Origin of the sequence: Rhizobium sp. YTUHZ045, from assembly GCF_051124255.1 — a bacterium.
In the GTDB taxonomy this organism is placed as follows: domain Bacteria; phylum Pseudomonadota; class Alphaproteobacteria; order Rhizobiales; family Rhizobiaceae; genus Rhizobium.
This window is the reverse complement of the sequence record NZ_CP101432.1, coordinates 3210350-3305000: the sequence shown is the minus strand read 5'-3', so window position 1 is coordinate 3305000 and position 94651 is coordinate 3210350. Positions and strand designations below refer to the sequence as shown.

At 60.8% G+C, this 94651-nt stretch carries 77 protein-coding genes, 1 tRNA gene, 2 rRNA genes and 4 pseudogenes; 34 read left to right on the top strand and 50 right to left on the bottom strand.

Annotation, left to right across the window (positions count from 1 at the left end; translation table 11 throughout):
• Positions 1 to 422: 422 nt before the first annotated feature.
• The 4 genes from NMA58_RS16460 to NMA58_RS16445 all read left to right on the top strand — a co-directional run bounded on the left by NMA58_RS16460 (position 423) and on the right by NMA58_RS16445 (position 4268).
• A 23S ribosomal RNA gene (locus NMA58_RS16460) occupies positions 423 to 3222 on the top strand.
• A gap of 185 nt (positions 3223 to 3407) precedes the next feature.
• Positions 3408 to 3522, top strand: a 5S ribosomal RNA gene (rrf, locus tag NMA58_RS16455).
• Between the two features lie 227 nt (positions 3523 to 3749).
• A tRNA-Met gene (locus NMA58_RS16450) sits at positions 3750 to 3826 on the top strand.
• Between the two features lie 31 nt (positions 3827 to 3857).
• Positions 3858 to 4268, top strand: coding sequence for a hypothetical protein (locus NMA58_RS16445; protein ID WP_434711276.1), 411 nt, complete (start codon positions 3858 to 3860; stop codon positions 4266 to 4268).
• 216 nt (positions 4269 to 4484) lie between these two features.
• On the opposite strand, the pseudogene NMA58_RS16440 reads toward NMA58_RS16445, so the two are convergent.
• Positions 4485 to 5513 (bottom strand): annotated as a pseudogene (locus tag NMA58_RS16440) (recombinase family protein); the annotation flags it as partial.
• On the opposite strand from NMA58_RS16440, the gene NMA58_RS16435 reads away from it, so the two are divergent.
• Both NMA58_RS16435 and NMA58_RS16430 read left to right on the top strand, forming a co-directional pair.
• Positions 5472 to 5975: a hypothetical protein gene (locus tag NMA58_RS16435; RefSeq protein ID WP_434711274.1), complete on the top strand. Its 504-nt coding sequence runs from the start codon at positions 5472 to 5474 to the stop codon at positions 5973 to 5975. The pseudogene NMA58_RS16440 and the gene NMA58_RS16435 overlap by 42 nt on opposite strands.
• 261 nt (positions 5976 to 6236) lie before the next feature.
• A pseudogene (locus NMA58_RS16430) lies at positions 6237 to 7187 on the top strand (ParB/RepB/Spo0J family partition protein); the annotation flags it as partial.
• A gap of 286 nt (positions 7188 to 7473) precedes the next feature.
• Here the strand turns inward: NMA58_RS16430 and NMA58_RS16425 are convergent.
• From NMA58_RS16425 to NMA58_RS16380, 10 genes are all read right to left on the bottom strand, one after another.
• On the bottom strand, positions 7474 to 8367 hold the full coding sequence (locus NMA58_RS16425) for an amidohydrolase family protein (protein WP_221147901.1): 894 nt from the start codon (positions 8365 to 8367) through the stop codon (positions 7474 to 7476).
• Positions 8368 to 8423: 56 nt separating this feature from the next.
• Positions 8424 to 9398, bottom strand: a complete 975-nt coding sequence (locus NMA58_RS16420; protein ID WP_434711272.1) for a substrate-binding domain-containing protein — start codon at positions 9396 to 9398, stop codon at positions 8424 to 8426.
• A gap of 43 nt (positions 9399 to 9441) precedes the next feature.
• Positions 9442 to 10455, bottom strand: a complete 1014-nt coding sequence (locus NMA58_RS16415; RefSeq protein WP_221147903.1) for an ABC transporter permease — start codon at positions 10453 to 10455, stop codon at positions 9442 to 9444.
• Positions 10452 to 11951, bottom strand: coding sequence for a sugar ABC transporter ATP-binding protein (locus NMA58_RS16410; protein ID WP_434711270.1), 1500 nt, complete (start codon positions 11949 to 11951; stop codon positions 10452 to 10454). The genes NMA58_RS16415 and NMA58_RS16410 overlap by 4 nt, the downstream gene beginning before the upstream one ends.
• A gap of 10 nt (positions 11952 to 11961) precedes the next feature.
• Positions 11962 to 13221, bottom strand: coding sequence for a TRAP transporter large permease subunit (locus tag NMA58_RS16405; RefSeq protein WP_434711268.1), 1260 nt, complete (start codon positions 13219 to 13221; stop codon positions 11962 to 11964).
• Positions 13218 to 13748, bottom strand: a complete 531-nt coding sequence (locus NMA58_RS16400; protein ID WP_434711266.1) for a TRAP transporter small permease — start codon at positions 13746 to 13748, stop codon at positions 13218 to 13220. The genes NMA58_RS16405 and NMA58_RS16400 overlap by 4 nt, the downstream gene beginning before the upstream one ends.
• A gap of 25 nt (positions 13749 to 13773) precedes the next feature.
• Positions 13774 to 14778 carry a TRAP transporter substrate-binding protein gene (locus NMA58_RS16395; protein ID WP_434711264.1) on the bottom strand — a complete coding sequence of 335 codons (1005 nt, stop codon included), beginning with the start codon at positions 14776 to 14778 and terminating at the stop codon, positions 13774 to 13776.
• Between the two features lie 65 nt (positions 14779 to 14843).
• The gene (locus tag NMA58_RS16390; protein WP_434711262.1) at positions 14844 to 15881 is read right to left on the bottom strand and encodes a transketolase family protein; all 1038 of its coding nucleotides are present in this window, start codon (positions 15879 to 15881) and stop codon (positions 14844 to 14846) included.
• Complete coding sequence (locus NMA58_RS16385; protein WP_221147909.1) at positions 15878 to 16717, bottom strand: transketolase; 840 nt, start codon at positions 16715 to 16717, stop codon at positions 15878 to 15880. Before NMA58_RS16385 ends, NMA58_RS16390 begins: the two co-directional genes overlap by 4 nt.
• Before the next feature lie 30 nt (positions 16718 to 16747).
• Positions 16748 to 17509, bottom strand: a complete 762-nt coding sequence (locus NMA58_RS16380) for an SDR family NAD(P)-dependent oxidoreductase (protein WP_221147910.1) — start codon at positions 17507 to 17509, stop codon at positions 16748 to 16750.
• 146 nt (positions 17510 to 17655) lie between these two features.
• On the opposite strand from NMA58_RS16380, the gene NMA58_RS16375 reads away from it, so the two are divergent.
• The 5 genes and pseudogenes from NMA58_RS16375 to NMA58_RS16355 all read left to right on the top strand — a co-directional run bounded on the left by NMA58_RS16375 (position 17656) and on the right by NMA58_RS16355 (position 22317).
• Positions 17656 to 18552 carry a LysR substrate-binding domain-containing protein gene (locus NMA58_RS16375; RefSeq protein ID WP_221147911.1) on the top strand — a complete coding sequence of 299 codons (897 nt, stop codon included), beginning with the start codon at positions 17656 to 17658 and terminating at the stop codon, positions 18550 to 18552.
• Between the two features lie 275 nt (positions 18553 to 18827).
• Positions 18828 to 19771, top strand: a pseudogene (locus NMA58_RS16370) (IS630 family transposase).
• Positions 19772 to 20254: 483 nt separating this feature from the next.
• Complete coding sequence (gene nuoH / locus NMA58_RS16365; protein ID WP_430958626.1) at positions 20255 to 21256, top strand: NADH-quinone oxidoreductase subunit NuoH; 1002 nt, start codon at positions 20255 to 20257, stop codon at positions 21254 to 21256.
• 10 nt (positions 21257 to 21266) lie between these two features.
• Positions 21267 to 21833 (top strand): NADH-quinone oxidoreductase subunit I, encoded by a 567-nt coding sequence (locus NMA58_RS16360; RefSeq protein WP_434711259.1) that lies wholly within the window; start codon positions 21267 to 21269, stop codon positions 21831 to 21833.
• Between the two features lie 43 nt (positions 21834 to 21876).
• Complete coding sequence (locus NMA58_RS16355) at positions 21877 to 22317, top strand: CBS domain-containing protein (protein WP_085779269.1); 441 nt, start codon at positions 21877 to 21879, stop codon at positions 22315 to 22317.
• 76 nt (positions 22318 to 22393) lie between these two features.
• Here NMA58_RS16355 and nuoG read toward each other — a convergent pair whose 3' ends face one another.
• The 16 genes from nuoG to NMA58_RS16275 all read right to left on the bottom strand — a co-directional run bounded on the left by nuoG (position 22394) and on the right by NMA58_RS16275 (position 40277).
• The gene (nuoG, locus tag NMA58_RS16350) at positions 22394 to 24973 is read right to left on the bottom strand and encodes an NADH-quinone oxidoreductase subunit NuoG (RefSeq protein ID WP_434711257.1); all 2580 of its coding nucleotides are present in this window, start codon (positions 24971 to 24973) and stop codon (positions 22394 to 22396) included.
• Positions 24974 to 25005: 32 nt separating this feature from the next.
• Positions 25006 to 26271 carry an NADH-quinone oxidoreductase subunit NuoF gene (nuoF, locus tag NMA58_RS16345; protein ID WP_434711255.1) on the bottom strand — a complete coding sequence of 422 codons (1266 nt, stop codon included), beginning with the start codon at positions 26269 to 26271 and terminating at the stop codon, positions 25006 to 25008.
• Between the two features lie 4 nt (positions 26272 to 26275).
• The gene (nuoE, locus tag NMA58_RS16340) at positions 26276 to 26785 is read right to left on the bottom strand and encodes an NADH-quinone oxidoreductase subunit NuoE (protein ID WP_221113605.1); all 510 of its coding nucleotides are present in this window, start codon (positions 26783 to 26785) and stop codon (positions 26276 to 26278) included.
• A 16-nt stretch (positions 26786 to 26801) separates the two neighbouring features.
• Positions 26802 to 28016, bottom strand: coding sequence for an NADH dehydrogenase (quinone) subunit D (nuoD, locus tag NMA58_RS16335; protein WP_434711253.1), 1215 nt, complete (start codon positions 28014 to 28016; stop codon positions 26802 to 26804).
• Between the two features lie 28 nt (positions 28017 to 28044).
• Positions 28045 to 28581 carry an NADH-quinone oxidoreductase subunit C gene (locus NMA58_RS16330; protein WP_434711251.1) on the bottom strand — a complete coding sequence of 179 codons (537 nt, stop codon included), beginning with the start codon at positions 28579 to 28581 and terminating at the stop codon, positions 28045 to 28047.
• A complete protein-coding gene (locus NMA58_RS16325; protein WP_097600733.1) occupies positions 28578 to 29081 on the bottom strand; it encodes a NuoB/complex I 20 kDa subunit family protein in 504 nt (167 codons plus the stop codon). Before NMA58_RS16325 ends, NMA58_RS16330 begins: the two co-directional genes overlap by 4 nt.
• Positions 29069 to 29434 (bottom strand): NADH-quinone oxidoreductase subunit A, encoded by a 366-nt coding sequence (locus NMA58_RS16320; protein WP_434711249.1) that lies wholly within the window; start codon positions 29432 to 29434, stop codon positions 29069 to 29071. The genes NMA58_RS16325 and NMA58_RS16320 overlap by 13 nt, the downstream gene beginning before the upstream one ends.
• 130 nt (positions 29435 to 29564) lie before the next feature.
• Positions 29565 to 31004: an NADH-quinone oxidoreductase subunit N gene (locus NMA58_RS16315; protein WP_434711247.1), complete on the bottom strand. Its 1440-nt coding sequence runs from the start codon at positions 31002 to 31004 to the stop codon at positions 29565 to 29567.
• Positions 31001 to 32476, bottom strand: coding sequence for an NADH-quinone oxidoreductase subunit M (locus NMA58_RS16310; RefSeq protein ID WP_434711245.1), 1476 nt, complete (start codon positions 32474 to 32476; stop codon positions 31001 to 31003). Before NMA58_RS16310 ends, NMA58_RS16315 begins: the two co-directional genes overlap by 4 nt.
• A gap of 8 nt (positions 32477 to 32484) precedes the next feature.
• A complete protein-coding gene (locus NMA58_RS16305) occupies positions 32485 to 34260 on the bottom strand; it encodes a Na(+)/H(+) antiporter subunit D (RefSeq protein ID WP_434711243.1) in 1776 nt (591 codons plus the stop codon).
• Positions 34253 to 34507, bottom strand: a complete 255-nt coding sequence (locus tag NMA58_RS16300) for a hypothetical protein (RefSeq protein WP_434711241.1) — start codon at positions 34505 to 34507, stop codon at positions 34253 to 34255. Before NMA58_RS16300 ends, NMA58_RS16305 begins: the two co-directional genes overlap by 8 nt.
• Positions 34504 to 35967, bottom strand: a complete 1464-nt coding sequence (locus NMA58_RS16295; protein ID WP_434711239.1) for a monovalent cation/H+ antiporter subunit D family protein — start codon at positions 35965 to 35967, stop codon at positions 34504 to 34506. Before NMA58_RS16295 ends, NMA58_RS16300 begins: the two co-directional genes overlap by 4 nt.
• A gap of 5 nt (positions 35968 to 35972) precedes the next feature.
• Positions 35973 to 36275 carry an NADH-quinone oxidoreductase subunit NuoK gene (gene nuoK, locus NMA58_RS16290; RefSeq protein ID WP_097600726.1) on the bottom strand — a complete coding sequence of 101 codons (303 nt, stop codon included), beginning with the start codon at positions 36273 to 36275 and terminating at the stop codon, positions 35973 to 35975.
• On the bottom strand, positions 36275 to 36775 hold the full coding sequence (locus NMA58_RS16285; protein WP_085779254.1) for an NADH-quinone oxidoreductase subunit J family protein: 501 nt from the start codon (positions 36773 to 36775) through the stop codon (positions 36275 to 36277). The genes nuoK and NMA58_RS16285 overlap by 1 nt, the downstream gene beginning before the upstream one ends.
• A 397-nt stretch (positions 36776 to 37172) precedes the next feature.
• Entirely contained in the window at positions 37173 to 37667 is a 495-nt protein-coding gene (locus NMA58_RS16280; protein WP_434711236.1) for a DUF305 domain-containing protein, read from the bottom strand.
• Between the two features lie 291 nt (positions 37668 to 37958).
• A complete protein-coding gene (locus tag NMA58_RS16275; RefSeq protein WP_434711234.1) occupies positions 37959 to 40277 on the bottom strand; it encodes a membrane-bound PQQ-dependent dehydrogenase, glucose/quinate/shikimate family in 2319 nt (772 codons plus the stop codon).
• Between the two features lie 218 nt (positions 40278 to 40495).
• Between NMA58_RS16275 and NMA58_RS16270 the strand changes: the two genes are divergently transcribed.
• On the top strand, positions 40496 to 41605 hold the full coding sequence (locus tag NMA58_RS16270; protein WP_434711232.1) for an acyltransferase family protein: 1110 nt from the start codon (positions 40496 to 40498) through the stop codon (positions 41603 to 41605).
• Positions 41606 to 41844: 239 nt separating this feature from the next.
• Here NMA58_RS16270 and NMA58_RS16265 read toward each other — a convergent pair whose 3' ends face one another.
• Entirely contained in the window at positions 41845 to 42963 is a 1119-nt protein-coding gene (locus NMA58_RS16265) for a glycosyltransferase family 2 protein (RefSeq protein WP_434711230.1), read from the bottom strand.
• A 59-nt stretch (positions 42964 to 43022) separates the two neighbouring features.
• Positions 43023 to 43934 carry a glycosyltransferase family 8 protein gene (locus tag NMA58_RS16260; RefSeq protein WP_430958610.1) on the bottom strand — a complete coding sequence of 304 codons (912 nt, stop codon included), beginning with the start codon at positions 43932 to 43934 and terminating at the stop codon, positions 43023 to 43025.
• Between the two features lie 302 nt (positions 43935 to 44236).
• Between NMA58_RS16260 and NMA58_RS16255 the strand changes: the two genes are divergently transcribed.
• Positions 44237 to 44536, top strand: coding sequence for a hypothetical protein (locus NMA58_RS16255; RefSeq protein WP_085779249.1), 300 nt, complete (start codon positions 44237 to 44239; stop codon positions 44534 to 44536).
• Between the two features lie 134 nt (positions 44537 to 44670).
• On the opposite strand, the gene NMA58_RS16250 is transcribed toward NMA58_RS16255, so the two are convergent.
• The 5 genes from NMA58_RS16250 to NMA58_RS16230 form a co-directional block, all read right to left on the bottom strand.
• Positions 44671 to 46137 carry a hypothetical protein gene (locus NMA58_RS16250; RefSeq protein ID WP_434711228.1) on the bottom strand — a complete coding sequence of 489 codons (1467 nt, stop codon included), beginning with the start codon at positions 46135 to 46137 and terminating at the stop codon, positions 44671 to 44673.
• A gap of 61 nt (positions 46138 to 46198) precedes the next feature.
• A complete protein-coding gene (locus NMA58_RS16245; protein WP_434711226.1) occupies positions 46199 to 47575 on the bottom strand; it encodes a polysaccharide biosynthesis/export family protein in 1377 nt (458 codons plus the stop codon).
• A gap of 4 nt (positions 47576 to 47579) precedes the next feature.
• Positions 47580 to 48602 (bottom strand): glycosyltransferase family 2 protein, encoded by a 1023-nt coding sequence (locus NMA58_RS16240; protein WP_434711224.1) that lies wholly within the window; start codon positions 48600 to 48602, stop codon positions 47580 to 47582.
• Positions 48599 to 50356, bottom strand: a complete 1758-nt coding sequence (locus tag NMA58_RS16235; protein ID WP_434711222.1) for a polysaccharide biosynthesis tyrosine autokinase — start codon at positions 50354 to 50356, stop codon at positions 48599 to 48601. Before NMA58_RS16235 ends, NMA58_RS16240 begins: the two co-directional genes overlap by 4 nt.
• A gap of 113 nt (positions 50357 to 50469) precedes the next feature.
• Entirely contained in the window at positions 50470 to 51171 is a 702-nt protein-coding gene (locus NMA58_RS16230) for a sugar transferase (RefSeq protein WP_221113589.1), read from the bottom strand.
• A gap of 456 nt (positions 51172 to 51627) precedes the next feature.
• Here NMA58_RS16230 and NMA58_RS16225 point away from each other — a divergent pair, with 456 nt between their 5' ends.
• The 5 genes from NMA58_RS16225 to NMA58_RS16205 all read left to right on the top strand — a co-directional run bounded on the left by NMA58_RS16225 (position 51628) and on the right by NMA58_RS16205 (position 57393).
• Positions 51628 to 52365: a Crp/Fnr family transcriptional regulator gene (locus tag NMA58_RS16225; RefSeq protein ID WP_434711220.1), complete on the top strand. Its 738-nt coding sequence runs from the start codon at positions 51628 to 51630 to the stop codon at positions 52363 to 52365.
• A complete protein-coding gene (locus NMA58_RS16220; protein ID WP_434711218.1) occupies positions 52365 to 53711 on the top strand; it encodes a glycosyltransferase family 4 protein in 1347 nt (448 codons plus the stop codon). Before NMA58_RS16225 ends, NMA58_RS16220 begins: the two co-directional genes overlap by 1 nt.
• A complete protein-coding gene (locus NMA58_RS16215; RefSeq protein WP_434711216.1) occupies positions 53708 to 54952 on the top strand; it encodes a glycosyltransferase family 4 protein in 1245 nt (414 codons plus the stop codon). The genes NMA58_RS16220 and NMA58_RS16215 overlap by 4 nt, the downstream gene beginning before the upstream one ends.
• 80 nt (positions 54953 to 55032) lie before the next feature.
• Positions 55033 to 56514: a lipopolysaccharide biosynthesis protein gene (locus NMA58_RS16210; protein WP_430958603.1), complete on the top strand. Its 1482-nt coding sequence runs from the start codon at positions 55033 to 55035 to the stop codon at positions 56512 to 56514.
• A gap of 51 nt (positions 56515 to 56565) precedes the next feature.
• A complete protein-coding gene (locus NMA58_RS16205; RefSeq protein ID WP_430958602.1) occupies positions 56566 to 57393 on the top strand; it encodes a glycoside hydrolase family 16 protein in 828 nt (275 codons plus the stop codon).
• Positions 57394 to 57412: 19 nt separating this feature from the next.
• Here NMA58_RS16205 and NMA58_RS16200 read toward each other — a convergent pair whose 3' ends face one another.
• The 6 genes from NMA58_RS16200 to NMA58_RS16175 all read right to left on the bottom strand — a co-directional run bounded on the left by NMA58_RS16200 (position 57413) and on the right by NMA58_RS16175 (position 63479).
• A complete protein-coding gene (locus NMA58_RS16200; RefSeq protein WP_430958601.1) occupies positions 57413 to 58492 on the bottom strand; it encodes an ABC transporter ATP-binding protein in 1080 nt (359 codons plus the stop codon).
• Positions 58489 to 59418, bottom strand: coding sequence for a PfkB family carbohydrate kinase (locus tag NMA58_RS16195; RefSeq protein WP_434711213.1), 930 nt, complete (start codon positions 59416 to 59418; stop codon positions 58489 to 58491). The genes NMA58_RS16200 and NMA58_RS16195 overlap by 4 nt, the downstream gene beginning before the upstream one ends.
• The gene (locus tag NMA58_RS16190) at positions 59419 to 60441 is read right to left on the bottom strand and encodes an SIS domain-containing protein (protein WP_430958599.1); all 1023 of its coding nucleotides are present in this window, start codon (positions 60439 to 60441) and stop codon (positions 59419 to 59421) included.
• Positions 60438 to 61283, bottom strand: coding sequence for a carbohydrate ABC transporter permease (locus tag NMA58_RS16185; RefSeq protein ID WP_285194084.1), 846 nt, complete (start codon positions 61281 to 61283; stop codon positions 60438 to 60440). The genes NMA58_RS16190 and NMA58_RS16185 overlap by 4 nt, the downstream gene beginning before the upstream one ends.
• Positions 61283 to 62167, bottom strand: coding sequence for a carbohydrate ABC transporter permease (locus NMA58_RS16180; protein WP_434711210.1), 885 nt, complete (start codon positions 62165 to 62167; stop codon positions 61283 to 61285). Before NMA58_RS16180 ends, NMA58_RS16185 begins: the two co-directional genes overlap by 1 nt.
• A gap of 73 nt (positions 62168 to 62240) precedes the next feature.
• Positions 62241 to 63479 carry an extracellular solute-binding protein gene (locus NMA58_RS16175; protein WP_430958596.1) on the bottom strand — a complete coding sequence of 413 codons (1239 nt, stop codon included), beginning with the start codon at positions 63477 to 63479 and terminating at the stop codon, positions 62241 to 62243.
• 226 nt (positions 63480 to 63705) lie between these two features.
• On the opposite strand from NMA58_RS16175, the gene NMA58_RS16170 reads away from it, so the two are divergent.
• The 5 genes from NMA58_RS16170 (at position 63706) to NMA58_RS16150 (ending at position 69685) form a co-directional block, all read left to right on the top strand.
• On the top strand, positions 63706 to 64911 hold the full coding sequence (locus tag NMA58_RS16170; protein WP_434711208.1) for an ROK family transcriptional regulator: 1206 nt from the start codon (positions 63706 to 63708) through the stop codon (positions 64909 to 64911).
• A 360-nt stretch (positions 64912 to 65271) separates the two neighbouring features.
• On the top strand, positions 65272 to 66627 hold the full coding sequence (locus tag NMA58_RS16165; RefSeq protein WP_085779232.1) for an extracellular solute-binding protein: 1356 nt from the start codon (positions 65272 to 65274) through the stop codon (positions 66625 to 66627).
• A 126-nt stretch (positions 66628 to 66753) separates the two neighbouring features.
• Positions 66754 to 67638, top strand: a complete 885-nt coding sequence (locus NMA58_RS16160) for a carbohydrate ABC transporter permease (protein WP_183699029.1) — start codon at positions 66754 to 66756, stop codon at positions 67636 to 67638.
• 10 nt (positions 67639 to 67648) lie between these two features.
• Entirely contained in the window at positions 67649 to 68563 is a 915-nt protein-coding gene (locus NMA58_RS16155) for an ABC transporter permease subunit (protein ID WP_430958593.1), read from the top strand.
• A gap of 12 nt (positions 68564 to 68575) precedes the next feature.
• Positions 68576 to 69685 (top strand): sn-glycerol-3-phosphate import ATP-binding protein UgpC, encoded by a 1110-nt coding sequence (locus tag NMA58_RS16150; protein ID WP_434711205.1) that lies wholly within the window; start codon positions 68576 to 68578, stop codon positions 69683 to 69685.
• A gap of 6 nt (positions 69686 to 69691) precedes the next feature.
• On the opposite strand, the gene NMA58_RS16145 is transcribed toward NMA58_RS16150, so the two are convergent.
• Positions 69692 to 70165 carry a cupin domain-containing protein gene (locus NMA58_RS16145; RefSeq protein WP_434711203.1) on the bottom strand — a complete coding sequence of 158 codons (474 nt, stop codon included), beginning with the start codon at positions 70163 to 70165 and terminating at the stop codon, positions 69692 to 69694.
• 91 nt (positions 70166 to 70256) lie between these two features.
• On the opposite strand from NMA58_RS16145, the gene NMA58_RS16140 reads away from it, so the two are divergent.
• On the top strand, positions 70257 to 70790 hold the full coding sequence (locus NMA58_RS16140; RefSeq protein WP_434711201.1) for a hypothetical protein: 534 nt from the start codon (positions 70257 to 70259) through the stop codon (positions 70788 to 70790).
• Here the strand turns inward: NMA58_RS16140 and NMA58_RS16135 are convergent.
• Positions 70787 to 71557, bottom strand: coding sequence for a TIM barrel protein (locus tag NMA58_RS16135; protein ID WP_434711199.1), 771 nt, complete (start codon positions 71555 to 71557; stop codon positions 70787 to 70789). The two genes, NMA58_RS16140 and NMA58_RS16135, sit on opposite strands and share 4 nt — an antisense overlap.
• Before the next feature lie 144 nt (positions 71558 to 71701).
• Here NMA58_RS16135 and NMA58_RS16130 point away from each other — a divergent pair, with 144 nt between their 5' ends.
• Together NMA58_RS16130 and NMA58_RS16125 are read left to right on the top strand one after the other, a co-directional pair.
• Positions 71702 to 72490: an SDR family NAD(P)-dependent oxidoreductase gene (locus tag NMA58_RS16130; RefSeq protein WP_183699041.1), complete on the top strand. Its 789-nt coding sequence runs from the start codon at positions 71702 to 71704 to the stop codon at positions 72488 to 72490.
• A 143-nt stretch (positions 72491 to 72633) separates the two neighbouring features.
• Complete coding sequence (locus NMA58_RS16125; protein WP_085780172.1) at positions 72634 to 73098, top strand: RrF2 family transcriptional regulator; 465 nt, start codon at positions 72634 to 72636, stop codon at positions 73096 to 73098.
• Between the two features lie 61 nt (positions 73099 to 73159).
• Here NMA58_RS16125 and NMA58_RS16120 read toward each other — a convergent pair whose 3' ends face one another.
• Positions 73160 to 74272, bottom strand: coding sequence for a monooxygenase (locus NMA58_RS16120; RefSeq protein WP_434711196.1), 1113 nt, complete (start codon positions 74270 to 74272; stop codon positions 73160 to 73162).
• A 202-nt stretch (positions 74273 to 74474) separates the two neighbouring features.
• Here NMA58_RS16120 and NMA58_RS16115 point away from each other — a divergent pair, with 202 nt between their 5' ends.
• A complete protein-coding gene (locus tag NMA58_RS16115) occupies positions 74475 to 75212 on the top strand; it encodes a metallophosphoesterase family protein (RefSeq protein WP_430958588.1) in 738 nt (245 codons plus the stop codon).
• A gap of 135 nt (positions 75213 to 75347) precedes the next feature.
• On the opposite strand, the gene NMA58_RS16110 is transcribed toward NMA58_RS16115, so the two are convergent.
• The 3 genes and pseudogenes from NMA58_RS16110 to NMA58_RS16100 all read right to left on the bottom strand — a co-directional run bounded on the left by NMA58_RS16110 (position 75348) and on the right by NMA58_RS16100 (position 81507).
• Positions 75348 to 78533, bottom strand: a complete 3186-nt coding sequence (locus NMA58_RS16110; protein WP_430958587.1) for an efflux RND transporter permease subunit — start codon at positions 78531 to 78533, stop codon at positions 75348 to 75350.
• Positions 78530 to 79708 carry an efflux RND transporter periplasmic adaptor subunit gene (locus tag NMA58_RS16105; RefSeq protein WP_183699049.1) on the bottom strand — a complete coding sequence of 393 codons (1179 nt, stop codon included), beginning with the start codon at positions 79706 to 79708 and terminating at the stop codon, positions 78530 to 78532. The genes NMA58_RS16110 and NMA58_RS16105 overlap by 4 nt, the downstream gene beginning before the upstream one ends.
• Positions 79709 to 79967: 259 nt before the next feature.
• Positions 79968 to 81507 (bottom strand): annotated as a pseudogene (locus tag NMA58_RS16100) (cation:proton antiporter).
• A 230-nt stretch (positions 81508 to 81737) separates the two neighbouring features.
• Here NMA58_RS16100 and NMA58_RS16095 point away from each other — a divergent pair.
• The 3 genes from NMA58_RS16095 to NMA58_RS16085 are packed head-to-tail and all read left to right on the top strand — an operon-like array spanning position 81738 to position 84952.
• On the top strand, positions 81738 to 82202 hold the full coding sequence (locus NMA58_RS16095) for a MarR family winged helix-turn-helix transcriptional regulator (RefSeq protein ID WP_430958584.1): 465 nt from the start codon (positions 81738 to 81740) through the stop codon (positions 82200 to 82202).
• Entirely contained in the window at positions 82195 to 83418 is a 1224-nt protein-coding gene (locus NMA58_RS16090; protein WP_430958583.1) for an HlyD family secretion protein, read from the top strand. The genes NMA58_RS16095 and NMA58_RS16090 overlap by 8 nt, the downstream gene beginning before the upstream one ends.
• The gene (locus tag NMA58_RS16085) at positions 83411 to 84952 is read left to right on the top strand and encodes a DHA2 family efflux MFS transporter permease subunit (RefSeq protein WP_434711193.1); all 1542 of its coding nucleotides are present in this window, start codon (positions 83411 to 83413) and stop codon (positions 84950 to 84952) included. Before NMA58_RS16090 ends, NMA58_RS16085 begins: the two co-directional genes overlap by 8 nt.
• Here NMA58_RS16085 and NMA58_RS16080 read toward each other — a convergent pair whose 3' ends face one another.
• The 3 genes from NMA58_RS16080 to NMA58_RS16070 all read right to left on the bottom strand — a co-directional run bounded on the left by NMA58_RS16080 (position 84953) and on the right by NMA58_RS16070 (position 86866).
• Positions 84953 to 85552, bottom strand: a complete 600-nt coding sequence (locus NMA58_RS16080) for a DNA-3-methyladenine glycosylase (protein ID WP_430958639.1) — start codon at positions 85550 to 85552, stop codon at positions 84953 to 84955.
• A 65-nt stretch (positions 85553 to 85617) separates the two neighbouring features.
• The gene (locus NMA58_RS16075) at positions 85618 to 85932 is read right to left on the bottom strand and encodes a hypothetical protein (protein WP_184453633.1); all 315 of its coding nucleotides are present in this window, start codon (positions 85930 to 85932) and stop codon (positions 85618 to 85620) included.
• A 25-nt stretch (positions 85933 to 85957) separates the two neighbouring features.
• On the bottom strand, positions 85958 to 86866 hold the full coding sequence (locus NMA58_RS16070; RefSeq protein WP_434711191.1) for a LysR family transcriptional regulator: 909 nt from the start codon (positions 86864 to 86866) through the stop codon (positions 85958 to 85960).
• A gap of 116 nt (positions 86867 to 86982) precedes the next feature.
• On the opposite strand from NMA58_RS16070, the gene NMA58_RS16065 reads away from it, so the two are divergent.
• Positions 86983 to 87726, top strand: coding sequence for an SDR family oxidoreductase (locus NMA58_RS16065; RefSeq protein WP_434711189.1), 744 nt, complete (start codon positions 86983 to 86985; stop codon positions 87724 to 87726).
• Positions 87727 to 87969: 243 nt separating this feature from the next.
• On the opposite strand, the gene NMA58_RS16060 is transcribed toward NMA58_RS16065, so the two are convergent.
• Positions 87970 to 88881, bottom strand: coding sequence for a LysR family transcriptional regulator (locus tag NMA58_RS16060; RefSeq protein WP_097600688.1), 912 nt, complete (start codon positions 88879 to 88881; stop codon positions 87970 to 87972).
• 165 nt (positions 88882 to 89046) lie between these two features.
• Between NMA58_RS16060 and NMA58_RS16055 the strand changes: the two genes are divergently transcribed.
• The 3 genes from NMA58_RS16055 to NMA58_RS16045 all read left to right on the top strand — a co-directional run bounded on the left by NMA58_RS16055 (position 89047) and on the right by NMA58_RS16045 (position 94418).
• On the top strand, positions 89047 to 89862 hold the full coding sequence (locus NMA58_RS16055; protein WP_221156257.1) for an alpha/beta hydrolase fold domain-containing protein: 816 nt from the start codon (positions 89047 to 89049) through the stop codon (positions 89860 to 89862).
• A 46-nt stretch (positions 89863 to 89908) separates the two neighbouring features.
• On the top strand, positions 89909 to 91099 hold the full coding sequence (locus tag NMA58_RS16050; RefSeq protein ID WP_434711187.1) for an efflux RND transporter periplasmic adaptor subunit: 1191 nt from the start codon (positions 89909 to 89911) through the stop codon (positions 91097 to 91099).
• 118 nt (positions 91100 to 91217) lie between these two features.
• Positions 91218 to 94418, top strand: a complete 3201-nt coding sequence (locus NMA58_RS16045; RefSeq protein ID WP_085779211.1) for an efflux RND transporter permease subunit — start codon at positions 91218 to 91220, stop codon at positions 94416 to 94418.
• The last annotated feature ends 233 nt before the right edge of the window (positions 94419 to 94651 follow it).

Sequence of the window (94651 nt, the reverse complement as noted above, 5' to 3'; positions counted from 1 at the left end):
AGATTGATCTGGAGGCTTCCAGGTGTTTTGGGTTTTGGCCCGAGACGTCCGAGCCCAGTTCCTGTGAACCCATGGATGGCCTAGCCGGCCGGATGTGGTGGAGGGGCTGGAGGGTGGAAGGAAGCTTGTCGCTCTGGATCGTCAGCGTAAACCGCGTAGCGGTTTATCGCGTGTTGTTCAGCGCCTTGTTGTGCTGTCTGACGGACGATCGGATTACCGTTGCCTGACCGCGCGGTATCGGATCAAATCTCGAGAAGCTGGTCTTAAGACCTGACACAAGCGAGCTGCTCGGCGTAGCTCCAATAAAGTGATCAGGTCGAACACGTCGATGGCATCAAAGATGGCCTGGGTTGTAAAAGGTAACTCTGGCCGCCGCATCCCTTCGGGATGACGGCTAAGTGATGAGCATTGGCAATGAGAACGATTAAGTGTCGTAAGGGCATTTGGTGGATGCCTTGGCATGCACAGGCGATGAAGGACGTGATACGCTGCGAAAAGCCGTGGGGAGCTGCGAATGAGCTTTGATCCATGGATCTCCGAATGGGGCAACCCACCTTAAATGCTTGGAAAATTTAAGACGATCTGCTGATCGTCTTATCTTTCCAAGCATTGTGATAAGGTATCTGCACCTGAATACATAGGGTGTAAGAAGCGAACGCAGGGAACTGAAACATCTAAGTACCTGCAGGAAAGGACATCAACCGAGACTCCGCAAGTAGTGGCGAGCGAACGCGGACCAGGCCAGTGGCAATTGTGATTAAAGTGGAACGCTCTGGAAAGTGCGGCCGTAGTGGGTGACAGCCCCGTACGCGTAGATATCACGATTGTCCTAGAGTAGGGCGGGACACGAGAAATCCTGTCTGAACATGGGGAGACCACTCTCCAAGCCTAAGTACTCGTGCATGACCGATAGCGAACAAGTACCGTGAGGGAAAGGTGAAAAGCACCCCGACAAGGGGAGTGAAATAGAACCTGAAACCGGATGCCTACAAACAGTCGGAGCCCGCAAGGGTGACGGCGTACCTTTTGTATAATGGGTCAACGACTTAGTGTAACAAGCAAGCTTAAGCCGGTAGGTGTAGGCGCAGCGAAAGCGAGTCTGAACAGGGCGATATAGTTTGTTGCATTAGACCCGAAACCGAGTGATCTAGCCATGAGCAGGTTGAAGGTTGGGTAACACCAACTGGAGGACCGAACCCGCATCTGTTGCAATAGATTGGGATGACTTGTGGCTAGGGGTGAAAGGCCAATCAAACTCGGAAATAGCTGGTTCTCCGCGAAATCTATTTAGGTAGAGCGTCGAGCGAATACCCCCGGGGGTAGAGCACTGGATGGGCTATGGGGACTCACCGTCTTACTGATCCTAACCAAACTCCGAATACCGGGGAGTACTACTCGGCAGACACACGGCGGGTGCTAACGTCCGTCGTGAAAAGGGCAACAACCCTAACCTCCAGCTAAGGTCCCCAAGTCATGGCTAAGTGGGAAAGGATGTGAGGATCCCAAAACAACCAGGATGTTGGCTTAGAAGCAGCCATCATTTAAAGAAAGCGTAACAGCTCACTGGTCTAAATAAGGGTCTTTGCGCCGAAAATGTAACGGGGCTGAAGCCATGCACCGAAGCTGAGGATTTGCAGCAATGCAAGTGGTAGCGGAGCGTTCCGTAAGCTGATGAAGGGAGACCCGTGAGGGCTCCTGGAGGTATCGGAAGTGCGAATGTTGACATGAGTAACGATAAAGAGGGTGAGAGACCCTCTCGCCGAAAGACCAAGGGTTCCTGCTTAAAGTTAATCTGAGCAGGGTTAGCCGGCCCCTAAGACGAGGCGGACACGCGTAGTCGATGGGAACCACGTTAATATTCGTGGGCCTGGTGGTAGTGACGGATTGCACAAGTTGTTCTGGTTTATTGGATTATCAGGGCAGCGGAGCGGTTCCAGGAAATAGCTCCACCGTATAGACCGTACCCGAAACCGACACAGGTGGTCAGGTAGAGTATACCAAGGCGCTTGAGAGAACTATGTTGAAGGAACTCGGCAAATTGCACGCGTAACTTCGGAAGAAGCGTGACCCCATTTTAGGCAACTATGATGGGGTGGCACAGACCAGGGGGTAGCGACTGTTTATCAAAAACACAGGGCTCTGCGAAGTCGCAAGACGACGTATAGGGTCTGACGCCTGCCCGGTGCTGGAAGGTTAAGAGGAGAGGTGCAAGCTTTGAATCGAAGCCCCAGTAAACGGCGGCCGTAACTATAACGGTCCTAAGGTAGCGAAATTCCTTGTCGGGTAAGTTCCGACCTGCACGAATGGCGTAACGACTTCCCCGCTGTCTCCAACATAGACTCAGTGAAATTGAATTCCCCGTGAAGATGCGGGGTTCCTGCGGTCAGACGGAAAGACCCCGTGCACCTTTACTATAGCTTTACACTGGCATTCGTGTCGGCATGTGTAGGATAGGTGGTAGGCTTTGAAGCGGGGACGCCAGTTTCCGTGGAGCCATCCTTGAAATACCACCCTTATCGTCATGGATGTCTAACCGCGGCCCGTCATCCGGGTCCGGGACAGTGTATGGTGGGTAGTTTGACTGGGGCGGTCGCCTCCGAAAGAGTAACGGAGGCGCGCGATGGTGGGCTCAGACCGGTCGGAAATCGGTCGTCGAGTGCAATGGCATAAGCCCGCCTGACTGCGAGACTGACAAGTCGAGCAGAGACGAAAGTCGGTCATAGTGATCCGGTGGTCCCGCGTGGAAGGGCCATCGCTCAACGGATAAAAGGTACGCCGGGGATAACAGGCTGATGACCCCCAAGAGTCCATATCGACGGGGTTGTTTGGCACCTCGATGTCGGCTCATCGCATCCTGGGGCTGGAGCAGGTCCCAAGGGTTTGGCTGTTCGCCAATTAAAGCGGTACGTGAGCTGGGTTCAGAACGTCGTGAGACAGTTCGGTCCCTATCTGCCGTGGGTGTAGGAATATTGACAGGATCTGTCCCTAGTACGAGAGGACCGGGATGGACATATCTCTGGTGGACCTGTTGTCCTGCCAAGGGCATAGCAGGGTAGCTATATATGGACGGGATAACCGCTGAAGGCATCTAAGCGGGAAACCCACCTGAAAACGAGTGTTCCCTATCAGAGCCGTGGAAGACGACCACGTTGATAGGCCGGGTGTGGAAGTGCGGCAACGCATGAAGCTTACCGGTACTAATAGCTCGATCGGCTTGATCGTTCTCATTGTTCATGCTCATCTCAGGGCGACCGCTAAGCGGTCGTCCCGACAGAGCGAAGGCGTCAGCCTTTGCGACGGGCCCGGCAAACACGCAAGTGTTTGTCCGGTTTGAGCCTTTGACGTGTTTAAACAACCAGGCCTTCGGCCTGCACCAGCTTCTCAAACAACAAGTTGCGCTTTGCCGACCTGGTGGTTATGGCGGGGTGGCTGCACCCGTTCCCTTTCCGAACACGGCCGTGAAACGCCCCTGCGCCCATGGTACTTCGTCTTAAGACGCGGGAGAGTAGGTCGCTGCCAGGTCTGCAAATCGCAACTCAGTTGATAATATCTTCTCAATCACAAGCCAACGGCCCAAAGCCGAAACAAAAGGCCGCCCACAAAGCGGCCTTTCGTGTTATAATCAGTCCGCGGGGTGGAGCAGCCCGTTCGGCCTAAGATCGATCCACCGGATCGATCTCTTAACGGCCTCACCTCGTCAGGCTACGCCTGTCATCGCTCCCGGGCTCAGACAGTCCGGAATAAAATAACGCGGGGTGGAGCAGCCCGGTAGCTCGTCAGGCTCATAACCTGAAGGCCGCAGGTTCAAATCCTGCCCCCGCAACCAACGATCCCTGCGATCCCAATAAGCCCCCAACGTGGGGCTTTTTGCGTTTCTGGACCTCGGAAATAGCGCCACCGCCCATCAGTTCCTGGATGATCGCCGTCTGTTCGAGGAAGGCAGGGTTCCTCTTGCCGCAGGCAAACGTCAGGATCGCCGCGAGATCGCCCCGCAGCACGACCGCCAGTTCATCACCATTCGGCACCAGTTCGATCCGCTCAACGAGCGTGCGAAGCATCTGGGCGGCTCGCCCCCGTGTCTCCTCATTGCCAAGCTGGTCGTGAAGGGCTGCGATCTCGTCGTGGTAATATTTTGCGAGGTTGGGATGCAGCAGGGGAGGCGGTTCGTCAGCTTCATCGAGAATGCCAGCCAGCTCCTTCTTTCGTGCTTCGAGCTTGCTGCTACGCTCCTTGAGCATCTCCACGGGCATCGCGTCCTTGAGATATAGATCGAGGATCTTGTCATGCTCTCGCTCGACCCGTTTGAGCTCGGCTTGGGCGGCCTCGATTGATACCCGTGCCTCCATCCGGGCTTTGTTGACCTCGCGGGTGAACTCGTCGCAGAATTCCTTGAAGAGCTCCGGCTCCATCAGGTGCTTGTCGAGCCCGTTCAGGATCGAGGCCTCGAGCGTGTCGCGCCGGATATTGAGCCGATTGTCGCAGGTGCCCTTGCTGCGGGCGTTGGTGCAGCCGAGCATATCCTTGGAGATCATCGAATAGCCGCCGCCACAGCAGCCGCATTTGATCAACCCGGTGAACAAATGCTTCGGGCGCCGGCGGTCGTTCAGCGGCAGATTGTCACCCGGCTTCGTGCCCGGCTCGACCGCCAACTGGTTTTGGCGCTGCTTCACGAGTTCCCATAGGTTCTGGTCGACGATGCGAAGCTCTGGCACGCCCTGGACGGCCCATTCGCTTTCCGGATTGAGCCGCGACACGCGTTTGCCCGTGTCCGGATCCTTGAGGTAGCGCAAACGGTTCCAGACCAATTTGCCGACATAGAGTTCGTTGTTGAGTATCCCCGTTCCGCGCTTCGGATTGCCGTGAATGGTCGACGGTCCCCATTCGCTACCCTGCGGGCCGGGCACGCTCTCGCTGTTGAGCCGCATCGCGATCGTCCGCGACGACATGCCGGCCAGATACTCCATGAAAATCCGGCGGACGATATCGGCCTCGGCCGCATTGATGGTGCGCTCGCCGCGGCTGGCTGCGCCGGCCTCGTCGAACTGGCGCACGACATCGTAGCCGTAGCAGAGCCCGCCGCCCGATTTGCCGTCCTCGATCCGCCCGCGCAGGCCACGCCTGGTCTTGTCGGCGAGATCCTTCAGGTAGAGTGCACCCATCGTGCCCTTGAGGCCGATGTGCAGCTCGCTGACTTCCCCTTCGGACAGCGTGACGATGCTGACGCCGGCGAAGCGCATGCGCTTGTAGAAGCCGGCAATGTCCTCCTGGTCGCGGGAGAGACGGTCCAGCGACTCCGTCAGGATCAAGTCGAACCGGCGCCTCAGCCCGTCGGCGATCAGTTCCTGCACGCCGCGCCGCAGCAGTGACGCTCCAGAAATAGCCCGGTCGGTATAGCTGTCGACCACCGTCCAGGCCTCTCGCTCGGCCCGGGCGCGGCAAAGACGCAACTGATCCTCGATCGAGGCGTCACGTTGATTGTCGGAAGAGTAGCGGGCATAGAGCGCGACCTTCATGCGGTGGCCTCCCTAGTCGGGGAGACGATCGCGGGACGCGCGCTCCCGTTCGGCTTCGACAAATTTGCGGGCAGCCTGTCGTGCAAGAAGGCGCACGAAATCGCGAAGGCGAGGGTCTGGTTTCGACGGATCGTAAACCGGCATGGTCGCGGAGGGTTGAAGAACCACCCGAACCTGCTTTGCGGCCATGCCCTTCTGTCTTGCCACAACGCCATCCTCGCCGACGAACGGACCAATCCGTTCCGGGCAAAGACTGGGCTGAAAGCCCTGATCTGTGAATGCGAATTCCCGGGCATTGTGGCGAACTCCGGCGCACGACATTCACCCCCTTACGCGTTCCGCGCGGTTGCGCGTGGTTCATGCGGTGGAAACATGGGATCCGATCGCAACCATAGCGGAAAATTTCGCCGGGCGAATCCCCTAAAATCGATTTTTTCGTTCACATTTTTCCTCACAAACTGACCAACGAGCGACTTGCCAGATGGGGAGCCAAGGGGCCTTAACCCCTTGCTCCCCTGCAAACGCCGCCTGCGCATCGCAGGGCCGCTTGCTCGCAAGCCGCCGCACAGTCCGCACCCATTCACTTCTCCGATCCGTCCCGCTCGCCGTGCAGCCCGGCGATGCTCGCCGGCATTTGCCCCCTCCATCCCCGCGCGCTCACGCGCCCCCGGGAGGCATGTCGGGGACATGCCTCCGGCATTGACCAAGGAAAGGATTGGAACAATGGCAAGGACAGCGAAGAAGGCGAAGGCCGTCACGACCACGACGGCGGAAGATGTGGCAACGGACGAAAACGTCATCAGCATCGGACAAGTATCGGCGGATGTGATTGCGGCTCTGCCCACTCCAGAAAGCATTGCGGCGGAAGCCGTGAGCGGCGTGGAAATCCTGATCCCGCTCGACAAGCTCAAGAAGTCGCCCCGCAATGCACGAAAGACCCCGCACAGCGCCGAGACGATCGAAACCTATGCGGCGAGCATCGCCGCCAAGGGCATTCTGCAGAACCTCGTGGTCGAACCGGAGTTCGGTCCCGACGGCCAGCCAACCGGCTTCTACTTCGTCACCATCGGCGAAGGCCGGAGATTGGCGCAGGTGTTGCGCGCCAAGCGCAAGGAGATCGAGGCGGATGAACCGGTCCGTTGCGTCATCGACACGGCAAACGATCCGTTCGAGATCAGCCTGGACGAGAACGTCACGCGCAGCAACCTCCTGCCCGCAGACCAGTTCGAGGCTTTCCGGGAGCTTGCCGAACAGCGTGGTTGGGATGCGGAAGAGATCGCCGCTCGTTTCGGCGTGACCGCGCATGTCGTGAAGCAGCGCCTCCGCTTGGGTGCCGTCAGCCCCAAGCTGATGCAGGTCTATCGCGACGGAGGTTTGACCCTTGAGCAACTGATGGCCTTTGCCGTCACCGATGACCATGCGCGACAGGAGCAGGTTTATGAAGGCCTCGGTTATAATCGCGAGGCTTACATCATCCGCCGCGAACTGACGAGGTTCCACGTGCCTGTCAACGACCGCAAGGCGATCTTCGTTGGCGCGGAAGCTTATTTCGAAGCGGGCGGCACGATCCTGCGCGATCTCTTTACCGAGGATCGTGGTGGCTATTTCGAGGACGCCGCCCTTCTGGACCGGCTCGTCCTCGAAAAGCTAGAGAGCATCGCCGCCGATCTACGGGCGACTCTCGAGGGTGATTTGTAACCGCGAACAATTGTATTCCACGGTGCCCGCCGGGTTATGGTCCTCTATCCGCCCGGTGCGATGGGAGCCCTTCTTCCGTGTCCCCACAGAATGAAGAGGCAGATGCAGAGTTGCATGGTCTTTATCGGCAGGACGGACAACTCACCGCGCACACCCGATCTGCAGGGATTTAGACTAGCGGCAAGTGGTTAAAGAGAGCCGGAGTGTTCTACATCCTGAAGCCTCTGGGAAAGCAACTGCGGGGCCATCCCGGTCGATCGAGCTACAAGCGGTAGAATCGCACGGCATTGTCGTGGAACAATGCTGAGCGTTCCGGCCCAGAATAGCCTGCAGTGATGTCCTTGAACGCATTCCAAATAGCGTCGTAACTTGAGAACAGCTTATCGACGGGGAAATTCGAGGCGAACATCGCCCGCTCGACGCCAAAGGCGGCAATCGCCTCCTCAACATAGGGGCGGATGCTTTCGGTGGTCCAGGTCCAGTCCCCCATTCCCAGGCCCGAGATTTTGCAGGCGACGTTCGGTGCCTGCGCAAGCGTCTTCATCGCTTTCCGCCAGCCCTCAAAATGCGACGGCCCATCGACTTGCATGCCGGTGTGATTGAGGATGATCTGCACATCTGGGAAATCACGGGCGAGTTCAAGGAATTCCTCCATCTGCCAGTAATAGAGCTGGAGGTCGTAACTGAGGCCGCGACGAGCGAGTTCCTTGAAGCCTCGGCGCCATTCTGGCGTCCGGCTGACCTCCGGCTCGGTCAGGTAGGTCTTGGCGAGGTCGGTATGATAGTTCATCGACTGGCGGATACCGCGAAAGTTCGCGTATTGCAGATGCTCATCAAGCAGGTCGCCGACATCGGGCTTGCGGAAGTCCGCATAGCCGACGATGCCATGAGGGAAGCCATGCTTGTCCGCAACGCTCTGCAGCCATTTCGTTTCGCCGGCGGGGTTCTTCGGATCGAAGCCGACATCGAGGTGGACCGCCTTGACGAGGTTCTGGTTCTTCGCGTCCGCGAGGAAATCCTCGATCAGGTAAGTCTTGTTGATGGCTGTGTAATCGCCGAAGGCCGAAGGCTTAACACCGTCGGAAAGCCAGGGGTAGTAGTTGGTCTCCAAATCCCAGAGGTGGAAATGAGGGTCGATGATGGCGATGTCGGACATGGTGTCTCCTCTGGGTCGCGGAAACGGCAGGCACCGCCGTTTCCGCGAGTCTCCTGTCAGTTGCTCGGCGGGAAAACGCGGGCGATGACCGCCTTCGCTTCCGCCGTATCGATTTTGTCGGCGGTCACGAGCGGCATCACAAGCGCAAGATCCTTTTCGACCGGAGCCTTGGTCAGAGCGTTGAATACCTGCTGCGTGCCGTCGATGCCCTGGCCCACCGCCTCCTGGAAGAAGATACCCTGGATGGCATTGGCTTTCAGCAGCGCAATGGTCGTCGGGCTGCCGTCTGCAACCGCGATGCCGATCTTTCCGGTCAGGCCCCGGGTTTCAAGAACCTTCGCCGCACCGGTGCCGGCCTCATCATACATGCCGTAGATTGCTTTGATGTCCGGATGGGCTGTCAGCATGTCATTGGCCTGTGTCACGGCTTCATTGACAGTCAGGCCTCGCGTCTCGAGCATCTGGACAAGTTCACAGCCATCGGCTGCGAAGGCCTCCTGAGCGCCCTTGAGATATTTCTGGGCGTTCTCGCGGTCCTGCGGAAGCGAGAGCATGCCGACCTTGTTGCCGCCGCGATCCTTGGCGAGGGCGCAGACGAAACTCCCCTGGGCTTTGCCGGTTTCGTAGTTGTTGGCGGTGACAGACGACGTGTAGTCAGTCTGGCCCGGCTGCGGGCCGATACCTGCGAAGGCGATCGGTATGTTCTGGGATTTCAGATAGGCGAGCAGAGGCGGGGTGCTGGTCGAACTCACCGGACCGATGACGATTGCATCTACGCCCTTGGTCACGGCGGTCCGCGCATTGTCCATCTGTTTGGCCGGCGAATTCTCGGAGGTGAATTCGACATAGTCCATTCCCAGCTCTTCGGCCTTCTGCTTCACGCCGAAGCCGACCCACTGCCAATAGGAAATGTCGAGCGATGGCGCGAGATAGGCGACCGTTTTCTTCTCCTCCGCATGCGCCACGCTCGACAACGCGACCAGCGCGGCACCCGCTGCCATGGCGAGCCACCCGTTCAGTTTCTTCCTCATGCTTTCTTCCTCCTCTTGATGTCCAGGTCTCCCCCAGGACGGATTACACGGCACCGCGCCGCGATTTGCTGAAGCGATCGATCAGGACCGCGATCAGGATGGCGAGGCCGGTGACCGACCCCTGCCAGAAACTGTTGATACCGATGAGATTGACCCCGTTCTGGATGACCGTGATCATGAGCGCGCCGAGAACCGCGCCCACAGCCGTTCCAGTGCCGCCGAGCAGACTTGCCCCTCCGATCACAACCGCGGCGATCGCCTGCAGCATGAGGCTCGAGCCGGCCGTCGATTCCGCATTGAGGATGTAGGAAATCGTCAGCAATCCGGAGAAGGATGCGAGAAGCGAGGACGCGACATAGGCAAAGAATTGCGTCTTCTTGACGGGAATTCCCAGAAGATGCGCGGCCGCCGCACTACTACCCACGGCGTAGAACCAGCGCCCCGCGACCATTTTCTTGAGAAAGATCTCGATCAACACAACCAGGACGATGCAGAACAGGATGTAGTTCGGCACGCCGGGTATCAGACTGCCACTGTTGAGCAACCAAAAATCCGGATCACCGATCGGCATGGACCGGCCATTGGTGACGATGAAAGCGAGTGAACCGGCCACGGCGAAGGTGATCAGCGTGACGACGAAAGGCGCGAGCCCGGCCACCGTCACGAGAAACCCATTGATCGAGCCGAAGACGAGTCCGACGCCAAGCCCGACCAGCGCGGCGCTCACACCGCCGAGACCCGAGGCCATGGCCTGTGCGGTAACCATGCCGGTGAGTGAGAAGACGGAGCCAACGGAAAGGTCGATACCGCCGGTGATGACGACAAGGAGCACACCCAGAGACATGATGATCAGCGGCGCACCGGCTTGGGTGATATTCGCAAAATTGCCCCAACTCAGCGCTTGCGGCACTTGCGTTCCAACCGCCAGAACGAGAAGGACGATGGCCACTGCGATCGCCAATTCCGTGCGGTAAGCTGAAACGAGACTTTCCCGGGTGCGGATCGCAGCGGATGTGTCGAGTTTGGCCCCGGCCTGTTCAATAATGGTTTTGGTCATGCCGCCATTCCTGTCAAATTCGCGAGCTTGTCTTCGCTGAGTTCGTCCCGTTCGATCACGCCCGAAGAGCGACCGTCCGTGTCGAACGCCAGCACACGGTCGCAGACCTCAAGCAATTCCGCATTTTCTGTCGACCACCAGACGATCGCGGTGCCCGTTGCCGCCATGTCGCGGATCAACTGGTAGATTTCCCGCTTGGTGCCGATATCGACACCGCGTGTGGGTTCTTCGAGGACCAGGAGGCGGGAAGGAACATTCAGCCAGCGGGCGAGAAGCAGCTTCTGCTGCGTGCCGCCGCTCAGCGTGTTCGGCAGGTGCCAGAGCGAGCCGGCTTTCACTTTGAGTGCCTGCATCAGGTCCAGGCACTCGACCTCTTCTCGCTTGGCGGCAAATAGGGAACCGCGCGTCACGCGGCGCGATGCGAGCACATTGTCGATGATCGGTAGGGAATGGAGGATACCGCGGTGCGACCGGTCGCCGGTTACGAAGCCAGCGCCGAGGCGCGCGGCCTCTCGTGGCGAACGGAAACGGCCCGGCCATCCGGCGCGCGTGACGGTCCATCGCTTGTCGTGCGCGGCGCCAACGAGCGCGGCGATGAGGGTTTCGGGGCCTGAAGGAGCGCCGGCGACGCCGAGAATGGTCCCGGGCTGGAGCGTTACGGAAAACCCTTCTTCCGCGATCGTCAGTGGGTCCCCCGACCGAGAAGCAACCGGTGCCGGTCGCGCGGAATGGGCAACGGCCCTGGTTTGCGCTTGGGCCTGCCCCATATGCTCGATGATGGCGAGATCTGTTAGCTCTGTGGTCGGCACGCTCCTCACCACGGTTCTACCGTCCCGGATGATCGAGCAAACATGGGCGATCTGGCGAATTTCCTTCATGCGGTGCGACACAAAGACAACCGAAAGGCCATTTTCCCGGGTCAATCGTCTCAAAACCCCAAACAGCCGCTCCGTCTCGGCCGCGGTCAGATTGGCGGTCGGCTCGTCCAGGAGGATGAGTTCTGCCCCCGATGACAGTGCTCGCGCAATCTCAACCATCTGCCCCTCATGGAGACTGAGGTCGCCGACGAGACGGTTCAGCGCGGCACGGGCAAAATCTCGATCAATCATCGAAAGGGCGGCATAGGCCTGGCTGGCGGCCGTCCTTCCATCGTAAATTCGCGAGCCCTTGCGGAAATGGGGCAGTGCTATGTTCTCAGCGACCGTGAGATGGGGAAGAAGGGCGAGTTCCTGGTGGACGACGGCCACCTTGCGACGGCCTTCTGCCTCGGTGAGGACGTTGCCGGCCGTATCGCGGAAGACGAGCTCGCCACCATCCTTTGCCGCCGTTCCCGTGATGATGCGGATGAGTGTCGATTTACCGGCACCGTTGCCGCCGAGGAGCGCGTGTATTTCGCCGCGCGCCACCGAAAAATCCACACCTCTGAGCACGGATGTCGCACCATACGATTTGGTAAGAGATCGGACTGAGACGATGTCTTTGCTGGCGTCGGTCATAGTCCTGTCCTCAGTAGAGCGTGAGCGCCGGGATGAAGCTCACCGCAAGCAGGAGCGTCATCGCCATGGCAAAGAAGGGCCAGAGCTCGCGGGTGGTCTCGCCGAGTGGTGATTTGGCGATCGACGAGGAGATGAAGAGCGTCGTGCCGATCGGGGGTGTGTAGAGCCCGATGCCAAGATTGATCACCATCATCAGCCCCAGTTGGACCCGGTCCAGACCGATCGTGTCGGCAAGGGGAACGAAGATGGGTCCAAGCAGCAGGATGGCGGGCGGCATATCGAGCGGCATGCCGACGATCAGCATCAGGATGTTCATCATCAGGATGATGACAATCGGGCTGGAAATATTGGCGGCTACCCAGTCGGCCATCTGCTGCGGCGCCTGATCGAAGGTCAGCACCCAACCCACGGCCGCGCTGCCCATGATCACCAGCATGACCACGCCGGTCGCCATGCCGGCCTCGACCACGTTGTCGCAAAAACGCTTCCACGTCAGATCACGGTAATAGGCGAGACTGAGCGCGAGCGAATAGACGACCGAGAGCACCGCGACTTCCGTGGGCGTGGCAAGGCCAAACCGCAGGAATAGGATGATCAGCACTGGCAGCAGCACCGCAGGCAGGCTCTTCAGCGCCAGCGTCGCCAGCTCTCGCTTGCTGGTCTTCGAGGGCTGCGTGGCATAGCCGCGTCTCACCGAAACGAACCAACAGACGAAGACAAAGCTTGCCGCCATGAGGATGCCCGGCAAGATACCCGCGACAAAGAGGTTGGCGACACTGACGCCGCTTACCAGGGAGAACAGGATCATCGGGATAGAAGGCGGGATCAGGACGTCGATAACCGCCGAGGTCGCGTTATTTGCCGCACAAAGCGCGGGCGGAAAACCGTGCTTTTTTTGCCACGGGATAAGAACAGATCCGAGCGCGCTGGCGTTCGCCACGGCCGAGCCGGAGACGCCGCCAAACACGACAGAGGAAACGACGGTGGTCGACAGGGGTCCGCCCCGCCAGCGCTGCATCGCATGCGATGCCAGCTCCAGCAACTGCCTGCCGAGCTCACCGCCGAGCATCAGCGTGCCGGCCAGCATGAAGAACGGCAGCGCGAGCATCGGAAAGGATTGGGTCTGGTCATAAATCTGCTGCGCCACGATCGAAAGCGGCAGATATCCATTAAACAGAACGGCGACGCCGGCAGCGATAATCAGGGCGTAGCCAACCGGCACCGCCATCATCATCAGCACGCAGAAGACAATGATCATCACGATGGTCATAGCGCCACCTCACCGCTTTCGGCGTTCGTCCGGAATTCCCAACCGAGGCGAAGCATGCGGAGGACGACGCTCAGCGTCACAATCGCCACCAGCATTGAGCCTATAGCGAGAGCGAAATAGCCGACACTGTTGGGAAGCTGGAGGACCGGGCTGTGTTCGATCCCGGCGATCTCGCCAACCAGGTAAGCCTGATAACCAAGTACCAGGAAGGCGCCGGCACTGACGACATTGGCGACGACGAAGGCGGTAGAACGCGCCTTCCCATGTAATTTGCCGTAAATCCACTCGACCGCCATATGGCCGCCGGAATGGGCCGCCAGCACGATGCCGCCCAGGATGAACCAGGGGAAGATCAGCACCGGCAGCTCCTGGGCGAATGAAAAACCTCCCCCGGTCAGCAAGTAACGGGCAGCGACGTTCGCCGTCATGAAGACCATGAGCGCGATCCCGCTGAAGATGACGACCTGCCGCGCGAACCAGACAATAGCGCGCGCCGTGAGTTCGATGAGATTTGAGAGGCTTTTCATGGGGTGCTCCCGTTGAGGAAAGGCCTCAGCCCTTGGCCGCCGTTTCGATCTGGGCGACGAAATCCCCGAAAGGTTTCTTCTTCCAACTCTCGGCAACGGACGCCGTCGCCTTGGCAAAGGCTTCCCGGTCCACCTCGGTGACTTCGATCGCGGAATTGACCTTGAAGGCTGCCAACACTACTGCGTCCTTGTCGGCAGAAAGCTTGCGCTGGAGTTCGCCGGCTTCCTTCGCAGCAGCCTTCACTGCCTCAAGGTCGCCGCCCAGGCGGGCCTGCGCGACCTGTGACATCAGGAACGGCGTCGATTCCCATTTGTGGCCGGTGAGGCTTACGTACTTGTTGACCTCGTAGAGCTTGGAGCTGTCGATATTCGCGAGCGGGTTCTCCTGGCCATCGACCACGCCCTGCTGGAGAGCGACATAGAGTTCACCGAACGCGATCTGCTCCGTCGCCGCACCGAGGGCCTGAAAGATGTCCATGGTCATCGGGTCGGCGGGCGTGCGGATCTTCATTCCGCTCACCTCGGCGGGGGCTGCGACCTTGCGCTTGGAGTTGGTGAGGTGGCGAATGCCATTGTCCCACCAGTCGAGCGGCACCACCCTGACGGCTTCGAAGCGCTTGACGAGCTCCGCGCCCACCGGACCATTGAGCACCTGCATCGCCTTTGCGGTGTTCTCGAACAGGAAGGGAAGGCCGAGCGCCGCAAGCTCCGGAACTAGCGCGGACGTCGCTCCCTGGCTGTTGGCCGTGAAATCGAGAGCGCCCGTACGCAGGCTTGTCAGCATCGCCGAGTCGCTGCCGAGCGTCTCGGCACCGGCGACATTGATCGTGACGCGGCCCGCCGTCTTCTCGGCGACCAGCTCCGCAAACTTCGCCGCGGCGACTGTTCGCGGATTTCCGGGTGCTGCACCGTGACCGAGAGTCAGTTTCGTGCCGGCGCGCGCGGGCCGAGCCATGGTGACGATCGCTGGTGCAGCAAGCACGGCTGACGACGCTGCCAGGAACTGGCGCCTGTTGATCTCGAACTTCATCTTCTCTCCTCCACTTAGAAACTCTTGTGGCCCGCCGCGCTCCTCAACGCGGGCAGCCGTTCGACCTAGCCGTCGAGCCACCCCTTGATTTGAGCTGCTACCTTCGCGGTCGATATGCCGTACAAGTCGTGCAGGGTTGGCAGGGCGCCGGCTTCAAGGAAGGCGTCCGGTAGCCCGATTTGCCGGAATGCGGCGGGGCGCACGTCCGAGCGCATCAAGGTGGCGGCAACCGCCTCTCCGAGACCGCCGATGACGGTGTGGTTCTCAGCCACGACCACAAGCCGTCCCTGCCTGGCGCACTCGGCGAGGATCGTTGCCTCGTCAAGCGGCTTGATGGTGGGAACATGCAGCACGCCGGCGTCGATACCGTCCTTGCGGAGTTCCTCGGCCGCTTCGAGCGCGCGCATGGTCATCAGGCCCGACGAAATAATCAGCGTGTCCCTGCCGTCGCGCAGCAGCTTCGCCTTGCCCAGTTCGAACCGGTAGCCGTATTCCTCAAGCACGAGGGGAACATTACCTCGCAGAAGCCGCATATAGACCGGCCCCTTATGGGCGGCGATGGCTGGGACAGCCTGCTCGATCTCGCTGGCATCGCAAGGGTCGATGATGGTGAGGTTCGGCATGCCGCGGAACATGGCGATGTCCTCGGTCGCCTGATGGCTCGGTCCATAGCCCGTGGTCAGTCCCGGCAGTGCGCAGACGATCTTGACGTCGAGCATCTCCTCGGCGATCGCCAGGCAGATGAAGTCATAGGCGCGGCGCGATGCGAAAACGGCGTATGTCGTCACCCAGGGCTGCAGGCCTTCGCGCGCCATGCCGGCGGCCGACATCATCAGCAGCTGCTCCGCCATGCCCATCTGGTAGAAGCGATCGGGATGGGCCGCCCGGAAGACATGCAGATCGGTGTATTTCGCGAGATCGGCCGAAAGACCAACGACCCGGTCGTCCTTTTCCGCCAGGGCTAAAAGCGCGTGTCCGAAGGGCGCCGGACGGGTCGGCTGGTCGGCGCCGGCAATGGAGGCGATCATCGCCGACGTGGTCAGTCGGGGTCTTTCCGCATTGTCGATCAGATGGGCGGGGCGTTCGTATTTCGAGCGTCTCATGCCGTTACTCCCGCGTCGATGATCCGGATCGCCTCGGCCCATTCCTGCGGTTCGACGCGGAGGAAATGGTTGCGCTCACGCGCTTCAAGGAAAGGCACGCCCTTGGCCATCTTCGTATCGCAGATAATGATTCTGGGCTGCGGGTCCGGGTGCTGGCGAGCCTTGTCGAAAGCGTCGACGAGCGCATCGATGTCGTTGCCATCGACGCGCTGGACGAACCAGCCGAAGGCCTCGAACTTCGGGCCGAGAGGCTCGAAGTTGAGCACGCCGAGCGATGGACCGTCCGCCTGCATCTGGTTGACGTCGATGATGCCGATCAGGTTGTCGAGCTTGTAGGAACCGGCCGACATGGCTGCTTCCCAGGTCGACCCCTCGTCAAGCTCGCCATCGGAAAACAGGTTGTAGACGAATGATCGTGAACCCTTGCGCTTCAGCGCGAGCGACATGCCGACGGCGATGCCGAGGCCGTGGCCCAGCGATCCTCCGGTAATCTCCATGCCCGGCGTATACGCGGCCATGCCGGACATCGGCAGGCGGCTGTCATCGGTGCCGTAAGTCTCGAGTTCGTCTTCGGGAATGATCTTCGCCTCGATCAGGGCCGCATAGAGCGCTATGGCATAATGCCCGATCGACAGCAGGAAGCGGTCCCGGCCTTCCCATTCGGGATCCTCCGGACGGTAGGACGTCGCATGGAAATAGGCGACCGCGAGGACGTCGGCGATGCCGAGCGCCTGTGCGATATAACCCTGGCCCTGAACTTCGCCCATGCGTAGCGCATGCCGGCGAATGCGCCGGGCGCGTTCAGGAAGACTGATATTGTGACCGATCTGGGCCATGCCGTCCTTCCTTTCAGACTTCCTCGTGGATCAATGGATCAGCATGCCGCCATTGACATCGATCACGGCGCCCGTGACGTAGGCGGAGAGATCGGATGCGAGGAAGAGGTAGATGTTGGCCACGTCGCGCGCGTCGCCGAGGCGATTGAGTGGAATGCCCTTGATGATGTCAGCGCGCATTTCGGTCGAAAGCTTGTCGCCGGTGATGTCAGTCTGAATGAGGCCGGGCGTGACGCAGTTGACACGAATGCTGTCGGGGCCGAACTCCCGCGCCATGGCCTTGGCGAGTCCAAGGACACCGGCCTTGGCGGCGGAATAATGCGGGCCGCCGAAAATACCGCCGCCGCGTTGCGCCGAGACTGAGGACATGCACGCGATCGACCCGCCGCCGTTCGTGCGCATGTTGGGGATGAAGACCTGGCTGAGGTTGAGGACGCCTGTCATATTGACTGCGACGATGCGCTGCCAATCCGCGTCGGAGATCTCAAGAGTCTTCACAGGCTGGGTGATGCCGGCATTGTTGATGAGGATGTTCGCGACACCAAAGGCGCTCAGAACTTCCTCTGCCGCCGACGTGCAGGAGGCACGATCGGCTACGTCACAGCGCAGGCCGATATGCGCGCCGTGTTCGACCGGCGGCAGCTCGCCTGCGGCGACTTTTGCCTCGTCGGCGTTGATGTCGAGAATGGCAACCCGCGCGCCGTGCGTTGCAAACAGCTCCGCCGTGGCTCGGCCGATACCGCGCTTGCTTGCCGCGCCCGAAATGACCGCGGTCTTTCCGTGTAATAGCATGTAACTCTCCTCCCGACGCCGGCACGCGGCATCTGGTTTCTCCTCTCAGGCGCTTGCCTGTCCTCGTGGGAAGAGTTTTGGCGTAGCAGGCATCATCCTTCAAACGCCAAGTTTACATCTATGGGTGAATCTGGTTCACTAATCCAATGCTGCAGATGACCTCACTCTCCGCTATGCGTATCTTCGAAGCGGCCGCAAGGCTCTGCTCCTTCCGGGCAGCCGCGGAGGAGTTGAACCTCTCGCCAAGCGCCGTCAGCCATGCGATCGTGCGTCTGGAGCGGGATCTCGGCGTCGCCTTGTTCGAGCGAACGACGCGCAGCGTTTCGCTCACGCTCGCGGGCCAGACGCTGCTCAATCATGCTTCGAATGCCTTCGAGGAATTGCGGCGTGGTGTTGAACAGATTTCATCCAACAAGGCACAATTGTTGCGCCTTCACTGCGCCCCGAGTTTCGCAGCGCAGGTGCTGTCACCACGCCTGCCGCAGTTCCTGAAGGAGAACCCGGGTATTGAGGTCCGTGTTGCCGCCAGCACGAACTATGCCCGCTTCGTTGATGGGCTTTTCGATGCCGATATCGTCTATGGCGAGCCGATGAATCGCGAGGATCTGATCGTCCTCCCGCTGTCCGAAGAGATCGTCTCGCCGCTATGTTCACCGGAAATCGCGCGCCTGATCAGATCGCCGCGCGACCTCTTCCACCAACCGTTGATCCGAAGCGATCTCAAGCGCATCCAGTGGATCGATTGGTTCGAAGCCAATGACCTCGGACCACCGCCGCCACCATCGATGAGTTTCGACCGGAGCTTCCTTGCGGTCGATGCCGCCGTCAACGGACTTGGCATCGCACTCGAATCCGATGTGCTGGCGAGGCGCGAACTGGAAAGCGGCAAGCTGGTCCGTCCTCTCCATCGGATTTGTCGTGACAACCGCTACATCGGCCACTATCTCGCCTATCCAAAATCCGGAAGCCAACGGCGACTGGCCCGTGCCTTTGCCGACTGGCTGACGCGTCAGGTTCAGTCGTCGCAAACTGTCTTGGGCTGATGTAGCCACGCTACAATTCGGCAGGTATCCGCCTATGCTGCCAGTCGTGGTACCGTTCGTTCTACCAGTCGCAGGAATCGTTGGTTGCGAGCCCCCGCAACCAAACCTTCCATAAACACAACACGCAAAAAGCCCGCCTCATGGCGGGTTTTGCGTTTCTGGCAGCGGGTCAAGGAATTAACGCCTAGAGCACGCTTCGATTTTTCAGAATCGCAGATTCGCAAATCAGCTGAAATATGATTCTCTGTCCTACCGGAAAAGGACGGCCGGCAAGGATGACGCACCCATATTCTGAGGATCTTCGCGAACGGGCGATGGCGCGCCTGAACACCGGAGAAACGATACGATCGATCGCAGCAGCACTTGCGATTGCTCCCTCCTGTGTTTCGAAGTGGAAGAAGCGCCTTGCGGAGACCGGCGCTCTGACGCCCGGCCGCGTCGGCGGTCGCAAGCAGCGGACTTTGTCCGGCGAACGGGCCGACTGGCTGCGCCAGCGCTGTCGATCCGGCCCGTTCACGACGCGAGGCCTTGTGGCGGAACTGGCCGAACGCGGCATCAAGACCGAGCGACGCGCCGTTTGGGTGTTCGTCCGGGCCGAGGGCCTGAGTTTCAAAAAAAACGGTTCTGCCGGCCGAGCAGACGCGGATGGATATCGCCAGGAAACGGTTGCGTTGGAAGACCCATCAACGGCGGATCGAAGCGCAGCGGCTGGTCTTTCTCGATGAGACCTGGATCAAGACCAACATGGCGCCCCTCAGGGGGTGGGCACCGCGTGGTCAACGCCTATGTGCCGCGGTTCCGCATGGGCACTGGAAAACCCTGACATTCATTGCCGCCTTGCGCTGCGACCGCATCGACGCCCCTTGGGTCATCGATTTGGCCGATCAACGGCGAACTCTTTACCCTCTATATCCAGAGGATCCTCGTGCCCACGCTCGTCAAGGGCGACATCGTCATCCTCGACAATCTCGGCAGCCATAAGGGCCAAGCTGTCCGTCGTGCCATCCGGGCCGCAGGCGCGCACCTCTTCTTCCTGCCGCCTTACAGCCCGGACCTCAATCCCATCGAGCAAGTCTTTGCCAAGCTCAAGCACCTAATTAGGAGAGAACAGCCTCGCACAGTCGAAGCGACATGGCGCAAGGCTGGTGAAATGCTCGACTGCTTCTCGCCAGCAGAATGCGCAAACTACCTCACAAACTCAGGATATGCTTCCGTATGAAAGCAGCAGGCTCTAGTAAGCGGCCTGCAAGCAGGCGAAGCCGACGCCGCGGGACAGAAAACCCCAGATCCTTCGCCCGCAACCAATTCAACTTGCAAGTCGCTTGACAGAAAGCGCCTCGACATACCCTCGAGGAGCTTTTGCGTTTCTGCCGGGCGTCCAGCTCCCCGGACGCCAGCTGACCTGCTAGGGAACTTTCATTCGGCAGCGATGAGAGCCTCGGCGGTTTCGGATACGCAGGACCGCGCGGTGCAACAGGCGGAAACGCGAAGCCTCATCTCGCACAGCGAACTACTCTTCTCAAAACGTCCTGAGCCCGAAGGCATCATAGCCAGCGACGGCAAACGGCACAACGGCGACGGCATTGTGTGAGGTGCGTCGCCGTTGTACCATGTAGTCTGACAAGTGTGCGCAGTGCTCATTGTCGAGCCGGAGACAAAGCCCGGTCGCGCGCTTCAACCCGATGAATAAGTAGTCCGGATCATGGAACTTATCGTCGCCCTTGGCCTAATCGTCTTGAAGGTCGCGTTCCTGATTGCGACCCTGCTATTGCTACCATTGCCGCTCACCTGGCTGGAACGCAAGGTCGCCGGGCACATCCAGCAGCGGATGGGGCCGATGCGCGTGGGATGGCACGGGCTGTTGCAGCCGGTGGCGGACGGAATCAAGCTCTTGACGAAAGAGGATCACATCCCGGCCGAGGCCGACCGGTTCCTGTTCAAACTGGCGCCAATCCTGGCGCTCGCTCCGCCCTTTGTGGTGTTCGTCGCGATCCCCTTCGGCGAAACGGTCTCGGTCCTCGGCCACGGGATCACGCTCTACGTCTCCAACATGAATGTGGCGCTTCTTTTCGTTTTCTCGGTGATCGGGATCGAGGTCTATGGCGTCATCTTTGGCGGCTGGGCCTCCAACAGCAAATACGCTGTCCTGGGCAGCCTCAGAACCTGCGCCCAGATGATCAGCTACGAAATCCCGATGGGGTTCGCGGTCATCGGCGTGGTCATGCTGGCGCAGTCCATGAGCCTTCTCGAGATCGTGCGGGCGCAGGCCGATGTCTGGAACATCGTCTACCAACCGGTCGGGTTCTTGGTGTTCTTCGTCGCCGGATTGGCCGAAGCGCAGCGCATTCCCTTCGATCTGGCGGAAGCGGAAGGGGATCTAGGGGCCGGCTTCCATACCGAATACAGCGGTATCCGCTTTGCCTTCTTTATGGTCAGCGAATATGCCATCGTATTGCTTGTGTCGGTCTTGGTGGTGATCCTGTTCTTCGGCGGTTGGAACGGTGTTCTGATTCCCTTGCCGCCGCTCCTGTGGTTTGCTCTCAAGGTCGCGTTCTTCGTCTATGTGTTTATTTGGTTCCGCTTCACTTTCCCCCGCTACCGCTACGATCAGTTGATGGCGATCGGATGGAAGGTCTTGCTTCCTCTGTCGATGGCGAACATAATTATAACCGGTATACTTTTAGGGGTCGTAACGACCCCGTAGCGAGGCGGCGATGTCGCGCGCGCAGGACAGAGTTGGAACATGGGTTGGCTGGGCGTTCTTCGCCGATCTGGCGAATGCCTTGGCTCTGACCTTCGGATATCTGTTCTCCAAAACCGTGACCATGCAATATCCGGACAACGAAAAATGGCTACCCTACTCGCGTTACCGCGGGCATCACTTTCTGAAGCGTGACGAAGAGGGCGAGATCAAGTGCGTAGCCTGCGAACTCTGCGCGCGGATCTGTCCCTGCGACTGTATCGAAGTCGTCCCGTACGAGGACGAGAAGGGCAGCCGGCACCCGGCGAAATTTGAAATCGACACAGCCCGCTGCCTGTTCTGCGGGTTGTGCGAGGACGCCTGCCCGGCGGATGCAATCGCGCTTGGGCAACAATACGAATTTTCCAGTTTTTCCTCTGCTGACCTGGTGATCGGGCGCGACGATCTGCTCGCCAAGCCGGGTAAGGCGGCAACCGGCGGTGGCGTGGTCGCCGCGCGCCTGAATACGAAGAAGGACGTACTCGTCGAGACGAAAGAGACGCACGGCTACAACTGGTGGCGGAATATCCGGCAAACATGAAAGCGCCAGCCATCAAACCGAAGCGCTCGAACAGGAGGCTCAGATGTTTGTCGGTGAAATCATGAAGAACAAGGGTGTCGGTGTCATCGCAGTCGCCCCCGATCAGACGATGGTGGAGGTACTGAGGTTGTTTCGAGACAACAATATCGGCTTCGTCGTCGTGAGCCGATCAAACAGCAAATACCTCGGTACAGTGTCGGAGCGGGATTGCTGCAATGCGGTGGCGGAATACGGGGCCGCCGCAGCGGCGATGCGGGTCGCGGACATCATGAACCGCAATGTCGCGACGTGTTCGACACAAGATCTGCTACCCGTCGCGATGGGGATCATGACCCAGCGGCGTACGCGCCATGTGTTGGTCACGGATGGAGGCAACGTTGTCGGCGTGGTCAGCATCGGAGATGTGGTTAAGCACAGGCTCGACGAAGCGCAGCGTACAGAGCAGGAGCTGCAGGATTACATATGCGGGACCAGGTATCACTGACGCCGCCCACTCGATGTAATGACGCTGGGGCGGACAGCTTGCCACGGAGTGTTGCGGTGCCCCCGATCCCAAATCCTCAAACCCCGCGCCAGATCCGGCCTGGGGGGGCGACGTCAGGAGTGGCATGCGCCTTCTGGACTTCCACCGCGCATGGATATTCGCCCCGCCGCAGCAGGCTGTTGAGACGCAAGGCTCTATAGTTTTCCGGAACGAAGACGAGGCCCTTGGGAAACCGCCTGTCGACCATGAGCTGCGCCGACAGTTCGCCCTGGCTGGAACGCACGATTACCTGATCGCCATCCGAAAGGCCAAGCTCCGCAGTATCCTGCGCGCTCATCGCGACATAGGGATCGTTGGCGACTGTGTTCAGCGTGTCCGACCGTTCGGAAAGATATCCGTTGTGGAACAGGCAGTCGCCGGTGATCAGCATGAGCCGGTCGGCCGCTGTTGGAGCGGACGGCGGCACAAGGAACACGCCAGCCGATAATGTTGGCACCGCCTTGGTGAATGCGCCGTCGGCGCCAAGTCCGTCCTGCGTCAACCCCTGATAGGCCGGAACCAGCCGGGCAATCTCGTCGAAAATTTCGCCTCGCGTCGATGGCGGCAACGCCTGGCTGCGTAGCGCGGCGACGAAGTCGATAATCGCCAGATTGCCTCGCGCGTCGAAGACGGGCTCACGGAATTTCCGAACATTCTGGATCCGGCCCTCGTTGTTGGTGAACGTTCCGGATTCCTCGCCGTATCCCGCCGCGGGCAAGACGACCTCGGCCATGCCCGCCGTATCCGTGAGGAACGCGTCCTGCACGATCAGGAGATCAACTGCGCCAAGCGCCCGCGTCACAAAGTCCCGGTCGGGATAGGCGACCAGGGGGTCGGTTCCGACGATGTAGAAAGCGCCCATCCGGCCACCGATGGAGAGCTCCAGCATGGCATCGAGATTCGCACCGGGTTCAGACGGGATTTGGGCGCCCCAGTTTCGGGCAAGAGCTGCGCGCGCCGCGTCATCGGCGACGGCCCGCAGCCCCGGGAGAGCCGCCGGCAGGACCCCCATGTCCCAGGCGCCCAGCTGGTTGGCACGGTCGAAGAGAAACTGCATCGCCGGGCCTTTGCCTAGCAGGCGGAGAACCTGCAGCAGGTTGTAGAGCTGCAGCAGCGTCGCGCGCGCTTCGGGTGATCTCAGGAGGTCGACGCTGACAAGCACGGTGACGCTACGGGCTTCCTTGAGCGCGGTGGCCAGACGATCCGGCCCGTCGCTGCCGGTGCCCGCTGCCGGCCTGCCGACCATCGCCCCGATGTCCGCAAATGCGTCGCCCGGCAAGGTCTGACGGGCCACCGCCATGAGCGCGGCTACCACCGCCGCAAGGCTTGCCTCTTCTCCGCCCGGCGGCACGCGTACCACCACCCTGGCATCGGCGTCCAGGCGCGAGGGCCGCGCCGAAAGCATCAGCAATCCGGCCTGGCGCCGCCGCGCGGCGTCTCGCAGCAGGTATTCGGTGACGGGATTCTCCTCGGTCACGTTGCCGCCGACGACGAGCACGCAGTCGTTGCCGATTACGTCGGCCAGCGGTGTGCGGCTGTAGAAAGTTCCCAATAGCGGGCCGAGCGTATCGAAGGGCGCGGCCCAGCGTGACGAACAATCAATGTTGTTGGTCCGGAATACTGTTCGCATCAGCTTCTGGAACTGATAAAGCACCTCGTTGGGCAGGCGAGGCGAGACCAGCCCGCCGGCCTCCTTGCTCTCGACAGCCAACAGTCGCCGGCGCAGATAATCCCCCGCTTCGTCCCAGGAAACCGGGACCAGGGCGCCATCCTGACGGATCATTGGCTGCTTGATCCGGTCCCTGCTTGCAACGAAATCGAGGCCGAAGCGTCCTCGCACGCAGAGAGTTTCGTGGTTGACACCTTCGTCCCACTTCGAGCGCACCCGCATGAACTCGCCCTTGCGCGTGCCCACTGTCAGCTGGCAACCGGTGCCACAATGCGGGCAGATCGTGTCGGTCTCTACGAGATCCCAGGGGCGCGCCTTGTAGCGGTAGGGGAAGCTCATCAGCGCGCCGACCGGGCAGACCTCGACGCAATTGCCGCACTGGTCGCAACTCGCCAGACTGCCCTCGAATCCGGTGACGGCGGTATCCATGCCTTTCTCGACGGTGCCCAGCGCCACCGCGCCGACGACCTCCTCGCACATCCGGACGCAGCGCTGGCACTGGATGCAGCGATTGACGTTCATGATGATAACCGGGCTGAGGCGAATGTCCTCGGAGTGGAACACACGTTTGTCATCGCGGAACTGGCTTTCGCGGGGCCCATAGGCCATTACCATGTTCTGAAGCTCGCATTCGCCGCCCTTGTCGCAGATCGGGCAGTCGAGGGGGTGATTGGCGAGCAGCATGTCGAGCATGGAAGAGCGCGTTTCCTCGATCAGAGGCGTATTCGTCCGCACGACCATGCCATCGGTGGCCGCAGTAGCGCAGGACGGCTGCAGCCGCCGCAGGCCCTCGATCTCCACCAGACACATGCGGCAGGAGGCCAGCGGCGGTAGACGCTTCAGATAGCAGAAGGTCGGAATATCGATGCCCAAATGCCGGGCGGCCTGCAGCACCGTCGAGCCAGCCTCAACTTCCAGCGTTTGTCCATCGATCGTGACTTTAAGCATGGTTCCTCACAATCCTGATCCAGCACACTCCTTCAGTGAAACGGGCACCTCCGCTCCTCGACATGGACGACGAACTCATCTCGGAAATGCTTGAGTGCTGCCCGCAATCCCATCGCTGCACCGTCACCCAAGGCACAAAACGTATTGCCGAAAATGCCCTTGCAGAGCATCTCCAGCTGCTCCAGATCGCCGGGTGCGCCATCCCCGCCTTCAACCCGGCGCAGGACTTTCACGACCCAGTTCAATCCTTCCCGGCAGGGCGTGCACTTGCCGCAGGACTCGTGGTGGAAGAACTCGACAATCCTGGTGGCGACCCTGACCATGCAGCTGCTATCGTCGATCACGATAACGCCAGCCGAACCGAGCATCGAGCCGGCGGCAGCCAGCGAGTCGAAATCCATTCTCACCTCCAGCCCGTGTTCAGGGATGACCGGCGCTGAGACCCCGCCCGGGATCACTGCCTTGATCTTGCGTCCCGGCAAAGCCCCGCCGGCATGTTCCTCGACCAGCTCGCGCAGCGGTATGCCCATCGGCAACTCATAGAGGCCGGGTTTGCGCACCTGTCCGCTGAGGCAGTAGAGCTTCGGGCCGGGGCTCTTGTCCGGGCCGATACCGCGGAACCAGTCCGCGCCCCGCGCCACGATATGCGGCACGCAGGCCAGCGTCTCGACATTGTTGATCACAGTCGGGCTGGCGTAGAGCCCGGCCACGGCCGGAAACGGCGGCTTCAATCGCGGCTGCGCCCGCTTGCCCTCAAGCGACTCGAGCATCGCAGTCTCTTCGCCGCAGATATAGGCGCCGGCGCCGCAGTGAATGTGTACGGCGAAATTGAAATCCGAGCCTAGAATGCGCTTTCCGAGATAGCCCTTCGCGTGGGCCTCGGCGATCGCTTGTTCCAGACGACGGATCGCCGTCACATATTCTCCGCGAACGTAGACATAGGCGGTTTCGGCCCCGATCGCGTATGCACTGACCGCCAGCCCCTCGATCAGTTGATGCGGGTCGCGCTCCATGATGATCCGGTCCTTGAACGTGCCCGGCTCGCCCTCATCGGCGTTGCAGCACAGGTAAGTCGGCTTGCCGGTGCGCTTCGGCACGAAACCCCATTTCATGCCCGTTGGGAATCCCGCACCGCCCCGACCGCGCAGGTTGGATCGTTTGACGAGGTCGATAACCTCGTCAGGCGTATGCTCGCGCAACGCCTTCGCCAGCGCCTGGTAGCCGCCGCCGGCCTCGTAAGTCGACACCAAATGACCATTCGCCACATCGACATTTTTGAGAAGAACCGGCTCGAACATGGCGCTACTCCCCCGGCAGCCGCGCAGAGGCGTGTTCGACGCTTGCGGCTCCCACTGTCGCCCGCAGTCTGTCCAGCAGTGCGTTTACCCGCGCCACATCAAGGTGGGCATGGTAATCGTCGCCGACCTGCATCACCGGAGCCATCTCGCAGGCGCCGAGGCATTCGACCGTCGAAAGCGTGAACAGCCCGTCCGGGGTGGTGCCGCCTTTCCTGATCCCCAGCACTGTTTCCAGATGGTCTAGCAGGTCCTCCGATCCGCACAGCATGCAGGAAACATTGTTACAGAGCTGCAGGTGGAACATCCCCACCGGTTCGGTATGGAAGAGGGTGTAGAAGGTCGCCAACTCGTAGACCCAGATTCGCTCGACTCCGAGAATGTCGGCGACCTCTTCCAGCACTGGCCCAGGCAGATGGCCATGTTCTTCCTGCGCGATCAGGAGCGCGGGCATGATCGCAGAGCGCTGGTCGGGATACCGCGCCGCCGCCTCTTCGATCTTTTCGCGCATAGTCATCGCATTCAAATCCTTGCTACTTGTCCACCTCCGCCATCACAGGGTCGAGGCTGCCGAGCACGGCGATCATGTCCGCCAGATAGCGGGCGTTGGTGACCCCGAAGAGGGCCTGAAGGTTGACGAACGAGGGTGCCCGCACCTTCATGCGGAACGGTTTTGGCGACCCGTCGCTGATGATGTAAAAGCCAAGCTCGCCCTTTGGCGCCTCGATCGCCGAATAGACCTCGCCCTTCGGCACCTTGAAGCCGTAGGCCGACAGGTCGAAATGCTGGATCAGCGCCTCCATCGAGCAGTGCACCCGATCCTTGTCCAGCGGGAAGGCGATGGTCGGCATGTCGATCTGGAACGGCCCCTCAGGCATCTGGTCGATGCATTGTTCGATGATCCTTATGCTCTCGCGCATCTCATCGACGCGGCATCGCCAGCGTGCATAGCAATCGCCCTCGTCACGGGTGATGACGTTGAACGCCAGCCTATCATAGATCTCGTAGGGCTCGTCGCGGCGGATGTCCCAGTCGACACCGGAAGCACGCAGGTTCGGGCCGCTGAGGCCGAGATCGATGCCATCCTCTGCGGAGATCACGCCGATCCCCTTCGTGCGATTGAGAAACACCCGGTTATCTTCGAGCAGTCGCTCATAGTCGCGGATACGGTTCGGGAAAATGTCGCAAAACTCCCGGATCTTGGGGAAGAACCCGTCAGGCAGGTCCTCGCGCACCCCGCCGACCCGGCAGAAGGACGTATGCATGCGCGCACCGGTGATCATTTCCAGGAGGTCCATGATCATTTCGCGCTCGCGCATGACGTAAAGCAGCGCGGTCATGGCGCCGAGATCCATCGGCAGCGCGCCCGTGATCAGGAGGTGACCGGAGATCCGGGCCAGCTCGGCCATCATCACGCGGATAAACTGCGCTCGGATCGGCGCTTCTATGCCGAGGAGTTTCTCCACCGCCAGCGCGAAGGCGAGGTTGTTCGAGGGTGGACAGAGATAATCGAGCCGATCCGTCAGCGGGAAAATCTGGGTATAGGTGAAGCTCTCCGCCAGTTTTTCGGTGCCGCGATGGAGATAGCCGATATGCGGATCGACGCGCTCGACGAACTCGCCGTCCAGTTCGAGGACGAGCCGAAGAACCCCATGGGTGCTGGGGTGCTGCGGACCGAGGTTGAGAAGCACCTCCCTGGTATTGAGCGCTTCACCCTCAGGCCTGCTGAGCTCGGTGACTTCAGTCATCTCAATGTTCCGGCGTAGAACGGCCCCCTTACGGAATGTCCCTGGTGGCAAGGTCGGGCTGCGTTGGCGGCGGACCCTCGGCACCGAAGGGGTTCAATTTGTCCTTATAGCCCCTGAGGGGGAAATCCTTACGCTGTGGGAAGCCCTCGAAGCCTTCCCACATGTAGATTCGGCGCAGATCGGGATGTCCCTCGAACCGGATACCGTACATGTCCCAGGCCTCACGCTCATGCCAGTTGGCGGTGCGCCAGACTCCCGTGACCGACGGCACTTCAGGAGGATCGCCAAGTCGGCACTTAATGCGGACCCGCCACCTGTTGGGCAGCGAATAAAGATGGTAGACCGCCTCGAACCGCGGCGTTTCGGGGTAATGATCGACCCCGCAAATGTCCGACAGGAAATTGAATTGCAGCGACGGATCTTCTTTCAGGAAACGGCAGAGCTCAACGATCCTCTCGGGCGGAACGGCAAAGGCGTCGATACCGTGCGCAGTGCCGAGGTCGTCGATTGTTTCTCCGAAGCGCTCCATGATCGGAGCGCGATTGAGGGGCGGCTCCGCACTCATGATGCTATAACCCGATCCAGAGGTGTGCCGGCGAGCGCCCGGGACTTCTTGATCTTTTCTTGAAGCAGGAGGAAGCCGTGCATCAGCGCCTCGGGCCGGGGCGGACAGCCGGGCACATGCACATCGACTGGCACGAAGGTTTCCGATCCCTGCACCACGGCATAGGTGTTGTAGACGCCGCCCGAAATAGCGCAGGTGCCCATTGCGATCACCCAGCGCGGTTCCGGCATCTGGTCATAGAGCCGCCGCACGACGGGCGCGAATTTCCGGGTCACTGTGCCGGCGATAATCATGACGTCGGATTGTCTCGGCGAAGGGCGGAACACCACGCCGAACCGGTCGAGATCGTAGCGGGCGCAACCGGCCGAGATCATTTCGATGGCGCAGCAGGCAATGCCGAAGGTTTCCGGCCACAGCGCCGACCTCCGGCTCCAACTGATGATGCTGTCGGCCGTGGTGAACAGCACGCTGTCGCGAATCGCATTGTTTACGCCTCCCATTCCAGCGCTCCTTTCAGCCAGGCATAGGCGAAGCCCACGAGAAGCAGCAATATGAAGACGATCATCTCGATATAGCCGACCAGTCCGATCTCTTTCAGGACGACGGCCCAGGGAAAGAGGAACATCGCTTCGACGTCGAAAACGACCAGCAGGATTGCGAGGATAAAGAACGGCACCCTGAAGCGGCCCGCCGCCGCCTCGCCCGCGGCCTCCATACCGCATTCATAGGGCATGTTCTTGGCGGGATAGGGATTGGATGGGCGCAGCAGCGAGGAAACGAACAACGTCACCCCCGCCACCAGAACGACTCCGGCGATCATGAAAAGAACCGGTAAGAATTCCATTGCAGCCATATCACTGCACCGGTTGCCCACCGACCGTTCATCCCGAACGGGTAAGTCGGTCACGCCACGGCGCGACTGGACAATCCTTTCTCTGCCTCCAAGTTTATTCCGTCGGTGTGATCATTGCAAATCCAATCGCTCACCCGCCAAGGACCGAATCTTGGGCAAGCTTCAGGAACCACGACGGAAATAGCCCGATGCCGACGGTGCCGGCGGCGGTGACGGCGAGCGTCGCGCCCACCAGAGGCGTCAGCGCCGGGGCGAACGTCCTCTTCGGCTCGCGCATGTAGATCACCATGACGATGCGGATGTAGAAATAGGCGGCGACGGCGCTGAGCAGCACTGCGATTACTGCCAGGATGACGAAACCATGCTGGACGAGGGCGACAAGCACGTAAAACTTGGCGAAGAACCCGGCGGTCGGCGGAATGCCGGCCAGCGAGAAGAGATAGAGTAGCATCAGGAGCGCCAGCCCCGGATGTGACTTGGCGAAACCTGCATAGTCTTCGATAACCTCGCCCGAGACATCGCCGTTCCGCATCATGATGACGGCGCCGAAAATGCCGAGATTCATGATGGCGTAGATCAGCAGATAGAGCATCACGCTGGCGATCCCATCGGCGCCGCCAGCGGCCACGCCGAAAATGGCGAAGCCGGCATGGGCGATGCTGGAATAGGCCAGGAGACGCTTGAAATTGTCCTGCACCAGCGCCACGAAGCTTCCGAGCGCCATCGTCACCACCGCAATGACGGCAACGATGATCCAGACGTCCGAGGCTGCGACCAGAGGGTTGAGGAATACCCGCAGGATCACCGCGAACCCCGCTGCCTTGGGGCCCACCGACATGAAGGCGGTGATCGTTGTGGGCGCGCCTTCATAGACGTCCGGCAGCCACATGTGGAAGGGAACCGCGCCGACCTTGAAGACCAGCCCCGCGACGATGAAGACCACCGCCAGCAACAAACCTGGATCGAGCGGATCGCCACTCACGGCCGCAGCCATCCCGTCCAATTGCGTTGTGCCGGTCAGCCCGTAGACCAGCGAAACGCCGTAAAGGAAAATCCCGGTCGAGACCGCGCCAAGGATTACATATTTCAGCGCTGCTTCGTTGGACCGCCGCTCAAGCCGCAGGAAGCCGGTCAGCACATAGGTGCAAATCACCATCAGTTCGAGGCCCACATAGATCGACAGGAGATCGGTCGCCGAGGCCATGATCATCATGCCGGAAAGCGCAAAGAGCAGCAGGACATAATATTCGCTGCTGCCGATCCCTTCGATATCGGCATATTTTAGCGAAAGGAGGAATGTCAGAACGGTGGCTAGGTAGAAAACGAACTTGAAGAAGACCGAGAAGCGGTCGGCGACGAACATGCCCGTGTAGGCTGGCCGTACCTCGCTTGCCAGCATGAGTGTCGCCAAGGCGGCAATCAATACGATCGCGACAGACGCCCAGACAAGGAAATGTTCCTGTCCCCTTCGCACAAACTGTCCCAGGATCAGCAGGATGCAGGCGCCGGTGATCACCACGATCTCGGGCAGGCTCGCCAGGGCCGACTGGAAAAGCGCGGCGGCGGTCATGGGCCGCTCCCCCTACTGTTCACCTGCGTCAGCAGATGCTTCACCGAGGCATCGATGATGTCGAGGAAGGGTTTCGGATAGAGCCCAACCCAGAGCACGAAGACGGCCAGCGGCAGGATCGCGGCCATCTCACGGGCGTTCACGTCGCGTGTCTTCAACCGGGTACCGACGCTGGCCGGGCCGAGCGCGATTTTTCCGTACATGCCAAGCAGATAGGCAGCCCCCAGCAATGCGCCCAAAACGGCGGCAGAGCCAGCGACCAGATTGGCCGCAAACCCGCCTGACAGCACCAGCAACTCGCCCACGAACGAATTCGTTCCCGGCAGCGCCATCGACGACAGGGTAAACAGTGCCAGAAACGTGGTGTAAACAGGCGCCACCTTCATCAACCCACCATAGTCGGCGATGCTGCGGGTATGGGTGCGCTCGTAAATCAGCCCGACGAACAGGAATAGGGCGCCTGTCGTCACGCCATGATTGAACATCTGCAGGATACCGCCCTCGAGCCCTCGGAGATTCAGCGCAAAAATCCCAAGCGTCACGAAGCCCATGTGGCTGATGCTGGAATAAGCCACAAGCTTCTTCAGATCGTCCTGCGCCAGCGCGAGCAACCCGCCATAGACGATCGCAAGCCCCGAAAGCGCCAGCATCAGCGGCGAATAATACATCGATGCCTCCGGCAGCATCGGCAGCGAGAACCGCAGGAATCCGTAGGCGCCCATCTTCAGGAGCACTCCGGCGAGGATAATGCTGCCCGCTGTCGGCGCCTGCACATGGGCGTCCGGCAGCCAGGTATGGACCGGCACCATCGGAACTTTGACCGCAAAAGCGACCAGGAAGGCGAAGAACAGCCAGGACTGGATGCGGAATGGCAAATCCTGTTCCGTCAAAGCGAGGATATCGAAGGTCCTGCCACCGTAGAAATAGAGCACGATGACGCCGATCAGGAACAGGAGGCTGCCCGCCAGCGTGTAGAGGAAAAACTTGATCGCCGCATAGACCCGACCCTCGCCGCCCCAGACGCCGATGATGAGATACATCGGGATCAGCATCGCCTCCCAAAAGACGTAGAAAAGGAAGAGATCGAGCGCGCAGAAGACCCCGAGCATCAGCGCTTGCATGAAGAGCAGGCAGATCATGAATTCCTTCACCTTGCGGTCGATCGCGACCCAGGAGGCGAGCACGCAGATCAACCCCAACAATGCGGTCAGGAACACGAAGAGCGCGCTAATTCCGTCGATGCCAAGGGCATAATTGATCCCGAGCGCGGGCACCCACGGGTGCGTCTCGGTGAACTGCATGGCATGGATCTTGGTGTCGAATCCGACCAGCATGGCGATGCAAAGAGCAAGGTCGAGGACGGTGAAAGAGAGCGCGCTCCACCGCACTACATCGTCATCGCGCAGGAACATGAGAACCGCGGCCCCGACAACGGGTGTGAATATGATGAGGCTGAGCAGCGGGAAGCCCATGGCACCCCCTACCGCCACGCCACGACGAAGACGGCGGTGGCTGCGATCAAACCGACGATCATCGCCAGCACGTAATGGGTCACGACGCCCGTCTGGAGCCGCCTGAGCCGCCCGCCGCCGTGCAGGATCGAGTGGGCGACGCCATTCACGACGGCATCGACGCCGGTCAGATCGAGACGGAGTCCTGCCCGCGCCGCGCCGTGCAGCAAGGGCAGCGCCGCGGTCTCGGAGACATTGCTCACCGCCTGCTCATAGCGCGCCAGCGGCCTTTCGGCGAGCCACATGAAGGCCCGCGCACCCTTGCGGTAAAACCAGTCGGTGTCGAGGCTGATCGTGTTCTCGGGATCGAGCGCCCAGAGGAACAGCACGAACCCCAGGGCGGTGCACATCAGCAGCCCGAGGCTCTCCGTGACATGCGAACCCGTATAAGGTTCGAAATCCACCGGATAGGGCAGAAGCGCATAAAGCGGCTGGGGGAACACCCCGATCGCAATGCAGAGCACCGCCGCAATGCCCATGGCAATCAGCATGTTGCGCGGCGGCTCGCGCGCCTCCAGTTTCCGGTCAGTCCCGAAGAACATGTAATAGGGAAGCTTGAGGCCAGTGTGCAGGAACGTCCCGGACGATGCCATGGTCAGCGCCAGCACCACCAGTGCGCGGTGATCCGCTCCTGCGGCCGCTATCACCATCGATTTGGTGACGAACCCCGAGAAGAACGGGAAGGCCGAGATCGCGAAGGCGCCGACCATGTAAAGCGCCACGGTCAGCGGCATTGTCTTGTGAAGCCCGCCGAGCTCGGTGAGCTTGCGTCGGCCGGTGACGTAGATGACTGCACCGGCACCCATGAACAGCAGCGCCTTGTAGAGGATATGCGCGAAGGCGTGGCTGGCGGCTCCGTTCAGCGCCATCTGGGTGCCGATGCCGATACCCGCAATCATATAGCCCACCTGGCTGACGATGTGATAGGCGAGAAGCCGTCGGCAATCGTTCTCCAGCACCGCGTAGATGACGCCGTAGAGCGCCATGATGGTGCCGAGCCAGACAAGGAGCTCGGTCCCCGGAAAGGCTCGCGCCAGCACATAGACGGCGGTCTTGGTGGTAAACGCGCTCATGAACACCGCCCCGGTGACCGTCGCCTCCGGATAGGCATCGGTCAGCCAAGCATTGAGCGGCGGCACGGCGGCGTTGAGGATGAAGCCGGCGAGGATCAGGTAGTCTCCGACCTCCATTCCTCCGTTGGTGAGGGCCCCCGCGATCGGGCCGAAAAGCAGTGAACCGGTGGCGAGCCCGTGGGAAATGATGCCGCCGAGCAGGACGACGCCGCCGGTGATATGGACCATGAGGTAACGGAACCCGGCCCGGATTGCCGGTCCAGCACGCTGCGCGAAGACCAGATAGGCGGAGGCGAATGCCATGCCCTCCCAGAACAGATAGAGGGTCAGGTAGTCACCCGCAAACACTACGCCAAGCGCGCTGCCGACATAAACGAATGCCGCCACGTGCTGGCCGGTATCCGTCAGGTGCAGCGCGTAGACCATGCCGATCAACGCCATGATGGTGAAAACGGTGGCGAAGACGATGCTGAGCTTGTCCACCTTCGCGATCAGGATCTCCTGCCCGATGAATCGCGCTTCGCCATAGCTGCCCGGTTCCATGGCAAGTACGGCAAGGATCGCCAGCGCAGGGATCAGCAGCAGATAGGCCTTGCGGACCGACCCGCTGAGGAAAGGGATCGGCACGGCGCCGAGAATAAAGAGCAGAGCTGGATGGATGAAGTCAGTCATAATAGTCCTCGCGCCGCATCAGCCCGACCCGATGGCCGAGAACCTTGGAAACGAAGATAAGCAGGACGCAGGAGACGAAGCCGTAGACGGCGGACCAGCCCGGCAGCCGGTCCCACAGATATTCGGCATGTTCGCGAGAGACCAGAAAGTCGGCGACGACGATCAGGACCAGCACGAGGTAGAACAGTCGGCGGCGCGACCTCGCATACTGCTCGGCACCAAAGAAGTCGACGACACGCTTGTTCATCGGATCACTCCATCTGCCAGAGTGAGAAAATAGCCCGGAAAAATGCCCATCAGCACCGACAGGATCGCCGTCGTGACCAGCGGAATCGTGACCAGCGGAATTTCACGGACCGTCGTCCGGCTCTCCTGCTTCTCCGCCTGGAAGAAGGCGGCATAGCTGACCGGCAGGAAATAGGCGGCGTTCAGGACCGAGCTCACCAGGAGCACGACCAGGAACGCGGTCTCTCCCGCCGCCACGGCGCCCTCCGCCAGATACCATTTGCTGACGAAGCCCGCGGTCGGCGGTATCCCGATCATGCTGAGTGAAGCTATGAAAAATGCCCCCATCGTCCAGGGCAGCCTGCGGCCGATACCGGCCATGTCGCTGATGTTGCGCTTGCCGGACGCGCAATAGATCGAGCCGGCGCAGAAAAAGAGCGTGATCTTGGAGAATGCGTGCGCTGCGATGTGGATGATCCCGCCGACCATCGCAACCGGCGATAACAGAACCGCGCCCAGCACGATGTAGGAGAGCTGGCTGACCGTCGAATAGGCGAGCCTGGCCTTCAGGTCGTCCCGCGTGAGGGCGTAAACCGACGCCATCAGGATCGTGAACGAAGCCAGATAGGCCGTGGCGATGCCGAGGCTCAGCCCATCCACCAGCCCCGTGCCGAAGACATGGAACACCACCCGCAGCACGCAGAACACGCCCATCTTGACCACTGCCACTGCATGCAAAAGCGCGCTGACCGGTGTCGGCGCGACCATCGCGGCGGGCAGCCAGGCATGCATCGGCATCACAGCGGCCTTGGCGAAGCCGAAAAGATAGCAGAAATAGACGATCGTCAGCAGCGCCGCGGGGGCGTCGCTCCCCGCCAGCAGCCCCCCTGCGACAAAGTCGAGCGACCCCGCAATATGGTAGGTCAGCGCCAGTGCGGCGAGCAGCGCGCTTTTCGATGCGCCCATCAGATAGACGAGGTACTTGCGGCCGCCCCTCCATCCCTCCTCGTCCTCGTGGTGGTAGACGAGCGGATAGGTAACGAGACTGAGCACTTCGTAGAAGATCACCAGCGTAAACAGATTGGCGGCGAAGGCGCCTCCGGCGGCGGCCGCAAGACTGCCGGCGAAGCAGGCGAAGAACCGGGTCTGCGCATGCTCGTTCAAATGCCGCATGTAGCCGATGGAATAGATCGCCGCCACGATCCACAGCAGCGACGACACGGTGGCAAACACCATGCCGAGCGCATCGACCCGGAAGGCAAAGTCGATCCCCGGCAGAATCTCGAACAGGCGCAATTCGACCGTCCCGCCAGCCAGCACCGTGGGCGCCATCGACAAGACAATCGCGAACATGGCGATCGCGGCCAATGGCGAGACCAGATCGCGAAGTCTTTCGCGGTTATGCAAAAGGAGAACTGCAAGGGCCGCCAGACCGGCGACGGCGATGGCAAGCAACGGCCGGATCGATACAACCGGGTCCAAAGCCGCTATCCTTTCATCACCGTCACGTCGTCGATCTTGAGGGTGGATTTGTTCCTCACGAGGGCAACCAGGATACCGAGGGCGACGGCAACTTCCGCCGCGGTGATTGCGATGACGAAGATCGCGAAGATCTGCCCGCGGAAATCGGCGTGGTAACGCCCGAAAGCGATGAAATTGATGTTGACCGAGTTGAGCAGCAGCTCCAGCGACATCAGTACGATGAGAATATTGCGCCTGAGCAGCACGCCCGCCGCTCCGATCACGAACAGGACCACTCCAAGCACAATGTACCACCAGAGCGGAACCATCACCCCTGCTCCTTCCGCGCCAGCATGATGGCGCCGACCAAGGCCGCCAGCAGGATTACGGAGGCGGTTTCAAACGGCAGGAGATAGTCGGCGAAAAGCGCTGTGCCAAGCTGCCTGACGTCATCGCCGCTGCGCATCGCGACTGGCTCCATGACCGAAAAGCGGTTGCTCCAGAGCACCAGCACGAGCATCTCGACCCCGAGCAGGGCGAGCAGGACCAGAGCTGGGAGGTTGCCGCCTGGCAGGAACCGCTGCAACACCGCTTCGCGCACATCGATCATCATGATCACGAACAGGAACAGGACCATGATCGCGCCGACATAGACGAAGATCTGGATAACCGCGAGCAAAGGTGCCTGGAGCAAGACGAAGATTGCCGAGACCTGCAGGAAACACGCCATCAGCGCCAACGCGCTGTGAACCGGATTGCGCGCCAGGACCACCGTCAGGGCCGTGATCACGGATACCGCAGCGAACAGAAGAAAGAACCCCTGATCCATCGACGCCGACCCTCCGACGCGAACTGCCACTCGGCGCGAGACGGCCGGATTCGAGACTGCGCCGCAACTTCAGATGCCTTCGCAAATTGTGCCCTAGTATCGGATTTTTCACAAGATTATTGTCATCGGGGGAGCAAGATCGAGCCGGTCCGGACGTGGCCGACGGTCGCTTGCCAAGCCCGCGCTTTCGATCGGATTGCACCTATTTTATTGTTCCATAGGCAAATGGGATTACCCGGTAGGTACCTAGGTTTGGTTACGGCGTAGTGGGAAATTTCTTCCAGCTAACACCGGCCGTTCCGCCGAAGTTGCAAGTCTCTCTGCCATCAGGCCTTGGCATCCAAATAACAATGCCCGCCAACGCGGGCTTGTTTGTTTGACAACGGGTCGAGGAGTCTTACCGCGTACCCTGATCCAGGCGCGTGCGGATCGCGTTCATCTGCTCAATCTCCGCACGCTGGCCGCGCGAGATGTTGGCGCAGAGAGCAACCAGTTCAGGATCGTTGAGGACTGCTTCCCGGCACATGAGGATTGCACCTGAATGATGCGGCACCATAGAGGCGATGAATTGGCGGTCGTCTATGAGAGCCTGTGTGCGAGTGCCTGCAAAGGCCGCGACGAACAGGATCACCAGACCGGCATGGATGGCGGCGTTTAGCTTCCTGTTCCGGTACATGCCGCCCATGGTGGCGAGCATGATGATGCCCATCGGGGCCACCATCATTAACGCCATGTAGAGCATGTTGAGATTATTCCGGAAATCGCTCCAGCCGTCGATCATTGAAAACATCACGAAGTACATGGCGATCAGGCTGAGGATCATGTTGACCGCGAACATGGAATAGGGGTGCCTGCTCATCCCCTCATGTCGGGAATTGTGGTGGTTGCGCATTGCTAGCTTCCTTCCGGCCTTCGGACCGAGTCGGAAGGCGGTTAGAGCAATTCCAGGAAAAGTGCGAAGCCGTTTCCCTCCGGAATCGCGTAAATCCAAAAGGTTGGAGCGGTTCTGCGTTTCCGTGAAAAGCTGAACCGCTCCAGATGTTTCCGAGGCAACAACTCGGAGGCATATCGCCTTAACCTTGCATAAGCGGGTTGGTTCCCGGATCGGCAGCAAGAGGATCACACATGGCCAGCGCGCACGACTTCGATGCCATCATCTACTGTCAGCCAATCTTTCGGCTGGCTAATCCCCCTCTTTCAGGGAGAAGGCCAGCACATAGTCGCCGACGTCAGTCGAATTTGCCGCTCCGCCAACCGAGACCAGCACATATTGTTTGCCTGTCCTCGGTGAGACGTAGGTCATCGGCGTCGCACTCGAGCCGACAGGCAGAGGATGTTTCCAAAGCTCATTGCCGTTCTCGGCGTCATAGGCGCGAATGTAATAATCCTGGGAACCGGCAAAGAAGACGACGCCGCCGGCAGTCGCAGATGTGCCAGCATAGGTCGGCAGGCCCATCGACATGGGTAAATTCATCTTGATCTTGAACGGTCCGAGCTGTTCAGCAGTCCCGGCCGGCACCTGCCACGCGATTTTGCGTGTGCTCAGATCCACTGCTGTCACCATCCCCCATGGTGGCTGCGTGCAGGGAATGCGCAGTCTCGACGTCCACTTCTCGGTCGTCATACCATAAGGTGTGCCGCGCTGTGGAGCGGAGGGGCCGTGCGCCGTCGTGACGAGGGCGAAATCGACGTAATCGGCCCGCGGAACGAGGGCGAAGATGCTGGGTACGCGGATGTCGTTCATGAACACGCGGTTGTTGGGGAGGTCGAGCGAGACGCTTCCCCAGTTGAGGCCGCCCAGATTTCCCGGCTGCTGAAGTGCAGGATGCGTGCCGATCGGGGTGAAGTCCCCGTCGTAGCGCATCTTGCGAAAGGCGATGCGGCAGGCCAGCTGATCGAACATTGTCAGGCCCCAGGCCCGCTGCTCCGTCACGCGTTCCGCGCCGATGGTCGGCATGCCGACCGAATAAGGCTGTGTCGGCGACAGTTTCTCCTCCGGCGCGCCTCCCCTCTGCGGCACCGGCTTTTCCTGAACTTCGGCGAGGGGAAGGCCGGTCTGGCGATTGAGCAGGAAAAGCTGCCCACGTTTGGTGGTCTGCAAGATGGCCGGCACGATGGCGCCATTGCCATCGGGCAGGTCGATCAGCGCTGGTTGGGCCGGCAGATCATAGTCCCAGATATCGTGATGCACGGTCTGGAATTTCCACCTCTCCCTACCCGTCGTCACATCGAGCGCCACCAACGTCGCGTTATACTGATCGGCGAAAGCCGGGCGATTGGCGCCGTAATAATCCGGCGTGGTATTGCCGAGCGGGGCATAGATGAGGCCGAGCTTGTCGTCGAACGCCGCTGTCGTCCACATATTGGGCGTGGCGCGCGTATAGGTCTTGCCTTCCGGCGGAAGCTTGGTGATCGCAGGATTGCCGAGATCCCAGGCCCATTCGAGCTCGCCGGTCACCACATTGAATGCGCGGATGACGCCTGACGGCTCGCCGACCTCCTGATTGTCGGTGACCCAGCCTCCGATGACAATCAGGTTGCGGGCAATCAACGGAGCCGATGTCTGGAAATAGTAGCCGGTCTTGACTTCACCCATGCCCTGGGAGAGCTGCACAGTACCGTTGTCGCCGAAGGCCGTGCACGGCGCGCCGGTCTTGCTGTCAATCGCGAGGAGGCGGGCATCGATGGTCGTCTGTATCAGACGCTCGTCGCAAAGGCCATCGGGCGATCGGTGTTCCTCCGGCATCTTGTAATAGCCGAGGCCCCGGCAGCGCTGCCAATAGGGCGCCGACGCTTTGGGGTCGAACGTCCAGCGGGGTTTTCCCGTATCGGCATCAAGAGCTGTGATCACATTCGTCGGTGTGCATGTGTAGACCGTATCCCCGATCTGCAGAGGTGTATTCTGATCGACGCCGTCGCCCCTTCCGGTTCGATATGTCCAGGCAAGGTCAAGCTGGGCAACATTGCTGCGGTTGATCTGGTCGAACGGGGAATAGCGATCTCCCGCTGTGCTGCGGCCATAGGATGTCCAGTCGGAAGGGGAGTTGTCGCCCTTGGCGGTCTTGTAAGCCGGGGTGTCTGCAGAAGGGCGGATCACCTCATGCGGGATGAAGGCAAAACCGAATCCTGCAGCAAACAGAATGGCGGCAAGCAGGGCGCCGCCGTGGAAGAGCTTTCGGTCGACGGTGGGCAAGCGCGCTGGTGCAAAGAGCAACGCAAATCCCGCCAGTGCGATGGGGGACATCAAGCGTGCGAAGAGTGCCCAGAAATTGGTGCCCGATTCCCATAACGCCCAGGGAAGAGTGAAAACGGCGACAAGCAGGACAATCAATGCGCCGAGAGGCTTCCGGCGCCACAGCAGAACTGCCGCAACGAGGTAGGCAAGTCCTGTGATTGTGTAATAGGGCGAGCCGCCGAGGCTGAGCAGCAAGGCGCCGCCTCCCGTCAGGCCCAATCCGATAAAGGCGAGAACGATACAGAACAGAGCGGCCAGTAATTTCATCGTCTCCTCATCCAATTCGCTGCGCAATAGCCCGCATTCGTCTCCGACCATCGAACGGCGCCTCCGGCAGCACAGAGCGTTGGACCGATGGTCAGGTGTTCGTCCCGAAGACAGGCAGTCCCTTCAAATTTTTCATGATGTAGCTGCGGTCACTGACACGTGTCCCCGGGCCGGCGAAGATGCTTGCGATTGCGTCAAAACTTCTGAAAGGGGCACAGATGGTTCTCGGCGAAAAGCTTGATCTGGCGAAGGGGCGGCCGACAGGATTCGATTACATGCGATTGCTGTTGGCCTTTTCGGTGCTTTGGATACATACGGCTCGTGTCACCTATGGCGATGATCTGTTTTTGTGGGAAACACCCCTGCGTCCCTTTATCAAGTCGGTACTGCCCATGTTCTTTGCCCTGAGCGGGTTCCTGGTTGCCGGCAGTCTGGCGCGATCGAAGACGTTGATCTCCTTTCTTGGCAATCGGTTTATCCGGATTTACCCCGCTCTCGCAGTGGAAGTGTTGCTGGCTGCTTTTATACTTGGAGCGATCTACACCGAGTATGACCTCAGTAACTACTTCACCGACGCCCAGTTTTTTACCTATCTGCTTAATGTCAGCGGACACATTCACTTCAATCTTCCGGGAGTGTTCCTGAACAATCCTGACGCCGCCATGGTAAATGGCCAGCTCTGGACCGTGCCTTTCGAACTTGAATGTTACGTCGCGATCGCCGTGCTTTTCCTGCTCGGCGTGGTCAAGCGGCGTGCAATCGCGCTGGTGGCAACGGCGGCGTTGATCGTAGGTTTTGGGCTTGCGAGATATTGGAAGCATGAAAGCAACTGGGCATCCATGCCGACGACCGCGTCGGGGAATTTGCTGATCGGCGCCTTCCTCGTGGGCGTGACCATTTATCTCTACAGGGACAAGATTCTGTGGGATGTCCGCATCTTCATCGCTTCCGTTGCCGTCATATTGTGGGCTTACTGGTTCAGCTCTTTTGGGGACTTCGTTGCCATTCCGGCTATTGGATATGTAACGGTCTTTCTCGGCCTCACCTCGCCCCGCAAGCTCGGAGTGCTTCAGGGGGCCGACTATTCCTATGGCGTATTCCTCTATGGCTATCCCATCCAGCAGGCCTTCGTCGCGCTCGGACCCTGGGCGCATAACTGGTGGCTGAACGGGATCGTCTGCAGCCTGATTGTCACTTGTTTTGCCGCCTTCTCGTGGCACTTTATCGAAAGGCCTGCGTTGGGGTTGAGGAAACAGGTGACCTGGCTTGAGAACCTGTACCTGCAGCGCGGTTCAAGACGGGAGTTGGCCGGCGCGGTTTTGAAATAGGCTTCCGGTCGCCATCGGAGAGCCCGCAAACCGAAGCCGACCAGCGAAGAGATCATCGCGATTTGCCGTCACAGCGGCTCTGACTGCTTAATGCTGATGCTGGGCTTATGCCATCGCATGATGCCTCAAGCAGTCATACCGTGTGACGCTTCAGTCGAGCCGTTCGATTTAGATTTGCCCCCTAAGAAGCGGAACGGCGGAAAGTCCGATAGAGCCGTATTGGCGGCTACCAGGTTCGGTCACGATGCCGATCCAAGGGAGGCGGGGTCGTAGCGATTTTCATGCCTTCTCTGCGGATGTCGCTGCGCTGAGCCAGGCATGTTCTGCTGGACTGTTTCGATTTCGTCCCCGGAGACATTCTTCCAATATTTCCAGCCTTCGCCTTGAATGAGCCCATGATCGGACAAGTCCCTCCAGCTTGCGTAAGTGCCTGTATCGTCACAAACGAAGCCGCCCATCCCCTTGTCAGCGGAGTAAACAGTGTATTCTTCCGTATGCTGAGAAAGGTGCTCGGCATCGGCAACCTTGTGCACGAAGGTCGATAGGAATTTGAAGTGGAGAAGGGCGGCGGATACGCAAATCGCGCCACGCATGTCTCCCAGATTCAGGGAGAGCGGCCAGACCTGGTGTGATGATTTGAGAAACAGCCGTTCACCTGTCACATATACGAGAGGGATCTTGTTGAGCGCCGGCCCGTCCCAGAGCCGATCGCGAAAATAGATGCGTCCGCGGACGCCCCCTTTGATCCACGTTGTCCTGTTGCGGTCGTCGAAATGTGCGACGTAGCCGGACCGGTCGAATAGATTGCAGACTTCGAGCGGGTTGCGGCCGGGTTCACATATGTTTTCGAGAACGGGACGCTCGCTGTACATGTCGATCATGACCGAGCGGAGGGAATGACCGCCGGTGGATTCGATATAGGCGGTCAGCTGATCGATTGGCCGAGTGTCGCAATGCGGGTAGACCAGGAACTCGTCTGCATCGACATAAAGAACCCATTTCTCCTGACAGTGCCGGTTGATGACCTCGTTGATCCAGTCGTTTCCGAACCTTGCCGCCTTGTAGGAGCCATGAGCCGAGAGAAGCGAGACGTCGTCGAAACCGGACAGCAATTCTGCCGTTCCGTCCGCCGAGCCGTTGTCGATGCAGATGAAGTGCTCGAAACCGAGATCGCGATAATATTGGAGGAAGAATGCCAGCCGATGGCCCTCGTCACGGATGACGCAGATGACGACGTGGCGGGCCTGTCTGAGCCCACTGCGCAGCACGTCATAGCGAACTTGCCGAGCCTTGAGTGACCGGCGCAGGCGGGCTTTTGCGTAATGCGAGATACTGGCGACGGAAGCCCGATAACTCATTTTCAATCCTGAGCTCTATATGCGGATCTTTATTTGTTGGGTCGGACCAGTATGCGTCATCATACTGCGTAGTCGCCAACCAGCAGGTTCTGAACCCGCGGGTGGGCGCCGTTCCTTTCGATTGCGTGTTCGAGGCGTGCCCGTATCGACCGATATTTATAGAGTATCTTCCGATCGAGGCTTATTCCGCGATAGAGCGCGTTATAAATCGGATGGGCTTTGCGCAGATCCACATAGACTTGGCTTTCACGATCTGTCCATGGAAAGAAGGTCCCATGCCATGGCTTTGGATGCGCCATATAGTGGACGATCGCCAGTGACGACATGTTCACCAGATGCAGAAACTGCTTGGGAAAGTTCCAGCGGTTGGACACGAGGATGAGCGACGAACCGCAAACATAATTTAATGCGCCCTGATCATGTTTGCCCTCGCAAGCCTCGGGATTTCTGGCAAAAAGCTCAAGCGCCTCCTGTCCGATCCAGCCGTTGCGATGGAATTTAAGGACCCCTGCATTGAAGTAGTGGTTGTCCTTCCCAGTGTTGAGGAAGTCCTGGATTGCCGTGTAATCGCGGGCCGCGAAAAACCGGCCTTCAGGCACGTTGGCGTTTTCGAGTTTGCCGAGATCGCTGACGATCTGGGTATCGCCATCGAGATAGATGATCTGGCTGTAATGGGTGGGCAGGATCTCGCAAAGGACTAGTTTGGCCATCGTGCTAACGCTGATGCGCCCCTGAAAATGCGAACTGTCAAGCTTGCCGAGCGAATCCTGCAGTGCGTCGGTCGCATCTGCCAATTCGACCCCGCTCGCGGCGAGCAGGGCCTTCAACTCGCCGAAATTGTCGAGACGTTCAGACATAAGCACGCAAACGTCGGTTGCGGAACTTGCGAATTTGCGAGCCTGAAGCGCGGAAAGGATAGTCGGAAATGAATATTCCACATCCGTGACGTAGACAACGCACTGATTGTTCATGTCATCACCCTTCCGGTTGTCTTGAATGCGAGTGAATGGCTGCTCTCTTCAGGGTTGAGGGAGCAGTTGTTGATTGACCCGGCTGACCTGTCGTATGACAGTCCGGTCGGGTATATATTGCGGATCGCAGGACCGCTCGTTTGCTGAAACAGCGTCCCGCCTCCGGTTGTGTGTTCCATTGTTGAGACGCTCGTCATGGAGAAAGCCGTGCCTATCACAGGACTGTGCTTCGATATCTTGAACCGTGGCAGGACGATTGGTGCCAGGGTCCTTGTCGAAATGCAGAGGGAAGGAAGATGGCCATGCTGATCACCACCCTGGTGGCGGCCGTGATTTCGATAGCCGCCGGCGCTTCGATCCGCGCTTGGGCCTTCGCGATTTTCGCAATTCTTGTGGCTATCGGCTTCGGCAGCCTGGCATTCGCCGACGGCTCCTCGCTGATCGCAGCGATCGCTTCCGGCCTCGCTCTCCTCGTGCTCATGGAGATCGGCTATCTCGCCGGCGTCTTCCTGTCGGGTTTTGCGCGGCGTAGCGCCAGGCTGCGGCAAAGCAATTCCGCCGCCGATAGCATAGCACCCACCAGCGAGCGCCAGCAGGGCTGATGTTGAAACACGACCGGCCACGCGTCCTTCCGAGGACCGTGGTGCGGAACTGCGTTCCTCCCGCGTTCCAACGCCGGTATTTCCTGACGGATGCAGCGGCTTTTGGCCTTGAACGAAATTCGCGGCTGGGGTCATCACGCTGCAAACACCGGCGCTCTCCTCAGAGATGCCGATGCCTCCGGTCGATGCCGATTTGCGACAGATCGGGTCACTCGATGCTGCGAGACATAGGGAGCGGCCAGGCAACCGGCAGCCAAACCCGCCGTGGTGCTGAACAGCAGGCCAAGATCGGTGCCGCTTCCTGAAATCGCCGCAGAGACGATCTGTGAGATCGTTGCCATAATGGCGGCGTTTCCGATCGCATGTGTCTCCCGATCGCCCGAGACCTGCCGGCTGGGGGCTCTGACGAGGCTGTACAGGAAGGCGGCGAAGAGAAGCGTGCCGGTCAATCCGACGTTGGACAGCAATGCGGCGATGAAACTTGACGCTCGAACAGTTCCGAGCCCGGCGCCGAAGGTTGCAGTATCGACGAATGCGATCAAAGCCAGCGTGTTCCAAGCGGTACGCTCCTCGCCGGATTGCGATTGGAGTTTGTCCGATAGGGTGGTGTTGACGAGGCTCGTGATCGAGTCCCACGCATCGGGGACAAGGCTGAGGGCTACGATGGCGCAAGGGATCAGGAAGAGGGTTATCGCCAGGAAAGTCATATGCGAGCTCTTAGCCGACCCGGCAATCATACGTTTGAAGCAGAAAAGCACGAGCATGCAGACAACGAAGAGCCCGGCGATATAGGCGGTTGTCGACGTGCAGAGCAGGATCGTGGGGCCGATGAAAAGCGTTGCCATGCCGGCCATGCGGCTTCGGACACGCTCCAGCCAGAGCAGAAGAGTGAATGAAAAGTAGGCCAGTGCGACCGTCCCGTATATGCTCGCTTCGGGAAAGGCGCCGACGATGCGTTTGAAACCGCTGATCGTCTCGGCCGTGTGCATGGTATAATTCGCGTTTCTAATGACATCGAGCAGGTAGGACTGTCCGGTCAAAAACGTTCCGATGTCGAGCAAGGCAAAAGCAAAACATGCGCTTGACGCGACGATCAACTGTTGTGCGATGAAGCGTGCATATCCGAGCCTCGCAAGCCCAGAGACCATGGCAAAGCAGGCGAGATCGCCGAGCAGATAGACTGATTGGCTAAGGTTGGATGAGCCTGGCGACAAGGGGGCGGCCACCGTCGACATCATGCCGGTCGCATCTCTCGCAGAGGAGTAGACAAGGGTCGCGCCCGCAAAAATGCGCGGCAGGAAGAAAGACGACAGGACGGAAAACAGGATATAGGCGGCAAACCAGAAGCCAGACCCCGGATAAGCGATGCTCGCCAGCGCCGCTTGGGTCTGGACTGGACGCAACAAGGTGGCGGCGACGATAAACAGGAGCAGAAGATGGCTTGGCTGGATACTGCTGCCGCCGAGCGCCGGCAATTGCAGAGCCGCCGCGGCTCCCAGCAGCGTCAACAGGCAGAGGGTCGTCACTGCAAAACGAGCGCCATTGACGATGGCGAGGAGGCCAAGCAGGAGAACGATGAAACCGAGTGGCTCTATCGACATGCGTCAAATCCCATGCGAGGCGATAGCCGCCAGCTGTCGTCTCTGATCATCATCGCGCCTCCTAATTCGAGCCCGTCTGGGATATCCAACCGTGACCCGCTCGATCATCGCCGGCCACATCAGACGACGGGAGTGTCGAGCTCTGGGCCTGGGGTAGGGGCCGTATAGGCGAAGTAGGCGCCTGAAGATCGGTTTCCAAGCCGATCTCGACAAGATCATGCGGCAGCAATGCGGTTTGCTCGTCGGCGACGATGTTGCTGGAGGTTCCATCGTTATTGCGACGCACAATCCTGTAGTTCTTCTGGGCTCTGCCAATACCCGGCGCCTCCGTGTTCATCTGAGCAAGTTGAGCGTCGTAGCCGGCCTGCTCGCCAAGAAGCTGCGCCACCTGGATATCGATCGCCGCTCTGCCGATCGCGAGGTTGACCTGATTCAGCAACTCCTGGTTTTCGCTGTTCTGCCTATTGACTATATTGATCTTGGAACGGCCGGCCTCACTGAGGCCCTGCCGAGCCGTGGTCAGCGCAACTTCGAGATCGATCAGGGTACCTTGGGCATCCGCAACCCAGCGGTCGACAGACACCTGGCGGGAATTGCTGACCAACCCCTTGCTCACCAGGCTGTTGACGTTGTCCAGTTCCTTTTGGGCAAGGTCAATCTGCCGCTTTTGCGAACTGATCTTGGCCTCGAGCGACTCGACCTGCTGACCATAGAGGCGGGCGAGGTCATTCGCCGCTTCGATCTGGCTATCGATATCGACGCGACGAAGCCGCATCAGGTTCAATTCCTGTGCCTTCAGCTTGTCGACGTCGGGCGTTCCCACGAGTTCGGCAGGAATCTCGAAACTCTGCGCACCGGCGATTTCCGCTCGCAGCCGGGCCTGCCGCATCAGGAGATCCCGCCGGTTGAGAACGGCGGTCCGAAAGGCCCCGGCCGCCTGAATCCGGTCGCGCTCGAAATAGGTATTGTCCTCGCGTTCCCGCAGAAAGCCGCCAGCGATGCTGATGGCCTTCATGACCGTCATCCGCGGTTCAAAAGGGTAGCGTCCCGGAGTTTGAACGGTGCCGGTCACAAAGATCGGAGCATGCTCGGCAACCTCCACGGCGATGTATGGCTTGCCAGGAAGTTCCGCCTTTTCGGCGAGCGCGCTGGCGATGGCATCGGCGAGTTCTTCGGATGTTTTTCCGGACGCCTGTACATGGCCAGCGATCGGGATGGACAAGTCGCCAGTATCGTCGATGGTATAGACGCCATCGAGAGCTTCCCAGCTGGCATAGCGGGAATCCGCTGAACGCCATTCGACGACACGAAGTCTGACCTTGTCTTCCGCCACGAGGGTGAATGTTTGCGCGCGGGCGACGCTCCAGCCGGTCAAGCAGCAGAAAACCAGCAAGGCGAGTGCGGAGACGACGCGATCGGGCAAGAATGTGGACTGCATTGATCTATCTCCGTTTCGTTGCGATAGGCGGCGACGCCATTGCGCGGGACGGCGGATTGCCGAATTCGAGAATGCGGGACGGTGCGGAGCGCCCGGCAAGAAGATCGGCGATCGCCAGAAAATTGCCGTTCAGACGACCCCATCGGTCGACCAAGCGATCGTTGAACACTATGCCCAATGCGTTCGCCAGGATGTTGCGGCCGATCTGCGCTGTCGCGCGGGTCTTCGACATCGTGCCCTTGCGGATCAGGTAGATAGGATTGGCAACCTGCGAATAGCCGAGTCTCCGGCCAGGCTGCCGCCCGGATCTAACGCCGAGATGCACTCCGCGGGCGCCTTCAACGCGCACGGACCTGCCGTAGCGGGCAATGGACCTGCTGAAATCGACGTCCTCAAGCCAGCCATAGAGCGGCAGTTGCTCGTCAAACGCCAGTGCGTGTTCGAGGACGGGGGCCAAGCGAACCGCCATATTGCAGCCGTATGCATTATAGACATCCGTAACCCGCTCGGACCCTTCGCCGGCAATGTGAAGAAGCTGCAGGGCCTTCGACATGTCGAGCCCCCCATCAAGGACGCCGTCCGCCAGGACTTCGCCGGTGGCGATCGCGACGTCAGGCTTTGTTGCAAAGACGGCCATCATTCGTGACAGGAAGGTTGCCGCGGGAATGAAATCGTCGTCCAGGAAGATCAAGACATCCGTATCGGCCGCGGCTGCCCGGATGATGCTGTTGCGCTGGGAGGTCAGGCCACGACTGCCGACAATGACTTCCACGTCGAGGCGGCCGGCGAGCCCGGCGGCGTCGTCGATCCCCGGCACGCAGACGATTAACCGCTGCGGCTGATCCGGCAGGCCGGCGAGATATTCGATCGTTTCCAGCAGGATCGAAGGACGCCCCGCCGAAGCAATTCCGATGGCAATCCGCAACGGTTGGCTCGGAAGCGGCGCTATTGCTTTCGTGTCGTGGGAAACAGTCGTCGGTGCGATCCGGTCGCCCTGCCTGGACGTTTCTGCCGAACGGGCGGTCATGACTGCATGCTCTTCGGGGCTTGATTGATGATTGCGCCGAGGATCTCCGCGCCGACGTTCCGCATCGTGTCGATGACGCGCATGGCGTCGTCGATCGATGTGCGTCCGTACGAGGCGACAACCAAGACGCCGTCCAACTCCGGCGCGATGGCGTTGGCATCCGGTGACGCGGAGAAGGCGGAAATGTCGACGAATATGGCGTCGAACTGCTTTTTCAGCTCGGCAAAGCTCAATTGCGTGCGGCGGGAACTCAGGCGAATGGCCGGTGTTACGGTATCCACCTTGCCGAGCGGCAGGAACTTCAGCGTCGGGGTGAGCGGCAAGGCGGCCGTCTGAATGAGGTCGCCATTGTCGAGGACATCGACGAGACCGCTTGAACTATGGGGCGCGAGCGCGTTGCTGAGCGATGATTTATGCGCGGCCGCATCAATCAAAAGTGTTTTCGCTCCAGATACCGATGACAGCACAGCAAGATCACTTGCGATGGTCGATGTTCCGCTGCCTGGATTGACGGCGACCACTCCGATGACGATCCGGCGCTTGCGCCGAAGTCCGACGACCGTTGCGCTCAGCTCCGCCATGCCAGGAATAGGGGGGTAGGCGGCTCTGCTGCTGTCCGTCCCGGCGGGGAAACGAGCCGGGTCGCCGTTCCCTATCCTTTTCGATGTCGCCAGCACTGTGACGAAGGGCAGACCGCAGGTTTCCGTGATCTGATGCGGGCGGACGAGCCGGCGGTCGCTGGCGTGCCTTATCATCGCGAGTGCGAGACCGGCACCGAGGCCGACAACCGCCGCAAAGGCTGCGATGAGCGTGCTGCGTGGTCTCGCCTTCGAAAGAGGCAGCGTGGCTTGCGAGACGATCGTCGCATCGGAGATCGGATAAGTGATGCGCTGCCTGGCTTCGGTCAGCTGGTTCAAGGTGCTTTCATACAGGGTTCGGCGGGCATCCGTCGCGCTCTGTAGCTCCGCAAGCTTGGCCTGGTCGCGTGGATTGCTCGTGAAACTGGCGAGGGCGCTGGCGGTATCCGCCAGCCCTCGCTGTTGCTCGGCTATGAATTTCGCCAGCCAGTCGCTGTATTGGCGGGCGGCGTTGGCTTTCATCGCGATATTCTTCTGGATATACTGTCTGGCAAGCGTGTCGGCGATGTCGACGGCCTTCTGAGGGTTGGATGCCGCAGCTGATATCTCGATGACCATCGAGTTTCCGATCCGTCGGATGTCCATCATGTTCAGCAGTTTGGCGGTTGCCCAGTCCTGGAGCCGTTCCTCCTCTGTCCGCGGTTGCGCTTCGCTCGCTCCCTTGCCCGCCGTATCCTGCGATGGAATATCCGCTTGCGATGAAAGCCCCATCAACCAATTCTTCGCTCTGTCTTGCAGGGAAGGCGTCTGATCGACAAACTCCGCGTCGTGAACAAGACCAAGTGCTGCGACCGTTCCGCCGACGACATCGCTCGATCTGGCGATCTCCAGCTGTCCTTCGATGAATGCATCTTCCGCGAACGCCCTCTGTGCGTCAGAGCCGCCCACCTGGGGGAAGATCACCAGCTGCGTGCTGGCGACGAAAGTCGGTTCGGCGGTCAGCAGGTAGCTTCCGGCGATCGCCAGGAAAGCGATGGTGGTCACGACGATCCAATGCCAGCGCATTTTCAAAAAGAAGAGCATATCCCGCAGCGTCAGCGGCGAATTCCCGCCGCCTGTGGCTGCTGCAGGCAGGGATATGGGAGAGACACCGCTGAAGATCGTGCTGGAGGTCATGTCGTCCTAATCCGGAATGGGAAATCAAGGAATAACCAGGTAATGGCAGCTAGGAGGAGACGGGGAGAAGCGCATCGCCCCATCTCGGGCACGGTCGGCGGCCCCCTGAACGCTCAGTACGATCCGCGCTGGGAAAACAGCGCAGGAATGGTCTTGGCGATGATGACGAAGTCTCGAGCGAGCGACCAATTGTTGAGATAGTGGACGTCGAGAGAAACCCTGTAGTCGTAACTGACGTCGTTGCGCCCGCTGGTTTGCCATTGACCGGTCAGTCCCGGACGGACTGCCATATAGGCCCACATATGTTCACCGTAGCGCGGCAATTCCTCGGCTGTGACCGGGCGGGGTCCGACGAGGCTCATTTCGCCGCGCACGATATTGATCAGCTGGGGAAGCTCGTCGATGCTCGAGCGCCTGAGGATATCGCCGACTGCGGTAATCCTCGGATCGTTCTTCAGCTTGCGCGTTGCTTCCCATTCGCTGCGGGCCGCCGGGTTGTTCTGCAGCAGTTCGGCAAGCTGAGCGCTCGCATCGGTCTTCATCGTCCGGAACTTCATGCATCCGAAGGGCGCGCCGCCGAAGCCAATGCGTGTATGGGAATACAAGACGGGGCCGCGGTCGGACAGTTTCACGATCAATGCCACGATCAGCAGAAGCGGGGAGAGCAAGACCAGCGCGGTGATCGCGACAACAAGGTCGATAGCTCGCTTCGCCGACCTGCCCACTGAGCGAGGCTGGGACTCCCGTAACTCGCCGCCCTTTGCCGTCCGTTCGACGCGCGACCAGGTCTCAAAACTGTGTGCTTCCCATGTCATCGCGGCCTCCAAAAAATTGCCGTCAAGAACCATTCAAAGCTTGCTGCGCCGCACCCTGATTGTCTGTTACCAAGGTCATAATTCTTAATTAATTCTTTATGCTACCACGATGGATAAGAGATTTCCGATCGCTTAGCTGTGTCATCAATTCTTTTAAGTGGTTCTGTAATCTCCACTAAGATGAATATTCTCTAATATTCGATATCGTAGTTCTGATGTTGCTTTTAACGCGTTGATTGTTTTTGATCAAAATAGTCTCTTTATGTGCATGAATACTAGTTAGAACGATGAATTTTTGACCTTTGCGCCGCAAATTTTTGAGGTATTGAGACTTTAATTTGATATAGACTTGAAATTTTGTCACGCTTTGCTGATGTTATTTGACTAACGTACTAATCCAAGATAATTGCTGCAGTGCAGCATTCATAGAGTCATTCTCGTACTGGAGTGGAGTGCATGGACGGGATCACGCATGCATCAGATCGCAGACTCGGCATCGGCAAGGCCGCGATTTCGACCAATGGCGGCATTCGTCTCAACAGTGGTATCGTTATCGAAGATGAATTTCTTTCATGCCGCTCGAGCGTACGGCGTTTCCGTCGTGGCGAGGTCATTGCCGGCGCCGGCGTCCTTGTCGATATGTTCGCTCGCGTGCATTCGGGATTGGTCAGTGCAAGCACGATGCTGCCTGACGGCAGGGAATTCATCGTCGAAATCATTCCGAAAACAGGTCTGATCGGCGAGCTTGAAGTCTTGCGCCGGCAGACGTTGAACCTCGAATACCGAGCCGGTTCCAATTGCGAGCTGCATTTCTTCGAAGGCCGGCTGCTGCGCGACATGTATGCCAGCGATCCTTACTTCCGCGAAAAAGTCTTCTCCAGGGCCTTGGCGCGTATCTCGGAGCTTGAAGATAGGATCATCGCCAATGCGGCGTCGACGCTGCAGGCAAGATTGGCGAGCACGCTGCTGCGGCTCTCGGCTGTTTACGGAAAAGATGCCGCAAACAGCGGCAACGAAGTGATTATCTCGCAAAATGATCTGGCTGCAACGCTGCCGGCGTCCCGCGAGAAGGTCAATCAGTGCCTGCGGCGCCTGCGCGAATGCAAGATCATCGACGGAGGGCAGGGCAAGATCAGAATTCTCAATCGCAAGGCGCTTGAGGCCTGTGTAAATGGCGCGTTTTCGGTGAAGTGATGCACCCGTCGCTTTCCGATGTCCACGGATTCGCCGCAAATGCCAGCCGCTTTCCCGGCGGCGGCACGCCAAGGATCGATCGCGTGGTCGTCATCGACGACTACTCGGTGGCCAGGGGCGGGGCAACAGGGTTGGCGGTCCTGTCAGCCAAGCTTTTTCGAGGCCTGGATATCCCCGTCACTTATATTTGTGGCGATGACGCGGCCAACGCGGAGCTTGCTGCGCTTGGTGTCTCCATGGTTGGCTTGAACAGCCGCGATCTGCTGAGCGCCGACCGCGCGAAGGCTTTCGTGACCGGCATTCATAATGGGGCGGCAACCCGAATGGTTGCCAACTGGATTGCCGCAGAAGATACGGCAAATACCGTCTATCACGTACATGGCTGGCATCAGATACTGTCGCCGGCGCTTTTCCGAGCACTGGCTCCGGTCGCGGGACGGTGTTTGGTTCACGCCCATGACTTCTTCACCGCCTGTCCCAATGGCGCCTTCTTCGATTACCAGGCGCAAGAGATCTGCCTTCGGCGTCCGCTCGGTGCGGGCTGCATTGCGACGGCGTGCGACAAGCGAAGTTATTCGCACAAATTGTGGCGGGTCGCCCGCGGCTCGAATATCCTCAGGCTTTTGAAGGCGCAGGCCGGTTTCGGCCGGATCATCCTGCTGCATGAGAAAATGGCGAGCTTTCTCGTCGGCGCCGGCTATCGGCCCGACCGGCTGACGACGATCCGCAATCCCGTCGCTCCCCTGTCGAAACAGCGCATCGAGGCGGAGGCGAACGACGAGTTCGTCTTCATCGGACGGCTCGATGAGGAAAAGGGTGTGGAGGACGCCGTGGCCGCGACGCGAAGAGCGGGTGCCAGGCTCTGCGTGATCGGTGACGGGCCACTGAGGGGTTTGGTTGAGGCTTCCGGCGATCACGTCAGGACCGTCGGCTGGCAATCGCATGCGGAGATCGGCACCACGATCCGCAAAGCGCGGGCCTTGTTGATGCCCTCGCGTTATCCCGAACCGTTCGGCCTCGTGGCGATCGAAGCGGCGAGGAGCGGCCTCCCCGTGATCATGTCGCGCAACGCATTCCTTGCCGAAGAAATGGAGCAGGCCGGTATGGCATTCGCCTGCGACACGGGTGATGAGATCGTCTTTGCCGATGCCTTGATGCGCTTTAGCCAAATGCCGAGGCATGAAATCCGCGCCATGAGCGAGAGGGCTTTCCTGATGTCTCCGGATCTAGCCTCGACGCATGAGCAATGGCGCGACGCGCTCCTTGCCGAATATTGCAGCCTGCTTTCGATGAATGCGGTTCCCGAGCTGACAGACGGTGTGGCGACACAAGGAGTATTCCTTTGACCTTCAAAGCAACAACCTCTCTTTCCGACGCAAGGGCATTTCTCGGCGATGCGCCGGTAATGGCGAAAAAGCGTGCGGCCGAGGCAGCAAGCGTCAAGGAAACCGGGCAACTGCGCGTTGCCATCGTGCATTACTGGCTCGTCTCGATGCGCGGCGGCGAGAAGGTCGTTGAAGAATTGTGCCGTATGTTTCCGCAGGCCGACATCTTCACTCTTGTCTGCAACCGGGACCGCATCAGCGATTTTCTAAAGACGCGGAACATCCGCACGTCCTTTCTGCAGAAGATACCGGGCGCGCAGCGGCATTACACCAAGATGCTGCCGCTGATGCCCTTCGCGCTCGAGCAGTTCGATCTGCAGGACTACGATCTCGTGCTGTCGAGCGAATCCGGGCCGGCCAAAGGTATCATCACGCGCGCCGACGCGCTGCATGTCTGCTACTGCCATTCACCGATGCGCTACATCTGGGACCAGTTCCATGTCTATCGCCATGGTCTTCCCTGGATCGGCCGCGCCCTGATGTCGCTCACCGCGCCCATGCTGCGCGCCTGGGATGTGACGACGGCCTCGCGGGTGGATACGTTCGTGGCCAATTCCGACTATGTCGCCAGCCGTATCCGGCGCTTCTACGACCGGGATTCCGTCGTCATCCATCCGCCCGTTGCGACCGACGATTTTGCGGTGGGCAAGGGTAAAGGCGAGTTTTATCTCTATGCCGGGCAGCTGACGACCTACAAGCGGCCTGATATTGCGGTCCGCGCCTGCACCGAGGCCGGCCGGAAGCTCGTCGTGATCGGCGAGGGAGAACAGCTGTCCTATCTGAAGTCGATCGCCGGGCCGACCGTTGAGTTCCTTGGTCATCAGCCTTTCAACGTGCTGCGCGACCACCTGTCGCGATGCCGCGCGTTGCTGTTTCCGGGCACCGAGGATTTCGGCATCCTGCCGGTGGAAGCCATGGCATCGGGCCGTCCGGTTCTCGCCTTCGACGCCGGCGGCGCCAGGGAAACCGTTTCGTCGCCGCAGGTCGGCTTCCGCTTTGCCGAACAGACGACGGAAGCGCTGCTTGAGACGATGGCAGCATTGGAAGAAATCGAGGACGATATCGATCCGCAAGCGATCCGCGCGCACTCGCTGAAATTCTCCTCCGCCGTGTTCCGCGATCGTCTGGCCGATCTCATCGAGCAACAGCTGTCCGCCCGAGGCGACCGATCCACAGAGGGCCTGAGAAGACGGCCGGGCTGAGAACAGGTGCCGGAGCTGCGTCATCTTGCGGCCGCGACTGAATCCGTCTCAATCCGCCAACGAGGAATAGATAGCAGATCATGTCAAGCGTATCTCAGAGGACGGCGACGGCAAGCATCTGGACGATCAGCGGAAAGTTCCTCGCGCGGCTGCTCGATTTTGTAAGCCTGCTTATCCTGGCGAGGCTTTTGAGTCCCGCGGACTTCGGTCTGGTCGCCATTGCAACCTCGGTTCTCGTCATCGTCGAAACGATTCTGGATCTGCCATTGACGCAGGCTCTGCTGCGACAGCCGTCGCCTTCCAGAGAGATGTTTGCCACGGCTTTCACTCTCAGCCTGCTTCGAGGGGCGGCTATCAGTCTGCTGATGATCGTCCTCTCCTGGCCGATGGCCCTGATCTACGGCGATCCCCGGCTTTTTGCCCTCGTCGCCGTTCTCTCGATCGCGCCTGCCATGCGCAGCATGATCAGCCCGCGGATGGTGCTCTTCATGCAGCGGTTCGATTTCAGGCGCGAATTCGTGCTCGATCTGATTACCAAGGGATCGACATTGCTGTTCGGTGTCGGCGTGGCGGTGGCGACGGGCAGCTATTGGGGGCTCGCGGTCGGCGCGGTCTCAGGCCCGACCGCGGCGATGATCACCTCCTATGTCTTTGCCCCGATGCGGCCGGCATTCAGTCTGTCGGAATGGAAGCATTTTCAGGACATGATCAGCTGGAACACCGTGTCGCAAGTGCTGAATTCGATCAACTGGCAGCTGGACCGGCTGCTCTTGCCGCGTTTTACCGGCCTGTCGACATTCGGAGCCTTCAGCGTCGCCGACAACATTGCCGGAATTCCGTATCAAACCTTCGTCGGGCCGCTGCTGCGCCCGCTGATAGCCGGATTCTCCACCGTCGAAGACCGCCGCAATCTGGTCGCTGCCTACCTGAAGGCGACAAACGCGATCACCTTCGTTGCAGCCCCCGTTCTGATCGCGCTCGCCATGCTCGCCGAGCCGACCGTGCGCGTCCTCGTCGGCGAGAAATGGGCATCCGCCGCGCCGATCCTGCAATGGCTCTGCGTTGTCAGCCTGCTCGGTCTTCCCACGAATATCATGCCGGCATTGGCGATGGTGCTGGATAACACCCGTTCCCTCGCTCTCAGAATGTTTGCCGAATTCGCCGTCAGGGTGCCGGTGACTATTCTTGGCATCGCCTATTTCCAGGTGGCCGGCGCGCTCGGCGCTCGGATCATCGCCGTACTCGTCGCCTATGCCGCGTCGCTCATCATCACCCGGCGGCTGATCGGAGCGAGCTTTGCCGCGCAGCTGAACGCCTTTTGCCGGCCGCTGGCCGCCAGCGTGCCGATGATCGCTTTCCTGCTCTGGGTGCGGCCGATGCTCGCCGCCATGCCTGTCGGCTTCAATCTGATCGCCAGCCTGGCGGTTTGCGGCGCTGCGGCCGCGGCGATTTTCTGGGCCTTGGCGCTGCTGCTGTGGCAGATCGTCGGACGGCCCGACGGTATCGAGACTATCGTCGTGCAAAGGCTGGCACCGCGGCGAAACGGAGTTCTCACCTCATGATGGCGAGAGGTGAAGCCCAGCGATCGGGTTTGGCGTTTTCGGAGAATCGGAATGCGTTACAGGATATCTTCTAAGACTTTGGGTCTGCTCGTCGTTCTTGGTCTGGGAGCTTTGCCCGGCAAGCCGAGCGTGGCCCAGGAGCCGATCAATATGAATGCGTATCAGCTGACGTTCGAGGAAAATTTCGACAACCTCGACGTCTCGGCATGGGGAGAGAGAAGTTCCCGCTGGATCGCTCACACGCCTTGGAACGGGGATTTCGGCGATGCCCGCTTTACGGATCCGGCGCCCGATTTTCCGTTTACGACCGATCAGGGAATCCTGAAGATCGAGGCTCGCAAGGGCGAGGATGGAACCTGGCGATCAGGCCTCCTCTCGGCTGTCAATCCGAAAGGCGAGGGCTTTTCGCAGCAATTCGGCTATTTCGAAGCGCGGATGAAGCTGCCGCCGGGCAAGGGGGTGTGGCCGGCCTTCTGGCTCATCGGGCTCGACCGCGCGAAATACACCGCGGAGATCGATGTCCTGGAATATTATGGACGCGCGCCCTACGAGTTCAGCATGGGCTTTCATATCTGGCGCCAGGCTCATGGCGGCCAGAATTCCAACGGCGGCTATTGGAAGACCGTCCAGGATGGTATTTTGAACAGCGAATATCATACCTACGGCGTCGATATCCAGGCCGACAAGACGACCTTCTACCTGGATCGCCAGTACCTGTGGAGCTTCGATACACCGACGGAGTTCCACATGCCTTTCTATCCACTGGTGAATCTGGCGCTCGGCTCGGGTTGGCCGATCGACGAAACGCCGAACCCGTCCATCCTGCTCGTCGACTATATCCACGTCTACAAGCGCAAACCCGCTGATGTGGCGAACTGAACAAGCAGCGCCGTCCGTTCTATCGCTTGCTCCGGCAACTGAGACCGGTTTGCGGATCGAAAAGGTGCATCGCCTCCTCGTCGAAGAAGAGGGTGAGTTTGTCACCCTCACGGACCGGCGTGCGCGGCGGCAGGCAGGCCATCAGGCGCTGGTTTCCGGCCAAGGCGGTGACGACGAGCTCCGGGCCGGTCAACTCCGCAACCTCTGAAATTGCCTCGAGCGAAGCCCCGGATCCGGCCGTTCGAAGGGACTCCGGGCGGATGCCGAGGATGAGGTCTCGGCCATCGGCCGCCGCCTTGCCGAAACGGACGGGCAAAGGCAGGCTGGCATTGGAACCAGAGAGCACCAGTCGATTATCCCGGACGGTTGCCGTCAGCAGGTTCATCGGCGGCGCGCCGACGAAGGTGGCGACATAGAGCGTCGCCGGACTGTTGTAGATCTCTTCCGGCGTGCCCAGCTGCTCGATGCGGCCGTCGCGCATGACGGCGATGCGGCTCGCAAGCGTCATCGCCTCGATCTGGTCATGAGTGACATAGACGACCGTGGTCTTCAGCATCTGGTGCAGCCGCTTTATCTCGGTGCGCATTTCCATGCGCAGCTTGGCGTCGAGATTGGAAAGCGGCTCGTCGAAGAGAAACACCTCCGGCTTGCGCACCAGCGCACGGCCGATCGCAACGCGCTGCCGCTGGCCGCCCGAGAGCTGGCTCGGCTTGCGATCGAGCAGATTTTCAATCTGCAGGAGCTTTGCCGCATCGCGCACGGCCCTGTCGCGCTCCGGCGCCGGAACCTTGCGCATTTCCAGCCCGAAGCCGATGTTCCGGTGCACCGTCAGATTGGGATAGAGCGCATAGGATTGAAAGACCATTGCGATGTCGCGGTCCTTTGGATGTACGCGGAGCACCGAGCGGCCGCCGATCCTGACATCACCGCTCGTCGCCTCGGCAAGGCCGGCGATGATGTTCAAGAGCGTTGACTTGCCGCAGCCGGAAGAACCGAGCAGGACGAGGAATTCGCCGCTTTCCAAAGAGATATCGATGCCTTTCAGCGTCTCGACGTCGCCATAGGTCTTGCGGATATTTTCGATGTCGAGCGCGCTCATGATTGTGGCTCCTGAGGAGAGGCCGGGTCGCCGTAGCTGCGGGGGAGGGTGGAGATGGCGCGCGAGGCGACCTCGGTTCCCGCTCTCAGGCAAGACGTCAAAGGTTCATTCTTTGCCAGCGCTGCGAGGAAGGCGGCATTGAAGACATCGCCGGCGCCGATCGTGTCGACGACTGCGACAACGGGCGCGGCCACCGACACCAGCTGGCCGTCAGGTCCGATCGCGATGGCGCCATCGGGGCCGCGTTTGACGAGGACGATCGCACCTTGCGGCATATGCGAGCGGATGTGCCGGGCGGCTTCGATCGGATCGGCGACACCGGCAAGCGTCGTCGTTTCGACCTCGTTGAGCAGCGCGATGCGGCTGCGAGAAAGCCAAGCGCGTGTCGCAGCGCAATTCTCCTCAGTCCAGCCGTCAAGCGGCCAGCCGGTGTCGAGGGCGACGGCGATGTCATGGCTCTCGGCCCAGTCGAAGAAGGCGTCATATTGGCTGGTCAGATCGTCGGTGAGAAAGCCGCCGCAGAGAAGCGCGTAGCCGCCGCGGAGCCTTTCGCCGTCGATAACGGCGAAGACATCGGCCAGGCTGAAGCGCGGCAGGTGGCCCCGCGTCGTGAAGAAGGTGCGTTCACCGTCGGGGTGGGTGATGCCGACGGAGAGCGTCGTCTGTTCAGGACGCACCGGCCACTTCTCGGAACGGTGGCCGAAGGCTTCGGCCAGCCAGCGACCGAACTGGTCGCTGCCGATATTGGCGGCGATCTCGAATTCGACTCCGAGCGCCTGCCAGGCGAGCGCACTGTTGCCGGCTGATCCACCGACGCGCAACTCGTCATGATCGACAATGATTTCCGTGCCGGCCTTGGGCCAGGGGGCGGCCGGTCCGAGGATCAGGTCGACATTGACGTTGCCGATGACTGCAAGCGGCCGCATTCATTCGCTCCGGGTAATCTTGGTGGATCGAACCGGCGTTCCGGCATTCTCGACGCGGGCGTCGGCAAAGGCGATCATCAGCCGCTGGGCGACCGGCAGCATGGCGAAGATCGCGGCAAGGCCGGTTGCCGGGGCGAAGCGGATTGTCACCGCGCCGGCCACTGAAGCTTCGCTCGATGAGTCAAAGAGGATGACGGGAGCGCCGGTCTGGACAGCAGACATCGCCATTGCCGTTACCAGGCCGGCCGTCTCGTCCAGACCGCGCAACAGCACGACGCCAATCTCCGGCCCCAGCATTTCCATCGGGCCATGGCGGAGCTGCCCGCCTTCGAGGGAAAAGCAGGGGCGGCGCGAAAGCTCCGTCAATCCGAGCGCCAGCGCTTCGGCGACACCTTGCAGGCGGCGGCCTGACGTGACGACGGTCGCGACGTTTTCGAGTGCTGCAAGCGCGGCTGCGACGTCATGCTCTTCCGGCGACCTGAGGACGGCAAGCGCCGGGGCCGGATCTTCGCCAAGGGCGGCGAGGATTGCCAGATGCAAAGCAAAGGTCACCGTCAGGCTGCGGGTGGCTGCAAAGGCGAGCTCGGTGCCGCCGCTGCCGATCAGCGAGGGGGCGGTCCTGGCCAGGAAGGAACTGCCTTCAAGCGTCAGGCCGAAAGTTTCCGGCGTCCCGCCGGTCTCGTTGAACCAGCGCAGGACCTCGGCGCTTTCGCCCGATTGCGAGGTAACGAAGATCGTCCTGCCGCCGATCGGCAGCGGCTGGCCGAGCTGCTCGGAGAGCGGCAGCGCGACGGCATCGATGCCAAGACCACGGTAGAGTGGTTCGACGGCGCGGTTTACCGCATGCGAGCCGCCCATGCCGATCAGGAGCAGGCGGCCGGTCTTTTTCAGCGAGGCGGCGGCTCTTGCCGCCATCGGTCCGGCCGTTTCATAGGAGGCGATTGCATCGGCGTGCTGGCGGGCCATTTCGCGATCGATCGCAGCAAGCCCGGCAGGCCGGTTTCTTTCTGTTGTCATGTTCATCCCTTGACGCCGCCGCTGGTAAGCCCGGAAATCAGGGCGCGTTGCATGACGAGACCGATCAACACGGGGGGCAGGGCGGCGAGCACGCCTGCCGTGGCGATCAGTCCGTAATCGGAGACGCGGCCGCCGGCGAGATCTGCGATAGCGACGGTCAGCGTTTTGGCGCGCTGGTCCGAGGTGAAGAGCAGCGCATAGAAGAATTCATCCCAGGCAAGCAGGAATGCAAAGAGGCTCGAGGTCGCCACCACCGGGGCGGCGAGCGGCAATGTGATGATCCGGAGCGTCTGGAACAGGCCGGCGCCGTCGATCATCGCGGCAGATTCGATCTCGCGCGGGATGGAATCGAAGCCGGATTTCATCAGCCAAGTGGTGAAGGGCGCCAGGATCGTCAAATAGACGAGGGCGAGGCCGAAGACGTTGTTCAGCATGCCGAGATGGGAGAGGCCCATATAGAGCGGTACGGCGAGCGCCACTGGCGGCAGCATATAGGTTGCAATCACCATCGACAGCGACCAGCCGACGGAAGGTGTGCGCGACACGGCCCAGCCGGCGGGAATGGCAAGCGCGATGGCGGCGATCGTCGCCGTGCCCGCCACCTCGATGCTGTTGCGCAGCGACGAGGTGAAGGCGGCGCCGGCGCTGTTTTCGAGTGTCGACAGCAGCACCTGGTATCGCGAAAAATCCACCGCCTGCGGCCACCAGCGCAGCGGCTTCGCGGCGAGATCGGCAGCCGGCGCGATGCTCATGATGAAAAGCCAGAGGATCGGAGCCAGGATGACAGCGGCAAGCAGCAGGGCGCAGAGGTGAATGAATGCTGAGAAGAGCGGGCTCCGGCGTTCCATCAGGCGGCGCTCCCGGCGGTCTTACGCACGAGCGCCGCGTATCCTGCGGCAAGCAGCGTTACCAGCAGCGTGACGATCAGGGCGAGCGATGCGCCCGAGCCCGCGCGCTGGAAGGAGAAGGCTTCCTGATAGACGAGGATCGAGAGCGTGCGTGTGCTATTGGCCGGGCCGCCGCGGGTCATGACCCAGATGATGTCGAACACCTTGAACGCTTCGATCGTGCGCAGCACGAGCGCCACCATCAGCGGGCCGGCGAGATAGGGCAGGATGACGAAGCGGAAACGCGCGAAGGGGCCGGCGCCGTCGACGAGCGAGGCGGCGGTGATGTCGCGCGGCACGGCCTGGAGTGCGGCGAGCGCGATTAGCGCCACCAGCGGGAAATTCTTCCAGCAGTCGGCGACGATGAGGGCGGCGAGCGCCGTGCCCGGTTCGCCGAGCCATGAGCGGTAGGCGTCGAGCAGGCCGAGTTGCGTCAGCGCGGCGTTCAGCGCGCCATATTCCGGATTGTAGATCAGCCGCCACAGCGTGGCGTTGACGACGGTCGGCAGCGCCCAGGGCAGGATCATCAGGGCACGAAGCGCGGTGCGGCCGCGGAATTGCTGGTTCAGCAGGAGGGCGGCCAGCACGCCGATCACCATTTCGGCGGCGACCGAGACGATCGCGAACCATGCTGTGGTGACGAGCGTGCGCTGGAAATTCGAGCCGGAGAGCATCTTTGCGTAATTGTCGATGCCGACGAAGCTGCCCTCGGTGCCAACGAGCTTTGCGTCGGTGAAGGAGAGGCCGACGGTATCGACCAGAGGCCAGCCGATCACCGAGATCATGACCACGAGAAGCGGCAGCATCAGAAGCCACGCGCGGGTTGTCAGCCAAGTGCCCGACATCGAGGCGCCCTTTTCATTCATAGGTTATGGAGGCCGGGCGGCGGCAGGCGCCGCCCGGATGTTCATGCCAGGCTCAGAGACCGCTGTTTTCGGCGGCCGATTTCAGCGCGTCCTCGGGGGTGGACTGGCCGAGCAGCGATTCCTGGATCGCCTGCTGCAGCGCGGTCGACAGCTCCTGATATTTCGGCGTCGTCGGGCGCGGATACATGGCGGCGAGGCCGATCTTGGCGGCGGCTATCAACTCTTCCTGCCCCTTGGTGACGGCAGGGTCCTCATAGGAGGATGCCCAGATCGGCAGGCTGAGCTTGGCATAGGCATTCTGCGTGGCCTGCGAGGTCATGAAGGTAATGTACTTCCAGGCCTCATCGGGATGCTGGCTGGCGGAGGTGATGCCGAGGCCCATCGAGCCGTTGACGGCCGAAGCTTCGCTTTTGCCGGCAACGCCTGGCGCCGGCACGACGCCGACCTTACCAGCAACCTTGCTGTCCTTCGGGTCGTTGGCCATGTTGTACATGTAGGTCCAGTTCAGCGCGAAGGCGGCATCGCCGTTCTGGAAAACCTTGCGGACGTCCTCTTCTAGGAATTCCTTGGAGTTCGGATTGGTCAGGCCTGAGGTATAGCTCGCGACCATGTATTTTAGCGCATCGAGACCGCCCCCGGTCTGGAAGGCCGGCTTGCCGTCCTTCAGGAAATCGCCGCCATAGGCGCTGACGAGCGTGGTGTAGTCGCAGATGGCGGCTTCGGCCTGCGACCAGCTCCAGGCGATCGGCGTGGAGAGCAGACCCTTGTCCTTGATGGTCTTTGCCTGTTCGGCCAGTTCGTCCCAGGTCTTGGGTGGCGCCTTGATGCCGGCCTTCTCCAGGACCTCCTTGTTGTAGAACAGATATTTGGTATCGAGGATCCACGGCATGCCGTAATATTTGCCGTCATACTGCACGGTGGTCCAGGCGCCCGGCAGCACGCCTTTCTTCATCTCGTCGGTGATGCGGGAGGAGACGTCGACCAGCACCTTGTTGGTGGCGTATTCGGCCGGCCAGATGACGTCGAAGAGGACGACGTCGTAACCGCCGCCGGAACCCTGGGCCAGCACCGTCTTATCGTGCAGGCCTTCATAGGGGACGAATTCGAGATTGACCTTGATATCCGGGTTCGCCTTGACGAAGGCATCGGTCATGGCGCGCACATCGGCCTCGCTGTAAGCGGCCTGCGCCATGAAAAGTGCATTCAGCGCCGTTTCGGCGAAAGCATGCGGAGCAAAGGATGCGCCGATCAAGGCCGCACCCAGAAGCGTCTTATTGAGAGATTTCAGCATTGCAGCCTCCAGTTTTTGAAATTTACGCATGACCGAGGGCGGTTTCGCCGCCATCGATTTTCGAGAAGGCACGCGTGAAAAAGCGTGCCGGGTCATCATCTCTGAGCGTCTTTGGATGCCCTTCGCGGCCTCCTGCGTTCCCTGGAACTCTCCGGTCCCTATTAAGTCAAATGTCTTGACTTAATACTTCGCCAACATTCTACTGGAGTCAAGAGGCAATTGACACATGAGCGACATCAGGCCGATCCGAGCCAAGAGCGGCACCAATCACGAAGGCACCAGCGCGCATAACAGGCGCGTGATGATCGATGCGTTGAGGATCAATGGTGCGCTCTCACGCGCCGATCTGGCGCGGGCGACGCGGCTGACCAAGCAGACGGTGTCGAATATCATCGAGGAGCTCGAGCGCGATGGTCTCGTCGGTTCGCAGGAGGCTGTGCGCAAGGGCAGAGGCCAGCCCTCGACGCCCTACGGCCTGGTGCCCGAAGGCGCTTTCGCGATCGGCCTGCAGATCGACCGGCACGTGACGCGGGCGGTCGCCGTCGACCTCGTCGGCAGCGTTCTCGTACGCGCAGAAGCCGGACTGCCGCCCGGAGGTCCGGCGACGGGAACGAAGGTCATTCTCGATCTCGTCGCCGGTGTGCGTTCCAGGCTTGCCGGTATCGTCCAGCAGTCGGAAAAACGGCTGGTCGGCCTCGGCGCCGCAATGCCTGGCCCGTTCGGCATGGAAGGCAGCGGCGACGATCCCTGGATGATGGAGGCTTGGCAGAAGTTTCCGCTTCTGGAAACGCTGAGCGACGGCACCGGCCTCGATGTCAGTCTTCAGAACGATGCGGCAGCGGCTGCGACCGCCGAGCGCATGGTGGGAGCCGCCCACGGCATCGACCATGCCGTCTGTCTGTTCGTCGACTACGGCATCGGCGCCGGCCTGATCCTGAATGGCGAGCTCTATCGCGGCGCCAACGGCAATGCCGGCGAGATCGGCATGGCGCTGCTGTTTGCCGACGGCAAAATGACGCCGCTCGAACATCGCGCCTCGCTCGCCTCGCTCTACCAGCACCTATCGGCCGATCCGGCCGATCCCGATCTCCATGCGCGCATCAACGAGCTTGCCTCCAGCGGGGATCCAAGCATCGAGGCCTGGATCGAGGCGGCGGCGGCGGACCTGCGCTGGAGCATCCATCTCATCGAAACTGTCTTCGATCCGCAGACGGTGATCCTCTGCGGCAGCGCACCGGAAGCGCTGGTGAACAGGCTGATTGCAGCGATCGGCCCGCTGCTGCCTTCGATCGCCGAGAGGCGCGGCCGGATGCTGCCACGGCTGCAGCCCGGCATGGCCGATCCCTGGTCGGTGGCGCTCGGGGCGGCCGCCGGCCCGATCAGCCGTGCATTCGATCCGCGCTTTGCTGCAATTTTGAAGGATTCTCTGTGATTTTCGGGCTGAAACCGGGCGTTGCACAGCAGTGCAACGATAAAATGCAAACGTTTTTCGCAAGTTTCGTTGTCTCGGCCGCGCGAATAGGGATGCCTTCCGGCAATATAAGTAAATATTGCAAACTCTTAAAAATGAGGCTTATTCGAATATATATGCATATATCTGACAATATGTTTAAGGATGTCTCAAATATTCTCTAAATACTTCTCCTGGTGTTTCGAATAATGATTGCATGTCATTTTTGTGACAACTAGAATTCGAACATTTCATGTCATGTAATATTCATTGGCAGCGGCAATTTGAACCAGCTAAATGGGCGTGCGCTTAAAGCGCGCCCTTTCTACGTTGGAGGTTCTCATGCAAGCCAAGCTTCTCGGCGCCGTTGGCGCCCTTCTCGCCGCAGCGTTTCTTGCTGGGCCCGCTGCCGCCGCCGAAAAGACCAAGATTGACTTCTGGTTCGGCAATTCCGGGGACATCGCAAAGCGTGTCCAGGAACAGTGCGATCGCTTCAACCAGTCGCAGGCCGATTATGAAGTCGTCTGCACCAGCCAAGGCAGCTATGACGCTTCCCTGCAGAACACGATTGCCGCCTTCCGCGCCGGCAAGCAGCCGACCATTGCCCAGGTTTCCGACGCCGGCACGCTCGACATCATGCTTTCCGGCGCCTTCTACCCGGCAAACCAGCTGATGACCGACATGGGCTATACGGTCGACTGGAAAGACTACTTCTCCGGTATCGCAAACTACTATGCGACGTCGAAGGGCGAGATGTATTCCTTCCCCTTCAACTCGTCGACCGCTCTGCTCTATTGGAACAAGGACGCCTTCGCCAAGATCGGCAAGGACCATGCTCCAGCCACCTGGCAGGAAGCCGGTGAAGATTTCAAGGCCTTGAAGGAGGCCGGCTACGCCTGCCCGCTCGGCTTCGATATCTCCAACAACGAAGTCTGGCAGTACATCGAGCAGTTCGAAGCCGTCAACGGTGAAGCGATCGCCACGAAGAAGAACGGTTTCGAAGGTCTCGATGCCGAGCTGGTGTTCAACAAGAACCCGCTTCTCGTCAGCTACATCAAGGATCTCAAGTCCTGGTACGACAACAAGCTCGCCATCATCAAGAACAAGGCCGTCGGCCAGACCTTCGTCGAAGCCTTTGCTGCCGGCGACTGCCAGGTCATCCTGACCTCCGTCGGTGACCATGGCAATATAGGCCGTACCGCCAAGCAGGGCATGAACTGGGGCGTGGCAATGCTCCCGACCTATGGCAATGCAACCCGTCACAGTTCCTTCGTCGGCGGCGCTTCGCTCTGGGTCTTGAAGGGGCATACCGATGCCGAATACAAGGCTGCCGCTGCCTTCTTCAACTTCATCGCCAAGCCGGAAGAAGCGCTGACCTGGTCGACCGTCACCGGCTATATCCCGGTTCGTAACTCCGGCTTCGAATATCTGAAGAAGCAGGGCTTCTACGAGAAGGCGCCCTATGCCGGCCGCGAGCTCGCCATCCAGAGCCTGACCGCATCGCCGGCTGACGATACGGCTCCGCACGGCATTCGCCTCGGCGGCCTGCTGCAGGTCCGCACCGAGATCGCCAACGGCCTGCAGGCAATCTTCGTCAACAATGCCGACGTCCAGGCTTCGCTCGACGGCGCTGCCGATCGCGGCAACCAGCTGCTGCGCCGCTTCCAGCAGACCTACAAGAACGTTCAGCTTCCCTGATCGTCCGATATGCGCCGCCCCCGGCCTGCCTTGCGGACCGGGGGCATCCTTGTACATTCATACCGGGGCTGCGGAGGCGAACTCGCCGCCCGTGCTTAAACCAGACCAGGTCGAAAACGATCACCCATGGAAAAGCGCGTCACTTTCTCCTCGACGACGATCGGATTGCTCTTCGCGTTTCCGATGCTGCTGCTGATCTTCGTCTTCTTCTATTGGCCGAGCGCGCAGGCGCTTTATTGGGCGTTCACGCTCGAGCAGCCATGGGGCGGCGGCAATGCCTGGGTCGGCTTTGACAATTTCAAGCAATTGCTCAGCGACCCGATCTATTGGGATTCGATCAGCCGCAGCATGGTTTTCGCCTTTAGCTCGACGATCATTGCCATGGGGTTTGCGCTCGTCCTGGCGCTTTTGACGGATCGTGAACTGCGCGGCCATAAAATCTATCGGTCGGTCTTTATCTGGCCCTATGCGATCGCTGCTCCCGCTCTCGGTCTCGCCTTCCGCTTCATCCTGGCGCCGGAGGCCGGCCTTCTCTCCGTTATCAATCACGTCTGGCCTGGCCTCTGGAACCCGGCGCTCGACGGCAAGGACGCGATGATCGCCGTCATCATCGCTTTTTCGTGGAAATATATCGGCTATAATTTCATCTTCTTCCTTTCAGCGCTTCAGGGCATCCCGCGTTCGCTGATCGAAGCGGCCGCCATGGACGGCTCCGGGCCGCTGCGCCGCATGTGGGACCTCCAGTTGCCGCTGCTGACGCCGACCTTATTTTTCCTGCTCGTGATCAACATCACCGAAAGCTTCCAGGATTCCTTCGGCATCGTCGACGTCATGACGCAGGGCGGTCCGGCCCGGGCGACGGAACTGATGGTCTACAAGATCTATTTCGACGGCTTCAGGGGGCTCGATTATTCGGGCGCCGCCGCCCAGTCGATCATCCTCATGGCGCTCGTCGTCCTTCTCACCGTCTTCCAGTTCCGCTTCATCGAGCGGCGCGTGCACTACAAGTGAGGCCGCTGACATGATCGAACGCACGCCGATATTCAATTTAGTCTGTTATACGCTTCTGGCGCTCGGCATGGTGATCGCACTTCTGCCTTTCGTTATCGTCATCATCGCATCGACGCTCGATCTGGAGACGGTCAACCGGGTGCCGCTGCCGCTCACTCCGGGTTCGCATTTCTGGGAAAATGCACAAGCTGCTTGGGTCCGCGCCGATCTCGGCAACAAGCTAGTTCACAGCATCATCTTTGCGACCGCGGTCGGCGCCGGCAAGGTGATCCTGTCCGCCATGGCCGCCTTCTCGATCGTCTACTTCCGCTTCCGCGGCCGGCATCTGATCTTCTGGATCATCTTCATCACGCTGATGCTGCCGCTCGAAGTCCGCATCGTGCCGACCTATTCGATTGCGGCCAACGCGCTGCAGCCGTTCCAGGCAATCCTCGACGTCACGGGAATTACCGCGCTCGTCGCCTGGGTGTCCGGCATCCAGATCAAGCTCGAATGGGGGCTGTTGAATTCCTATACCGGACTCGTGGCGCCGCTTGTGGCCACCGCCACCGGTACCTTCCTCTATCGCCAGTTCTATCTGACCGTCCCCGACGAGCTCGCCGAGGCAACAAAGATGGACGGCGCCGGCGCCGTCCGTTTTTTCGTCGATATACTGCTGCCGTTGTCGCGGTCGAATATGATCGCGCTTTTCACCATCATGTTCGTCTGGGCCTGGAACCAGTATCTCTGGCCGTTGCTCGTTACCACCGATCCGAATTTCGGCATTGCGGTGACGCAGCTGAAGACCCTTATCCCGTCCGAATTCGGCCTGCCTGACTGGAACGTCGCCATGGCCGGTACACTTATCATCATGTCGCCGCCGTTGCTGCTCGTCATCCTGATGCAGCGCTGGTTCGTGCGCGGCCTCATCTCCACCGAGAAGTGAAGGAACAGTCCTGTGGCACCGATCTCAATCCGTGATGTGAAGAAGAGCTACGGCAAACATCCTGTCGTTCATGGCGTTGATCTGGAGATCCAGTCCGGCGAATTCATCGTCATCCTCGGTCCGTCCGGCTGCGGCAAGTCCACGCTGCTGCGCATGATCGCCGGACTGGAGGAAATCAGCGGCGGTGAAATCGCCATCGACGGCCGCGTCGTCAACCAGCTCGAGCCGCGCGAGCGCGGCTGCGCCATGGTGTTCCAGAACTACGCGCTCTATCCGCATATGACCGTCGCCGAGAATATCGGCTATGCCTTGAAGGTTGCGGGCGTTGCGAAGGCGGAACGCAATCGGCGCATCGCCGAGGTCGCCAAGGCGCTCAGCCTCGAACCTTTCCTCGACCGCCGCCCGGCCGCGCTTTCCGGCGGCCAGCGCCAGCGCGTCGCCATGGGGCGCGCGATGATCCGCGAACCGAAGGTGTTCCTCTTCGATGAGCCGCTGTCGAACCTCGACGCCAAGCTGCGCATCGCCATGCGCGCCGAGATCCGCCGCCTTCACCGCCGTCTCGGCGCCACCTCTATCTTCGTCACCCATGACCAGACCGAGGCGATGACGCTGGCCGACCGGCTGGTGGTGATGAACGGCGGCAGGGTGGAGCAGGTCGGCACGCCGGAAGAGGTCTATCATCATCCGGTCTCGCGCTTCGTCGCCGGTTTTGTCGGCACGCCGGCGATGAACCTTCTCGAAGGCACGATCAACGACGAGGGCGTCTTCGTCTACGACCAGAGTCGCAAGATCGCGCTGCCGCGCGAACGCGCCGCGCCGCTGAAGGGCAAACGCGTCGTGCTCGGCATGCGCGCCGAGGCGGCCCGGTTGGTGGCCCCGGATGCGCCCGGCGCATTGGTGGCGACGGCCGATTTCATCGAAGAGCTCGGCGCAAGCCGCGTCGTTCATGCCGATTTCGACGGGCTGCCCTTTGCCGTGGCGCTGACCGAGGCCGTGACCGTGAAATCGGGGGATCCGATCGGTATCGCGATCGATCACAATGCGATCCACCTCTATGCCGCCGATACCGGCCGGATCATCGAAAACCCGGCGGTGAACAGCGCCGGCGCCGTTCACGCCTGAGCGGCGTCAGCGGTGGATGGGATCGATCCAGGCGACGTCTTCCGGTTTCTCGACCGGTTCGATATCTAAGTTGACGACGACCGGTTCCTGGCCTGAGCGAACGAGCACGCATTCCAGCGTCTCGTCGCGGCTGGCATTGATCTCCTGGTGCGGCACATAGGGCGGAACATAGATGAAGTCGCCGGGGCCGGCTTCGGCGGTATATTCCAGACGCTCGCCCCAGCGCATGCGGGCCTTGCCCTTGACGACGTAGATGATGCTTTCGAGATCGCCGTGATGGTGGGCGCCGGTTTTCGCATTGGCATGGATCGTCACCGTGCCCGCCCAGATTTTCTCTGCGCCGGCACGGGCATGGTTGATCGCGGTCGCGCGGTTCATGCCCGGAGTCTGCGCGGTGTTCGGGTCGAGCGAATTGCCGGGGATGACCTTGACACCGTGTTCGCGCCAGTCGATGTGAGAATGCTGGTGGTCGCCGCTCATGCCTAGCCTCCGCCTTGATCGGATCAGTCTAGGCGGGACTACCGCGACGGCCAAGCGGATTTACCTTGATGTAGCAGAAAGAGCGGAGCCGATGAGCCACCTCCCGCAGATCGATTACGACACCGCTTCGCCTGAGGTTCGCGCGGCGCATGATGAAGAAATCAGACTGCGCGGACGCATGACCAACATGAAGCGGACGCTCCTCCATTCGCCGGTCGCCCATCGCATCTACGCCGAATGGTTCACGCTGCGGGCCGAGCTCGATCCTGTCATCAGCGACCGCGAGATCTGGATCTTCTCGCATGCGATCTCGAAGGCGGCGAAATCGAAGATTGCCATCACCTTCTTTCGCAGGGCGCTGATCAACAAGGGGTTTGATCCCGATGCTATGGAATTTTCCGAAGCGGAGGCGCTGCTCGATGCCTTCGGCAGGGCTGTTGTCGCCGATTCAAACGCCGTTCCGGCCGAGCTCTGGGAAAGGCTGAAAGAACGCTACGAAACCAAGGCGCTCGTCGATCTCGTCGCCTTCGCCGGCATCATGCTGGCGACCGCTGTCTTCAACAATGTCGTCGAGGTCGAGTTCGACCCGGAGCTTGAGGCCTTCGCAGAAGGCACCGGCTCCTAGCCGTTTAGCGAGGCGATCGCGGCTTTGACCGCGTCCGCGCCGGCCCTCGTTGGCCGGTATTCAAGGCCGACGGCGCCGTCATAGCCGTTGGCGAAGATCCAGTTGAGGCGATGGGCGAGGTCGATGCCGCCGGAGGCCGGTTCGTTGCGGCCGGGATGATCGGCGACATGGACGTGGAAAACACGGTCGAGGCGGCCGTCCAGCACGTCTTCGGTGCGTTCGTCCATCACGGCGGAATGGTAGATGTCGTAGACGATGCCGATCTCGGGGCGGCCGACGTCAGCGACGATGTCGAGGCCTTCGCGGGTCGAATCGAGGAAGTAGCCGATATGGTCGATACGGATGTTGAGAGGTTCTACGCCGAGCCGCACGCCGCTCCCTTCCAGGATATCGGCGCCTGATTTCAGGGTGTCGGTGAGGGCCACGCGCTGTTCGTCACGGCTGAAGCCGGCGAGATCGTCGCCGGCCTGGGCGATCAGCACCGGCGCGCCGAGGCGTTTGGCGACTGCGACTGATTCCGCAAGGCCCGCCAGCCAAGCCTGCCGGTTGGCGGCATCGGTCAGTGCGATCATCGGCTCGGCTACGAGGCTGGTGACGGCAAGGCCGGTTTCCTTCAGCGCTGTCTCGATCGCATCCAGATCCTTGTCGGTCCAGCGCCAGAATTCGATCGCCGTCAGGCCGCCGGCATGGGCGCGGCGGATGCGGTCGGCAAAGCTGTCGCCCTCTTCGGCAAACAGCCATTCTATGCAGGCCGAATAACGCCGCATGAAAATTCCTCCCGGTGCGGATGCAGGCTGCGACAGAACGGATCCTGCCGCAAGAGGCGTTTGGGTGCTTGACGCCCGGATTCATTGGCGGAACACTCATCCCTAATCTAGGGCCGGGATCGCTGGCCGCTTCGGGAGGAAGATATGGATCTGGGATTGAAGGGAAAGATCGCCGTCATAACAGGCGCGTCGGTCGGCATCGGGCTCGCGATCGCCGAAGGGCTGGCGGCTGAGGGCGCAGACCTCGTTCTGGCGGCGCGCGGCGGCGAACGGCTGGAGGCGGAAGCCGTCCGCATCGCCGAGAAATTCGGCGTCAGCGCCGTCGCTGTCGCCGCAGATGTGGCGACGGTTGAGGGAACCGAGGCGATCATTGCGGCGGCTGCCGAAAAGGGAGGCGCCGATATCCTCATCAACAATGCCGGCACCGGATCGAACGAGACCGTCATGGAGGCGCCTGATGAGAAATGGCAGGCCTATTGGGACCTGCATGTGATGGCCGCCGTCAGGCTTGCGCGCGGCATCGCACCGCAGATGAAGAAACGCGGCGGCGGGGTGATCCTGCACAATGCCTCGATCTGCGCCGTCCAGCCGCTCTGGTACGAGCCGATCTACAATGTCAGCAAATCGGCGCTGATGATGTTTTCGAAGACACTCTCGACCGAGCTCATCCAGGACAATATCCGCGTCAACTGCATCAACGCCGGCTTGATCCTGACGCCCGACTGGATCAAGACCGCCAAGCAGCTGACGGCCGAAAGCGGCGGAAACTGGGAAGGCTACCTGCAGAGCGTTGCCAATGAACATGCCGCCTCCAAACGCTTCGGCACACCGGAAGAACTGGCGAATGTCTTCGTCTTTCTGAGTTCGGAGCGGGCGAGCTATTGTATCGGATCGACCTATTTCGTCGATGGCGGCATGCTGAAGACAATTTGATCGAAGCTGCCGCAAAGAGCCGACCGGGGACGTTGCCGATACAAGCTATAAATATTAGCTATTTTGTTGTATCTTCACGATTTCGACGTTATTTGGCTGCTATTGACGGGCGCAAATATTTCGGTTTCCAAAAGGCGACGACGATGCTGACGAAGAAGGGAAAATACGGCCTCAAGGCCTTGGTCGATCTGGCGCGTCTGGCGCCGGGCGAGACCGCCTTCATCAATGACGTCGCAGCGCGGAACAATATTCCGAAGAAGTTTCTCGACACGATCCTGCTCGAACTACGCAATGTCGGTATCCTGCGTTCAAAGAAAGGCCCTGGCGGCGGGTATTCTCTCTCGCGGCCGGCATCCGAGATCCGTATCGGCCATGTCATCCGCACGCTCGATGGTCCGCTCGCGCCGATCCGTTGCGCCAGCCGCACGGCTTACGAGGCGTGCGACGACTGCGCCGACCCGGAAACCTGCCAAGTGCGGCGTTCGATGACCGATGTTCGGGACGCGATCGCCGCCATTCTGGACAATATGACCCTCGACCAATTCGTCGCCGCCGGTGGCCGCATTGAAGACACCGGGGATGAACTGCCGATCTCCGCCGCCAGCTGAGACGCTTCGTTTCATGTGGTCTGCGTTACTCACAGGGCGCCATGCTGTGATCGTTCAGCGCTCATCTTGACATATGGTCGCCGGCGCGGTGCAGCAATCGATCGCGCGGCAGCGACAGCGCGTGGATACGTGCATTGCGCCAATGGCGGTCGAGATTGAGGCCGATGCCGGTTGACGCTTCGCCCGCAAGTTCGAACAGCGCATTTGCGGCGCTAAGGGCCGTTTCCCCGGCAGTTATTGCGGCCGCCGAGGCAGAAAAATAGGCGTCCGCCATCGCCGCCTCTACAGGATTGACCTGGGCAATATCGAGTTTGCGGCCCGCCCGCTCCAGAGCTGCCGCCGTGATTTCGATGCCGACAGCGTGTTCGCCGAGCCGGGAGGGGAAGACGGTGCGATCGCCAATAGCTGTCATCAGGTCGGCCCATGCGGCTCGCGCGATGCCGAGGCCTACGCCCGCCTTAAGCAGCAGGCCGAGCGAAATGCCCGTCGAATATGCGGACGAGGGGGCCGGCGCGATTGTGCCGGCAGCGACATGCACTGCGCCGGCGATCGTCGTTGCCGACCCATTGGTGCGCTGACCGAAACCGTCCCAATCATCGACCACCTGCACGTCCTCGCTGTTGCGGCTGAAGTAAAGCGTCACAGGGCGGCCGGGCGGAAGTGTGAGGTCAGCGGCAATCCAATCGGCGTAGAGAATACCGGGCGCCTGCCGCATCCGTCCGCTCAGGCGGTACCCCGATCCTTCGGGCGACAGCTCGCTGCCGTCGGCAACGGTTGCGCCGGCGAAGCGGTCGCCGAGCAGCACACGGGTAAACAGCGATGCCTTCAGACCCTCGGGCGCCTGGGTGCGGAGGGTTTCCAGGACGGAAAAGTGATTTTCCAGGGTCTCGCCGATCGAGGCGTCGGCCTCGGCAATAATCGCGATGATTTCGGCAAGCAGGGCGTTCGGCACGTCGAGCCCTTCATGTTCGGGCGGAACAGAGATTGCCGTCAAACCCGAGACCGACAGCGCGTCGAGCTCGGCAAAAGGCAGGATGCGGCTGATATCGCGCTCGCTTGCCTGGTGACGGAATGTGTCGGCGAGGTTGCGAGCCGTGGATATCGCCTCCTCTTCATTTTCGATGCGGCGTGCCGGCGGCCGGATGCGGTCTTGAAACTGCGATACTGTTCCCATCGCTCACTCTTTCCTCGACGGGTGACAGGAGTGAGGGATTTTCCTCCGGATGATAAGAACGGTTTTTCCAGAAAAACCCAAAGCTTCGAATTTTCTCACCAACTTGATCGCCTCGCCTTGCACTCTACTTATGGTTAACCGGGCTATCCAATCGAGGAATATGATGGGTGAAGCACTTGCTCGCCATAGCGAGGTTTGGAAAATGGGGCGCCAGCCGAGACCGCGCCTGACGCTGGATATCGCCGAGATTCCAACTTATGCGATCGGCGACATTCACGGCCGCTACGACCTGCTTCTGAAGGCTGAGGAGGCGATTCTGCAAGATGGCGCGCGATTGCCCGGGCAAAAGCTGATCGTGACGCTGGGTGACTATATCGACCGGGGCCCGGAATCGGCACAGGTCATCACTCACCTCATGGAGCCGCCGCCTGATGGTTTCGACCGTATCTGTCTTGCCGGTAATCACGAGATCGCCATGCTCGATTATGTCGACGGCTGGCTCCCTTATGACGACTGGATGCGGATGGGATCGGCGGAATCGCTTAAATCCTATGGGCTCGATCCGGAGCATCTGCCGCTCGTCTTCCCCTCCGGCGCGCAGCTCGACGCCTTTCTGCGGCAGTCGCTGCCGCATACGCATATCGATTTCATGCGGGCGCTGCCGATCATGCTGGACACACCGAGCGTGGTGTTCGTGCATGCCGGCATCGATCCGATGCTGCCGCTCTCCGCGCAGACGGAGGAGGACCTGGTCCTTATCCGCCACCGCTTTCTCGAAAGCAGGGTTCCTTTGCCGAAGCTCGTCGTGCACGGCCATACGCCCAGCGACGAGCCCGACATTCGCCCGAGGCGGCTCAATCTCGATACACGCGCCTTTCGCAGCGGCAAGCTGACCGTCGCACGGTTCTGGCAGGGCCGGGTGCATCTGTTTTCCACCTGACATCGTCCCAGCACGAGGCTGTGTCATAAAGCGCGTCGCAATCTTTCAGATTCTCCCCTGCGCTTGGGTCTTAGTTTTCAAACATGTCGTTGCCGCAAAACCGCTGCACACTTTTTGCGCGACAGGCTAGAGTGATCAGACTGTCTCCCTTTCGGCCGGAACGGCTTCGACAGGCCTTTCAACCAAGCGGCTGCGGCGTCGGCCGCGCAGCACGACGTAGAAGACCGGCGTCAGGAACAGGCCGAAGAGCGTCACGCCGAGCATGCCCGAGAAAACGGCTGTTCCGAGTGACTGACGCATTTCGGCGCCGGGGCCGGTGGCGATGGCAAGCGGCAGAACGCCGAAGATGAAGGCGAATGCCGTCATCAAAATCGGGCGCAGGCGAAGATGGCTGGCCTCGATTGCGGCCTCCACCGGCGATTTGCCTTCCTCTTCCGCCTGTCTTGCAAATTCGACGATCAGAATGGCGTTCTTCGCCGCCAGTCCGATCAGGACGATCAGGCCGATCTGGGTGAGGACGTTGTTGTCCATGCCTCTGAGCCACACTCCAATCAGCGCCGCGAGTACAGCAAGCGGAACGATGAGAATGATCGCAAGGGGCAGAACCCAGCTTTCATATTGGGCGGCCAGCGCCAGGAAGACGAAAATGACGGAGAGGGCGAAGATATAGACGGCGGTGTTGCCGGTATGAGTCTCCTGATAGGCGAGTTCCGTCCATTCGAAAGTCGTTCCCGGCGGCAGGATCTTGGCGGCCAGTTCCTCCATCTTTTTGATGGCATCGCCGGTCGAGGTGCCGGGCGTCGGATTGCCTTGGAGCGGCACCGAGACATACATGTTATAGCGCTGGACAAGCGCCGGTCCGCTGGAATCCTGAATGTCCATCAGCGTTCCCAAAGGCACGAGCGCACCGGTGGCCGAGCGCACCTTCAGGGCGAGGATGTCTTCCTTGTCCATCCGGTATTGTCGGTCGGCCTGGGCGCGGACCTGGTAGACACGGCCGAACGCGTTGAAATCATTGACGTAAGCGACGCCGAGATTGACCGAAAGCGCATTGAAGATATTGGGGATCGGCACGTTCAGGAAGCGCGCCTTGTCGCGGTCGATCGACAGGAAATATTGCGGACTGGCATCGGAGAACGTCGTAAAGACACCGGTGAGACCCTCGGTCGTAGCCGCCGCCCCCATCATCTGGCGGGCAAGGCCGAGCACGCGCGTCATATCAGGGTTTTCAAGATCGGAAATCTGCATCTTGAAGCCGCCGGAGTTGCCGACGCCGCGCACGGACGGCGGCGGGATGGCAATGATGAAGGCTTCCTGGATGCTCTGCAGCTTGCCGAAGAGTTCGCCGATGATCTTGTTGGCGTTCTCTCCGCCTTCCTCGCGTTCGGCAAAGGATTTGAACGGAACGAAGACAACGCCCGAATTCGAAGCATTGGTAAACGTCGCTCCGCTGAAGCCGGCAAACTGCACGGCGTTGCCGACGCCGGGCACGGTTCGGGCGATATCGCCCACCTTCTTGACGACTGCATCGGTACGCGCAAGCGAGGCACCGTCGGGAAGCTGCACGACGATGATCGCGTAACCCTGGTCCATAGTGGGGATGAAGCCCGAGGGAACCCTGGTGCTCATGTACCATGTTGCGCCCAGAAGGGCGGCAAAGGCGAGCATCGAGCAGGTCAGGCCTACCCAGCTTCTGACAAGGTGCCGGACAATCCATGAGTAGCCCGAACTCATCCGGTCGAAGCCGCGATTGAAGCCGCTTGCAAGACCTGTCCCCAGCCGTGAGGCGATGCTCTTGCGCTTCGTCTGGTGATCATGGGCTTTCAGCAATATGCCCGCGAGGGCCGGCGAAAGCGTCAGGGAGTTCAAGGCCGATATGGCAGTGGTGACGGAGATCGTCACGGCGAACTGCCTGTAGAACTGGCCCGATATACCGGGGATGAAAGCCGTCGGCACGAATACCGCGATCAGGACCAACGAGATCGCCACGACAGCGGTTCCGACTTCGTCCATCGTCACGTGCGACGCCTGCTTCGGCGTCATTCCGCGCGCCAGATTTCGCTCGACGTTTTCCACCACCACGATCGCATCGTCGACGACGATGCCGATCGCCAGCACGAGGCCGAAGAGCGTCAGCATGTTGAGCGAAAAGCCGAAGGCGAGCAGAACCGCGAAGGTGCCGATCAGCGATACGGGAATGGCGACGATCGGTATGATCGCGGTCCGCCAGGATTGCAGGAAAACCAGAACGACGATAGCCACCAGGATGGCCGCTTCGGCGATGGTTCTATAGACCTCGTTGATCGAGTCCGAGATGAATTCGGTCGTGTCGTAAACGATGCGATATTCCAGGCCTTCCGGGAAATTCTGGGAAATATCCTTCATCAGCGTCTGGACCTGGTGGGCCGTGTCGAGTGCATTGGTTCCCGGCCGGGCGAAGACGCCGAGCGCGACCGCAGGGTCGTTGTTGAGATAGCTGTTGGTGACGTAGTCCTGGGCGCCAAGTTCGATGCGGGCTACATCCTGCAGCTGCACGAGCCGGCCTGCTCCCGTCGATTTGACGATGACATAGCGGAACTCGCGCACATCGGAAAAGCGCCCGTCCGTTCGCACCGTATATTCGAACGCGTTCCTGCCGGTCACCGGCGGTGCGCCGATCTTGCCGCCCGATACCTGGACGTTCTGGTCCCTCAAGGCCGAAACGACGTCGTCGGACGTCATGCCGTAGGCGGAGAGCTTTTCCGGATCGAGCCAGATGCGCATCGAATACTGGCGTTCGCCGAAGATCTGCACGTCGCCGACGCCGTCGAGACGCACGAGCACGTCGCGGATGCGGTTGCGGGCGTAGTTGGAGACGTAGAGCTGGTCGTAGCGATGCGATGGCGACAGGAGGTGCACCACCATCATCAGGTCGGGCGAGCTCTTGTCCGTGGTCACGCCGAGGCGCTGGACTTCCTCGGGAAGGCGGGGAAGGGCGATGGAAACGCGGTTCTGGACTAGGACTTGCACCTTATCTAGATCGGTGCCGAGCTTGAAGGTGATCGTCAGCGACATGGCGCCGTCGGCGCTGGAATAGGAAGACATGTAAAGCATGTCTTCGACGCCGTTGATCTGCTGCTCGAGTGGGGTCGAAACGGTGTCGGCGATGGTCTGCGGGTCGGCGCCCGGATAGGAGGTGCGCACGACGATGGTGGGCGGCGCGATCTCCGGATATTGAGAGACCGGCAGCTGCGTATAGGCGATGCCGCCGACGACCAGAAAGAGGATGGAAATGACGGCCGCGAAGATCGGCCGGTCCACGAAAAAGTGCGCAAATCTCATTGTCCGGTCTCCGCATTCGCGGATTCGGGCGCAGTGTCCTGCCGCTCCTGCGGCAGCTCGCTCATCTGCGGCGTGATGGTCGAGCCAGGCCGGGCGCGCATCAGCCCGTTGACGATGATCGTCTCGTTGCCGTCGAGGCCTTCACGGATGACGCGATAGCCGTAGAGCCGCGGTCCGGGCCTCACGGGCTTGGTCGAAACCTTGCCTTGCGCATCGACCACATAGACGACACGTTCATTCTGGTCGGAGCCGATAGCCTCGTCCGGGACGAGGATGGCCTTGTATGTATTGGAGGCTGCGACCTGCACACGGCCGAACAGGCCCGGCTGCAGGACGAGATCAGGATTTGCAAGGCGGGCGCGGATGCGGATGGTGCCGCTCTCGTTGTCCACCCGGTTCTCGGCAAAATCGAGCTTCCCCATAAAAGGTTTGGCGGTCGGATCGGAGATCGTGACGGATACGTCGACACCGCCGCCTCCGAGCTGCAGGTCCTTGCCCTGCTTGCGTGCGGTGTCGGCGAAATTCAGCAGGCGGCGCTCGTCGACATCGAAATAGAAGTCGATTGGATCGAGGGAGACGATCGTCGTGAGCACCGTCTGGTCGGCCTGCACGAGATTGCCGGTCGAGAGCAAGCGGCGATCGATACGGCCGCTGAGTGGCGCCCGGATCTCGGTATATTCGAGATCGAGAGCCGCGCGGTCGGCCGCGGCCTGAGCGCCGCGGACATTGGCCTCAGCGGAATCGAATTCGCGGCGGCGATCGTCGAGCGTCTGCGCGGATTGGCTGCCGCTCGAAGCGAGAGACTGGGCGCGCTTGTACTGAGCGTCGGCGAAGACAAGAGTGGACTGCGACGCTTCAAGCGTGGCCTTTGCCTGGTTGAGCGCGGTGACGAACGGCCGCTGGTCGATGACGAAAAGCAGGTCGCCCTGTTTGACCAAGGCGCCGTCCTCGAAATGGACTTCCTGTAGGTAGCCCCCGACGCGCGAACGCACGGAGACTTCGTCGACCGGCTGGAAACGGCCGATGAATTCGTCATTGTCGATGACATCGCGCACCACCGGCTTTGCGACCGTGACAGGGGGAGGGGCGGACGGTGCGCCCTGCGCCATCGCGACCAGAGGCATGAACGTGGCGATGCAGCCGAGCATCAATATCCGTCGAAGCGCGAAAGTCATAATCGGTCCCTCCAATCGCGATGGCCGATCGACTGCCACCGAACTTAAGATGAAGTGATGCTATTCATGTCTTGCTGCTTTGAACGAAGGCCTTGCCTCCGTGATTTCCCCCGGCGTTCAATTCTGGAAAGGAAGGCCGGCATGCAATGCAAATCGGAAAAATCGTAACGCTATGAAACTGGATATAAACGGCAGCGGCGAAAAATAGCAAATGCCAATTGGCTGCCGTTCAGCGATCCGTCAAAACTCATGGGCGGCGTCAGCTCTCGACGATTTCGTCGCGGCCGGGCGGCAGGACGGCGAGCTCTGCCCAGTCGAGCTCCTGTTCCAACGCATGGAAAACATCGTCATCAATCTCGTCGGCACGACGCATCTCCGCCAGTTTTCGGCGTTTCGCGGCGATGACGCTGCGGCGCTGCCTATCGAGCCTGCTGACTTCGCGCGGGTGTCTTCCGTCGGCAGCAATCTCACGCTCCGAGGTGTAAACGTCGCGCAGGATTCGGGTGGATTTGTCCTCGCCTTCAAGCTCGGCAAGAGCCGCGTCGATCAATGCCACGCGGGCTTTGGTGAGATCGCGGTTCAGGGATTTGTCCGGATCGAATTTCAGGAAGCGGATCAGCGGCCCGAGCGTCAGCCCCTGGACAATGAGCGTGCCGAGAACGACGGCCAGCGCGCTGAGCAGGATAATATCGCGATCATGGAAGTCGATCGGCAGGGCGAGCGCAGTTGCGAGCGTGACGAGACCGCGCATGCCGCACCAGCCGGCAAGCAGGCTCGCAGCAAATGAGGGAGCGGCTTGTGTCGTGAGACCGCGCTCGGCAAGAAAGGTGATGGCGCGGTTATAGACGAGCACCCAGGCTAGGCGCACGAATGACGGTGACAAAGACCGCGGTTGCCAAGCTGATCGCAAAACTCAGCCGGCCGGGATCGAGATCGAGGACGATCTGGCGGACCTGCAAGCCCATCAGCAGGAAGGCGAGCACGTTAAGCAGGAAAACCGCGGCTTCCCAAACCGAATAGGAATGAATGCGGTGGCGGGCCGTCTGCCGCTCCGGCATGTAGCGGGCGATCACCATGGCATATGCGACGATCGCCAGGATCGCCGAAAGGTGCAGTCGCTCGGCGATGATCCACGTGCCGAACGTGGCGACGAACTCGAGCAATGTGCCGCCGAGCGTGCCAGCGAGCTTCAGACCAACGATCATGTAGAGACGGCCAAGAAGATAACCGAGGATGAGACCACCCGGCGCTGCCAGCGTCAATTCTGCCAGAATGCTGGTCAGGAAGGCGGGGTTGGTGGCGGCCGCCACTGCGGCGCTGAAGATGAGGAGGGCGACGGCATCGTTGAGCAGACTCTCGCCCTTGAGAATTACATAGGTCTGACGGGGCAGATTGAAGCGGTCGAGCATGACGGTCGCCGCGACCGCATCCGGCGGCGCCACGATGGCGCCGAGTGCGACGGCCACGGCAAGCGGCAGACCGGCCATTGCGACGCCGACTGCGGCAACGGACGCGGCCGTCAAAATGACGGCGATTGCGGCAAGCGAAAAGAGCGGCAGCCAGTTGCGCCTCAACGTCCTCGGCGGCAAATCGTAGGCGGCGTCGAAAAGTACGGGTGCGATGAAGAGCGCCAGCGCAAGCCTGGGATCGATCGCCACCTCCGGAGCCCACGGGAAAGCAGCGACAATGATGCCGGCGATTGCCAGCATGGTGGGATAAGGCACGCGGAACTTCCTGGAGAATTGCAGGAAGATGATCGCCACCAAGAGCAGCGTCAGCATGCTTTCGAAGAACGCCATAGGCCCTCCAGACCATTTCAGCGGATAGTTCTTGCCAGAAACTAGGGCCAGGCGATGCCACGGCCACCGTTCGAGCCTAAAGCTGTGAGGGACGGCAAGCTGCCGGCTGCGGGCTGCGGCATTTTGGCTCCGGTTGCAGAATCTGCGGCTTACGCTCTTGTGCGAGCGCCTGCGCTCAATATATGTGAGCACATCATAAGTATGCTTATAAATATCCGGCATAGGTTTCCATGAACGCCACGCCCACACTCGGATTCCTTCTCCACGATGTCGCACGACTGCTGCGCAAGCGCTTCGAGCAACGCGCCAAGTGTCTTGGGCTGACCCGTTCGCAATGGCAGACGCTCGCCTATCTCTCGAATAACGAGGGCATCCATCAGGGCGGCCTTGCCGAAATTCTCGAAGTCGAGCCGATCACGCTGGTGCGTATTCTCGACAAGCTCGCTGAACGCGGGCTCATTGAGCGCCGCCAGCATCCGACTGACCGGCGGATCTGGCTGCTCTACATGCGCGACGAAGCGCATCCTCTGCTCGCCGAAATGCGCGAACTTGGCGATGTGACCCGCGCAGAGGCGCTGGAAGGTGTCTCGGTCGAGCAGCGTGAGCAGCTTTTCCACATCCTGTCCATAATGAAGACCAACCTGGTCCAGGCATGCCGGACCCCGGTTGACGAGAATGAGATGAACGATGGCTGATCAATCTCCCCTCCGCGTCGTTGCCGACGCCAATGCAAAGTCACCTATTGAAGAAAATGAAGCGAAACAGCAGGAAACGGTAGCCGAAGCGCCTTCATCCAGTTCAGCGCCGGCTGTCGCCGTGGCTGCGCCTGGCGGCAACAAGGTCCGCCGCCGGCGCAGTCTCACGCGGCCCGTTCTCTTCGCCCTGCTGCCGGTCGCGCTCGTTGTCGGCGGTTATTATTACGTCAATGGCGGTCAGGTGATGTCGACCGACAACGCCTATGTCCAGGCCGATATGGTCGGGGTCACCACGGATGTCTCGGGCATCGTCGACCGGATCGACGTGCATGAAAACGAGGCGGTCAAGGCGGGGCAGGTGCTCTTCAGCCTGAGGGCCGATTCCTTCAAGATCGCGCTCGACGGCGCCAAAGCGCAGCTCGGCGTGCAGCGCAATCAGATCATGAACCTCAAGGCCAGCTATCAGCAGTCGCTTGCCGAGATCACGCAGGCGCAAGCCGATCTGCCCTATTACCAGGATCAGTTCGACCGGCAGCAGGCCCTCGTCAACAACGGCAGCGCGACGCAATCCGCCTATGACGAGGCCAAGCACAATCTCGAGGCCGCTCAGCAGAAGGTTGCCGTCGCCAAGGCGGAAGCAGCAACGACGCTCGCCCAGCTCGGCGGCAGGGCCGACCAGCCGGTCGAGGAAAACCCGCTCTACCTGCAGGCCAAATCGCAGGTCGACAACGCCCAGCGCGAGTTCGACCACAGTGTCGTCAAGGCGCCCTTCGACGGCATCGTCACCAATGTCAACGCGCTGCAGGTCGGCTCCTACCTGCAGGCCTCGCAGCAGGCCTTCTCGCTCGTCGCTACCGACCATTTGTGGATAGCCGCCAGCCCGAAGGAAACCGAGCTGACTTACGTCAAGCCTGGGCAGTCGGCCGAGATCCATGTCGACACTTATCCCGGCGTGAGCTGGAGGGGCAAGGTCGAGAGCATCAGCCCGGCTTCGGGTTCCAGCTTCTCGCTGCTGCCGGCGCAGAACACCACCGGCAACTGGGTGAAGGTCGTGCAGCGCATTCCGATGCGCGTCAGCATCGAGGATGCCGCAGGCAAGCCGCCGTTGCGCGTCGGCATGAGCACGGTCGTCGATGTCGATACCGGCCATGCCCGCGGCCTGCCCGATTTCGTCAACACGCTTCTGGGCCGGCCTCAGGGCAAGGACCATGAGTAACGCTCCCGCATCTCCGGCGACCCGGGTCGCCAATCGCGGCGCGATCACGGCCTGCGTCATTCTCGCCGTCATCATGCAGGCGCTGGACACGACGATCGCCAACGTGGCGCTGCCCTATATCCAGGGCAGCGTGTCGGCCTCCGCCGACCAGATCAATTGGGTGCTCACCTCCTATATCGTTGCGGCGGCGATCATGACGCCGCCCTCCGGTTTCCTCGCCGCCAAATTCGGCCGCAAGCGCGTGCTGCTCGTCGCTATCGCTGGCTTCGTGGCCGCCTCCGTTCTCTGCGGCCTGGCACAATCGCTGAACCAGATCGTTGCCTTCCGCCTGCTGCAGGGCCTGTTCGGCGCCTCGCTGGTGCCGCTTTCCCAGAGCATTCTCCTCGACATCTATACGGTGGAGGAACGCGGCTCGGCCATGGCGCTTTTCGGCGTCTCGGTCATGGTCGGGCCGGTGCTCGGCCCGGTCATCGGCGGCTGGCTGACCGACAATATCAGCTGGCGCTGGGTGTTCTATATCAACGTGCCGATCGGCGCGCTCGCCTTCATGGGCATCGTCGTCTTCGTTGCCGAGACCAAGCGGGATGCACTCGCCAAACTCGACTGGTTCGGCTTCGGGATGATGAGCCTGTTCATCGCCGCGCTGCAGCTCTTCCTCGACCGCGGCGAGCAGCTCGACTGGTTCTCTTCGGGCGAGATCATGGTCGAAGCGATTGTCTGCGCCGCCGCCTTCTATCTGCTTCTGGTGCACACGCTGACCGCAGAGAAATCCTTCGTCAATCCGAAGCTGTTTCTCGACCAGAACTTCACGGTGAGCATGATCTTCATCTTCGTGGTTGGCGTCACCTACCTCGCCTCGCTGGCGCTGATGACCCCCTATCTGCAGACGCTGATGGGCTATCCCGTCATCACCGCCGGCATCGTCATGGGGCCGCGCGGGCTCGGCACCATGCTCTGTATGTTCATTGTCGGGCGGCTGATCGGCAAGGTCGATACGCGCTTGCTGCTGGTGCTCGGTCTCGGCCTGACAGCCTGGGCGATGTACGATATGACGGGATGGACGCCTGATGTTTCGCAATGGACGATCGTCTCGGTCGGCTTCATCCAGGGCGCCGGCCTCGGCTTTCTCTTCGTGCCGCTGACGACGATCGCCTTCGCGACGCTGCCCGCCCAAATGCGTGGCGACGGCACCGGCCTCTACAATCTGTCGCGAAACATCGGCTCGGCGGTCGGCATCTCGATCGTCTCGGCACTGATCGTCGAGAACACGCAGAGCAATCATGAGTCGATCGCCGCCTATGTGACGCCTTTCAACCACGCCTTCAATGCGGCCGCGGCGCAGGGGTTGAGCCCGCTCACGGCCGCCGGCCGCGCTTCGCTCAACGAGATGATCACGCTGCAATCGACGATCATCGCCTATATGGACGATTTCAAGCTCTTGATGTTGATGTCGCTCGCGGTCATTCCGCTGGTGCTGTTGCTGCGCAAGCCGAAGGCCGCGCCTGCCGTCGACCACAGTGCGGTCATGGAGTGATCAGCGAAACGGCTTGCTGAGATATCGCGATCCCTGAATGCCGAAGCGCCATGGTGCTTCGGCATTTTTGGTGATGCCGATGCGTTTGCCAGCGACGATCGGCACCGGCGCGGAGGGTGTCAGCGCGTAAGGCGAGCGGTCGAGCAGCCTGTCGTTGATTTCGATGTCGATGCCGAGCGCCTGGCAGAGCTTGCCCGGGCCGCTGCAGAGCGCCGTCAGCATATCAGTGCCGCGCCGCTCCGTCATAGCGGCAATTCCCGTTTCCGGCTCGAGCGCCCGGATCAGCACGGCCGAGCCCGGATGACAGACGAAGTTCAGGCACCAGTACATGCCGTAGATGCGGTAGATGTAGACATTGCCGGGCTGGCCGAACATGGCGCCGTTGCGCCTGGTGGGCCCTCGAAAACTGTGCGAGGCTTCGTCATCGGGGAAATAGGCTTCGGTCTCGGTGATGCGGCCGCCGGCGCCATCCACGCTCAGATGGCAGCCGAGCAGGTCGCGGGCCACGGTGATCGCGTCGCGCTCGAAAAACGCCCTGAGGCCTTCGCCGGCAAGCGCGCCGGCGCCGATCGCGCCCTTTGTCATTCCACCATCGGTCATAACCGAGCAGATAACATTCGCTGCCGTCGCCGTCATCCCAAAACCATTTGATGAGGCCGGCCGCGTCAGCGGCCGGCATTCGGATCACGCATGGGAATCGAGGATGATGTAACCGAGACCGGGTCGCTCGCCGGGAAGGAATCCTCCAGGCCCTCCTCCAATTCTTCTTCGAGCAAGGCCGGATCCTTGCTGCGCGCGCCGTCGCCATGGGCTGGTTCGATTGCTGCCGCAAGCAGGACCTTGGCGCGCGCGACCGCGTTTTCCAAGGTCAGTTCGGGTGCGCTTCGCAGCGTTACGGCAATGCTGTCTTCGCCTTCACCGCCGAATTCGACGACGAAGCCGTCTTCCGTCTGGTAGACGGTGATATCGCTGAGTGCCATGGCCGTTCCCCCAAACGCGCTCATGTTAGCAAAGCGTGTTTTTGGAATTTTGTCGAGCGAAGACCTTCACCAGCCAATCGATGAAGACGCGCACACGCGGCGAAAGCTGGCGGTTGCGGGGGTAGAGCAGGGAGACCGGCGTGGGGGTCAGCGGAAAATCCTCGAGCACTTGGACCAGCGTGCCGTCGGACAGATCTTTTTCGGCGTGGTAGCGCGGGATCTGGATCAGGCCGAGGCCCATCCTCGCTGCAGCAACATAGCTTTCGGCGGCGTTGACGGTGACGGTCGCCGGAATGGTTATGTCGCGCGCCGCGCCATCGACGATGAATTCGAGCGGCAGCAGACCGCCGGTGCTGCTGGAGCGGAAGCCGACCATGCGTTGGCCGGCAAGCCGGTCCGGATGCTGCGGCAGGCCACGGGCGGCGACATAGGTGGGAGAGGCTAGCGTGATCTCATCAAGCACGGCGACACGCCTGATGGTCATGTCGCTATCCGCAGGCGTACCGACGCGCAGCACACAATCGATGCCTTCGCGCACAAGATCGACCAGCCGGTCGCCTTCGCTCATATAGAACTCGATCTCGGGATAGGTCTCCAGAAAGGACGGCAGGCTCGGCAGCACGAAATGGCGTGCGAGCGTGCCGTGCACATCGACACGCAGCAGGCCTTTCGGTCTGGTGCCGGCAAAGGCCCCTTCCGCATCCTCGATGTCGGCGAGGATCGACAGGCAGCGCTGGTAATAGGCCTCGCCGTCGAGCGTCGGGCTGACATGGCGTGTCGTGCGCTGGAGCAGGCGCACGCCGAGGCGGGCCTCGAGCTGCTTGACCGCGTCGGTAACGGTCGAGCGCGGCAGGCCCGTGTCTTCCGCTGCGAGGGTGAAGCTGCGGCGCTCCACAACACGGCAGAACACACGCATGGCATCGAATCTGTCCATCTTGTTTGTTCGTGTTCTCCGGATAGTGATGCCGGAGAATGCACGATTAACCGGCGGAAGAAAAGGCGCATCTTCTTCTCATCGAAAACGCGCTGCGGCGTAAAAGGAGAAGAACAATGGCTTCCAACAAAGACAGCAAGGTCGCACTCGTCACCGGCGCTTCCCGCGGTATCGGCGCGGCCGTAGCCAGATGCCTCGCCAGGGAGGGTTTCACCGTCGTCGTCAACTATGCCGGCAGTGCGGCAGCGGCCGAGGACCTCGCCCGGGAGATCGAACAGGCTGGCGGCAGGGCGCTGACGGCCAAGGCGGATGTCAGCAATGCTGAAGCCGTCCGGCGGATGTTCGACGCTGCGGAAGGCGCCTTTGGCGGCGTTAATGTGCTTGTCAACAATGCCGGCATCATGATGCTGTCGCCGCTCGCCGAGACTGACGACGAAAACTTCGATCGTCAGATCGGCGTCAATCTCAAGGGCACGTTCAATACACTCAGGGAAGCGGCCCGGCGTCTGCGCGATGGCGGCAGGGTCATCAACTTTTCGACTTCGGTCGTCGGCTTGAAGCTCGAAACCTACGGCGTTTACGCCGCCACCAAAGCCGCCGTCGAAACGCTGACGGCAATCATGGCCAAGGAGATGCGCGGCCGTAACATCACCGTCAACGCCATTGCGCCCGGGCCGGTGGCGACCGATCTTTTCCTGAACGGCAAGACGGAGGAACTCATTACCCGCATGTCGAAGATGAATCCGCTGGAACGGCTCGGATCGCCCGAGGACATTGCCTCCGCAGTCGCCTTTCTCGCCGGCCCGGACGGCGGCTGGATCAATGGTCAGACACTGCGCGCCAACGGCGGCGTGATCTGATGAAGGCGCCCTCATCGCAATCATGTGATTGAAGATTGTAGGTCTCCCCCCTTACAATCTTGTGGAGAGTGCCTATAGTTGTTCTATCGCGAGCGAGTGGAGTTCCCTGACGCTCTCTCCCGAACCTCCAGAGCCTGCCGCGTCCAGTCTGCGGCGCGACAGGTTCGATGTTCAAATTTAACGGCCCGTCGAAGGTTTCTCTGCCTTCCGGGCCGTCTCTGTTTTGCCGCCGCGCGGCATGCTCTAGAAATCGTTCAGCTTGGCCTCGACCAGGAGCTTGACCAGCCAATCGACGAAGACGCGGACTTTGTTGCTGAGGTGGCGGTTCGGCGGATAGACCACATAGAGCGGCACCGGGTCACGGCGCCAGTCCGGCAGCACGCGGACGAGTTCGCCCCGCCGCATCGGTTCACGCGCCATGAAGGTCGGCACCTGCGCGACGCCGAGCCCCGTCAGGGCCGCGGTCAGATAGGTGCGGCTGTCATTGACCGAGGCAATGCAGCGTGGGGTCGTCTCGACCATTTCGTTGCCCCTGCGAAATTCGAAAGGCAGCGTTCGGTTGTTCTGGGCGCGGAAATAATTGACGGAGTAGTGCGTGGTCTCCAAATCCTCCGGCCGTTCGGGCATGCCGAATTTCTGAATGTAGCTCGGCGAAGCGCAGGTGATCAGTTCCATCTCCGAAACCCGCCGGGCGATCAGTGACTGATCGGTGGGCGTACCGGCCCGCAGCGCGCAATCGACGTTTTCGACCAGATAGTCTACCGTGCGGTCGCCGACCCCTAGGTCCAGACGGATATCCGGATAGCGCTGGTAGAAGTCGCAAAGTGCCGGAACGATAATGGCGTCGGCAAAAGCGCCGCTCATTTCGATGCGCAACCGCCCGCTCGGCAGGCTTTGCGAATTGGAGAGGCTGCCATCGAGTTCCTCCAGCTCGGAGATGATCTGGGCGGCGCGTTCATAATAAAGTGCGCCGTCCGTGGTCACCATGACCCGGCGCGTGGTGCGGTTCAGGAGCTTGGTGCGCAGATGCGCTTCGAGACCCTGAATGAGGTTGGTCACCGTCGCCTTGGGCATGGCGAGCATGTCGGCGGCGCGGGTGAAATTGCCCGTCTCCACGACGCGGATGAAGACGCGCATTGCCGAAAGTTGATCCATCGGTTTCAAGTCCGCAGTTTGCGTTGCACCATTATTCGAGAATCGGAACAGTGTTATCGTGATATTGCTTCTTATTCCCTGTTCTGAATAACAATATCTTTTTTATATGAAATGCAAGCGGCAGGTGTTGTGTGCCTGCGGTTGCGTGCAAAAGAGACCGGACCGATGACGGTGGAATGGAAGGACATGATGCTGGATAAGGTGGCCATCGGCCCCGTTTCCGCGCGTGTCTACCAGGGCGCCGATTACGGCAAGGGTCCGCCCATCGTGCTTTACCTGCATGGGGGCGCATTTCTCGACAGCGAAACGAATGTCGACCGGCCGGTTGCCGTCAGTCTCGCCAAAGCCGGCGCCATCGTCGCCGCCGTCGACTACAGCACACTGTCCGGCAATCTCTTTCCGAAGGCATTGGAAGTCTCCTTCTCCGTTTTCACCTATCTCGCCAACAAGCGCGCCGCCGGTCTCGGCGACCGGAAGTCGCTGCTGTTTGTCGCCGGCGAGGAGGCGGGCGGCAATGTCGCGGCCGGAGTGGCGCTCAAGGCGCGCGATCAGATGCCGGACGCGCTCGACGGCCAGGTACTGATTTCACCGCTGCTCGATCCCTTCATGGGCACGTCGTCGATCCGCAAGGCCGAAGCGATCGGTATGCGGCAGCGCTGGGCTGACGGCTGGAGCCATTATCTGAGCGGTGGCGGCTGCCATCCCTACGCGGCCCCCTGCCTCTGTTCGCGTCTTTCAGGCGTCGCGCCGGCGCTGATATTTACCGCGGAGGATGATCCTCTGCACGACGAAACACTTGGTTACGGTGCCCGCCTGAAAAAGGCCGGCGTCGGTGTGCGCCAGCATGTCCTTCCCGCCGGGACGGGCTGGCCCTCGATTTACGGTGGGAAATCTGGGGAGACACCCGACTGGCAGGAACACGTCAGCCGCCATTTCGGAAGTTTCCTTCAGGACGTAAGCGTCCAACCGCAATTGCATTGAAGAAGATCTGATATTTCGGCGGCCTGGGGCCGCAAGGAGAGTACTGATGACGTCCAGAAGCAAGCGCTGGGCCCTCGTGGGCGCCGGCATAGGACTTGTTGCGTCCGTTTCAGGCGCTGCATTGTTTTTCGAGCTGCCGATGAGCACGACGGCTACGGCAGCTTCCGCTCCCGCGCAGCCTCCTGCCGTACCGGTGACGGTGGCCATGGTCGAAGCCCGCGACGTGACGGCCTGGGAGACCTTTTCCGGCCGTCTCGAAGCGGTCGATCGTGTCCAGGTCCGTCCCCGTGTCGAAGGCGCCATCCTTTCGGTGGCTTTCCGTGAGGGGGCGCTGGTGAAGCAGGGTGACCTGCTCTTCACCATCGATCCGGCTCCTTACCAGGCTAGCGTGGCGCAGGCTCAAGGCCAGGTCGCTTCGGCCGAAGCCAAGGTCAGCCTGGCGCAGACCGAGCTTGACCGCGGCCGCAGGCTGTCCGACAACCGCACCATCTCCCAGAGCGATCTTGATCAGCGCCAGAGCGCGCTGGCCGAGGCGCAGGCAGGACTGCGATCAGCGCAGGCTGCGTTGCAGTCGGCTCAGCTCAATCTCGATTACACTCAGGTGCGGGCGCCGGTTTCCGGCCGCATCGGCAAGATCGAGGTGACGACAGGCAACCTGGTTGCGGCCGGATCGGCTTCGCCTGCGCTGACGACACTCGTTTCGGTCGATCCGATCTATGCGAGCTTCAACGCCAGCGAAGAGATGGTGACCCGCGCTCTCGCCCAGTTGCCGCAGACGGACGGCGCTCTGCCGCCCGTCGAAGAGATTCCGGTCGAGGTCGGCACGCTCGCCGACGAAGGCACGCCGATCAAGGGCAAGCTGCAGCTGATCGACAACGAGGTCGACGCATCGAGCGGCACCATCGGCGTGCGCGCCGTCTTCGATAATCCGGGCGGACGCCTTATCCCCGGCCAATTCGTGCGCGTGCGCATGGGCCAGCCGAAGCCTGAGAACAAGATCGTCATCAGCGACCGCGCCGTCGGCACGGACCAGGACAAGAAGTTCGTCTTCGTCGTCGACGGCGACAACAAGGTCGCATACCGGCAGGTGCAGCTCGGCGCTCTGGCTGAGGGGCAGCGGGTGGTTGAAAGCGGCCTCACCGCCGGCGAAAAGATCGTCGTCAACGGTTTGCAGCGCATCCGTCCGGGCGCCGTCGTCATTCCGCAGATGGAAGAGAAAGTCGCGACCGCGCAGTAAGACGCAGCCTTCCCCTCTCGGGGAAGGCCAATTTCCGAAATGACAGGACCCACCGGCGGCTCCCCAAACCGCCGGAAAGGGACGTTGCATCCATGTTCACCCCGGAGAGGGCTTTGATATGAACATCTCCAGATTCTTTGTTGACCGACCGGTCTTTGCCGGCGTTCTTTCGGTCCTCATCGTGGTTGCCGGCCTGATTGGCCTGCGCGCGCTGCCGATTTCCGAATATCCCAACGTCGTGCCGCCGTCGGTCGTCGTGCGCGCCACCTATCCCGGCGCCAATCCGAGCGTCATTGCCGAAACGGTGGCGACACCGCTCGAAGAGCAGATCAACGGCGTCGAGGACATGCTCTACATGTCGAGCCAGGCAACCTCGGACGGCGTGCTCAACGTCACCGTCACCTTCAAGCTCGGCACTGACCCCGACAAGGCGCAGCAGCTCGTGCAGAACCGCGTCAGCCAGGCCGAACCGCGCCTGCCGGCGGAAGTGCGCGCGCTCGGGATCACCACGGTCAAGAGCTCGCCCGACTTCATCATGGTCGTCAACCTCGTCTCCGACGGGAACAGCCACGACATCACCTATCTTCGCAACTACGCGACCTTGAACATCAAGGATCGGCTCGCCCGCATCCCCGGCGTCGGCCAGGTGCAGGTCTTCGGCGCCGGCGATTATTCGATGCGTGTCTGGATCGACCCGCAGAAGGCCGCCGAGCATGAACTTGCCGCCAGCGACATCAGCAACGCGATCAGCTCGCAGAACGTCCAGGCGGCCGCCGGCATTATCGGCGCGTCGCCGAGCCAGCCGGGCGTCGACCTGCAGCTCAACGTGAATGCACAGGGCCGCCTGCGCACGCCCGAGGAGTTCGGCAACATCATCGTCAAGACGGGCGCCAATGGGGAGATCACCCGCCTTCGCGACGTCGCCCGCATCGAGCTTGGCGCCGCCGACTATACGCTCAGGTCGCTGCTCGACGGCAAGCCGGCCGTCGCCGTGGCCGCCCTTCAGGCGCCCGGCTCGAATGCCATCGAAATCGCCGACAATGTGCGCGCAACCATGGATCAGCTGCAACTGGCCATGCCTGAGGGCGTCAAATACGAGATCGTCTACGATACGACGAAATTCGTGCGCTCCTCGATCGAGAAGGTCATCGACACGCTGCTCGAAGCCATCGCGCTCGTCGTCCTCGTCGTCATCGTCTTCCTGCAGACATGGCGCGCGTCGATCATTCCGCTGATCGCGGTTCCGGTCTCGATCATCGGCACCTTCGCGGTCATGTATGTCTTCGGCTTCTCGATCAACGCGCTCAGTCTATTCGGGTTGGTGCTTGCGATCGGTATCGTGGTGGACGACGCCATCGTGGTGGTGGAAAACGTCGAGCGCAATATCGAGCATGGTCTGTCGCCGCGCGCGGCCACTTATAAGGCGATGAAGGAAGTGTCCGGTCCGATCATCGCGATCGCGTTGGTGCTCGTCGCGGTCTTCGTGCCGCTCGCCTTCATCTCTGGCCTGTCGGGTCAGTTCTATCGTCAGTTCGCGCTGACGATCGCGATCTCGACCGTCATCTCGGCCTTCAACTCGCTGACCCTGTCACCGGCGCTTGCCGCCCTTCTGCTGAAGGGCCACGACGCGCCCAAGGACTGGCTTACGCGCTTCATGGACGCGATCTTCGGTTGGTTCTTCCGTGGCTTCAACCGCGTCTTCGGCGCAGGCTCGAATGCCTATGGTAAAGGTGTTGGCGGCCTGGTGTCGCGCAAGAGCATCGTCATGGTGGTCTACCTGGCGCTGGTCGGCGCGACCTACAGCATGTTCACCACGGTTCCCGGCGGCTTCGTGCCGTCGCAGGACAAGCAATATCTGATCGGCTTCGCTCAGCTGCCGGATGCCGCAAGCCTCGATCGCACGGAAGACGTCATCAAGCGCATGACCGATATCGCGCTCGCGCAGCCCGGCGTCGCCAATGCAATCGCCTTCCCCGGCCTGTCGATCAACGGCTTCACCAACTCCTCGAATGCCGGCATCGTCTTCGTGACGCTGAAGGATTTCGAGGAGCGCAAGACGCCGGATCTTTCTGGCGGCGCCATCGCCATGGCGCTGAACCAGAAATTCGGCGCAATCCAGGATGCCTTCATCGCCATGTTCCCGCCGCCGCCGGTCAACGGTCTCGGCACGACGGGCGGTTTCAAGCTGCAGATCGAGGATCGCGCAGGCTTGGGCAACCAGGCGCTCGACGAGGCGACCAAGGCAGTGCTTGCCAAGGCCTACCAGACGCCTGAGCTCGCCGGGCTGTTCTCCAGCTTCCAGATCAACGTGCCGCAGCTCTATGCCGATCTCGACCGCGCCAAGGCCGAGCAGCTCGGAGTGTCCGTCACCGACGTCTTCCAGACGCTGCAGATCTATCTCGGCTCGCTCTATGTGAACGACTTCAATGCCTTCGGCCGCACCTACAGCGTCCGTGTGCAGGCCGACGCGAAATTCCGCGCTCAGCCGGAAGATATCGGTCAGCTGAAGGTTCGTTCGGCGTCGGGCCAGATGATCCCGCTTTCGGCACTTCTGAAGGTGGAGCCGAGCACGGGTCCGGAGCGGGCGAACCGCTATAACGGATTCCTCGCCGCCGATATCAACGGCGGGCCGGCGCCGGGCTTCTCGTCTGGCCAGGCACAGGCGGCGATCGAGAAGATCCTACACGAGACGTTGCCTGCTGGCATCGACTTCGAATGGACGGACCTGACCTATCAGCAGATCCTTGCCGGCAATTCGAGCGTCGTCGTCTTCCCGCTCGCGCTGTTGCTGGTGTTCCTGGTGCTTGCCGCACAGTATGAAAGCCTGACCCTGCCGTTGGCGATCATCATGATCGTACCTATGGGTGTCCTGGCCGCTCTGACAGGCGTCTGGCTCACCGGCGGAGATAACAACATCTTCACCCAGATCGGCCTGGTCGTCCTTGTCGGCCTGTCGGCGAAGAACGCGATCCTCATCGTGGAATTCGCTCGCGAACTGGAGTTCGAGGGCCGGACGCCGCGCGAAGCCGCGGTCGAAGCCAGCCGCCTGCGCCTTCGCCCGATCCTCATGACTTCCATGGCCTTCATCATGGGCGTCGTGCCGCTCGTCGTCTCGACCGGCGCCGGCGCGGAAATGCGTGCGGCGATGGGCGTTGCGGTGTTCTCGGGCATGATCGGCGTGACTTTCTTCGGCATCTTCATGACGCCGGTGTTCTACGTGCTGCTGCGGCGGCTGACGGGCAATCGCCCGCTCATCCAGCACAAGCCGGACGAACACAAGGAGGAAGAGGCCGAGGTCATTCGGCTCGCGGCGGAATAAGCGGAATTCAACCTTCCTTTGTCGAGTAAATCGGGCGGGAACTTCGGTTCTCGCCCGTATCGTTTTCTGGCACCCGATGAAAATGCGTTACGTTCATCAAAACGGTTGCAACCGTGGAGGAGGGGACTATCAAAGGCGGATAGCAGCTGGGAGGATCGGCGCGGGCCCCGCTGTCCGGATAAGCGAGACCGGCAAAGCCGGCGCGCTTGCGGAAGTTGCTGAGGCGGACTGCA

Bases quoted from the DNA above. Each gene is read 5' to 3' on its own strand.
- NMA58_RS16425 (WP_221147901.1), bottom strand. From the start codon at position 8,367: ATGTCCGACATCGCCATCATCGACCCTCATTTCCACCTCTGGGATTTG.
- NMA58_RS16420 (WP_434711272.1), bottom strand. From the start codon at position 9,398: ATGAGGAAGAAACTGAACGGGTGGCTCGCCATGGCAGCGGGTGCCGCG.
- NMA58_RS16415 (WP_221147903.1), bottom strand. From the start codon at position 10,455: ATGACCAAAACCATTATTGAACAGGCCGGGGCCAAACTCGACACATCC.
- NMA58_RS16410 (WP_434711270.1), bottom strand. From the start codon at position 11,951: ATGACCGACGCCAGCAAAGACATCGTCTCAGTCCGATCTCTTACCAAA.
- NMA58_RS16405 (WP_434711268.1), bottom strand. From the start codon at position 13,221: ATGACCATCGTGATGATCATTGTCTTCTGCGTGCTGATGATGATGGCG.
- NMA58_RS16400 (WP_434711266.1), bottom strand. From the start codon at position 13,748: ATGAAAAGCCTCTCAAATCTCATCGAACTCACGGCGCGCGCTATTGTC.
- NMA58_RS16395 (WP_434711264.1), bottom strand. From the start codon at position 14,778: ATGAAGTTCGAGATCAACAGGCGCCAGTTCCTGGCAGCGTCGTCAGCC.
- NMA58_RS16390 (WP_434711262.1), bottom strand. From the start codon at position 15,881: ATGAGACGCTCGAAATACGAACGCCCCGCCCATCTGATCGACAATGCG.
- NMA58_RS16385 (WP_221147909.1), bottom strand. From the start codon at position 16,717: ATGGCCCAGATCGGTCACAATATCAGTCTTCCTGAACGCGCCCGGCGC.
- NMA58_RS16380 (WP_221147910.1), bottom strand. From the start codon at position 17,509: ATGCTATTACACGGAAAGACCGCGGTCATTTCGGGCGCGGCAAGCAAG.
- NMA58_RS16375 (WP_221147911.1), top strand. From the start codon at position 17,656: ATGCTGCAGATGACCTCACTCTCCGCTATGCGTATCTTCGAAGCGGCC.
- nuoH (WP_430958626.1), top strand. From the start codon at position 20,255: ATGGAACTTATCGTCGCCCTTGGCCTAATCGTCTTGAAGGTCGCGTTC.
- NMA58_RS16360 (WP_434711259.1), top strand. From the start codon at position 21,267: ATGTCGCGCGCGCAGGACAGAGTTGGAACATGGGTTGGCTGGGCGTTC.
- NMA58_RS16355 (WP_085779269.1), top strand. From the start codon at position 21,877: ATGTTTGTCGGTGAAATCATGAAGAACAAGGGTGTCGGTGTCATCGCA.
- nuoG (WP_434711257.1), bottom strand. From the start codon at position 24,973: ATGCTTAAAGTCACGATCGATGGACAAACGCTGGAAGTTGAGGCTGGC.
- nuoF (WP_434711255.1), bottom strand. From the start codon at position 26,271: ATGTTCGAGCCGGTTCTTCTCAAAAATGTCGATGTGGCGAATGGTCAT.
- nuoE (WP_221113605.1), bottom strand. From the start codon at position 26,785: ATGACTATGCGCGAAAAGATCGAAGAGGCGGCGGCGCGGTATCCCGAC.
- nuoD (WP_434711253.1), bottom strand. From the start codon at position 28,016: ATGACTGAAGTCACCGAGCTCAGCAGGCCTGAGGGTGAAGCGCTCAAT.
- NMA58_RS16330 (WP_434711251.1), bottom strand. From the start codon at position 28,581: ATGAGTGCGGAGCCGCCCCTCAATCGCGCTCCGATCATGGAGCGCTTC.
- NMA58_RS16325 (WP_097600733.1), bottom strand. From the start codon at position 29,081: ATGGGAGGCGTAAACAATGCGATTCGCGACAGCGTGCTGTTCACCACG.
- NMA58_RS16320 (WP_434711249.1), bottom strand. From the start codon at position 29,434: ATGGCTGCAATGGAATTCTTACCGGTTCTTTTCATGATCGCCGGAGTC.
- NMA58_RS16315 (WP_434711247.1), bottom strand. From the start codon at position 31,004: ATGACCGCCGCCGCGCTTTTCCAGTCGGCCCTGGCGAGCCTGCCCGAG.
- NMA58_RS16310 (WP_434711245.1), bottom strand. From the start codon at position 32,476: ATGGGCTTCCCGCTGCTCAGCCTCATCATATTCACACCCGTTGTCGGG.
- NMA58_RS16305 (WP_434711243.1), bottom strand. From the start codon at position 34,260: ATGACTGACTTCATCCATCCAGCTCTGCTCTTTATTCTCGGCGCCGTG.
- NMA58_RS16300 (WP_434711241.1), bottom strand. From the start codon at position 34,507: ATGAACAAGCGTGTCGTCGACTTCTTTGGTGCCGAGCAGTATGCGAGG.
- nuoK (WP_097600726.1), bottom strand. From the start codon at position 36,275: ATGGTTCCGCTCTGGTGGTACATTGTGCTTGGAGTGGTCCTGTTCGTG.
- NMA58_RS16285 (WP_085779254.1), bottom strand. From the start codon at position 36,775: ATGGATCAGGGGTTCTTTCTTCTGTTCGCTGCGGTATCCGTGATCACG.
- NMA58_RS16280 (WP_434711236.1), bottom strand. From the start codon at position 37,667: ATGCGCAACCACCACAATTCCCGACATGAGGGGATGAGCAGGCACCCC.
- NMA58_RS16275 (WP_434711234.1), bottom strand. From the start codon at position 40,277: ATGAAATTACTGGCCGCTCTGTTCTGTATCGTTCTCGCCTTTATCGGA.
- NMA58_RS16270 (WP_434711232.1), top strand. From the start codon at position 40,496: ATGGTTCTCGGCGAAAAGCTTGATCTGGCGAAGGGGCGGCCGACAGGA.
- NMA58_RS16265 (WP_434711230.1), bottom strand. From the start codon at position 42,963: ATGAGTTATCGGGCTTCCGTCGCCAGTATCTCGCATTACGCAAAAGCC.
- NMA58_RS16260 (WP_430958610.1), bottom strand. From the start codon at position 43,934: ATGAACAATCAGTGCGTTGTCTACGTCACGGATGTGGAATATTCATTT.
- NMA58_RS16255 (WP_085779249.1), top strand. From the start codon at position 44,237: ATGCTGATCACCACCCTGGTGGCGGCCGTGATTTCGATAGCCGCCGGC.
- NMA58_RS16250 (WP_434711228.1), bottom strand. From the start codon at position 46,137: ATGTCGATAGAGCCACTCGGTTTCATCGTTCTCCTGCTTGGCCTCCTC.
- NMA58_RS16245 (WP_434711226.1), bottom strand. From the start codon at position 47,575: ATGCAGTCCACATTCTTGCCCGATCGCGTCGTCTCCGCACTCGCCTTG.
- NMA58_RS16240 (WP_434711224.1), bottom strand. From the start codon at position 48,602: ATGACCGCCCGTTCGGCAGAAACGTCCAGGCAGGGCGACCGGATCGCA.
- NMA58_RS16235 (WP_434711222.1), bottom strand. From the start codon at position 50,356: ATGACCTCCAGCACGATCTTCAGCGGTGTCTCTCCCATATCCCTGCCT.
- NMA58_RS16230 (WP_221113589.1), bottom strand. From the start codon at position 51,171: ATGACATGGGAAGCACACAGTTTTGAGACCTGGTCGCGCGTCGAACGG.
- NMA58_RS16225 (WP_434711220.1), top strand. From the start codon at position 51,628: ATGGACGGGATCACGCATGCATCAGATCGCAGACTCGGCATCGGCAAG.
- NMA58_RS16220 (WP_434711218.1), top strand. From the start codon at position 52,365: ATGCACCCGTCGCTTTCCGATGTCCACGGATTCGCCGCAAATGCCAGC.
- NMA58_RS16210 (WP_430958603.1), top strand. From the start codon at position 55,033: ATGTCAAGCGTATCTCAGAGGACGGCGACGGCAAGCATCTGGACGATC.
- NMA58_RS16205 (WP_430958602.1), top strand. From the start codon at position 56,566: ATGCGTTACAGGATATCTTCTAAGACTTTGGGTCTGCTCGTCGTTCTT.
- NMA58_RS16200 (WP_430958601.1), bottom strand. From the start codon at position 58,492: ATGAGCGCGCTCGACATCGAAAATATCCGCAAGACCTATGGCGACGTC.
- NMA58_RS16195 (WP_434711213.1), bottom strand. From the start codon at position 59,418: ATGCGGCCGCTTGCAGTCATCGGCAACGTCAATGTCGACCTGATCCTC.
- NMA58_RS16190 (WP_430958599.1), bottom strand. From the start codon at position 60,441: ATGAACATGACAACAGAAAGAAACCGGCCTGCCGGGCTTGCTGCGATC.
- NMA58_RS16185 (WP_285194084.1), bottom strand. From the start codon at position 61,283: ATGGAACGCCGGAGCCCGCTCTTCTCAGCATTCATTCACCTCTGCGCC.
- NMA58_RS16180 (WP_434711210.1), bottom strand. From the start codon at position 62,167: ATGTCGGGCACTTGGCTGACAACCCGCGCGTGGCTTCTGATGCTGCCG.
- NMA58_RS16175 (WP_430958596.1), bottom strand. From the start codon at position 63,479: ATGCTGAAATCTCTCAATAAGACGCTTCTGGGTGCGGCCTTGATCGGC.
- NMA58_RS16170 (WP_434711208.1), top strand. From the start codon at position 63,706: ATGAGCGACATCAGGCCGATCCGAGCCAAGAGCGGCACCAATCACGAA.
- NMA58_RS16165 (WP_085779232.1), top strand. From the start codon at position 65,272: ATGCAAGCCAAGCTTCTCGGCGCCGTTGGCGCCCTTCTCGCCGCAGCG.
- NMA58_RS16160 (WP_183699029.1), top strand. From the start codon at position 66,754: ATGGAAAAGCGCGTCACTTTCTCCTCGACGACGATCGGATTGCTCTTC.
- NMA58_RS16155 (WP_430958593.1), top strand. From the start codon at position 67,649: ATGATCGAACGCACGCCGATATTCAATTTAGTCTGTTATACGCTTCTG.
- NMA58_RS16145 (WP_434711203.1), bottom strand. From the start codon at position 70,165: ATGAGCGGCGACCACCAGCATTCTCACATCGACTGGCGCGAACACGGT.
- NMA58_RS16140 (WP_434711201.1), top strand. From the start codon at position 70,257: ATGAGCCACCTCCCGCAGATCGATTACGACACCGCTTCGCCTGAGGTT.
- NMA58_RS16135 (WP_434711199.1), bottom strand. From the start codon at position 71,557: ATGCGGCGTTATTCGGCCTGCATAGAATGGCTGTTTGCCGAAGAGGGC.
- NMA58_RS16130 (WP_183699041.1), top strand. From the start codon at position 71,702: ATGGATCTGGGATTGAAGGGAAAGATCGCCGTCATAACAGGCGCGTCG.
- NMA58_RS16125 (WP_085780172.1), top strand. From the start codon at position 72,634: ATGCTGACGAAGAAGGGAAAATACGGCCTCAAGGCCTTGGTCGATCTG.
- NMA58_RS16120 (WP_434711196.1), bottom strand. From the start codon at position 74,272: ATGGGAACAGTATCGCAGTTTCAAGACCGCATCCGGCCGCCGGCACGC.
- NMA58_RS16115 (WP_430958588.1), top strand. From the start codon at position 74,475: ATGGGGCGCCAGCCGAGACCGCGCCTGACGCTGGATATCGCCGAGATT.
- NMA58_RS16110 (WP_430958587.1), bottom strand. From the start codon at position 78,533: ATGAGATTTGCGCACTTTTTCGTGGACCGGCCGATCTTCGCGGCCGTC.
- NMA58_RS16105 (WP_183699049.1), bottom strand. From the start codon at position 79,708: ATGACTTTCGCGCTTCGACGGATATTGATGCTCGGCTGCATCGCCACG.
- NMA58_RS16095 (WP_430958584.1), top strand. From the start codon at position 81,738: ATGAACGCCACGCCCACACTCGGATTCCTTCTCCACGATGTCGCACGA.
- NMA58_RS16090 (WP_430958583.1), top strand. From the start codon at position 82,195: ATGGCTGATCAATCTCCCCTCCGCGTCGTTGCCGACGCCAATGCAAAG.
- NMA58_RS16085 (WP_434711193.1), top strand. From the start codon at position 83,411: ATGAGTAACGCTCCCGCATCTCCGGCGACCCGGGTCGCCAATCGCGGC.
- NMA58_RS16080 (WP_430958639.1), bottom strand. From the start codon at position 85,552: ATGACCGATGGTGGAATGACAAAGGGCGCGATCGGCGCCGGCGCGCTT.
- NMA58_RS16075 (WP_184453633.1), bottom strand. From the start codon at position 85,932: ATGGCACTCAGCGATATCACCGTCTACCAGACGGAAGACGGCTTCGTC.
- NMA58_RS16070 (WP_434711191.1), bottom strand. From the start codon at position 86,866: ATGGACAGATTCGATGCCATGCGTGTGTTCTGCCGTGTTGTGGAGCGC.
- NMA58_RS16065 (WP_434711189.1), top strand. From the start codon at position 86,983: ATGGCTTCCAACAAAGACAGCAAGGTCGCACTCGTCACCGGCGCTTCC.
- NMA58_RS16060 (WP_097600688.1), bottom strand. From the start codon at position 88,881: ATGGATCAACTTTCGGCAATGCGCGTCTTCATCCGCGTCGTGGAGACG.
- NMA58_RS16055 (WP_221156257.1), top strand. From the start codon at position 89,047: ATGACGGTGGAATGGAAGGACATGATGCTGGATAAGGTGGCCATCGGC.
- NMA58_RS16050 (WP_434711187.1), top strand. From the start codon at position 89,909: ATGACGTCCAGAAGCAAGCGCTGGGCCCTCGTGGGCGCCGGCATAGGA.
- NMA58_RS16045 (WP_085779211.1), top strand. From the start codon at position 91,218: ATGAACATCTCCAGATTCTTTGTTGACCGACCGGTCTTTGCCGGCGTT.